General features: G+C 54.1%; 101 protein-coding genes (2 of these 101 only partly in view). 81 read left to right on the top strand and 20 right to left on the bottom strand.

Translation table 11 applies throughout. The features are described from left to right. Positions 1-1,138: the 5' portion of a glycoside hydrolase family 43 protein gene (locus V4U84_RS14260; RefSeq protein ID WP_334077400.1), read on the bottom strand. Its footprint begins 356 nt before the window's first position; 1,138 of the gene's 1,494 nt are visible here — the first part of the coding sequence; it begins with the start codon at positions 1,136-1,138; the stop codon falls past the left edge of the window. Between the two features lie 173 nt (positions 1,139-1,311). Between V4U84_RS14260 and V4U84_RS14255 the strand changes: the two genes are divergently transcribed. Further along, the gene (locus V4U84_RS14255) at positions 1,312-2,226 is read left to right on the top strand and encodes an ArsR/SmtB family transcription factor (RefSeq protein ID WP_334077426.1); all 915 of its coding nucleotides are present in this window, start codon (positions 1,312-1,314) and stop codon (positions 2,224-2,226) included. Between the two features lie 52 nt (positions 2,227-2,278). Here V4U84_RS14255 and V4U84_RS14250 read toward each other — a convergent pair whose 3' ends face one another. Together V4U84_RS14250 and V4U84_RS14245 are read right to left on the bottom strand one after the other, a co-directional pair. After that, positions 2,279-3,559, bottom strand: coding sequence for a glycoside hydrolase family 27 protein (locus V4U84_RS14250; RefSeq protein WP_334077399.1), 1,281 nt, complete (start codon positions 3,557-3,559; stop codon positions 2,279-2,281). 108 nt (positions 3,560-3,667) lie between these two features. Next, positions 3,668-4,549, bottom strand: coding sequence for an AraC family transcriptional regulator (locus V4U84_RS14245; RefSeq protein ID WP_334077398.1), 882 nt, complete (start codon positions 4,547-4,549; stop codon positions 3,668-3,670). A gap of 456 nt (positions 4,550-5,005) precedes the next feature. Between V4U84_RS14245 and V4U84_RS14240 the strand changes: the two genes are divergently transcribed. The 9 genes from V4U84_RS14240 (at position 5,006) to glpX (ending at position 15,246) form a co-directional block, all read left to right on the top strand. Then, the gene (locus V4U84_RS14240) at positions 5,006-5,224 is read left to right on the top strand and encodes an MFS transporter (RefSeq protein WP_334077397.1); all 219 of its coding nucleotides are present in this window, start codon (positions 5,006-5,008) and stop codon (positions 5,222-5,224) included. Positions 5,225-6,343: 1,119 nt separating this feature from the next. After that, on the top strand, positions 6,344-7,063 hold the full coding sequence (locus tag V4U84_RS14235) for a response regulator transcription factor (RefSeq protein ID WP_334077425.1): 720 nt from the start codon (positions 6,344-6,346) through the stop codon (positions 7,061-7,063). After that, entirely contained in the window at positions 7,060-8,145 is a 1,086-nt protein-coding gene (locus tag V4U84_RS14230) for a sensor histidine kinase (protein WP_334077396.1), read from the top strand. Before V4U84_RS14235 ends, V4U84_RS14230 begins: the two co-directional genes overlap by 4 nt. A 94-nt stretch (positions 8,146-8,239) precedes the next feature. Beyond that, entirely contained in the window at positions 8,240-9,115 is an 876-nt protein-coding gene (locus tag V4U84_RS14225; protein ID WP_334077395.1) for an ABC transporter ATP-binding protein, read from the top strand. 2 nt (positions 9,116-9,117) lie between these two features. Beyond that, positions 9,118-10,689 carry a Tat pathway signal protein gene (locus V4U84_RS14220; RefSeq protein WP_334077394.1) on the top strand — a complete coding sequence of 524 codons (1,572 nt, stop codon included), beginning with the start codon at positions 9,118-9,120 and terminating at the stop codon, positions 10,687-10,689. A 181-nt stretch (positions 10,690-10,870) separates the two neighbouring features. Next, complete coding sequence (locus V4U84_RS14215) at positions 10,871-12,496, top strand: methyl-accepting chemotaxis protein (protein WP_334075187.1); 1,626 nt, start codon at positions 10,871-10,873, stop codon at positions 12,494-12,496. Between the two features lie 286 nt (positions 12,497-12,782). Beyond that, positions 12,783-13,400 carry a helix-turn-helix transcriptional regulator gene (locus V4U84_RS14210; RefSeq protein WP_334077393.1) on the top strand — a complete coding sequence of 206 codons (618 nt, stop codon included), beginning with the start codon at positions 12,783-12,785 and terminating at the stop codon, positions 13,398-13,400. Between the two features lie 30 nt (positions 13,401-13,430). After that, complete coding sequence (locus tag V4U84_RS14205; RefSeq protein ID WP_334075189.1) at positions 13,431-14,234, top strand: pyruvate, water dikinase regulatory protein; 804 nt, start codon at positions 13,431-13,433, stop codon at positions 14,232-14,234. 31 nt (positions 14,235-14,265) lie between these two features. Continuing rightward, positions 14,266-15,246, top strand: a complete 981-nt coding sequence (gene glpX / locus V4U84_RS14200) for a class II fructose-bisphosphatase (RefSeq protein WP_334077392.1) — start codon at positions 14,266-14,268, stop codon at positions 15,244-15,246. Between the two features lie 427 nt (positions 15,247-15,673). Here the strand turns inward: glpX and V4U84_RS14195 are convergent, their stop codons facing one another. After that, positions 15,674-17,107, bottom strand: a complete 1,434-nt coding sequence (locus V4U84_RS14195; protein WP_334077391.1) for an MFS transporter — start codon at positions 17,105-17,107, stop codon at positions 15,674-15,676. 119 nt (positions 17,108-17,226) lie between these two features. On the opposite strand from V4U84_RS14195, the gene V4U84_RS14190 reads away from it, so the two are divergent. Then, positions 17,227-18,117: a LysR family transcriptional regulator gene (locus V4U84_RS14190; RefSeq protein ID WP_334077390.1), complete on the top strand. Its 891-nt coding sequence runs from the start codon at positions 17,227-17,229 to the stop codon at positions 18,115-18,117. A gap of 54 nt (positions 18,118-18,171) precedes the next feature. On the opposite strand, the gene V4U84_RS14185 is transcribed toward V4U84_RS14190, so the two are convergent. The 6 genes from V4U84_RS14185 to V4U84_RS14160 all read right to left on the bottom strand — a co-directional run bounded on the left by V4U84_RS14185 (position 18,172) and on the right by V4U84_RS14160 (position 25,858). Beyond that, positions 18,172-19,050: a sugar phosphate isomerase/epimerase family protein gene (locus V4U84_RS14185; protein WP_334077389.1), complete on the bottom strand. Its 879-nt coding sequence runs from the start codon at positions 19,048-19,050 to the stop codon at positions 18,172-18,174. Next, the gene (locus V4U84_RS14180; protein ID WP_334077388.1) at positions 19,047-19,793 is read right to left on the bottom strand and encodes a rhamnogalacturonan acetylesterase; all 747 of its coding nucleotides are present in this window, start codon (positions 19,791-19,793) and stop codon (positions 19,047-19,049) included. Before V4U84_RS14180 ends, V4U84_RS14185 begins: the two co-directional genes overlap by 4 nt. 18 nt (positions 19,794-19,811) lie before the next feature. Further along, positions 19,812-21,200 (bottom strand): glucuronate isomerase, encoded by a 1,389-nt coding sequence (gene uxaC, locus V4U84_RS14175; protein WP_334077387.1) that lies wholly within the window; start codon positions 21,198-21,200, stop codon positions 19,812-19,814. 635 nt (positions 21,201-21,835) lie between these two features. Then, positions 21,836-23,338: a UxaA family hydrolase gene (locus tag V4U84_RS14170; protein WP_334077386.1), complete on the bottom strand. Its 1,503-nt coding sequence runs from the start codon at positions 23,336-23,338 to the stop codon at positions 21,836-21,838. Continuing rightward, entirely contained in the window at positions 23,326-24,759 is a 1,434-nt protein-coding gene (locus V4U84_RS14165) for a tagaturonate reductase (protein WP_334077385.1), read from the bottom strand. The genes V4U84_RS14170 and V4U84_RS14165 overlap by 13 nt, the downstream gene beginning before the upstream one ends. A 91-nt stretch (positions 24,760-24,850) precedes the next feature. Next, a complete protein-coding gene (locus V4U84_RS14160; RefSeq protein WP_334075198.1) occupies positions 24,851-25,858 on the bottom strand; it encodes a LacI family DNA-binding transcriptional regulator in 1,008 nt (335 codons plus the stop codon). A gap of 167 nt (positions 25,859-26,025) precedes the next feature. Here V4U84_RS14160 and V4U84_RS14155 point away from each other — a divergent pair, with 167 nt between their 5' ends. Continuing rightward, on the top strand, positions 26,026-28,278 hold the full coding sequence (locus V4U84_RS14155) for a helix-turn-helix domain-containing protein (protein WP_334077384.1): 2,253 nt from the start codon (positions 26,026-26,028) through the stop codon (positions 28,276-28,278). A 69-nt stretch (positions 28,279-28,347) separates the two neighbouring features. On the opposite strand, the gene V4U84_RS14150 is transcribed toward V4U84_RS14155, so the two are convergent. After that, a complete protein-coding gene (locus V4U84_RS14150) occupies positions 28,348-29,250 on the bottom strand; it encodes a carbohydrate ABC transporter permease (protein WP_334075200.1) in 903 nt (300 codons plus the stop codon). A gap of 304 nt (positions 29,251-29,554) precedes the next feature. On the opposite strand from V4U84_RS14150, the gene V4U84_RS14145 reads away from it, so the two are divergent. The 8 genes from V4U84_RS14145 (at position 29,555) to V4U84_RS14110 (ending at position 39,623) form a co-directional block, all read left to right on the top strand. Then, positions 29,555-30,499: an ABC transporter permease gene (locus V4U84_RS14145; protein ID WP_334077424.1), complete on the top strand. Its 945-nt coding sequence runs from the start codon at positions 29,555-29,557 to the stop codon at positions 30,497-30,499. A gap of 42 nt (positions 30,500-30,541) precedes the next feature. Further along, positions 30,542-32,077 carry an extracellular solute-binding protein gene (locus V4U84_RS14140; protein ID WP_334077383.1) on the top strand — a complete coding sequence of 512 codons (1,536 nt, stop codon included), beginning with the start codon at positions 30,542-30,544 and terminating at the stop codon, positions 32,075-32,077. An 89-nt stretch (positions 32,078-32,166) separates the two neighbouring features. Beyond that, positions 32,167-33,276, top strand: coding sequence for a glycoside hydrolase family 88/105 protein (locus V4U84_RS14135; protein ID WP_334077382.1), 1,110 nt, complete (start codon positions 32,167-32,169; stop codon positions 33,274-33,276). Between the two features lie 26 nt (positions 33,277-33,302). Further along, positions 33,303-34,664, top strand: a complete 1,362-nt coding sequence (locus tag V4U84_RS14130; RefSeq protein WP_334077381.1) for a glycoside hydrolase family 28 protein — start codon at positions 33,303-33,305, stop codon at positions 34,662-34,664. A 15-nt stretch (positions 34,665-34,679) separates the two neighbouring features. Next, positions 34,680-36,287, top strand: coding sequence for a glycoside hydrolase family 43 protein (locus V4U84_RS14125; RefSeq protein ID WP_334077380.1), 1,608 nt, complete (start codon positions 34,680-34,682; stop codon positions 36,285-36,287). Positions 36,288-36,328: 41 nt separating this feature from the next. Then, positions 36,329-37,255 carry a dienelactone hydrolase family protein gene (locus V4U84_RS14120; RefSeq protein ID WP_334077379.1) on the top strand — a complete coding sequence of 309 codons (927 nt, stop codon included), beginning with the start codon at positions 36,329-36,331 and terminating at the stop codon, positions 37,253-37,255. Further along, on the top strand, positions 37,255-38,238 hold the full coding sequence (locus V4U84_RS14115; protein ID WP_334077378.1) for a pectinesterase family protein: 984 nt from the start codon (positions 37,255-37,257) through the stop codon (positions 38,236-38,238). The genes V4U84_RS14120 and V4U84_RS14115 overlap by 1 nt, the downstream gene beginning before the upstream one ends. 350 nt (positions 38,239-38,588) lie before the next feature. Next, positions 38,589-39,623, top strand: coding sequence for a leucine-rich repeat domain-containing protein (locus tag V4U84_RS14110; protein WP_334077377.1), 1,035 nt, complete (start codon positions 38,589-38,591; stop codon positions 39,621-39,623). A gap of 18 nt (positions 39,624-39,641) precedes the next feature. Here V4U84_RS14110 and V4U84_RS14105 read toward each other — a convergent pair whose 3' ends face one another. The 3 genes from V4U84_RS14105 to V4U84_RS14095 all read right to left on the bottom strand — a co-directional run bounded on the left by V4U84_RS14105 (position 39,642) and on the right by V4U84_RS14095 (position 41,076). Continuing rightward, complete coding sequence (locus tag V4U84_RS14105) at positions 39,642-39,983, bottom strand: hypothetical protein (protein ID WP_334075207.1); 342 nt, start codon at positions 39,981-39,983, stop codon at positions 39,642-39,644. 1 nt (position 39,984) lies between these two features. Beyond that, positions 39,985-40,584, bottom strand: coding sequence for an ImmA/IrrE family metallo-endopeptidase (locus V4U84_RS14100; protein ID WP_334077376.1), 600 nt, complete (start codon positions 40,582-40,584; stop codon positions 39,985-39,987). Between the two features lie 129 nt (positions 40,585-40,713). Continuing rightward, positions 40,714-41,076 (bottom strand): helix-turn-helix domain-containing protein, encoded by a 363-nt coding sequence (locus tag V4U84_RS14095; RefSeq protein WP_334075209.1) that lies wholly within the window; start codon positions 41,074-41,076, stop codon positions 40,714-40,716. Between the two features lie 263 nt (positions 41,077-41,339). On the opposite strand from V4U84_RS14095, the gene V4U84_RS14090 reads away from it, so the two are divergent. Further along, complete coding sequence (locus V4U84_RS14090) at positions 41,340-41,825, top strand: ArpU family phage packaging/lysis transcriptional regulator (RefSeq protein WP_334077375.1); 486 nt, start codon at positions 41,340-41,342, stop codon at positions 41,823-41,825. 79 nt (positions 41,826-41,904) lie between these two features. On the opposite strand, the gene V4U84_RS14085 is transcribed toward V4U84_RS14090, so the two are convergent. Next, positions 41,905-42,390, bottom strand: coding sequence for an RNA polymerase sigma factor (locus V4U84_RS14085; protein WP_334077374.1), 486 nt, complete (start codon positions 42,388-42,390; stop codon positions 41,905-41,907). A 249-nt stretch (positions 42,391-42,639) separates the two neighbouring features. Between V4U84_RS14085 and V4U84_RS14080 the strand changes: the two genes are divergently transcribed. The 24 genes from V4U84_RS14080 to V4U84_RS13965 all read left to right on the top strand — a co-directional run bounded on the left by V4U84_RS14080 (position 42,640) and on the right by V4U84_RS13965 (position 63,746). After that, on the top strand, positions 42,640-43,350 hold the full coding sequence (locus V4U84_RS14080) for a response regulator transcription factor (protein ID WP_334077373.1): 711 nt from the start codon (positions 42,640-42,642) through the stop codon (positions 43,348-43,350). Then, complete coding sequence (locus V4U84_RS14075) at positions 43,347-44,819, top strand: sensor histidine kinase (RefSeq protein ID WP_334077372.1); 1,473 nt, start codon at positions 43,347-43,349, stop codon at positions 44,817-44,819. Before V4U84_RS14080 ends, V4U84_RS14075 begins: the two co-directional genes overlap by 4 nt. Beyond that, a complete protein-coding gene (locus V4U84_RS14070) occupies positions 44,806-45,951 on the top strand; it encodes a hypothetical protein (RefSeq protein WP_334077371.1) in 1,146 nt (381 codons plus the stop codon). Before V4U84_RS14075 ends, V4U84_RS14070 begins: the two co-directional genes overlap by 14 nt. A 220-nt stretch (positions 45,952-46,171) precedes the next feature. Then, positions 46,172-46,891 carry an ABC transporter ATP-binding protein gene (locus V4U84_RS14065; protein WP_334077370.1) on the top strand — a complete coding sequence of 240 codons (720 nt, stop codon included), beginning with the start codon at positions 46,172-46,174 and terminating at the stop codon, positions 46,889-46,891. Then, positions 46,888-48,264 carry an ABC transporter permease gene (locus V4U84_RS14060; protein WP_334077369.1) on the top strand — a complete coding sequence of 459 codons (1,377 nt, stop codon included), beginning with the start codon at positions 46,888-46,890 and terminating at the stop codon, positions 48,262-48,264. The genes V4U84_RS14065 and V4U84_RS14060 overlap by 4 nt, the downstream gene beginning before the upstream one ends. 42 nt (positions 48,265-48,306) lie before the next feature. Further along, entirely contained in the window at positions 48,307-49,383 is a 1,077-nt protein-coding gene (locus V4U84_RS14055; protein WP_334077368.1) for an efflux RND transporter periplasmic adaptor subunit, read from the top strand. A 310-nt stretch (positions 49,384-49,693) separates the two neighbouring features. Further along, entirely contained in the window at positions 49,694-49,864 is a 171-nt protein-coding gene (locus V4U84_RS14050; RefSeq protein ID WP_334075218.1) for a hypothetical protein, read from the top strand. A gap of 8 nt (positions 49,865-49,872) precedes the next feature. Continuing rightward, positions 49,873-50,766, top strand: coding sequence for a hypothetical protein (locus V4U84_RS14045; protein ID WP_334077367.1), 894 nt, complete (start codon positions 49,873-49,875; stop codon positions 50,764-50,766). Between the two features lie 11 nt (positions 50,767-50,777). After that, positions 50,778-50,996 (top strand): hypothetical protein, encoded by a 219-nt coding sequence (locus tag V4U84_RS14040; RefSeq protein WP_334075220.1) that lies wholly within the window; start codon positions 50,778-50,780, stop codon positions 50,994-50,996. Position 50,997: 1 nt separating this feature from the next. After that, positions 50,998-52,458, top strand: a complete 1,461-nt coding sequence (locus V4U84_RS14035; protein ID WP_334077366.1) for a phage tail sheath family protein — start codon at positions 50,998-51,000, stop codon at positions 52,456-52,458. Between the two features lie 19 nt (positions 52,459-52,477). Continuing rightward, a complete protein-coding gene (locus tag V4U84_RS14030; protein ID WP_334077365.1) occupies positions 52,478-52,894 on the top strand; it encodes a phage tail tube protein in 417 nt (138 codons plus the stop codon). 54 nt (positions 52,895-52,948) lie between these two features. Continuing rightward, positions 52,949-53,407, top strand: a complete 459-nt coding sequence (locus V4U84_RS14025; protein WP_334075223.1) for a phage tail assembly chaperone — start codon at positions 52,949-52,951, stop codon at positions 53,405-53,407. Between the two features lie 201 nt (positions 53,408-53,608). Then, positions 53,609-55,414: a hypothetical protein gene (locus tag V4U84_RS14020; RefSeq protein WP_334077364.1), complete on the top strand. Its 1,806-nt coding sequence runs from the start codon at positions 53,609-53,611 to the stop codon at positions 55,412-55,414. Positions 55,415-55,428: 14 nt separating this feature from the next. Beyond that, a complete protein-coding gene (locus V4U84_RS14015) occupies positions 55,429-56,070 on the top strand; it encodes a LysM peptidoglycan-binding domain-containing protein (RefSeq protein ID WP_334077363.1) in 642 nt (213 codons plus the stop codon). Then, positions 56,067-57,038 (top strand): XkdQ/YqbQ family protein, encoded by a 972-nt coding sequence (locus tag V4U84_RS14010; protein WP_334077362.1) that lies wholly within the window; start codon positions 56,067-56,069, stop codon positions 57,036-57,038. The genes V4U84_RS14015 and V4U84_RS14010 overlap by 4 nt, the downstream gene beginning before the upstream one ends. Beyond that, positions 57,028-57,390, top strand: coding sequence for a hypothetical protein (locus V4U84_RS14005; RefSeq protein WP_334077361.1), 363 nt, complete (start codon positions 57,028-57,030; stop codon positions 57,388-57,390). Before V4U84_RS14010 ends, V4U84_RS14005 begins: the two co-directional genes overlap by 11 nt. Then, positions 57,383-57,838 carry a DUF2634 domain-containing protein gene (locus tag V4U84_RS14000; RefSeq protein ID WP_416367246.1) on the top strand — a complete coding sequence of 152 codons (456 nt, stop codon included), beginning with the start codon at positions 57,383-57,385 and terminating at the stop codon, positions 57,836-57,838. Before V4U84_RS14005 ends, V4U84_RS14000 begins: the two co-directional genes overlap by 8 nt. After that, complete coding sequence (locus tag V4U84_RS13995; RefSeq protein WP_334077360.1) at positions 57,838-58,956, top strand: baseplate J/gp47 family protein; 1,119 nt, start codon at positions 57,838-57,840, stop codon at positions 58,954-58,956. Before V4U84_RS14000 ends, V4U84_RS13995 begins: the two co-directional genes overlap by 1 nt. Beyond that, positions 58,949-59,584 carry a YmfQ family protein gene (locus V4U84_RS13990; RefSeq protein WP_334075230.1) on the top strand — a complete coding sequence of 212 codons (636 nt, stop codon included), beginning with the start codon at positions 58,949-58,951 and terminating at the stop codon, positions 59,582-59,584. Before V4U84_RS13995 ends, V4U84_RS13990 begins: the two co-directional genes overlap by 8 nt. Then, a complete protein-coding gene (locus V4U84_RS13985) occupies positions 59,565-61,049 on the top strand; it encodes a phage tail protein (protein WP_334075231.1) in 1,485 nt (494 codons plus the stop codon). Before V4U84_RS13990 ends, V4U84_RS13985 begins: the two co-directional genes overlap by 20 nt. A 31-nt stretch (positions 61,050-61,080) precedes the next feature. Continuing rightward, complete coding sequence (locus tag V4U84_RS13980; RefSeq protein ID WP_334075232.1) at positions 61,081-61,764, top strand: hypothetical protein; 684 nt, start codon at positions 61,081-61,083, stop codon at positions 61,762-61,764. Positions 61,765-61,856: 92 nt separating this feature from the next. Next, entirely contained in the window at positions 61,857-62,306 is a 450-nt protein-coding gene (locus V4U84_RS13975) for a phage holin family protein (RefSeq protein WP_334075233.1), read from the top strand. Beyond that, a complete protein-coding gene (locus V4U84_RS13970; RefSeq protein ID WP_334077359.1) occupies positions 62,284-63,129 on the top strand; it encodes a glycoside hydrolase family 25 protein in 846 nt (281 codons plus the stop codon). The genes V4U84_RS13975 and V4U84_RS13970 overlap by 23 nt, the downstream gene beginning before the upstream one ends. 101 nt (positions 63,130-63,230) lie before the next feature. After that, complete coding sequence (locus tag V4U84_RS13965; RefSeq protein ID WP_334077358.1) at positions 63,231-63,746, top strand: hypothetical protein; 516 nt, start codon at positions 63,231-63,233, stop codon at positions 63,744-63,746. Positions 63,747-63,797: 51 nt separating this feature from the next. Here V4U84_RS13965 and V4U84_RS13960 read toward each other — a convergent pair whose 3' ends face one another. After that, positions 63,798-63,929: a hypothetical protein gene (locus tag V4U84_RS13960; RefSeq protein ID WP_334077357.1), complete on the bottom strand. Its 132-nt coding sequence runs from the start codon at positions 63,927-63,929 to the stop codon at positions 63,798-63,800. Between the two features lie 191 nt (positions 63,930-64,120). Here V4U84_RS13960 and V4U84_RS13955 point away from each other — a divergent pair, with 191 nt between their 5' ends. The 22 genes from V4U84_RS13955 to V4U84_RS13850 all read left to right on the top strand — a co-directional run bounded on the left by V4U84_RS13955 (position 64,121) and on the right by V4U84_RS13850 (position 90,466). Continuing rightward, positions 64,121-64,333 (top strand): hypothetical protein, encoded by a 213-nt coding sequence (locus V4U84_RS13955; protein ID WP_334077422.1) that lies wholly within the window; start codon positions 64,121-64,123, stop codon positions 64,331-64,333. Next, the gene (locus V4U84_RS13950) at positions 64,323-64,550 is read left to right on the top strand and encodes a hypothetical protein (protein WP_334075238.1); all 228 of its coding nucleotides are present in this window, start codon (positions 64,323-64,325) and stop codon (positions 64,548-64,550) included. Before V4U84_RS13955 ends, V4U84_RS13950 begins: the two co-directional genes overlap by 11 nt. Positions 64,551-64,690: 140 nt before the next feature. Beyond that, positions 64,691-66,256 carry a DUF4127 family protein gene (locus V4U84_RS13945; RefSeq protein WP_334077356.1) on the top strand — a complete coding sequence of 522 codons (1,566 nt, stop codon included), beginning with the start codon at positions 64,691-64,693 and terminating at the stop codon, positions 66,254-66,256. Positions 66,257-66,329: 73 nt separating this feature from the next. Next, the gene (locus V4U84_RS13940) at positions 66,330-67,442 is read left to right on the top strand and encodes an amidohydrolase/deacetylase family metallohydrolase (protein ID WP_334077355.1); all 1,113 of its coding nucleotides are present in this window, start codon (positions 66,330-66,332) and stop codon (positions 67,440-67,442) included. Further along, the gene (locus tag V4U84_RS13935) at positions 67,408-68,511 is read left to right on the top strand and encodes a DgaE family pyridoxal phosphate-dependent ammonia lyase (RefSeq protein ID WP_334077354.1); all 1,104 of its coding nucleotides are present in this window, start codon (positions 67,408-67,410) and stop codon (positions 68,509-68,511) included. The genes V4U84_RS13940 and V4U84_RS13935 overlap by 35 nt, the downstream gene beginning before the upstream one ends. A 1-nt stretch (position 68,512) precedes the next feature. Continuing rightward, entirely contained in the window at positions 68,513-69,268 is a 756-nt protein-coding gene (dagF, locus tag V4U84_RS13930; protein ID WP_334077353.1) for a 2-dehydro-3-deoxy-phosphogluconate aldolase, read from the top strand. Next, positions 69,261-70,277 carry a sugar kinase gene (locus V4U84_RS13925; protein ID WP_334077352.1) on the top strand — a complete coding sequence of 339 codons (1,017 nt, stop codon included), beginning with the start codon at positions 69,261-69,263 and terminating at the stop codon, positions 70,275-70,277. The genes dagF and V4U84_RS13925 overlap by 8 nt, the downstream gene beginning before the upstream one ends. Further along, positions 70,277-71,002, top strand: a complete 726-nt coding sequence (locus V4U84_RS13920) for a GntR family transcriptional regulator (RefSeq protein ID WP_334077351.1) — start codon at positions 70,277-70,279, stop codon at positions 71,000-71,002. Before V4U84_RS13925 ends, V4U84_RS13920 begins: the two co-directional genes overlap by 1 nt. A gap of 186 nt (positions 71,003-71,188) precedes the next feature. Further along, the gene (locus V4U84_RS13915) at positions 71,189-72,208 is read left to right on the top strand and encodes a glycoside hydrolase family 130 protein (protein ID WP_334077350.1); all 1,020 of its coding nucleotides are present in this window, start codon (positions 71,189-71,191) and stop codon (positions 72,206-72,208) included. Positions 72,209-72,740: 532 nt separating this feature from the next. Continuing rightward, positions 72,741-74,066 (top strand): extracellular solute-binding protein, encoded by a 1,326-nt coding sequence (locus V4U84_RS13910; RefSeq protein ID WP_334077349.1) that lies wholly within the window; start codon positions 72,741-72,743, stop codon positions 74,064-74,066. A 118-nt stretch (positions 74,067-74,184) separates the two neighbouring features. Next, the gene (locus tag V4U84_RS13905) at positions 74,185-75,060 is read left to right on the top strand and encodes a carbohydrate ABC transporter permease (protein WP_334077348.1); all 876 of its coding nucleotides are present in this window, start codon (positions 74,185-74,187) and stop codon (positions 75,058-75,060) included. A 17-nt stretch (positions 75,061-75,077) separates the two neighbouring features. Then, a complete protein-coding gene (locus V4U84_RS13900) occupies positions 75,078-75,908 on the top strand; it encodes a carbohydrate ABC transporter permease (RefSeq protein ID WP_334077347.1) in 831 nt (276 codons plus the stop codon). Between the two features lie 32 nt (positions 75,909-75,940). Next, a complete protein-coding gene (locus V4U84_RS13895; protein ID WP_334075248.1) occupies positions 75,941-77,713 on the top strand; it encodes a sensor histidine kinase in 1,773 nt (590 codons plus the stop codon). Continuing rightward, the gene (locus tag V4U84_RS13890) at positions 77,703-79,298 is read left to right on the top strand and encodes a response regulator transcription factor (protein WP_334077346.1); all 1,596 of its coding nucleotides are present in this window, start codon (positions 77,703-77,705) and stop codon (positions 79,296-79,298) included. The genes V4U84_RS13895 and V4U84_RS13890 overlap by 11 nt, the downstream gene beginning before the upstream one ends. Positions 79,299-79,337: 39 nt before the next feature. Further along, entirely contained in the window at positions 79,338-81,650 is a 2,313-nt protein-coding gene (locus tag V4U84_RS13885) for a glycoside hydrolase family 3 N-terminal domain-containing protein (RefSeq protein ID WP_334077345.1), read from the top strand. Positions 81,651-81,835: 185 nt separating this feature from the next. Beyond that, positions 81,836-82,576, top strand: a complete 741-nt coding sequence (locus V4U84_RS13880; protein WP_334075251.1) for an SDR family NAD(P)-dependent oxidoreductase — start codon at positions 81,836-81,838, stop codon at positions 82,574-82,576. Between the two features lie 48 nt (positions 82,577-82,624). Then, positions 82,625-83,269 carry a ThuA domain-containing protein gene (locus V4U84_RS13875; RefSeq protein ID WP_334075252.1) on the top strand — a complete coding sequence of 215 codons (645 nt, stop codon included), beginning with the start codon at positions 82,625-82,627 and terminating at the stop codon, positions 83,267-83,269. 728 nt (positions 83,270-83,997) lie between these two features. After that, entirely contained in the window at positions 83,998-85,485 is a 1,488-nt protein-coding gene (gene araA / locus V4U84_RS13870) for an L-arabinose isomerase (RefSeq protein WP_334075253.1), read from the top strand. 121 nt (positions 85,486-85,606) lie between these two features. Next, complete coding sequence (locus V4U84_RS13865) at positions 85,607-86,698, top strand: GntR family transcriptional regulator (protein WP_334075254.1); 1,092 nt, start codon at positions 85,607-85,609, stop codon at positions 86,696-86,698. A 142-nt stretch (positions 86,699-86,840) separates the two neighbouring features. Beyond that, positions 86,841-87,530 (top strand): L-ribulose-5-phosphate 4-epimerase, encoded by a 690-nt coding sequence (gene araD / locus V4U84_RS13860; protein WP_334075255.1) that lies wholly within the window; start codon positions 86,841-86,843, stop codon positions 87,528-87,530. A gap of 51 nt (positions 87,531-87,581) precedes the next feature. Then, entirely contained in the window at positions 87,582-89,252 is a 1,671-nt protein-coding gene (locus V4U84_RS13855) for a ribulokinase (protein WP_334075256.1), read from the top strand. A gap of 71 nt (positions 89,253-89,323) precedes the next feature. Next, the gene (locus tag V4U84_RS13850; protein ID WP_416367245.1) at positions 89,324-90,466 is read left to right on the top strand and encodes a sn-glycerol-1-phosphate dehydrogenase; all 1,143 of its coding nucleotides are present in this window, start codon (positions 89,324-89,326) and stop codon (positions 90,464-90,466) included. Positions 90,467-91,111: 645 nt separating this feature from the next. Here the strand turns inward: V4U84_RS13850 and V4U84_RS13845 are convergent. Continuing rightward, positions 91,112-92,047: a LysR family transcriptional regulator gene (locus V4U84_RS13845; protein WP_334075257.1), complete on the bottom strand. Its 936-nt coding sequence runs from the start codon at positions 92,045-92,047 to the stop codon at positions 91,112-91,114. 153 nt (positions 92,048-92,200) lie between these two features. Here V4U84_RS13845 and V4U84_RS13840 point away from each other — a divergent pair, with 153 nt between their 5' ends. Together V4U84_RS13840 and V4U84_RS13835 are read left to right on the top strand one after the other, a co-directional pair. After that, entirely contained in the window at positions 92,201-93,115 is a 915-nt protein-coding gene (locus V4U84_RS13840; protein WP_334077344.1) for a DMT family transporter, read from the top strand. Then, the gene (locus V4U84_RS13835) at positions 93,099-93,839 is read left to right on the top strand and encodes an SDR family NAD(P)-dependent oxidoreductase (RefSeq protein WP_334075259.1); all 741 of its coding nucleotides are present in this window, start codon (positions 93,099-93,101) and stop codon (positions 93,837-93,839) included. The genes V4U84_RS13840 and V4U84_RS13835 overlap by 17 nt, the downstream gene beginning before the upstream one ends. Positions 93,840-94,250: 411 nt before the next feature. Here V4U84_RS13835 and V4U84_RS13830 read toward each other — a convergent pair whose 3' ends face one another. Beyond that, positions 94,251-95,168 (bottom strand): ArsR/SmtB family transcription factor, encoded by a 918-nt coding sequence (locus V4U84_RS13830; RefSeq protein ID WP_334075260.1) that lies wholly within the window; start codon positions 95,166-95,168, stop codon positions 94,251-94,253. A 371-nt stretch (positions 95,169-95,539) separates the two neighbouring features. Here V4U84_RS13830 and arfA point away from each other — a divergent pair, with 371 nt between their 5' ends. The 6 genes from arfA (at position 95,540) to V4U84_RS13800 (ending at position 103,114) form a co-directional block, all read left to right on the top strand. Beyond that, a complete protein-coding gene (arfA, locus tag V4U84_RS13825; protein ID WP_334077343.1) occupies positions 95,540-97,051 on the top strand; it encodes an arabinosylfuranosidase ArfA in 1,512 nt (503 codons plus the stop codon). 28 nt (positions 97,052-97,079) lie between these two features. After that, complete coding sequence (locus V4U84_RS13820; protein WP_334075262.1) at positions 97,080-98,420, top strand: ABC transporter substrate-binding protein; 1,341 nt, start codon at positions 97,080-97,082, stop codon at positions 98,418-98,420. 70 nt (positions 98,421-98,490) lie between these two features. Next, entirely contained in the window at positions 98,491-99,384 is an 894-nt protein-coding gene (locus tag V4U84_RS13815) for a carbohydrate ABC transporter permease (protein WP_334077342.1), read from the top strand. 4 nt (positions 99,385-99,388) lie between these two features. Further along, the gene (locus tag V4U84_RS13810) at positions 99,389-100,222 is read left to right on the top strand and encodes a carbohydrate ABC transporter permease (protein ID WP_334077341.1); all 834 of its coding nucleotides are present in this window, start codon (positions 99,389-99,391) and stop codon (positions 100,220-100,222) included. Between the two features lie 55 nt (positions 100,223-100,277). After that, on the top strand, positions 100,278-101,246 hold the full coding sequence (locus tag V4U84_RS13805; protein WP_334077340.1) for a glycoside hydrolase family 43 protein: 969 nt from the start codon (positions 100,278-100,280) through the stop codon (positions 101,244-101,246). A 320-nt stretch (positions 101,247-101,566) separates the two neighbouring features. Continuing rightward, positions 101,567-103,114: a response regulator transcription factor gene (locus V4U84_RS13800; protein ID WP_334077339.1), complete on the top strand. Its 1,548-nt coding sequence runs from the start codon at positions 101,567-101,569 to the stop codon at positions 103,112-103,114. A 120-nt stretch (positions 103,115-103,234) separates the two neighbouring features. Here the strand turns inward: V4U84_RS13800 and V4U84_RS13795 are convergent, their stop codons facing one another. Further along, positions 103,235-104,146: an AraC family transcriptional regulator gene (locus V4U84_RS13795; RefSeq protein ID WP_334077338.1), complete on the bottom strand. Its 912-nt coding sequence runs from the start codon at positions 104,144-104,146 to the stop codon at positions 103,235-103,237. A gap of 139 nt (positions 104,147-104,285) precedes the next feature. Here V4U84_RS13795 and yicI point away from each other — a divergent pair, with 139 nt between their 5' ends. The 6 genes from yicI to V4U84_RS13765 all read left to right on the top strand — a co-directional run bounded on the left by yicI (position 104,286) and on the right by V4U84_RS13765 (position 114,926). Further along, positions 104,286-106,604 carry an alpha-xylosidase gene (gene yicI / locus V4U84_RS13790; protein WP_334077337.1) on the top strand — a complete coding sequence of 773 codons (2,319 nt, stop codon included), beginning with the start codon at positions 104,286-104,288 and terminating at the stop codon, positions 106,602-106,604. Positions 106,605-106,765: 161 nt separating this feature from the next. Further along, positions 106,766-108,544 (top strand): cache domain-containing sensor histidine kinase, encoded by a 1,779-nt coding sequence (locus V4U84_RS13785; protein WP_334077336.1) that lies wholly within the window; start codon positions 106,766-106,768, stop codon positions 108,542-108,544. Positions 108,545-108,637: 93 nt separating this feature from the next. Continuing rightward, positions 108,638-109,618 (top strand): ABC transporter permease, encoded by a 981-nt coding sequence (locus V4U84_RS13780; RefSeq protein ID WP_334075270.1) that lies wholly within the window; start codon positions 108,638-108,640, stop codon positions 109,616-109,618. A 16-nt stretch (positions 109,619-109,634) separates the two neighbouring features. Further along, positions 109,635-110,537, top strand: a complete 903-nt coding sequence (locus V4U84_RS13775) for a carbohydrate ABC transporter permease (RefSeq protein ID WP_334077335.1) — start codon at positions 109,635-109,637, stop codon at positions 110,535-110,537. A gap of 188 nt (positions 110,538-110,725) precedes the next feature. Next, a complete protein-coding gene (locus V4U84_RS13770) occupies positions 110,726-112,429 on the top strand; it encodes an ABC transporter substrate-binding protein (protein WP_334077334.1) in 1,704 nt (567 codons plus the stop codon). A 97-nt stretch (positions 112,430-112,526) separates the two neighbouring features. After that, entirely contained in the window at positions 112,527-114,926 is a 2,400-nt protein-coding gene (locus V4U84_RS13765) for a glycoside hydrolase family 95 protein (protein ID WP_334077333.1), read from the top strand. 97 nt (positions 114,927-115,023) lie between these two features. Here the strand turns inward: V4U84_RS13765 and V4U84_RS13760 are convergent, their stop codons facing one another. Further along, positions 115,024-115,343: the 3' end of an AraC family transcriptional regulator gene (locus V4U84_RS13760; RefSeq protein WP_334077332.1), read on the bottom strand. The gene runs 514 nt beyond the window's last position; the window shows 320 of its 834 coding nt (coding positions 515-834); its start codon lies off the right edge, out of view — the gene reads right to left on this strand; the stop codon is at positions 115,024-115,026.

Here is a 115,343-nt window from a genome sequence, read left to right as displayed (position 1 = left end):
CGCTTGTTGCCAGCTGTACCTCGCAAGAGATTTCCGCGCTGAAGTCCCTTTGGCGAATGCCGATAAATGTTGGGGAAGCTGGAACATCCAGCGTCACTCCGGTCCCTTTCAGCTTTATTCTGTCGGATTCCAACAGATAGTTCTCCGCGACAGGATGACGGAGGTAGCACCAGTCCAGATTCCAATCCGTGTTCTCAAACGTATAAGTCTTTTTCTCCTGCTGGATGACCTGGCTTGAGATCCGGTCGGTCTCAAAACTCGTGAGGGTGGTACCGTGATGCCCTGCCGTAAACCAGCCGTCCTCGCCAAAAGTAACCGGCGTAAGAAACACTTCGCGGCCAAGGTGATGGTAGGTAAGCCATTGGCCGGTTTGGCGGAAGCCCAGATGGAGCATCCACCAATTTCCGTCGTGATCTTGAATCAGATCGCCATGGCCAACCCCCTGCAGCTCGTAACCGCCCAGATTGCGGTTGGTCAGTACGGGATTGTTCGGATAGGCTTCGAACGGACCGGAGATCGCCTCACCCCGGGCATAAACCACCATATGACCGTACTCAGTTCCGCCCTCAGCGGCCATGAGGTAATACCCGCCATTTATTTTGTACATATGGGGGCTTTCCAAATATCGTCCGCCTGTTCCTTGCCAAATCGAACGGCTTGGCGACAGCTTGCCGCCTGTTTCAATGTCAATTTCACACTGAACAATTCCGCTAATCCCGTTATCGTCTTTCCCGTTGCTCATAAAGAAGGCCTTTCCGTCTTCAAAATACAAATCGGGATCGATTCCTCCCTGATCCACATAGATCGGTTCGGACCAATCCCCGTAGATATTGTCAGTCCAAACATAGAAATTTTGACGAGTGGTGTCGTTGGTCGTGGTCATGTAGAATCTCCCGTTGTGGTGCCGGATCGTGGGAGCGAAAACTCCGCCCGAACTGCCCACCTCGCCGAGCTGAATCTGACTCTCTCGGGTTAGACAATGACCGATTTGCTTCCAGTTAATCAGGTCTTTGCTCTCAAAAACCGGAACGCCGGGGAAGTACTGAAAGGAACTGCAAACCAGATAATAGAAATCTTCTACCTTGCATACACTGGGGTCGGGATAAAAGCCTTTGATGACCGGGTTATTGTATTTCATAGAACCACCTCTTTAATAAATTCACATATATATAAATCTAACGCGATTAGCAGCTAAGAAAATTAAACACCATTGTTTAAAGTCATACAATGAATTAGGCTTGAAGGTTCATGTTAAATCTTTTAAATTAATATATATGTGATTTCAATAAATGCGGTCAGGAGACTATGATGATCATCAAAGCGAACGGGGACCCGGAATTTATACCGTTATACGAAGCGTTGGCCAGCGAAGTAAGGTGGAATATCATGAGTCTCATTGCCGATCAAGAGATGAATGTGAAGGATATCGCGGATCGTTTGGAACTCAGCCCTTCGATCGTCACCATGCATATCCGAAAACTCGAACAAGCCGGGCTCATCGGAAGTCACAGGGTACGGCTGAATGGGGGGACGCACAAAATGTGTTTTCTCAAACAAAAAAACGTCGAGATTGAGCTTCCGTCTGCCAGCCGCACCGCGAAGATCAGAGAGCAGAGTATTTCGGTCGGCCATTACACCGCTTTTGAAGTCCATCCTACTTGCGGGCTCGGCACGCGCGAGAAAGAAATCGGAGTTTGGGACGACCCGCGCTACTTTCTTGATCCCGAGCGGGTTCACGCCGCCATTCTATGGTTTGGGTGGGGGTATGTTGAATACAAAATGCCTAACTATTTGCTTACCGATCAAACGGCGGATGCCATCGAAATCTCCATGGAGATTGCTTCGGAAGCTCCCGGCTTAAGAGATTACTGGCCTTCGGATATTGAGTTCACCTTCAACGGCATCTCTCTTGGCATATGGACAAGTCCGGCCGACTTCGGAAGAGCTGCGCGGGGGAGATATACACCCGAATGGTGGCATCGAAATGTGAATCAATACGGGTTATTGAAGACGATCCGCATCGATGCGTCGGGTACATTTATAGATGGTGAGCAAATGTCGGAGGTGACCCTCGCGGATATCAAGCTGTGGGAACCTTTCTGGACGCTTCGGTTCGCGGTTGATGAGCAGGCTGTTAACGTAGGGGGATTGACACTGTACGGTTCCGGATTCGGCAATCACGATCAAGACATAGTAATTCGCGTGTACCTTAACGACGATCACTAGTATGTAAAAAGATCTGTCCCGTCGCGGGCAGATCTCTTGTTTAGTTCTATTCTCAAAAGAAACGGTAGAGGCGTACCCCGTGCGGCGGCACTGTGGTCCGCAAGGCGTCTCCCGCAAACTCGGCTGGCGCTCCGCTCCATAGCTCGGCGCCTGCGGCGGTGTCTGTCAGGCCGATCTGTGGGGCGGCCAGCTCCAGCGGCAGCGGGCTCTCGCCGATGTTGAATACGGCAGCGTAGCGGGAGCCTTCGGCGCCTTCGGCCGTCCAGGCTATAAGATCCCCCTCGCGGAGCGCTTCCTTGGCTCCACGGCTCTCCCGGTGCATGCGCAGCACCTCGCGATTGGTCAGCAGCGACAGCGTCCAGTCGTCGCAGTCCCGCAATTCGCCGCCAAAAATGAGCGGCGAGCGGAAGATGCTCCAGAGCGACATCATCGTCAACTGCTCGTCGCGCGTAAACCGGGTCCAGCGGTCCGAACCCCCGCCATCCACCGAGCGGATACCGATGTGACCGAGCGGCAGCATGTCGCAGTCCGGCCAACAACCTGCCTGCGGCACGCCTTGCCATGTCCGGCAACGGTCGAACATATCCAGCAAGAGCGGCCATTGGTCCCAGAAGTCGTCCGTGACTCGCCACATGTTGGCATGCTCGGCGAAGAACGCCGAGTATTCCACCGGAGCCGGTCCGGGGGATAGGCTTAGCACCATGGGCCGGCCGCAGCGCTCGATCGCTTTGGAGATCAGGGCGATCTCCGGCTGATGGGTGTCGTACAGCCTGGAGGCCGCGATGTCATCCACCTTCACCAGGTCGACACCCCACTGGGCATACAGTTCAAAGAGAGAATCGTAATAGGCCTGAGCCCCTTCCTTTGAGGCATCCACGCCGTACATATCCGTGTTCCATGGACAGATCGAGTTTGTATGCGCAATATCGCGGGCCGTCGCGGCTGTACCCAGAATCGGAGCGGAGGCGTGGACGGCCTGCCGGGGAATGCCGCGCATGATATGAATCCCGAATTGCAGTCCAAGACTGTGTACATAATCGGCTAACGGCTTGAAGCCCTGGCCGCCCGCTGCGGAGGGGAACCGGTTCTCAGCAGGCATCAGCCGGGAATATTCATCCATCACGAGCGGAACAAACGGCCGGTATTGAGAGGAATTCGCCTCGGGCTCGTACCACTGAATATCCACGGTAATGTAGCTCCAGCCAAAGGCTTTGAGATGCTTCGCCATGTATTCCGCATTGCCCCGAATCTCGTCTTCCGTTACGGCCGCGCCGTAGCAGTCCCAACTGTTCCAGCCTAGCGGCGGAGTAGGCGCTGTAAGCTTATGATCCATTATAACGCTCCTTTACTGATTCGTTATTGCTCTTGCCACGTTCATCATAATAAAGGAGATTAGCAATATCTATAGTAATCTTGAAAGTCCGATAGTAAAATATTGCGGTTAATCAAAGAACAGCTTGCGATACGCAAGGCTTTCGCCCCCGCTGCGGAATTCTCCCGGCGTGAGCCCCGTCAAACCGCGGAACGCTTTGATAAAATAACTTCCGCTGGAGTAGCCAATCCGCTCGGCGATGGCCTCAATGCTAAGGCCGGTTCCCCGAAGCAATTCCATGGCCTTCTCGGTGCGTACGTGGGTCAAGTAAGCGCCGGGTGTCAGGCCCGTGCTGGCCGAAAACCGGCGGATCAAGTGGTATTTGGACAGGGAGACATGCTCGGAAAGCTGATCGATACTGATCATCCGGGAATAGTTGAGCTCTATAAATTCGGCGGCGCGCCTTACGTTCGGAGGCCAGTTCTCCCTGTCCCGCAGAGTTGTGGCCGGCATTCGGGCCAGTTCCGTCACGAACTGATAGACGCAAGACGACGCGATCAGGGGATCGGAGATTCTGCCCGCTCCCGCATCGACCACAATCATTCGCGACAGCCGGACCGGCGCACAGTCCATGGGCAGATGAGGAACTTCCCCGGCTTCACGCAGGAATTTACGCCAATGAGGCAGTATAAGATTGGGCCGGAATAGCAGGAACAGGAATTCCCACGGCTCTTTTGATTCCGGGTGGTAATAATAGCGATGGGGTCCCGGAATTTCGGCGAGAAAAGCCTGTCCGGCGGTGACACGGTGAGTCCGGTTCCCCGACTCATATACGCCTTCGCCGGAGATAGTGTACTGGAACAGCAGGAGAGGCCCATCGGTCCGCTCCAGTCCGTCCCAGCGATAAGAAGGATCGGTGATAGAATCATAGCCGGCCGCAAATAACACGCACAGCTGGAGATCCTTGTCTTCGGCGAACCGAAAGCCGTAGGTGCCTCTGGGGATGTCCATAAATGTCCTCCTAGTAGTGAAGATGCCTGAATGGTGAGAGCGGTATGTAACTAATCATACGACTTAACCGGTATTCTTGCTATGAACTTCATGGATTTGAACAGTGCATTGTTTTGCCGGCAAGTCGAGCTAGTTTATGGGGAGAAATCAATCACATATTTACTGCTGGCCTTTGAGGTAGTATTCATTGCAAGAAGGTTGTGAAGTGAGGTGGGGAAATGCCGTATAAAAAACTATCGATTCCAGTTATAATTATATCTTTACCCTTTATCTTTTTTGATGTTTTGTTGCCGCTGTATACTGAGGAACTCGGATATACTACATTTCAATTTACCCTTCTGTTTTCCTCCAGACTGAGCATATTCGCCTTGTTTTGGACGGGCTTTATCCTTTCATTTTCCATGCTGGAATTCTCGCTGGATGCAATGTTTATGAAGAGCATTTCCGAGCATAACATTGGGCGATGCCTACGGCAAATATTCCACAGGCTCCAATATCGGCATGATTGTCGGACCCGCGCTGGGGGGCTTTTTATTTGATTCCTTCGGCCATGTTGTCCCTTATATTGTGTTCGTGGCAGGGATGACCGCATTGATCCCCTTGGTGCTCGTTGCGCTTCCCAAAGACCCGAATGCTGCCCATCAAGACAACTTAATAAAGCCAGGCCAATCCTGACCGGAAGCAAAATCCCCTGCAGAAGAGTTCTGTATGACGAAGCCTTTTATAAGAGCAGGCAAGACTACCGTAAAAATACGATGGTTTCTCATCTATTTCAGTCAAAGTTATTAAATCGGTATATTCCCTGGGTGAAAAAAATTTTAGCAATTTCGAAACTATATAGGTTGAACTATTGATTTACGTATTAGACAGCGGTGTAAAGGGTTCTTTTCATACTCCTCACCTACAGCTAATGCCTCATCAGACATCATCAACTATGATTTGGAGTGAGGTACTCGATAAGTACGCAGTCCTAAGCTTACAGACATCCTAATCCGTATTAAGCCCCTGGCTATCAAGGTGCCGAGCGCACTTCCAACTCCAAAAGATACAAGTCTGCAGGAATTCCTAGCGATTTTAGAGAAGCGAGCCTATTTCGTCGAAAATTCCTGCAGAATTGCAGGAATTCTATCTTAATCAAGGTTGGCTGATGGGGCGCTAGTTGTTTGGTTTGAATTAAAAGGAATTCTTCCCGTTAATTTGGTGCGTATGCGGCCGGAGGGGTGATTTAGCTGGAAAACCTCCCGTTAATTCGCCTGAAATTCTGTATATCGGCCATTGGGCCGCGAAATAGCTGGAGCTTTTCCAGCTAAATCCGAGCGAAGAGCCAAGCGAGCTAAATTAACGGGAGGTTTTCCCGTTAGTGTGTAGACTCCGACCGACGGTGGTGGCGCTTCTATATCTACAATTGTCGATGTTGGCAATGTATCTCCGAAACCCTATCACATCCTGGCCCAACGCCAATTTTATTTCTTCTATAAAAAGAATAGAAGTTCTTATCCAGTTCGACCGACCGGATAAGAACTTCTGTTGTTTTCACTACCAAGGAACCGGCCCGGTGTCATCAAACAATCATGCCCGTAAGTCCATCATCAGAGAGCGTGGCTACCCGAGTGGCGATATTCGCCGCCTGGGCCACGGTGCGCTTGCCTTGGCACCCGTACGGGTATAGAGTCCGCCGCTCCACTAGAGCGGCTCTTTTACATGGTTGATAAACCTCGTTGACCGTACCGGAAAATGCTGTCAATATTTTAGAAGTATCGTTTTGATGAATATAGCAAGAAAGTAGTGGTTGTGATGAGACAAGAGCATCTTTTGCTGGTAGATGATGAAAAAGGCATTTTAACCATGATCGAAAAACTGCTCCAGAAGGAAGGTTTTCAGCGGATCGCTACCGCGGCCTCGGCGGGTGAGGCCCTGCGTTTGATGGAGCTTCATGATTTCGATCTCGCCGTATTGGATGTGATGCTTCCGGATATGGACGGGTTCGAGTTGTGCCGGGAAATTCGCAGCCGGACGAATATGCCGATAATTTTCGTTACAGCCAGGTCAGGGGATTTGGATAAAGTGATGGGACTCGGATTCGGCGGAGACGACTATGTGACCAAGCCTTTTAACCCTTTGGAACTGGTGGCCCGGATTCAGGCTCATTTGCGAAGAGAGCAGTTCTACAAAACTCAGCCGCCCGTCAAAAGCAAAGCTATGAATTTCGGCTGCTTCCTCATCGATAAAAGCACGGGCCAACTCTTCATCAACGGTCGGGAGACGCCTTGTCCGGCCAAGGAGTTCGAGCTGCTCACGTTTCTGTGCGAACACCCGAATCAGGTGTTTACCGCCCTGCAGCTTTACGACCAGGTATGGGGGACGGCGTTTATAGGGGACGAAAAGACGGTGGTCATCCATATCTCCAGACTGCGAAAAAAACTGGAGGCCAATCCTTCGAATCCGAAAATCATCATTAATATGCGCGGAATCGGCTACCGCTTTATCCCTCCGGAAATGGGCGCACCGGCATGAGGCTGAGCATCAGATTTTTTTTGCGGCTCACCGTTCACTTTCTGGTCAGTCTGGTGCTGCTTGTCGGCTGTATCAGCCTTGGCTTGGCGGTGGTCGATGTCCTGGTCCCCGAGGGGGGAGCACGCCAAGATAACGGGGTCATTATATGCGTGGCGGTTCTCATTACGATTTATATCCTTGTCTGCGGCTGGTATTTCGGGCTGCCGCTGATCTACGTTATCGGTAAAATCCAACGTTTGGCACACGGCATTTATCGGGATCCCGTTAAATTTCAAGGCCTGGGTACCGGTGAGGGAAGGAAAATCAAGGCCCCCTACAGTCTTTTGAAGGAGTTAATCCTGCAGATGCAGGCGCTCTCGGAAACTCTGGAGAGAAGCGAACGGGAACGGGGCCGGCTGAACGAGCTGCAAAAAGAGTGGATGGCCGGCATCTCCCATGATTTGAAAACCCCGCTGACCTACATCAAAGGATATGCCGATATGCTTCTCTCCTCTCACGAATGGACGGCCCGGGAGCAGGCGGAGTTTATCACCGAAATCCAGACGAAAGCCAGCCATATGGAGGAACTGATCGGGGACTTGAGCCTGACTTTTCGGCTGGAAGGACAAGAGATGCCGCTGCATTTGGTCAAAAAAGAGCTGGTCGAATACGTGCGGCGCATCGTAGCCGATGTGGCCAATGATCCCCGGGCCGTCCAATGCCATATCGGCTTCGAAGCGAATGTCTCGCGGGCGGTGCTGCGGATCGATGAGAAGCTGCTCCAGCGCTCGCTGCATAACCTCATTATTAATGCCGTGCTGCATAATCCGTCCGGAACCCATGTGCGGATACAAATGCTGAAGCGGACTTCTTTCCTCACGATTGCGATTACCGATGATGGAACCGGCATGGACGAAGATACGGTGGCGCAGCTATTCCATAAATATTTCCGGGGAACCACGACGGAAAAATACTCCGAGGGAACGGGCCTGGGCATGGCGATCGCCGATCAAATCGTACGAGCCCACAAAGGCAGCATCAACGTTTCCAGCCGTGTAGGCGAAGGGACTACAATAACGGTGTCGTTGCCTTTGGGGAAATAATTAGGATATACGTTACCTGCTGTTTACCTCGATTTTATTTCCATTCTCTAGAATGCTTTGAGAGCAGAGGAAAAAGTCGGGAGGAACCTTCAAGATGTTGGAATTGCACAATGTGAGCAAACGCTATAAACAAGGAAAATGGGCGCTGCAAAAAATAAACATGACGCTACAGCCGGGGATTACCGGGCTGCTCGGACCGAATGGCGCCGGAAAGTCCACGCTGATGCGCATGCTGGCCACGATCTCGCGGCCGACCGAGGGGACCATTACCTGGGATGGAGAGAACATAAGCAAGCGGGCCGATGTGCTTCGGGCCCAATTGGGCTACCTGCCGCAGGATGTGGGGGTGTACCCCCACCTGAATGCGGTGGAGTTTTTGCAATACGCCGCGGCATTAAAGGGACTTAGCGGGCCGAGAATCAAAAAGAGGATTTTGGAGCTGCTTGAACTCTTGAATCTCCATGAAGTCCGGAGCCGGCCGATCGGCAGTTTCTCGGGCGGCATGCGTCAGCGCATCGGCATCGCCCAGGCCTTGCTGAACGACCCGCGGCTGCTGATTCTCGATGAGCCTACCGTCGGCTTGGATCCGGAGGAGCGGGTCCGGTTCCGGAGTCTGCTGACGGATTTGTCCGGGGAAAGAATTATTCTCCTTTCTACCCATATCGTGTCGGATATCGAAGCGACTGCCAACCAAATCGCCATCCTGTCCAAAGGGAGTCTGCTGATGAAGGCCGATCCCGGCGAGGCGCTGCGCACGGTGCAGGGAAAAGTATGGTCGCTGCTGATTCCGGAGCATAAACTTCAGGAGGCCCGAGCAACCTGGACGATTAACGGCACAATACGGAGATTGGAAGGGCTGGAGCTTCGCATCATTTCGGAATCGCCGCCCGATGCGCTGGCGTCCCCGTTGACGCCCAGCCTGGAAGACGCTTATCTTTACGCCAGGATGTGCGGCGGGGAAGGGGAATAAAAATGCGGGCAATTTCTATGATTTATCATATTGCCCGCGCCGACCTGCTGGAACGGACAAGGCATTTTTCCTTTTTGGTGACGCTTGGCTTAGCGATGATGGCCGCTTATTTCTGTGTGCCCCCTGCGGATGCGGGCTATGTAACGGTGCATCTGGGAGGTGTATACCGTGGAGAATATAATTCCGCTTGGATAGGGGCGTCCGTTGCCATCTCGAGTCTACTCTTTCTCAGCTTGTTCGGTTTTTACCTGGTCAAAAACAGCATTCAGCGGGATAAGCGCACCCGCGTAGGGGAAATTATCGCATCCGCACCGGTAAAAAAGCTGTACTACCTCACGGGGAAGGCCATAAGCAACTTTGCCGTACTGTCCCTCATCGCGGCAGCCGTTATGGGGGTAGCCGCCGCGATGCAGTGGAACCGGGGGGAGGTCCGGCGGATTGAAGTTTGGGAATTGGTGTCCCCTTTCCTTTTTATGGTGCTGCCGGTATTGGCGGTCGTTGCGGTATTGGCTTTGCTGTTTGAGACCAGGAAGATGCTGCGGGGCGGACTTGGAAATGTCGTGTACTTTGCGTTGTTTATTTTGTATGCCACAATGATAGATTCGCTGCCCTTCGGGATTTCCGTCTATACTTCGGATATGATGCGGGAATTGCACGAAGTCGCCCCCGCCTTTTCGGACAGTTACGGTATCGGCATCTTATTTCCGCATGCCCCTATCCAACGGTTCGAGTATCAGGGGGTGGAATGGACGGGCGGTCTGATTTTACAGCACCTCATCCCCTTGGCGGCTGCCGCGGTATTATTGCTGTTAGCTGCGCTTCTGTTCCGCGGGTTTAAAGAACCGGTTCGGTCAGGATCGACCGGCGAGGCTTCTGGGGAGATCACCGGAGTGGATTCCGCGGTTACGCGAAGCGAACCATCGACGATCCGTGCCGCTAAGCTTACACCCGTACCTGTTGCCGGGGGATTCTGGCCGCTGCTTGCCGGGGAATTGCGGCTCCTGAGGAAAGGGGCTTCTATGGGCTGGTTTATCGTCACCTTCCTGCTATCGCTCCTGTGCCTGTTTCTGCCGGCCGAGGTTTCGCGTACATGGATGATCTGGCCTTTCGTTTGGATTTGGCCGCTGACCCTATGGTCCGGCATGGGGAATCGGGACACTCGTTACCGCACGGAATTTCTGGCTTTATCCAGCCCCCGTTTTGCGACCCGCCAGTTGCTGGCGATTTGGCTTGCCGGCATTCTCGCAACCTTGTTCGCAGGAGGAGGAATGCTGATTCGATTGTTGCTGGAGAGGGACACGGCGCAGTTGATTTATGCCGTTTCTGCGGTGCTGCTGATCCCGTCCTTAGGCCTGGTGTGCGGCGTGTTGACGCGTACCCATCGGGTGTTCGAGGTGCTGTATCTGCTGATTTGGTATCTGGGCCCGTTTAATAAAACCCCGATTCTCGATTTCTTGGGTGGAGGGGTGTCGGATTGGCGTGCCGAACAAGCGGGAGGGCTGTACTTCCTTCTAAGTTTGGGGATGGTCGGGGCGGCTTATGCCGTAAGAAGCTGGCAAGTGAAACAAAGGTAGGAGGAATTCCAGGCAGCGGCTCCAAAGCTTAAGTGCTTTGGGGCCGCCTTTTGTAATTGTAATCGGCTTCATGTGGGAGTTCCAAGGGGGCGAGGAATATATAGTTTGTAAAATTCTTTCATAATTCCGATATAAAAAGTAACAGTTCTTGACTTTGATAATGCGGAAGGGAGGATTTTATGTGAAAATCAGAACAAAAATTTTTGTGTATTTCGGGATTTTGTTTATATTTTTGATCGCCGGCGTTACATATCAGCTGTACAAATCGAATATTCAAAGCGAAAGCTTGCTGGAGGTGAAAAACGAATCGTTGCGTTCTCTAAACTATGCTACCGAAACCAAGGCGATACTATCCCAGATTCAGACACAGCAGCTCCTTGCCTTGACCGGTTGGTTCAGCCCCAAAGAGAGCGAGGATACCATCAACAATCTGACCGGGGAATTTCATAAGAATCTGGAACAATACCTGGTCTTGAACCCCGAGGACAAATCCGAAATCGACACCATTAACGCCCAACTGGATAAAGCCTTGCATAACGACGAAGAAAATATGCAGGTCATCACGGATATTACCAACAGCATCAACGATTTTGCCAAGTCGGAAACTGAAGAAGTCGTCTTCACCATGGAAGAGATTATGAAATCCAACGCACAGTCCAATCTTTTGCTAGTGATTGTCCAAGGATTGGGTCTGCTGTTCTGCGTTTGCGCCGCCTTCATCTTGGCTCGCTCCATTCATCAACCCATCCGGAAACTTACGCAGGCGGCAAACAAAATCGCCGAAGGAGACCTGAGTGAGCCGCTGATAAGCCGTACGAAGGATGAAATCGGGTCGTTGACCTCGATTTTCGAGAAGATGCGGTCAAGTCTTGCTTCTTTTATCGAAGCGGCGCAGGGAGCCTCCAATCAGGTAGCCGCCTCCAGCCAGCAGCTTACCGAACGCACGCGGCAGTCGACGGAACAAATTGCAGTGTCGGCTTCGGCCTCCCAAAGCATTGCGGAGGGGGCCGATACGCAAAAGCAAAAAGTATCCGAGACCGCACGGGCTATGGAGGAAATTTCGGAAGGCGTCATGCGGATTTCCGATTCCACCTTAACGGTGTCGCAGCTCTCCGTAGCTACGGAACAGCAGGCCCAACAAGGGAATGATCTCCTGACCTCCGCCGTGGTGCAGATGGACACGATCCACCAAGCGGTAGCCGGTTTTGCCGAAACGGTGGACAAGCTCTATCAGCACTCCAAAAATATCGACCAAATCACCTCGGTCATCAAGGCGATTACGACACAAACCAATTTGCTGTCTCTCAATGCCGGGATTGAAGCGGCGCGGGCGGGTGAGCACGGTAAGGGATTTGCGGTCGTCGCCAAGGAAATCAGCAAACTGGCCGCACAATCCCAGGCGTCTTCCGATCAAATCTCGGAAATCGTCGAGCTGATCCAAGGCGCCACCCAGCAGGCAGTAAACACGTTGGGGCATGGCGTCAAACAAGTGGAGACGGGAAGGGAGTCCATCCGTTCCGCAAGCGAGGCGTTCGGCCTGATCACCGGCTCCACCTCGGAGATCTCGATACAGATTCAGGAGGTTTCCGCCGCTTCTCAGCAATTGTCGGCCAGTGCCGAACAGATTACCGCCTCGTTCAACACTTTGGAGCATATTGCGGCAGAGGCGTTCAAAAACAGTCAAAGTACGGCGGAAGCCGCCGTGGCCCAGAAGGACGCCGTTCAAGAGATGGCGCAGTCGGCCGTCATTCTGAACGAGGCTTCCCGGCAGCTTGGACAATATATCGCCAAGTACAAAATTTCCTAAATCTAAAGCGGAGGTCGGCTTGTGTCCGACCTTCCGCTTTTTTTTGTGGCTAAGAAACATTCCACCGGCCTGGCCGGTTGCCGGAAGAAATATGCCACCTTGTTTCGATAATTAAAACACCATAATCGAAATAAAGTACGTATTATATATTGCAATACTCGAATATATGACGTACTATATATTCAGAAAAACCTTCCAAACGAGAGGAGGAACTTCAATTCGCCCGGCAAACGGGCAGAACAAGAATAAAGCGGAGGGATCCACTATCAAACTGACATCCCGTCAAATGGAAATTGTAGATATCGTAAAAAAACACGCCCCTATCACCGGGGAGCAAATCGCGGAAATGCTGAACTTGACCCGCCCGACGATCCGTTCGGACCTTTCGGTGCTGGTCATGCTCGATTATATCGATGCCAAACCGAAGGTGGGGTATTTTCTCGGGAAACGCGCACTTTCGAAAAATGAGAGCAGGCTTAAGCTGCTGGACATGAAGGTCGGCGACGTGCACGGGGTCCCGGTGGTCGTGCGGGAAACGACGACGATCCATGACGCGGTCGTCACGCTGTTTCTCGAAAATGTCGGTCATCTGATCGTCACCGATGAAGAGGGACGGCTGGCCGGCATCGTCTCGCGGAAAGACCTGCTGAAGGTGACGCTGGGCAATGCCTCGGCTTCGACCATGCCGGTGAGCTTCATCATGACCCGCCGGCCGAACGTCATCACCGTATCCCCGGAGGATACCGTGCTGGAAGCGGCCCGCATCATCATCGCCCACCAGGTCGACAGCCTGCCTGTGGTGGTGCCGGCCCCTTCTGGCGGAGAAGGGGAACTGAACGTCGTGGGACGAATTTCCAAAACGAATATCATTAAAATGCTGCTCGACACGCTGGAAGAGAAATAAGAGACAAACGGAAATCACGGGAGGAATGGGATGAACCAGGGGCAGTCACACTTCATAGCTATTTGCTCGGACTCGATCGGCGAAACCGCCGAAGCGGTCGTCCGGGCGACACTTCGGCAGTTCGAACTGCCGAATACGGAAATCAAACGCATCATGAACGTCCGCTCCGAAGACGAGATCGGCGCGGTCATGGAAGAGGTCGCCCGCCGGGGAGGCTTCGTCGCTTATACGCTGGTGCAGCCGGAGCTCCGGGAGGCGATCCGGGAAGAAGCGGTCCGGCTGAACGTCCGGGCGGTAGATATCATGGGCCCGATGATGCAAGCCTTCATCGATACGTTTAACGATACGCCGAAGCGCACCCCCGGGCTGCTGCACCGGCTGGACGAGGATTACTTCAAACGGGTGGAAGCCGTGGAATTTGCCGTCAACAACGACGATGGCAAGGATGTCGGAGCGATCCTGAAGGCGGACTTGATTCTGCTCGGGGCCTCCAGGGTGTCGAAGACGCCGCTGTCGATTTTTTTGGCGCACAAAGGGTTGAAGGTGATGAACTATCCGGTCGTACCGGAACTGACGCCCCCTACTCAGCTCCGGGAAGTTAATCCGGGCAAAATCGTCGGACTGACGGTAAATCCGGAGCATTTGGTGAAGATCCGCTCGGCGCGCCTGCAATCGATGGGGCTGCCGGACGATGCCCACTATGCCTCCATTCAGCGGGTCCAGGATGAGCTGAAATATGCGCAGGAACTGTTCGCCGCCCTGGGCTGTCCGGTGATTGACGTGACGGATAAGGCGATTGAAGAAACCGCTGCTTTGATAATGAGACAAATATAGAGAACGGGGAAACTGAAACGGAGGGAAAATCATGGAACGTCATATGGCATTGGAACTGGCGCGCATTACGGAAGCCGCCGCCCTGGAGGCGGCGCAATGGACAGGAAGAGGAGACAAGCACAGCGCGGATGAGGCGGCAACCGTCGCCATCCGCAGCTTGTTCCATTCCGTGGATATGGATGGCACCGTCGTGATCGGCGAAGGGGAGATGGATGAAGCCCCGATGCTCTATATCGGCGAGAAAGTCGGCAACCGCCGCGGTCCAAAGGTGGACATCGCCGTCGATCCTTTGGAAGGCACCGAGACGGTAGCGAATGGCCTGAACAATGCCATCTCCGTGATCGCCGCCGCGCCGCAGGGAAATCTCCTGCATGCGCCGGATATCTACATGGCGAAGCTGGCGGTTGGACCGGCGTTGGCCGGAAAGCTGTCGCTGAACGATCCGATCGGCGTTACGCTGGCGAAGGCTTCCGGCATCTTGAAGAAGCCGCTGCAGGACATGACGGTGTCCATCCTGGACCGGGAGCGCCACCAGGAGATGATTCGGGCGCTGCGTACCGCGGGGGTGCGGATCAAGCTGCTGGGCCATGGCGACGTCATGGGGGCGATCGAGGCGGCCAGCGAAGGCGGCGTCGACCTCTACGTCGGCTCCGGCGGCGCCCCGGAGGGCGTGCTGGCGGCCGCGGCGCTCCGCTGCCTCGGCGGGGAGCTGCAGGGCCGTCTGCTGCCCGGAACCCCGGAGGAAACGGCCCGCTGCCGGGCAATGGGGCTCGGCGATCCGCGGCGCCTCCTGACCATGGAGGACATGGTCGGCAGCGGCAGTGTGCTGTTTGTGGCGACCGGTGTGACCTCGGGGGATCTGCTGAACGGGGTCCGGTATTTGCCTAACCAGAAAGCCGAAACCCACTCCGTGATTATGCATTCCTCGAACCGCACGGTGAGCTACCTGCAGACCATCCATCATCTCGCCGGACGCGGGCGGATGGACCTGCTCGCGGAGCAAGCGATCTAAACGGACGGCGGGTATCCATTCGTTCGTTTCGTGTCTCATGGACCGGCCCCTGGGCCGGTCTTTTTCGGTTGGCCGGTTCGGAAGCCTTCTTATAGGTAGACAAGTGCATGTGAGACCGAGACTAGTGTCGGTGCCCCATCAGACCACAACGTTCTTTAAACATAAAATTCCTGCAAATCTGCAAGCTTTTTTCCTGTTCCGAACCCAAATTTCAAAATGCCTGCAAATCTGCAGGAATTTTCGAAGAAACCGGCTTGTTTCTCTAAAATCGCTAGAAATACCTGCAGATTTGCATCTTTTTTCGCATACGCTCGTGAACCGGCTTAAATTCCTGCAGATTTGCATCTTTTTGGAGTTGGAAGTTATTGAAGGTGTTGACAGCGTTGAGAGTGTCGGGAGCTCGTCTGGAACTTTGATCGCCCGGAGCTTAATACGATTTAGGTTCCTGATCAGGCCCTGATAACGAGCGACCGGATGGGCCGGATGCCTCCTGAACAAGGCGTGCCCGTGATGTCCCGCCGAAATGCCGGGAGAACAGCAGCATCGCGCCCGCTTGGACTCCGGCAAGCACCAAGTAAATGTTGCTGTAGGCGGCGGATGCCGGAAACGGATTGAACGGGTTCCAGACCGACGATGACCCGAGGTCCACGGTTCTGCTGTAAATGCCGGAAGCGGCCGCGCCGGCCAGGAAATTCATCATCGACAGCAGCCCCATGCCAACGCCGGTCTGTTCCTTGGGGAGCGACAGCGAAATCGTTTTGGTCATGGAAATCTGTATGAACATCTGACCGATATTGCCCAGGATTAAAAAGGCGGCAATGCCGACCGGCGAAATCCCGGAGAAGGAGGACAATAGCGCAAAACAAAGCAAGTTCAGCGATATGGCGAAGCGGAAAAGGAAGGATGTTCCCCGGGTATCCGCCAGTTTGCCGCCGGTGCTGCCGAGAACCGCCGTGGCGACGGCTCCGGGGACCATCGTAAATCCGATCCACCCCGGACTCAACCGGTTCAGATCGGCCAACAACTGCGGCGTCAAAAAGGGCAGCGAGTAGCTGGTCCCCACCAACACTACGGCCAGGACAACGCCCCAAACATACCTTTTGTTCGAGAACAGGCGAGGCGGGATGAAGGGCTCGCCGGCCGTGCGGATGCGCAGGATAAACAATGCCAGAAGGATCAGGCTTGCCGGGCCGAAAAACCATCCCCCGTTTTGGGTGACCGACAAGAGGAAGAGCGCGACGGTCCCCGCCAGCAGCCCGCCTCCCAGCCAATCGATCCGTCCTCCGGCCGCGGGTTCGTCGCGCAGCAGCTTCCGGTACATGGGCAGGGTTATCAAAATGAGCAGGGGGATTATAAACAGCCATCGCCAATGGAACACGCTGACCATCAGGGAAGATACGACAGGGCCTACCGCACTCCCGATGGCCAATCCCGTGGCGGTAATGCCAAGGGCTTGGCCGCGGCGTTCCGCGGGAAAATAGCGGACCGGAATGATCATCGCCATCGCCGGGATCACGGCGGCTCCCAAAGCCTGCAAGACGCGGGCGAGGAGAACCATCCAGTACGCCGATGACGCCAGCCCGATCATCGACCCAACGAAGAAAATGAGCAGGCCGACGGTCAGCAGTTGTTTAGGCTGGAACATATCGGACAGTTTTCCGTAGATCACAGAACCGATCGCATAGATGAGTAAGTAGATTGAAGTTACCCAACTCACCTGGGCGAATGACAGCTGAAATTGTTGGCTGATTTCGGGCAGTACGATGTTGAACATGGTTGCGCTCATCGACGAAAGCACCATCGTAAACGCCAGGACACGGATCAACTTGTCCGCTGCCGTTAGTTTGCGGTCGAATCTCATAACGATCACCCCTTTGATGTTTTCAAACCTTATCTTATAATTGATTTATAATAATTAAAAATATATATTTTGTTATAAATCAATATACTAGAAGATATGAATTGAAGGGAGGAGCGGACATGGAACTGCTTCAACTGCGGTATTTTCAAACGGTGGCGCGAATGGAGCATATGACCAATGCCGCAAAGAAACTGCAAATCGCCCAGCCTGCGCTAAGCAAAACCATCGCCCGCCTGGAGGAAGAATTGGGGGTGCCGCTGTTCGATAGACAAAATCGGCAAATCCGGTTGAATCCGTTCGGAAAAGCGTTTCTAAACAGTGTGGAGACGGCTTTGTCGGTCCTGGAAGAGGGGAAAAGGGAAGTTACGGATCTTGCCGGTGCAGAGCGGGGGACGATTCGGATAGCCACCACGACTTTGAATCGTCTGTCCAAGGCGCTGGGGGCGTTTCGGGCACAGTACCCGGAGGTGAACTTCCGGATTGTCCAGGTGGCTCCAGGCTCCGTGGCGGAGATGGTCCGGATGCTGGAGAACGGGGAGGTTGATTTGTGTTTTGGAGCGGCATCTTTGAATCATCCCCGCGTCAAGGAGGAGGACGTGCTGCATGCCGAGGTGCGTCTGGCGGTGCCGCCCGGACATCGCCTCGAAGGGCGGGAGCGGATTCATCTGCGGGAAGCCGGGGGCGAGGCTTTTATCGAATATAAAGCGGGCCATCCGTTTCGGAGTATAAACGATGCCTTTTGCGAGTCCGCTGGCATTCAGAGGGAAGTGATATGCGAGGTGGAGGAACCGTCGGCGCTTGCCGGCCTGGTGGCGGCCGGTCTGGGCGTTGCCTTCATGCCGACCTGCAAAGGGGATGACGTAACGCAAGCATATAAGCTAATCCCGATTGAATCGCCGGATTGTCACCGGGCTTTTTCGGTGGCCTGGCTGGAATCCAGATATTTGCCGCAAGCGGCCGAACGGTTTCGGGAATTTCTGGCCCGGCATTTCGCTGAAAGCCGGTCATAATCCGCCCGGACCCGCTAGATGAAAAGACCGGTCCGGGCAAAGCCCGGCAGCCGGTCATACCTGCTCATACAGCTGTCTTAAATACGCGGCGCTCGCCTCCATGTCCTCTTCCGGCGTGCTTTCGAGCAGGCCCTGGATATGGGGGCGCTTGTATTTCATATAATGCAGCAATGGGCGGAACTGCATTTGCCCCTGACCGACGGGAACGATTTCGAGACGTCCTTGTTCGACCTTGAAATCCTTCAAGTGGAGGACGGCGATCCGGTCGCCGAGCAGGTCCAGAGCTTCCGCTATAATGTCCTCCTGCTGCAAGTAATTGTCCGGCGAGATGAGGTTGGCACAGTCCAGAATGACCTGGAGGTTCCGCGACGGAACTTCCTCCAGGAGCCGGCGGGTCAACCGAGCCGTGTAGAGCGGATGATGGAGGCCCGCCTCGATCCCTATCGTCACGCCGAATCGTTCGGCTTCCGCCACCATCCACCGGACCGATTCCACCACGCGCTGAAACGCCTCTTCCGTGAAATTCTCCGGCGTATAACCATTCCCGACGCTCCCGGTTTCGGTTCCGACGAGGCTGGCGCCGAAATCGCGGGCCAGGCGGAGGTGGGTGGCAAAATCGGAAAGCGCCCGGTTGCGCTCCGCCGGGTCGGAGGCAACGATGTTGACGTAGCATCCCAGCACGGCCAGGTGAATGCCGGCCCGGCGAAAGGCGCCGCCGTAAAATGCGGCGGTGCCGGGGCTCAGCGCGGAAAAGCTGGGGACGCTGTCGGGGAACGATTTTTTCACGGCGAACTGAATGCAGGTAAAGGAATGGTGCCGGATTTTGGAAATCAGCGTATCCAACGGGACCTGCCCGAAATCATGGGCCCTTACGCCGAGATTGAGCGGGGGATAAGCATAGGCGGTTTCCGCAGTTTCTTTTTTTGCGCTCATGGGCATTCCACCGCCTTCCCCGAGAGCAGACTTTCCGCCGCCGTGCCTTTCAGGCAGGCCCGCAGCTCGGCGAGTGCGTCCGATTGCCGGATCGCCTGGGCGACCAGGCGGGCCACCTGACGGGCGCCGACGTCGGAGAAATGCGTGTCGTCCTGAACGCCTTCCGGGTAATTGGGATGGGCCTCGGCCGGCAGATGCATCACCAGATGCCTGGAGCCCGGGTCCCCGAGCGCCCGGAAGAGCTGCTGCGACGCCGCAAAAATGTCGAGCAGCGGCGTTCCCGTGTCCGCCGCGACCTGCCGTAGCGCGGCCGGGTAGGGGCCGACCGCGTCGGGGTCAAGCGTCCCGTCCGCCAGAAAGCGGCGGCGGCTGACCGATGTCAGCAGCACCGGCGCCGCACCCGCCCTGCGGGCGGCATCCACGAACCGCCGCAGATTGTCCTTGTACTCCGTATCGTGATCGGCATAGCGGGCGGGATCCTCCCGTTTTCCGTCATTGTGGCCGAATTGGATGAAGAGGTAGTCGCCGGCCTGAAGGTCTTTTTCAATATGCGCCAGCCTTCCCTCGGCCAAAAACGATTTGGTGCTGCGCCCGTTCACCGCCCGGTTGTCGATCTCCACCGCCGAACCGAAATAATCCTGCAAATATTCGCCCCAACCGGTCATCGGTTTTTCCGCCGCGCCTTTGAGCGCCGCGGTGGAATCCCCCGCTATAAACAGCTTGAAAGACATCGCTGATTTCACTCCTTCCCGTCAAAGTGTTCAAAATCCGAAGTACGACGCCGCGTTGTTGTAAGAGATGTCCTCGACGATCCGGCCGAGGACAACCGCGTCATCCGGCGCCTCCCCGCGGGCAACCCAATCGCCGAGCAGCTCGCACAGCACGCGGCGGAAATACTCGTGGCGCGTGTATGAGAGGAAGCTGCGCGAGTCCGTCAGCATGCCGACAAATCCGGCAAGCAGGCTGTGCTCCGCAAACAGGGAGAGCTGCTGGCGCATCCCGCTGCGCGTATCGTTGTACCACCAACCCGAGCCGAGCTGGAGCTTGCCGGGCACTTCTTTTTGATAGCAGCCCATCAAGGTCAGCAGCACGGGGTAGTCGTTCGGATTCAGCGAGTACAGAATCGTTTTCGGCAGCCCGGCTCCTTGCTCGGCCCGGTCCAGCAGCTGCGAGAGCGGCTGGGCGAGCGGCAGATCGTTCAGGGCGTCATAGCCGGTATCGGGCCCGAGCCGCCGGAACATCGGCGTGTTGTTGTTGCGGAAGGCGTGAATATGGAGCTGCATCGTCCAGTTGTTCTCCCGGTACATGCCGATCAGCGCCGACAGCAGCTCGGTGCGGTACATCGTGATCTCGTCCGGGGACAAGGCTTCGCCGGCGAGCCTCTTGGCAAAGACGGCCTCGACTTCCGCCGCGTCGCCGGCCCGGTACTTCAGCACATCGAGCGCGTGGTCCGACAAGCGGCAGCCCTGTTCGTGGAAAAAGGCAATGCGCCCTTTAAGCGCTTCCGTCAATGCCGAGTAAGAGCCGATTTTTTGCCCCGCCGCATCCTCCAGCCGCTTCAACCAATCCGGGAACCCGGGGGCGTCCACATTTAGCGCTTTGTCGGGACGGAAGGTCGGGAGGACGCGGAAGTCCTTTTCTTCCTCCCGCAGCAATTGGTGATATTCAAGCGTATCGGCGGGGTCATCGGTCGTGCAGACGAGCTTTACTCCGGAAAGCTTGATGATATTCCGCCGTTTGAAGCGCTCGCCGGCCAACTGGGCGTTGACCTCCTCCCAAATTCGGGGAGCCGTTTCTTCGTTCAGCAGTTCCTGAACTCCAAAGAACCGGCGCAGCTCAAGGTGCGTCCAGCTGTACAGCGGATTGCCCACGGTTCTCGGCACGGTTCTCGCCCAGGCGAGAAACTTGTCGTAGTCGGAGGCGTCCCCCGTAATATGGGATTCCGGCACACCGTTGGCCCGCATCAGCCGCCATTTATAATGGTCCCCGGCCAGCCAGGCTTCGGTAAGGTTGCGGAAAGGCAGGTTTTCGTAAATTTCTTTTGGATCGAGATGGCAGTGGTAATCAATAATCGGCATATTGGCGGCGTGCTCGTGATACAGCGTCTTGGCCATGTCGGTGGACAACAAAAAATCATCGTTTAGAACCATGGGGCATGCTCCTTTATATGGTTTGAGATTCCTATGGATATGACTATAACCAAATAATGCAAACCTAGTGCCCAATCAGACATCGTAGTAGGGGAAATTGAGAAATTGAGAAATTGAGAATACATTCTCACGCCCACAGACATCCAAATCGTATGAAGGCCCACGGCGATCAGGGTGCCTAGTTTCTAGTGCACTTTCCAACCCTTCCAGCTCCAAAAGATGCAAATCTGCAGGTATTTAGGTCAATTCCCGAGGGGATGCGAAAAAAGATGCAAATCTGCAGGCATTTCTAGCGATTTTAGAGAAACGAGCCGGTTTCGTCGAAAATTCCTGCAGATTTGCAGGCATTTTGAAATTGTTATTCCGTACAAGAAAAAAACATGCAGATATGCAGGAATTCAATGTTATCAAGGTGGTCTTGTCTGATGGGGCACCAGGCAACTGCTGAAGCAAATAGCCGGAAAACTTCCCGCTAATTTGCCAGAAACGGCGTAGATCGGCAATTGGTTGCTAATTATAGATGGAACTTTTCCAGCTAAACCGGGTCCAGGGCCAAGGGCGGTAAAATAAAGGGGGATTTTCCCGTTAATAGGCGGTTAAGCCCGTAAACGGGTTCCGGTACCCGCGCTTTATCTCTACAACGTAACTCCCGTCTTAAAAATCGCCAACTCCCGCACGTCGTTTTGCTCGTTCCGTGTCTTTTGCCCGCTGGCTACGGCGATAATGTACTCGATAAACTCTTCCAACACTTCGCTCATCGGGGTTTCCAGCAGCGGTCCGGCGTTGAAGTCCATCCAGTGCTTTTTGTTGTTGTACAGCCCGTTGTTGGTGGCGATTTTGACGGTCGGGACGAAGCTGCCGAACGGGGTGCCGCGCCCCGTGGTGAACAGAACGAGCTGGCAATCGGCCGCGGCGAGTGCGGAGGAGGCGACCAGGTCGTTGCCCGGTGCCTGCAGCAGGCTCAGGCCCTTCTTACGCAGCTTCTCGCCGTATTGCAGCACATCGACGACCGGGGCGGTGCCCGCTTTTTGGGTGCAGCCGAGCGATTTGTCCTCCAGGGTGCTGATGCCGCCCGCCTTGTTTCCCGGGGACGGATTCTCGTAGACCGGCTCGCCGTAGGACAGGAAGTACTGTTTGAAATCGTTGATCAGGGCGACGATTTGCTCGAAGACTTCCCGGTTCTCCGCGCGGGCCATCAGCATTTTCTCGGCGCCGAACATCTCCGGCACTTCCGTTAACACGGTCGTTCCGCCCTGGGCGATGAGGAAGTCGGAGAAGGCGCCCAGAAGCGGATTGGCGGTGATCCCCGAGAACCCGTCCGACCCGCCGCATTTCAGCCCGACGTTCAGCTCGCTGATCGGCACGGGCTCGCGCCGGTCTTCGCGGGCGGCTTCAAAAATCTCCTCCAGCAGCGCCAGTCCCGCTTCGACCTCGTTGCCGACCTCCTGGGCGACGAGGAATTTGATCCGGCTGTCGTCGTAGTCGCCCAGCAGGCTGCGAAACTCGGCGACGATGTTGTTCTCGCAGCCGAGGCCGAAGACGAGCACCCCGCCGGCATTGGGGTGGGTGACGGCATCCAGCAGAATGCTGCGGGTCATCCGGTGGTCGTCGCCGAGCTGCGAGCAGCCGTACGGGTGCTTCAGCACCGTGACGTTGTCGAAGCTTCCGAGGTCGGGATGCTTCGCCTTAAACTCGGCGATCATCATTTCGGCGACCCCGTTCACGCAGCCGACCGTCGGCACGATAAACAGGTCGTTGCGGATGCCGACCTTGCCGCTCTTGCGCCGGTAGCCTTGGAAGATCAACTGGCGGCGGGGATAAACGACGGGATGGAGGTCCGGCTCGTACGTGTAGGTCTCTTCTCCGGCCAGATTGGTCTTCAGGTTATGGGTGTGCACCCATTCGCCTTCCTCGATCACGGCCGTCGCCTGCCCGATGGGGTAGCCGTACTTGGTGACGACCTCACCTTCCCGGAATCCGGTTAGCGCGATTTTATGGCCTTGCGGAACGGGCTGTTTGGCCGTGTATACGCGGTCTTCCACAGTGATTTGCTCCCCGGCTTCGATCGGGCGCAGCGCGACCGCGACCGTGTCCCGGGCGTTCATTTTCATGACATCCATCTTCATCAATCGCTGCATACGATTTCGCCTCCTAACGTTTGCTGCAGGGGCGCGCGGCTTCCCGAAGCCTCGAGCAGCTTCAGCATGGAAGCCAGCTTCGCCTCAAGCCCGGGCACAGAGGTGAGATCTTCGCCCCACAACTCCGGTTTGCGGAGAATAGCGGTAATAAACTCATCCGGCCGGCTCCACGCTTCCCGGAATACGGTCAACACTTCCGGGCTGTCCTGCGGCTTCAAACGATCGGCCCGATACCCCAGAAGCAGGGCGGCAAAAGCCAGTGTCATGAGCGGCGGCAGTTCTCCGCGTTCCCGGACATAGCGGAGGAGCACCGGCAGAAGCCGCGTCTTGAACTTGGAGATGCTGTTCAGATAAATGGATGTCAGCTCATGGCGGATAAACGGATTTTTGAACCGTTCCAACACCGATTCGGCGTAGGATTCCAGCTCCGGCCGCGGCAGATCCAGCATCGGGATCAGTTCGTCCTGGAGCAGGCGGTCGACGAATGCCGAGAAGACTTCGTCGTTCATCACATCTTCGACAGTTTCAAGCCCGGCGAGCAGCCCCAGGGAGACCATCGCGGTGTGCGGCCCGTTAAGCAGATGAACCTTGCGCTCACGGTAAGGCGTCATATCCTCCGTGACGACGACGTTCAAGCCGGCGGCGGCAAGCGGGAGGCGCTCGCTGAGCCAGGCCGGCCCTTCGATGACCCAGAACAAGAACGGCTCCGCGGTTACCATGAGACTGTCGCGATACCCGAGCTCCCGTTCCAGCTCCGCCGCCTTGTCGCGCGGATAGCCGGGCACGATCCGGTCGACCAGACTGCAGCAGAACGTATTCTCCCGCTCCAGCCAACGGACGAAGTCCCCGCCTAGTCCCCAGTCCTCCGCATACTTGAGCACGATCTCCTTCAGCTTTTCGCCGTTTCGGTCAATCAGTTCGCACGGGATGAGCACGAAGCCTTTTTTTCCAAGTTGGAACCTCTTGTATAAAAGCGCTGTCAATTTGCCCGGAAAACTGATCTGCGGCCCGCCATCCAAGGTATCTTCAGGGCGGTAAGCGATGCCGGCTTCCGTCGTGTTCGAGGTGATAAATTCCAGCTGATCGTCTTCGGCCAGGGCCAGAAAAGCTTCGTAATCCGTGTAGGGATTGATCAGCCGGCTGACACTGGTTACGATTTCGCGGTCATTGACCGTTTGGCGTTCATGGATGCCGTTCAAGAGCACGGTGTAGAGATAGTCCTGTTCGGCCAGCAGGCCGCCCAGGCCGTTCTCCAGCGGCTGAATCAGCACCGCGCTGCCCTGGAACAGTCCTTGCTTGTTCATCTGCTGCAGTTGCCAATCCACAAAGGCGCGCATGAAGTTGCCTTCGCCGAACTGGATCATCTTTTCGGGGTAACTGGGCAAATCAGGATAGGCGGCTCGGGAAAGTCGTTGTGTCATGAGTCATGTTTCGCTCCTTTTCATAATAGAATGAATGATGCACACGTGAACATTTTTATTTAAAAAAAGAGGAAAACCTCTTTCTCTAAACCTATGGTATTTGTATTTGCGCCACCGAGTGGCGGACCATTAACGCGGTTTTTACGAGAACCTGTTCGGGAGCCGTCGTTTGCGGATGCTGCATCAGCTCGATCAGCTTCTTCGTGCCCAGCTCGCTGATATCGACGATCGGTCTGCGGACCGTTGTCAACGCGGGGTTGGTATACTTGGCGAACACGATATCGTCAAAACCGATGAGCGACATCTGCCGCGGAATTTGGATCTCGGCGGCGAAGCAGGCGTTCATGGCCCCGACAGCCATGTCGTCGTTGGCGCAAAACACGCACGTAGGGGGCTCCGGAAGGTTCAGCAGCTCCGTCATCCGCAGGCAGCCGCTTTCGATGCTGTAATCGCCGCCGACGAAATAATCGGCACGGGGGGAGAGCCCGTGAGCCAGCAGGCTGTCGAGGAAGCCCTGCTTCCGTTCCGAGGTCGACTTGAATCCGGCCCTGCCTTCAATCATGGCCAGGCGGCGGTGTCCCCGGGCGATGGCGTAGTCGATCGCCTCCCGCACACCGTCCCGGTCATTGGCCACGACGTTCATGATCCCCGGATCGTCCAGATGACGGTTCAGAACGACGAGCGGAATCCCGGCATTCTTGATATGATATATAAAATCGTTATCCGCGTCGCTTTGGCTCATGACAAGAATACCGTCGAACCGCCGGGCGGAGATGCCGTCCAGATGCCGGATGTTATCGATCCCGTGGACAGTCAGGCTGTAGTTCTCATCCAGAATATGATGGATGCCTTTAATCACGTCGACCAAAAAACTGGCCGATGTCCCCTGGTCAATACTGGAAAAAAATAGCCCAATCGTATACGATTTCTTCATGACGAGACTTTTGGCGTTGAAGTTGGGGACGTAATTCAGTTCCGAGGCGATCCGCTCGATCCTGTCCCGCGTTTCCTTCTTGATGAGCGGATTTCCGTTGAGCGCCCGGGAGACCGTCGTATGGGAAACCCCGGCGACTTTTGCAATGTCTTTAATCGTGACCATTGGACCCTCTGTTTTCGGATTAGTGTTAGTTTCACGTTTTCATTATAATTTTTATATCCTGTTAAAATCAAGAGAAATATATTATGCACACGTTAAAATTATCATTGTCAGTGAACGAATGTAAGCGCTATAATAACTGATACCATACGGTCAAAGGAGCAGCGCCAATGAACAAAGGGAGTATGTTTTACAAAATCTTCATCCCCATTCTCGTGCTTGGAGTTGGCCTTGTAGCCAGTTTTGGAAGTTACATCTATATCAACACCGTGAACTCCGTTCATGAACGGATCGCCGACAGCAAGCAAAATTTCATCACCCAGACGAAAAATAATCTGGAGAACAAGATCCAATCCATCGAATACGCCTTCGATACCTACAGTACGACCACTTCGTTCAGCGACACCGTAACGCATCCGATAACGGAACAGGATTTCATCGCTTACCGGAACGTCAACTCACAGCTGAATTACATTGCCACCATGGGCATGGAAGGGACGGAGTATTCGCTGATCAGCCTGGAGCGGGACTGGCAGATTTCGAACGGCAAGCTGTCAAAACTGAGTGCCGGGGAGCACGAGGCTCTGGTTCGGGCGTATATTGAAGATAAGGATCAAAGCCTGTTCTGGATCAAGACGGATATAGGCATCCGCTTTGTCAACACACTGCCGGTCTTCTCCAAGAAAAAGCAGGCGATCGCCCTGTCGGACATTTCGCTAAACTCCCTGGACCAAACGATCCGGACGGAGGATCACAGCGACGTGTTTATTCTGAACCGGCAGGGGGATCTGATGTATCAGACCAACCCGGAGCAGAATTTCCTCAAAACCGAAGACCTCAAAGACGTTGCCCGCAGGATGGAAGGGGCGGAGCCGACGGGAATGCTGACGCTGGACAGAGCCGGTCATTCGGCCACGCCCATGAAGGTCATTTACGCCAAGTCGGAGTACAACAATTGGATCTATCTCACACTGCTCGATCGTTCGGAAATCGCCGATGCCCTCAAGCTGACGCTGTTCGGGCTTATCACGATGGGGGCTGTCCTGACGCTGCTGATCGTGATTGTGGCTTACATCTTCTCCGTTTACTTTACGAGACCGATTCAGCGCATCAAGCGCAGCCTGCCCGATGACGGGCCCGCCGCCTCCAGGAATGAAGTGGAGTGGATTCTTCACTCCATCGACACGATCATTACGGAAAAAGAAAGCCTGAAAAACCTGATGGAGGCGGAAAAACCGCAGCTGGAAACGCAGCTGATCCTCAATTTGTTCCGAAACAGGGTCACCCCGGAGGAACTGGCGTGGAAGCTGCCGCGCCTCGGATACCGGCAAACGGATGAAATCCAATATGTGACGCTGCTGATCCAACTCGACAGCCTGGGTGAGCGCGAAGCTTCCGATAAGGACGTGCTCCTGCTGGCGATCAACAAGCTGGCGGAAGAGCAAATTCCGCCTGAGCACCGCATGCTGCCGATTATTTTAAACGATAAGACGCAGGCCACCATCCTGCTGTTCGACAACAGCATCAGCGAGCAGGAGATCCGCAAGGAGACGCTGGAGCTCGCTACCAGCCTGATGAAGAGCGTGCGCGAATATTTGAAGATTTCCGTCAGCATCGGCATCAGCAAATCGTACGGCAGCTTGCTGGAGAGCAAGGAGGCCTGCGAGATGAGCAAGCTGGCGCTTCATCACCGGCTGAATCTGGGAAAAGAGTCCATCATCTTCTATGCGGACATCTCCAACGTGGTTTCCGGCCCGGTGCTGCTTCATTATCCCGTGGAGCTGGAGTCCAAACTGTTCGACGCGATCCGCCTGGGGGATGAGGAGCAGGTCAGCCAAACCTTGTACCTGCTTTTGGCCGAGATGATGAAGAAGAACAAATACTCGATGAATTTCGAGGTAGCCCTGGTCCGGTTTGTCAATAACCTGATCCAACTGGAGCAGGTGCTCGGCATTGAGGTGCTGCTGACGCAGAACAATTATGCGCTGTATCATGTCCTTCTCGATACCCGCAATCCGGAGGAAATCGAACGGATGCTGGTTGAGGAAGTCATTTTCCCGATGGTCCGAAGCATGAAGCACAAAACGAATCAGCAGTTCCGCTGTTTGTCGGAAGAGATCGCGGCCATCGTCAGAGCCGAGTATGACCAGGAGCTGTCGCTCGATATGATCGCCGAACGCCTGCATTATAATCCCAACTACTTGAGCAGCATTTTCAAAAAAGAGTACGGCACGACCTTCACCGAATACTTGATGAGCTACCGTCTGGATATGGCCAAGAAATGGTTGACCGAAACGGACATGACCATTAAGGAGATCGCCGAGCGGCTGCAGTATCATAAGCCGCAAAACTTTATTCGCTCGTTCCGGAAAAAGGAACATGTCACCCCGGGAGAGTACAGAAAAGCAAGGCAGGCCGTTTAAGCCGTTTAAAAAAGGAGCCTTTCCGCTAAGAGAAAGGCTTCTTTTTTGAGGGTTTGTCAGCTGTTTCTCCTAGCCCTTAACCGAACCGAGCATGGCCCCTTTGACGAAATGGCGCTGGACGAAAGGATAGGCGATCAGCATCGGCACGGTAGCTATGACGATAACCGCCATCTTGATCGTCTGAGCGGGCGGAATGATATCCACGGAGCTGTTATCTCCCTGCATACCGCTGGAGACGATGACGATTTGGCGCAGCAGGACTTGAATCGGCCATTTAAGGGAGTCGTTGATATACAAAATGGCGTTCATATAAGTATTCCAGTAGGCTACCCCGTAAAAGAGCGAGATCGTGGCGATCGACGGCAGCGACAAGGGGAGCATAATTTTGAAGAAGACGCCGAAATCGGTGCATCCGTCGATCTTGGCCGATTCCTCCAGGGACTCCGGCAGCGACTGAAAGAAGTTGCGCATGATAATCAGATTGAATGCATTGATGGCGGTAGGAATAATCATAGACCAGTAAGAATCGATGAGGTGAACGCTTTTGACAACCAGAAAGGTCGGAATCATTCCGCCGCTGAACAGCATGGAAAAAACAACGAGAAAATTGATGGAATTTCGGCCGTACAGATATCTGCGGGACAAGCCGTACGCCATTAAGGCGGTAAGGGCCATGCTCAAGAGGGTTCCGACCAGGGTCACCCCGATCGAGACGCCTAATCCCCTAAATATCGTCGGCGTTGACATAATGTACTTGTAAGCATCAAGGGAAAACGTGGTCGGAAACAAGATGAATTTCTTTGCCACCAGTTCCTGAGTGGAAGCAAACGAACTGGCGATGACATTTACAAAGGGCAGAAGGCAAACCAGAGCGATGAGAGCCAGCAGGGCGCCGTTGACAATCGTAAAAATGCGATCGCCGATGGACTGTTTTTTTCGTTTGTTCGTTCCTAATGTTTGGGTTTGAGCCACTTGTGTATCCTCCTCTTCGTCGATTGACAATTTCACCTTACAACGGATAGGAGGATTACGTATATAATCACCATTTTAGGTCTTTGCCGGGCGATGCCGGGGAGTGAAATTAAGCCGATACTCAACAGCTTAGCAGGTAATCACCAACTTAGGGGAAAGAGCGGAAAAAGCCCGCTGGCATGCCGAATTGTAACCGCTAACATCTAATGATTATATACGGAACGCTTTTCTTCCATTACGCTAGAAAACGTAAAAAGGAAGTTCCAAGGAGGTTGCACTAGTGAAATCATCAAGTGTCGCACCGATGAAGGCGAAATTCGAGCCCAAGCTCAAACGAAAGGCTTCCCCATTGTTTCTCAACAGTTTAAAGCGGAACAAACTGCTATACCTCATGATTTTTCCCGGGCTCCTGTACTTCATTGTATTTAAGTACCTGCCCATGGGGGGATTGGTGATCGCCTTTCAGGATTATCAGCCTTACCAGGGGATTATGGGGAGCCCTTGGGTAGGCCTCAAGCATTTCGAGCGTCTGTTTACGGAGCCCACATTTTTTATGCTCTTAAGCAATACGCTGATCCTGTTTGCGATGAACATTGTATTTTTCTTCCCGCTGCCGATCATTTTGGCGCTGATGCTGAACGAAGTGCGAAAAAAATGGTTCAAAAGCGCAGTTCAAACCATCATTTATATTCCGCACTTTATGTCCTGGGTCATTATCGTTTCGATTACGTATGTGTTTCTGAATGTGGATGGCGGCGTGCTCAATGAACTCCTGGCCTCGCTCGGTTTCAGCAAGATCAGCTTCCTGACCGCTCCGGAATGGTTGCGTACCGTGTACATCGGACAAATCATCTGGAAGGAGCTCGGGTGGTCGACGATCATTTATCTGGCCGCCATCACCGTCGTGGATACGCAGTTGTACGAAGCGGCCGAAATGGACGGAGCGGGGCGCTGGAGAAAAACGTGGCATATTACGCTGCCGGCGATCCGTCCCGTTATCGTTACCCTGTTAATTCTCAAGATCGGCAGCACACTGGATCTCGGTTTCGAGCATATGTACCTGCTGCTGAATTCCTTGAACCGGGAAGTTGCGGAAATTTTCGACACCTACATTTATACGGCCGGCCTGAAGAACGGGCAATTAAGCTTCAGTACAACGGTAGGGCTGTTTAAGGGCCTGGTGGGTCTGACCTTGGTTATGCTGTCCAACAAGCTGGCCAAGAAGTTTGGAGAAGATGGCGTGTACTAAATGTACATCCAAATAAATTTCTTTTAAAAAGGGGTAGACAAAATGAAGTTGAGAATGAAGCAGTTGGCTGTATTGTTATTCTCCAGTGTTCTTCTGTTGTCCGCTTGCGGCGGAAAAGGCAGCGGAGGGGACGGCGGAGAGGCAAAGACCGGCGCGGGAGACGGGAAGGCGGCAATGGACAGCACGGCCAATATCACCTGGATAAATATGCTGCACACCACTTCCACTCCTACCGGCAAAGTTCAATCCATGATTGAAGAGAAGACAAATGCGAAAATCAAGTTTTCCTGGATTCCGGATGCGTCCAAAGAGGAGCGGATCAATACCGCGCTCGCGTCCAACTCGTTGGCCGATATCGTTACCCTGACGATTCTGGATAACTCGTCTGTTCGGAACGCGCTCAAATCGGGCATGTTTTGGGAAGTGGAGCCTTATCTGGATGAATTCCCGAATTTGGCGACGATTTCCGAAGACAAACGGCGGTCGGCTTCGATTGCCGGCAAGCTTTACGGCGTGCCGTTCCAGAAGGATATGGCTCGCAACGGCGTCATTATCCGGAAAGACTGGCTGGATAAGCTGGGGCTGTCGGTGCCGAAAACGACCGATGAATTGATGGCTGTAGCCAAAGCCTTTACCGAGCAGGACCCCGACGGTAACGGAGTCAAGGACACCGTCGGGTTCGCAGACCGCAACGATTTGATCTATGGTGCCTTCAAAACCCTCGGTTCCTATTTCGGAACCCCTAACAACTGGAAGGTGGACGAAAGCGGCAAACTGACACCGGAGTTCGAAACCGAAGGGTATGCCAAGACGATGGATTTTATGAAAACCTTATATGACAACGGATACATTAACAAAGATTTTGCCGTGACGGCCAAGACGGACCAGCAGGAGGCGTTCGCTCAAGGCAAGGCAGGCATCTATGTGGGTGCTTTGTTCGACGGTAAAAATCTGCTGAATTTGAGTAAAGGCGTTCAGGACGGCATGGAACTGGTTCTCGTCAACAATATTACCTCTACCGGCAATGAAAGCGACCGGGCGATTTGGGCAGGAAACAACGGGATCGGCGGTCTGCTGGCCTTCCCTAAATCGGAAGTGAAAGACGAAGCCGAGCTGAAACGAATTTTGAAATTCGTGAATGATCTGATGGATGAAGAAATTTTCGCTTTGATGACTTATGGCATCGAAGGCGTCCACTACACAGTAGATGCGGATATGGCGGTAACAATCCTGGATAATGATTTGTGGAAACAGGAAGTGCAGCCGTTCGCCTCTTCCCGTCCGAAGGAGCCCGGATACAAAATTCACGATAAGGATCCGTTGAAAGTCGAAGCCAGCAAACTTATTTTGGAGAACGAGAAGTATGCGGTTCTGAATCCGGTATACTCGCTGGAATCGGAAACCTATACGACGATGGGTTCGGAGCTGCAAAAGATCATTACGGACGCCACTTATAAGTACATTCTCGGCTCCTTGGATATGGCTGGCTTCAAGGCAGAGGTAGAAAAGTGGAGAAAGTCCGGCGGTGACAAGATTATCAGCGAATACGAAGCCGCTTACAAAGAAGCGAAATCCTGATTTTTAAGGCAACACCATATAAACGGGTCCTTACCATGAATTTGTGGCAGGGACCGTCATTTTTTAACCGGGGAGGATGTTTGGAACTGATGAAATGGGCTATGAAGACCGCTAGGTCCGTGATGGAACGGACGCCGAAACTGTACGAAAACGGATACCGCGGCAAATGGTCTTACGACTACGGCGTGGTGCTAAGGGGCTTTGCGCTGCTGTGGAAGATGACGGGGGACGAAGCGTATTTTCAGTATATCAGGGATAATATGGATTACTTTGTCGGGGAAGACGGAAGCGTACGGGGGTACCGGCCCGATGAATACAACATCGATCATATCAACAACGGGAAGCTGCTGTTTTTGCTGTACCGGGAAACGGGGCTGGAGAAATACCGTCAGGCGGCTGCCCTGCTGAGATCGCAGTTGGCCACGCATCCGCGCACATCGGAAGGGGCGTTTTGGCACAAGCAAATCTATCCTTATCAAATTTGGCTGGACGGTCTTTATATGGGAGCGCCGTTTTATTTGGAATACTTGCTTACCTTTGAGGACGGAAACGGGCTGGATGATGTGACCAGACAGTTTGTCATTTGTGAGAAGCATACGAAAGATCCCGAGACGGGACTGTTGTATCATGCATGGGATGAAAAAAGAGTTCAGCCTTGGTGCGATCCCGCCACCGGGTTGTCCCCGAATTTCTGGGGCCGGTCCCTGGGGTGGTATGTGATGGCGTTGGCGGATGTGCTGGAAATGCTGCCGAAGAGCCACGCCGATTACGGTGAACTCGTCCGGATTTTCCGCGAGGTTCTGACGGCCTTGAACCGTTACCGTGACGAGAATAGCGGAGTCTGGTACCAGGTGGTGAATCTGGGCGACCGCAAAGGCAATTATTTGGAAGCATCGGCCACCAGCATGATTACGCTGGCCATAGCCAAGGGAATTCGCCTTGGATTACTGGCGGAACCATCGTGGCAGGAAACGTTGGATACGGCTTACCGGGGACTGATCGCGGAATTTGTGACGGAAACGAAGGAAGGCTGGGTCAATTTGAACAAAAACTGCCAGGTAGCCGGTTTGGGCGGAGATGACCGCCGGGACGGAACCTTTGCGTATTATATCAGCGAACCGATCATTACGAACGATCTTAAGGGAGTCGGCGCCTTTTTGCAGGCTAGTGCAGAGTATGAAGGACTTCGTGGGTTGTGAGAAGTTCGCGAACAGGAGGAGAACAGATGCAAATATACAGCATTATCGATTATGGCGCGGCCGGGGACGGAGTCACCTTGGCGACCGCGGCGATTCAATCCGCCATCGATGCCGCGAATGCGGCGGGGGGCGGGACGGTCTTCGTTCCATCCGGTACGTTTCTAACCGGTGCAATTTTGATGAAAAGCCATGTCGAGCTGCGGCTGAGCCCGGGTGCCATGCTGTCCTTCAGTACGGACCCGGCCCATTATCCGGTCGTGAACTCCAGATGGGAGGGCGTGTTGCGGGAGGTTCACGCCTCCTGCATCTTTGGGCAGGGTCTGGAGAACATCGCGATCACGGGCGGAGGCATGCTTGAAGGTAACGGCCAGCCGTGGTGGGACAAGAAACGGACCGCGCCGGAGGAGCTGGAATTCCCGCGGCCGAAGCTGATCAGTTTTCACGGCTGCCGCAGGGTGACGCTGCGGGATTTGAACCTGGTCAATTCCCCGAGTTGGACGGTGAATCCGATTCTCTGCTCCGATGTCACGATCGATAATTTGTCGATTCTGAATCCCGCCGATTCGCCGAACACGGACGGCATCAATCCGGAATCGTGCCGGAATGTGCGGATCAGCAATTGCCACATCGATGTCGGGGACGATTGCATCGCGATCAAAGCCGGTACTGAGGATACCGTGGAGCGGATTCCTTGCGAGAATATTACGATCACGAATTGTACGATGGTTCACGGACACGGAGGCGTTGTGCTGGGCAGCGAGATGAGCGGCGGCATTCGCAATGTCACGATCACCGGATGCGTATTCCAGCATACCGACCGCGGGATTCGTCTGAAATCGCGGCGCGGGCGCGGAGGGGTCGTGGAGGATATCCGCATCAGCAATATCGTTATGGATAACGTGATCTGTCCGTTCATCCTGAACCTGTACTATTTTTGCGGGCCGCGCGGTAAAGACAAGTACGTATGGGACAAAAATCCATACCCCGTCACGGAAGAAACGCCGTGTTTCCGGCGCATTCACTTCGCCAACATTACCGCCCGCCGGGTGCAGGCGGCCGCCGGTTTTTTGTACGGTTTGGCCGAACAATACATTTCCGAGATTACGTTTGATCATATCGATATCTCCATGGCGGAGGATGCCGTTCCCGGAGTCCCAGCCATGATGGCGGGTATTGGCGAGATGACAGGCAGGGGCTTTTTCCTCGGAAATGTCAGGCAGGTGCGGTTTCATCACGTCACGATTGAGAACCATGAGGGACCCGCTTTTTATGTGGAAAATGGGGAGCAGGTGACGGTCGAACATTGTGAGTCCAGAAATACGAAGCGTCCCGAAAAGCTGTTGGAACAGGTGACGGTCGCGCCCGAACAACGGAATGCGGGAGTTTAGGAGGAGAACGCGTCGATGACTGCGGAAGAAAAAATGGCGGGTTATGTACATAACCCCATCCTGCCGGGGTTTAATCCGGATCCTTGTATTTTGCGAGTGGGGAACGTGTATTACATTGCCGTTTCCACGTTTGAATGGCTCCCCGGCGTCCGGGTATACGAATCGTCCAATCTGGCCGATTGGGAGCATTGCACGGATATTTTGACCCATCAGGTGGATTTGAGGGGGAATCCGAAAAATTGCAGCATTTGGGCGCCCCAACTGAGCTATCATGACGGATTGTTTTATCTGTTGTATACCGATGTGAAAAGCACGAAGCGTCCTTTTAAGGACTGCCACAATTATCTAATTACGGCTCCGTCGATTCACGGTCCGTGGTCCGAGCCGGTCTACCTCAACAGCAGCGGCTTTGATCCGTCCCTGTTCCACGATGACGATGGCCGCAAATGGCTGCTGAATTGCCTGTGGGATTACCGCATTACCGAAAGCAACAAATCGAGCGGGATCGTCATCCAGGAATATGACCCCCGTTTGGGTCAACTGGTAGGCGACCCGAAGAAGTTGTTCGATTGCACGCCGTTGAAAAAAACGGAGGCCCCGCACATTTATAAGCAAAACGGCTACTATTATCTCATCACGGCCGAAGGGGGAACCGGCTCCGGGCATGCCGTTACGGTAGCCCGCTCGAAGGAACTGCTTGGCCCTTACGAGGTCGATCCGCTGAATCCGATGCTGACCTCGCGGAATGATCCGGAACTGGCGTTGCAGTGCGCGGGTCACGGCAGTCTGGTTCAGACGCCCGGCGGCGAATGGTACATGGCGCATTTATGTACGCGTCCGGTTGACGGGCAATATGCCATTTTGGGGAGAGAAACCGCCCTGCAGCGGGTGGTTTGGGATGAGCAAGGTTGGCTTCGTCTGGGGGCGGACGGGAATGTTCCGCAGCTTAAGGTGCCGCTGCCCGGAGGCGTTACGCCGACAGAGATGTCAACGGATTTTGAAGATGATTTCTCGGGACCCGGGCTGAAGAAAAACTGGAACACGCTGCGGATTTCGGCGGACGAAAGCTGGTGTTCGCTGGCCGCGCGTAGGGGCTATTTGCGAATTCATGCGGGCGAGTCCGTCCAAAGCTTGTTCCGCCACCATATTCTGGCGATTCGTCAGACAGACAAATCGTTCCGTGCGGAAACGCAGGTGGAATCGAGTCCCGCTTCTTATTTGCAAATGGCCGGGCTGATGCTTTACTTGAACGAGGATAACTATTGGTACGCTTGCGTCAGTTATGAAGAGGGCCTGGGCAAGGTGCTGCGGCTGATGCGCTGCGAAAAGGATGAATTCGTGCTTGATGCGGATGCCGTTGAGCTTAGGGGGGCCGGGGCGGTTCAACTGGCCGTGGACGTCAATGGAATAGACGGCCGATTCTTCTATCGGGAGGACGATGGGGAATCGTGGCGCCCTTTGGGCACGACACGGAACATAGGGTTCTTGTCCGGCGGGTTTACCGGCAATTTTATCGGCATCGCGGCTCACGATATGAACCGGTTCGGCGGCAGTTTCGCCGACTTCGCCTACTTCCGGTATCGGGGCAGAGACGGCAAGCCTGACAACGAGGATGCCGAATAATCTGGCGGACCGGTGCAAAACGGCAAGGGAGGAAGGATAACATGGATCGGAACCGTGGACCGGATCATGCGCGGGAACAACTGCTTGGCCTCCTCGGAGATCTTCCCGATGGCGGGCCGATAGAAGCCAGGCTGTTGAAGCGGGAGGAGCGCGACGTTTTTTTTCTGGAGACGTTGCTGCTGGATCTGAACGGGATCGAGCCTGTCCCGGCGTATGTCGCTAAACCGCGGGAGGGGGACGGCCCCTTCCCGCTGGTGATCTTCAATCATTCCCACGGGGGCAACTATGCGAATGGCCGCAGGGAACTGCTCCAGAGCAGCACTTACCTGCAGGAGCCTTCGTTTGCCAAGGTGCTGACCGCCATGGGCTGCGCGGTTTGCTGCATCGATATGTGGGCGTTCAACGAACGCGCCGGCAAAACCGAGAGCGAGCTCGTCAAGGAGATGCTGTGGCACGGCCGGGTCATGTGGGGCATGATGCTGTACGACAACCGCCGCCTTCTCGATTACATGATCGGCCGGGACGATATCGATGGCACCCGAATCGCCACGATCGGAATGTCCATGGGCGGGTTGATGGCCTGGTGGCTGGCGGCGCTTGACGAGCGCATCAAGGTGACGATCGATATATGCGGCCAGGTGGAGGCCGCGACGCTCATCGCCAAGCGAGGCCTGGATCACCACGGCTTCTACTCCTATGTCCCGGGGCTGCTCAAGCATTTCAGCACGTTGGACATTCAGAAGCTGATCGTGCCCCGCCCCAGAATGAGCCTGACCGGCCGGAACGACCGGCTGTGCCCGCCCGAAGGCGTGGAGCTGCTAGTGGCGGGTCTCGCCGAAGCTTATGCCGCCGCCGGCGTGCCGGATCATTGGCAGCCACTGATCGGGGGCGGCGGGCATATGGAGACGGCGGAGATGCGGGCGGCCTGGCAGCCGTTCTTGCTCCGGCACCTGATGGGGGACGAATGATGATCGAATGGCTGGTGGGGTCGGAAGCTTATTGTGATTTTGCCACGGTTCAGGCGGCGGTGGATGCCGCGGAATGCATCCCCGAAGCAGAGCCGGTGCGTATTTATATCTTGTCCGGCGTTTACCGGGAGGCGGTGCGTATTTATCGCTCCCATCTCCGGCTTACCGGTATTGGCCCGGTGGAAATTACGATGGATCGCTGCGCCAAAGACTTGGATGAATGCGGACGCGAAATCGGCACGTTTGCCACACCGACGTTATTCCTGGGCGGGACCGGGCTGATCCTTGAAAATTTGACCTTGTCCAATACGGCGGGGCAGGGGGATGACGTGGGTCAGGCGCTCGCCGTCTATGCCCACTGCGACAAGACCGTGTTTCGGAATTGCGCTTTTAAAGGGCACCAGGATACGTTATGTACGGGACCGCTGCCGCCCGTGCAAAAAAACGGCGAGCCGTTTGGCGGTATTCCGCTGCGGAACCGCTGGTCCGAATGCCGGCAGTTGTACCGGCAGTGCCTGATTGAAGGCACGGTCGATTTTATCTTCGGCGGGGCAGCCGCGTTCTTTGAAGGCTGCGAGATTCGCAGCCTTCCGCACGCGAAAGCGGGACATCCCGGATACATCACCGCCGCTTCCACCCCGGAGGGCCAGCGGCACGGGTTCGTATTCCGGGATTGCTGGCTGACCGCTGCCCCGGGGGTCCCCGAGGCTTCGGTCTACCTGGGCCGGCCTTGGCGCAAGCATGCCAAGACGGTGTTCGTGAATTGCCGGACGGGCGGGCATGTTCATCCCCAAGGATGGCATAACTGGGGCGATCCCGCCAATGAGTCGACCGTTTATTACGGCGAATTCGGCGTAAGCGATGCCAAGCGGCTGCGTCTGCAGCGGGTTCCCTGGGCGGTCTGCTCCGGGGAAGATGGAGCAGCCGGGGGCGACGACGACCTGGCCTGCTCTTGGGGGAAGAAGGCCGGGGATTGGCCGTGAATATGCAAGTGAAATGTCCCGGCCGATTTGAGTTAGACAATGGAATAGGGGTCAAAGATTCGGTTTCGTTTCCTTTGCGATTGCATCCCAGTTATAATGATTTCATAGAACGAAATGATGTTCGAAACGGACAAAGCAAATATACTCCGTTACCAAAAAAACTAGCGCCCCTTCAGACAACCTTGATAACAGAGAATTCCTGCATATCTGCATGTTTTTTTCTTGTTTGGAACAAAAATTTCAAAATGCCTGCAATTCTGCAGGAATTTTCGACGAAACCGGCTCGTTTCTCTAAAATCTCTAGAAATGCCTGCAGAATTGCATCTTTTGGAATTGGGAGGGTTGGAAAGTTGGGAGAAACGTGGACGGCTTCAATGAACGGTGCGCCATGGACTAGAAACAAAATGAACAAGGCCATTAAGTTGTTAGAACCAAGAGCCATCATTTCATATGTCATTGATATCGACAAAATTGAGGATTTATTGGATTTGGATCAACATGTATTTGCAAAACGTCAGGATTTGATTTTATCAATCAGTTGCGTGGACACGAAAAGTCGTTATACAACGGAGCTGTTGAGAACTGTAGCCCAGTTAAAACATGTTTTTGCCCTAAAGTTAAACTTAAATCAAAGCTGCGATTTGAGTATGTTAAGTCAGCTTTGTCATTTGAATTACCTATCGATTGCTAGTAAAAAACCGATTAACCTCGATTTTGTGACCGACTTTAAGCAACTGCAATTTCTTTCGCTAGATGGGCAATTTACCGATTTAAGTCCTGTCGGAAATTGCTCTCGGCTGGATACGTTGATTTTGCGCTGTACTATAGATGAACTAGGTTTCGTTAGCCGCCTGCCACTGATTCACTGCCTCTATATTCATGATTGCGGCTTGGAAAGTCCATTGAGCACATTGGCGGATTCAAATATCAAGATACTTAGCCTGGCATCCATACGCAATTTGCTTAGTTTGGACGCATTGGCATCGCTGCACCAACTTCATTTTCTTCACTTATCGCTACCCAAAGTGGAGTTTTTGTGCGATTTTTCTAGTATGAAGCAGCTTAAGCAGTTGGAGCTTAATCGGATGAAATCATTAAAGAACATCGATTTGTTACGAACCGCGCAGCGTTTGGAGAGCTTAAAATTGTGCGAGATTTCTCCAGCGATCAAAGCCCGCGATTTCGAACCGATACTTCATTTGCAACATTTGCGGGAACTGGATTTTCGTTTCATTGACTTTAATAAGAAACGAATTGCAGCCATGCGCGAACTTGTAATTCAAGCAGGATTGGAACATATCCTCCACGAAAATATTCCCGAGGATCGGTTAAATCCCTCCATAGCGGATAAACATATGGCCAAATACAAACTTGGTACAGGGTGAAAAATACGAATACGACCGCTACCGAAGTAGACGGTCTCCCCACTTAACCCCCAATACCTCCTCCGCATCGGCAATCTGCACAACAAGCACCGTAATGTCGGCCGCCGGGTGGCGGCGGGCGAGATTCGGCAGCAGAATGCCGAGCTCTTCCTCGTCGTCGCGCTTCAGGACGAGGTCCTCCAGGAGAACGGAGGCGACGATCCGGTCCTCGAAGCCTTCGGGTTCAAACGGCTCGAAAGGCCCCCGGAGCGGCAAATACAAGATGTCGCTCCAGTTCGGCTCTCCCGGATCGAACCTGATAACCAGCTGCAGCGGCCGGATTTCCTCGGATACAAAGTCGCAATAGAGGGCGAGCTTCATCTTAATTTCCTCCGGAATTGCCGCTCAGCTGCCGCTCCAACTGAGCCATGATCCGTTTGGTCTCCCCCGACCATGGGGAGGCGGATTGCCTCTGGCGGTCCGCTTCCTTGGCGGCGGCGATCAGGCTGCCGTGGAGCACCCGCCGTTGGATTTGGTCCAGACGATGCTCCGCCAGCCCGCAGGGTACACGGAATGTTTCCGCCAGGTAAGCGATCGCTTCGGAGCGCTGATCCGGCACCGGCAGCTTGGCGAACATATAGAAAGGAATGGCCGCATAGAGTACGAACTGTTCCGCTTCCGTCTCCTGGGCGCTCTTGAACATAGCGGGCATGATTCGCTGATCTCCGGCATGCCTGAGGACATGGCATAATTCATGGAAAAAAATTACCCGGGCGGTCACATCGTCCGCATGCTTGTTCAGGAAAATCACCCGCTCTTCATTGTCGGAAAAAGACGGGCACTCCTCATAAACCAGATCGATATCGAAGGCGTTCGCGATATGTTCAATATCGTGCTCCGCCGGACTAATGATGCCATGAGTCAAATATTTGCCGCTGATCCATTGCTCCAACTCGGTTTCCCTGTAGTAGGAGAATAACATGAAATCACCTCAAAAAGAGAATATATGTTCGGTATGTAACGGAAAAGAAGGGCCCTTAGTCATGAAGGGCCTGATTCTGGTTGTAGACTTGTCTGAAGATACTTATTCGACGCGCCTCTATTAATTCCTTTAATTTTTTGTATTTTCGTTGCCGCCGTCGAGCAGCTTTTTCTTCTGTTCCCGGTAGGCCTTGAGCGCGGCTTCCATCATCGCGATTTCGTCCGACGTGTAGGCTTCGGGTCCGCCGTAAAAAGACATGCTCGCTCCCTTGTCGTAAGACTCCGAAGGCACCTCGGTCCTGCCGAGCAGGTAGTCCGCGCTGCTGTCCAAGGCGTCCGCGATGCCGCGCAGCGCCTCGGGATCCGGCTTCCGGTCGCCGGTTTCGTACCGGGACAGTTGAACGACGGTTAATCCCGCTGCGGATGCGAGATCTTTTTGCGTCATATTCTTTTTCTCCCTAAGGAATTTGATCCGATCCCCAAGACTCTGCATTGGAACTCCCCGTTTTTTATGGTTTCCTTTAGTATAACACGAAGTTGCCAAAATGGTAAATCGAGTTTGTAAATAAGTTTGGGAAATAATTGACATTACCATTTTGGTAATATAAAATAAGATTAAAGTTACCATAATGGCAAATTACAATAGATTATTGAGAATGTTTAGGAGGAAAAACTGGTTTTTAGAAAATCAATGGTGGGATGGTTGTTACCAAATTGGCAAGTTGTTGATGGGAATATGTTCAGGGAGGGATTGCCGTGGGAAGAAGACGTACACATCCGTTTATAACCGTATTTGATACCATGTCCATTGATTATGCCGCTTCGCGGGCAGCAGTCGAAAAGCGGCTGGAGGAGGTGCGGCAGTTCCGGCAAATCGGTTTTGTCCGTCAGCAAGCGGGGATGACGGTCAACTACGAACCGAGGTTCCACGGGGCCACCCATGTGATCAGCAAGCCGGCGGAGCGAACGGCCATCCGGAATGTGGACCGTGAGGCCGAGTTGATCCACAAGTCGGAGCTGCTCGATCAGGCGATGGAGCGTCTCACAAAGATACAGCGCGAAGTGATCGAGCGCAGCTATCTGGATGACGAGGGCGAGTACGACTTTATCAGCTGCGGGGAAATGGGGATCAGCGACCGCACCTACCGCCGCATCAAAGCCGACGCGATCCGCATCCTCGCGCTGGCGATGAAGCTTGAGGTATGCGCGAACGATGCGGTGCCGGAGGCGCGGGAGGGGTAGGAGGAGAAGAAGGAGAAGGCCGGCCGGAACGCCGGCTTTTTTCGATTGTGAATTCCTGCCATTGAGATGATTGCTATTTTCAGGAGATTACTTTATGTTTGGATCTCATTCGCTTGACTGCGGAATGGACGGAAGATTTGATCATACTTTCGCTGCAATTCATCAGCTGCGCCGTTTCTTTTATTGTGTATCCATGAATGATGCGAAGTTCCACGATCCGGCGGTGTTGTTGATTACCGATCAGTGAGACCATCTCGTGAACTCCCTCCTCGATTTCCAACTCCAAGGTATCCTGATAGAAGCGGGGGGAGTTAAGGCGGCTATCCCGTTTCGCTGTCCGTACCTTTTTTCTGAACGCGTCGATGGCCAGATTCCGGGCAATCACTTTTAAATAGTAAGGGATACGGGATTCTTCAAGTTCTGATTTCACATTCATCAGACGGATGAAGCAATCCTGCACAAGGTCCTCCACATCCTGCTGATGACGCAGTATCCGGGATAAATACCTCATTAGTTCCGCTCTATATTGAATATAAGCTTCATTAAGCTGTCTTTGGTCCAGCATAAACATGAATTCCCCTTTAAGCATAAATTTCCAGCACTCAGCTTCAAACATGACTTGGCTGTAACACAGTATAATGGGCTTATGTATCCAGAGCATGGATATTTGTATCCGATTTGTAACATTTCAGTTGTTTTTCTGTTCAAACCGGCTTCTTGCATTCAAAATATGGACAGAACCCTGTCAGTACGGGGAGTCTGAGAGTCAAGCATATCAACGTCTTAGGAACAAGGAAAAGAGGATGGCATCAAGATGTCGAAGAGGATTTTGATTATCGAGGACGAGGACTCCATTCGGGATATTTTGTCTTACTCCTTAAGCAAAGAAGGTTTCATTATTCATCAGGCCGCAAGCGGGTCGGAAGGATTGCAGTGGATGGAACGGGAGCGGCCGGATCTGGTGCTGCTGGACCTGATGCTCCCGGACATAAGCGGCTTTGATATATGCAAACGGCTGTCCGTACAGTGGAAAATTCCGGTCATTATGATCACGGCCAAATCCGATATGCTGGACAAGGTGTTGGGGATGGAATTGGGAGCCGACGACTATATCACCAAGCCTTTTGATATCCGGGAGGTTGTCGCGCGCATTCGCGCGATTTTTCGCCGAATTGATCTGATCAGCGAGACGGTGGAGAAAAAGGCGTTCGATATCGTCCGATTGGGCCGGCATATCGAAATCCGCAAGGATGAGCGGGAGGTTTTAAAAGACGGCGAGCGGGCGGGGTTGACGAATAAGGAATACGATCTGCTGCTGTTTCTTGCCACAAACCAACATAAGGTGTTCACCCGGTCCGAACTGTTGGACAAAGTGTGGGGATTTGAATTTGCGGGAGATACGCGTACGGTGGATATCCATGTGCAGCGCATCCGGAAGAAACTGGATCGGGACGATTCGGAAATGTCGATCATTGAGACGGTTTTCGGAGTGGGTTACAAATTGAACGCGCCGGTGCAGTCATGAAATGGACGATCCAGTTTAAGCTGGTGCTGCTGTTCTCGGGTCTCGTTTTTTTGGGGTTTACCGTGCTCATTATGCTGTCCGGCAAAGTCGGGGTGGATAGCCTTTACGGGGAAGTGGATGAGGATATGGGTCACTTCAAAAAGAACCTCGATATCGCGGTGAACCAATATTTCCTGATCCATAATCTTCGGATGAGCGAGAAAACGCTGGCGATGGAGAATGCCGAGCTTACCGGCCAAATCGGCAGTGCCGTCGGCGGGAAGGTGACTCTTTTCCGCCCGGACGGAACCCCTTTACAAAAAGGGGATGCGTCGGGTGAAGTGCCGTTGCAACCCCGGTCGGATGTCACGAAAACGGATGGCGAAGGCAAGGTAGTTTACACGACTTACGTGGAGAACAACCGGATGATCGCGAGGCTAACCTTTCCTTTGACGGCTCGCAATTCGGTTGTCGGTATTCTTCAATTCGATAAGGATTACAGCGATCTGTACGAACGTCACGTCCGGTACCAGGAGACGATCAAAAATTTCGCCGCTCTGATCTTCGGGTTTGTGTTCCTGGCCTCCGTGCTGATTTCCAAAAAAATAACGAATCCGATCCGCGTGCTTACGAGACGTTCCGCCGAGGTGGCGCAAGGAAACCTCGTCGCGGATATCCGCATCAAGACCCGGGACGAGATCGGTGAACTGGCAACCAGCTTCGCGGCGATGATTCGGCGGATTCGGGAACAAATCGACGTCATCGAGCGCGAGCGGGATGAGGTGAAACAGGTGCAGGCGCGCAGCAAGACCTTCTTTGACAATGTGACCCATGAACTGAAGACGCCATTGACCACCATTTTGGGTTACGCGCAAATACTCAAGGACAACGGTTTTACCGACAGGATGTATTTTGACAAGGGATTGGATTATATCATTAAAGAAAGCCGGCGTTTGAACGGGATGGTTGCCGACATCTTGGAGGTCTCGGTGTCATCGAATCCTTTGCCGGTTTACCGGTTCGAAGTGATCGATGCCGCGAAGGTCGTGTGGGAAGCCTGCGAAGATATGTCCATTAAGGCGAGCAAATACAATATTCATATTCAATATAAGCTGGAGGAGCGGCTTGAAGTTCAGGGAGACCGCCACAAACTAAAGGAGGTGTTCCTGAACGTGTTGGATAATGCGATCAAGTATGGTTATGTGAACTCTTCCATTACCGTGGAAGCTTTTCGGGAGGATGCCATGGTGGCGGTGCTGATCACCGACCAGGGAGAGGGGATTTCGCCCGAAGCGCTGAAGCTTGTATTTGAACCGTTCTACCGGGTGAGTGAGAAACATCGGAATGAAAAAGGCAGCGCCGGCTTGGGCTTGTCCATTGTCAAACAAACGGTGGAATCCCATGGCGGCCGGGTAGAGATGGACAGCGAATTGAAGAAAGGGACCCGCGTCAAAATCCTGTTGCCGGAGGACAGACATGGGACGACGTAAATTTTGGGCAACTTACCGGAACAAACTGATCCTTGCCGGAATTCTGATGGCCGGAGTCGGGGGAATTTACAGTTTGGACAATCTGTTCAATCTGATCTATATCCAGCCGCGTACGATCGAGCTGCCCGGCAGCCAGTTCGACAACAGCCTGCCTCTCAAGCCGGGCGATGCCTTTTCGATCGAGTCGGCGACGAAGCTGCCGAATGATTTTGCCGTCTATAACTTTGAAGCTCTGAATCATAATACACTGGTCCTGAACCGGGCCGACGCCTCCTACACGGGAATGAAGCTATCCCTGCTCCACCTGGATGACAACCGGGTGAAGGATATTGATTCCAGTGTTTTGTATAACACGTTTTCCTTTTGGAACAGCACGCTGATTTATTCGCGGTACCGTTCGAATCAAACGCAGGAGACGTATGCTTACGATCCGGTATCGGGGCAAAAGAAACGGCTGTTATCCGACAAAGCCTTTTTAATGAACCGCGTAGGGGACGAGATGTACATCGGCTTCGATGGTTCGACATACCGATTATTTGACCTGAAGACAGGGAAGAAGGAAATGTTGTTCACCTACGAACAGCTGCAGGAAGAGATCGCCAAGGCTGCCGGGATCAAAGCCAAAGACGTCTATCCGATATCCTACATTTCGCCCGGCCCGGACGATCACCAGGCTTATATGCTTGTTCAGTTGGGCGAGCATTCGGGGATTTTCCGGTTTTCATTAAAAGGAAATCCGGATGGAACGCTATTGACGAAGGCCGATGAAATTTTAGACTTTCAGGTGTTGAAGAACGGCGATCTGCTGGTTCGGGGAACGGTGGCACACGTGCAGGGGCTGTATCGCTACCATTCCGGATCGGGAGTATATGAGCTCCTGAAACAAGGCCTTATCTGGGGGGTTCAGATCGATGAGGAGCAATTCCGTCTCGCCTACCTGCTTGGAACAGATAAGCAAACGAACGAGGTGCATGTCGCCTATCTTCAAGAAACAGGTCTGGCTTCGGATACGGTCGTTTACCGGAACATCGACCAGTTTATCAAGTTAAGCTGGAAGGCAGACGACCTGTTCGTTCTGGGCAGCTCCATGGAGAACAGCGAAATCTACCGGTTTACCTTCAGACCGTGGTAATCGATTCTTTGCCCGGAGTATGGAATTATTGAACAGTCTTGCCTCTGAGAGACCGAAGTACAGCTGAAACTGTGCCCGGGACTTTCAGGGGTATTTTTATTGCTTGCAGATGTTACAACCTGTATACAACTCAGGTTAAATCCGATACAACCGGCTCCTATAATGGAGGGATAGAGGCGACAAGAATACATACTTTGCTTCGTGGTCAGGAGGGGATAATATGTTGCGCGTAGATCAGGTCAGTCATGCCTTCCGCAGCGCTCAAGGGGTCGTCCCCGTATTGGAAGGAATCGACATGACCGTGAACAAGGGGGAGATGGTGGCTCTGCTGGGCAGCTCGGGCTCGGGCAAGTCGACCCTTCTCAACTTGATGGCCGGATTGATGAAGCCGGATAAAGGGAGCATTTGGATTGCCGGCACGGATATTGTTCGGCTGGGGGAGAACAAGTTGGCAGAATTTCGCCGCCAGCATATCGGTTTTATCTTTCAGGCTTATGAACTGATGTCCAATTTGACGGTAAGGGAAAATGTGGAGCTTCCGCTGGTCTTCATGGGCATGCGGCCCGCCCTCCGGCGGAAAAAGGCCGAAGCGCTTTTGGAACAGGTCGGTCTGGCCGGGAAGGCGGGACTCTTTCCGTCACAGCTGTCCGGTGGCCAACAGCAGCGGGTCAGTATCGCGCGCTCGCTGGTTACGGAGCCATCCGTCATTTTTGCGGACGAGCCGACCGGAAATCTCGATACGGAGACCGAAGAAGAAATTCTGGCCATTATCCAGCGGTTGAACCGGCAGATGCAAACCACTTTTATCATCGTTACCCATGAAGCGGAGGTGGCTGACCAGATGCAGAAGGTCATTACGCTGCGGAACGGAAGATTGATCGGGGAGACGACAAATGAACTGATGAATGAACTTGAGATGGAAAAAGGAGAAGCATTGTGAGAACTGTTGATGTGTTGCGCATGGCATGGGGGCAGATCATTCGCAGAAAAGTGGTCACCTTGCTGTGCATGGCCGGTTTGGCCATCGGCTGTGCGGCCCTGATTATTGCCTTGAGCGTCGGGAAATCGGTACAGACGTATAGCGAGAAGACCCTTAACGAGAATTACCACATGGACGAAATTACCGTATCGCCGAACGAGGGGATTTCGAGCGGCGGGGGAGGGCGAAAAACCGGAACTTCAAATTCGGGGTTTGACCGCGGCGCACTCACCCCGCGCAAGCTGGAAGTCATCCGAAATCTGCCCCATGTGGTCTCGGTAGCCCCCATGCTTAAACTCGATTATATGGAAATGGTGACGTCCGACGGGCGCTCCTCGGGTGTGGAGGTCATCGGAACGGAACTGGCTTCGTTACGCGACTTTGGCTATCGCTTCGCGCAAGGTTCTCCCTCGGAAACGAACGGTGCGGCCGTGGTCAATTATGGGGCCACGTACGGATTGGTGGACCCCAAGGTCATACAGCAGATGCAGGAGAAGCTGTCGGAGGACCCGTATAATGACGAACTGCTGAAACAATTTACGGATTTAATGTCGGCTCCTGCCGACCTGTACCAGAACCAGATCCAATTCAAAAGCCCTGACCCGGCCGACATGACGAAGATGCGGACAAGCGCGTCCCTGCGGGTGATGGGCGTACTGAAGCTTCAGGAAGGAACGAATGCGAACAATGCGATGTATGATAAGAAGGTTTACATTTCCCTGGATACCGCACGCATGCTCCAAGATCAGTTTCAGAACAGCGAGGCGGGTTCCGGCGGGAGCGGTCGTCTTAACTCCGCGCTCGTTAAAGTGGAAGACAAGAAATACGTGGCCCAGGTGGAACAGCAAATCCAGCGGCTGACGCTGCGAACGGAAAGCAATTTGTTCCAGGAGCAGGCCCTGAACGAACAGTTGGACCTGTATCGCAAAGCCGCGCTGGGCATTGGCCTATTTGTCATGATGCTGGCTTCGCTGTCCATCATTGTGGCGATGATTATGTCAACCCATCAACGGCGCAAGCAGATCGGCGTCATGAAAGTGCTGGGAGCCAATCTATGGCAGATCCGGGAGATGTTCATCGTCGAGGCTGCTTTATTGGGGCTCCTGGGGGGGACAGTCGGGATATTGATTGGGTTTCTGGCCATCGACCAGGTGAACGCGCTTCTCGCCAGTCAGATGATGTCGCAGGACGGAGGCCCCATGACGGTGGTGATTGAGTTGTCCACGCTTCCCGCCGGCATGGTCTTTGCTGTGGTGGTAGGGGTGCTTGCGGGCATCTACCCGGCGATCAGCGCCTCCAGGACAAATGCCCTGCGGGTTATCAAGTCGGCATAACGAGTTTAACCGGCAGAAATGATGAGGAAAGGGATTATAGAGATGAAGACATGGATCAAAGGGATTCTCGCCATCGTGATTTTGGCGGGAGCGGGGTACTGGATTTATCAGAAGTACAAGCCGGAGCCGGAGCTTCCGGTGGAGACGCCAGCCCCGATTACATTTCAGGTCACTCAGGCGACATTGGCCCAGAAAGTGCAGGTTAAAGGTAAATCTTCCTATGCCGAACAGACCGAAGTTTTCGCGCCTTTCTCGGCGAAGATCCGGGAGTGGCGGGTGAAGAACGGTCAGCAAGTTAAAAAAGGCGATCTTCTGTTCACGCTCGATACCCAAACGCTGGAGAGCGAAGCGAAGCAGTTGGAGAGCGAAATCGAGAAATCCAGGGTGGAGCTGGACTTGAACAAGCTGACCTTAAATGCGGCGGAGGATACGGAGCCCCCGGGGGCCACCGAGGAGGAGCGGAAAAAGGCTTATGCCGACAGGGAAGCCAAACGTCAAGCCCAAACATTGAATGAGAAGGCGCTGGCATTGAAAATGAAGGAGCTGCAAGCCAAAAAGGAAATTATCGGCAACGCGGCGGTTCATGCCGCGGCAGCGGGCGTGTTCGTTCTGTACGATACGGAGAACAAGACCCGTATGGCTTCGGAGGGGCAGGTCCTGGGAACGATCGTGAATACGGACAAGCTCCAATTCCTCGCCTCCATTTCCGAGGCGGACATGTTTCGCATCAAACCGGGAATGAGTGTGAGCGTGAAGGCGACCGGCAATTCCGACTTGAAGCTGTCGGGCAAGGTCGGCAGTATCTCCAAGTTTGCCCAAAAAGGGGCGAACACGGATCCGAAGCTGCCTTCCCAATTCGATATGGTGATTGATCTGGAGCCTGTCCCGGGGCTGATCGGAGGCCTGAGTCTCGAGGGGACAATTGAGACGCTGCGGAAAGAAAACGTGATAGCCGTGCCGTCTCTGGGCGTTATGCGCGATAAAGAAACCCCGTACGTTATGCTGGACCAGGGCAACGGACAGTCGCAAAAACGCGTCATTCGGACGGGGCTCGAAGTGGACGATTTAACGGAAGTGGTGGAAGGTTTGAAGCCGGGGGATGTGGTTCTCATTCCGTAAGGCTTCTTGGATGCGGGATGGGCGGAGTGCGCTTGATTAACGGGAGGAAATCCCGTTAATTTGACGGAGAAGCCGTTTGCGCCCCTGCGGAAGCGGGGGAGAATGATAATGGACAAAAAATAAGAACACACGTTCCTGTTTTTGTCCGGTTTTTGCCCAGTGTGTGTCCATTCGCTCGACTTTAGGCATGGTAAATTTATATTGTGGAAATCGAGTGGACGGGCGGTAAAGTAAATGCCTCCTGATCACTCTAAATAAACTTGAAAGCCGCTGACCCGTTCAGCGGCTTTTCTTATGGGAGGGAAGCGATTTGCGAAACCGCAGCAGCAACAATAAAAATCCGCCGCTTCGGACCGATGCGGATTGGACCCGGCCGGAGCGGTGCGTCCGCTGCGTTTGGGGCCGCTTCGAAGGAAGCCGGCAGTTTTGCAGCCTGCCGAGATGCGTCGCGGCGGGAAGCCGCCCGGTGGAAGGGAGGTGAGTTGGATCATGCTTGATTCCATGATTAGGACGACCTATGACAAGCTTCGAGCCTCCATCCCGGAATTGCGGGAAGTCTATTTCCACTCCCCGCCTGCCGGAGCGGATGCGCCGAAGCCCTACGCGGTATTGGCCGCGGGAAATGATAGCGGGGAAAGTCACGGATCCGGCCTTTGGAAAGGCTTCAGGCATCTGATGAATATCGACCTTTACGTTTCCCAGGCTTCCCCGGCACAATCGCAGTCATCGGACCCTTTGCAGACGCTGACCGCCGCTTTGAACGCAGCGCTGGATAAGCAAATGCTGGAGGACGACGCGATTGGCAAGTTCGCCCTGCTCTCCCTCGGCCCCGCCGGCCCCGACCGGGTGGACGAGGAGCGCCAAGCCGCGGTAAGAACGCTGCATTACGCCTTGGTGTCGCCCAAACCTTTAGCCGGGCAGACGCCGGTCGTCAGCGACCCTTGGCTTACGGCGCTGGCGGATTGGACGCAAAAGCGGCTGGGCCGTGCATGGTCCGTACACACCGGGAACTGGCCGATTGGGGCGGGCTCCCCCGCGATCTTATGGCGGGTAGTCGAGATGAGCGCCGTTCCCCAGGGGACGAAGGTTTTTGAAGTGCGGAAGCGGGTGACCGCTTTTTTTCATGCCGCGGATGCCGATCAGGAGCATGCCGCATTACTGCAACTGCTGGAAGGCTTGGGTTCGGCGGCGAAAATTCCGCTCGTAGCGGAGGAAAGAACCTATGTGAAGGTATCCGAAGCACAGGTAAACACCAAAACCGTGGCGGACGGCTATTCCGCGACGGGGGAAGGACCGTTAAGCGTGACTTTAAGCCGGAGGGTGACGCAGGCATCCGCGGACGCTCCGCTCATGCAGCACGTTTATTATCAATCTCATATTTGAGGTGAACCATTGTGAAATCGAACAAAAAGCTTGCCGAGACGGCCAATAACATCAAGGCCCCAGGGGAAGCTGTATATCCCCTCGATGAACTGGCGAAACACAGTGCCGCTCTTTTGGGCGTGAAATCGGAAGTACTCTTGGGGGCGGTGCATGGGGCATCGCGGGACAATTTTAGCGTAAAAGAGGCCAAACAACGGGTCCAACAATTTTTGAAAAGGAAGGTGCAGTAATATGGCAGGAGGAAATTGGAACGTTACCAATCAACCGGAACTTCCCGGTTTGTACATGAATTTTGTGAGCGCGGCGGGAACGGCGATTCAGCCGGGAGCCCGCGGTGTGGTGGTCGCGCCGGTGAAGTCCCATTGGGGACCGGTCGGGCAATTCGTGGAGGTCGCCAGCGAAGCGGCGATCCGCGAGTTCTATACGGAAGATGAATCCGAAGGGGCCACGGCTTTTACAACCCTGTACTTGGCCTTGTTGGGCGGCTCCCAAAAGCTGCTGGCTTACCGGATCGCGGACAGCACGGCCGCGCCCGCGGCGCTGACGCTGAAAAACGCGGCGGCTGCCGAAGACAGCGTGCTGCTTAAAGCCAAGTACCCGGGCAAGCGCGGCAACAGCTTTAAAGTCACGATCCAGCCGAGCCTTACGGTGGCGGGGACGAAAGAGCTGAAGCTATACGAAGGAGGGACATTGCTGCGGACGATCGCCATCGGCGACGGGGGAGCGGCCAAGGCCGCAGCGGCGATTAACGAGGACACGGGCAACCGGTGGGTGATTGCGGAAAAAATCGCCGACGGTACACTGGCCGACGTGTCCGGGGAGTCTTTTGCCGGCGGGATGAGCGGTATTTCGGGTGTTACGAATGCGGATTACGTGAAAGCCACCGAAGCGTTCGAAACCCAGGACTTCCATGTGCTTACGCTGGACGGCGTAACGGATGGGGCGCTTCGCGCCAGCATGGCCGCCTGGCTGAAACGGGTGCGCGGCGAAGGAAAAGGCGTTATCGCCACGCTGGGCGGTACGGCCGCCGAGGATACCGGTGCGGATGCGGTCAACCAGGCGATTGCGCGCAGTGCTGCTCTGGATTTTGAGGGGATTGTCAATGTGGGCACCGGGGCCAAAATGAACGGAAAGTCGTACTCTTCCGCCCAAGTGGCGGCTTGGGTCGCCGGACTGATCGCCGGCCAGTCCCTGAAGGAATCGGCCACGTACGCCGTCTCCCCATTTGAGGATGTGACCCGGCGCTGGACGCGGTCCGAGCAGGAAGCGGGCGTGCAGAACGGGGTCTTGTTGCTGGTGCATGACGGCCGGAAGGTCAAGGTGCTGCGGGGTGTGAACAGCCTGGTTACTTTGCGGGAGGGCCAGAACAAGGGCTGGAAGAAAATCCGCAAAATCCGCGTTCTCGACCAGATCAATGCCGACCTGCAGCGCACCGCCGAGGATCATTATATCGGCAAGGTGAACAACACCGAGGAAGGTCGGCTTGCGCTGATCGGCGCCGGAAAGCAGTACCTGCAATCTCTGGCTATGGAAAATGTCATCGAACCGGCCGGGTTTGATGTGACGCTGGATCCGCGTTATTACGGAAGCGCGCCGCAAATCCAGCCTGAAGACGATCAGGTTTACTTGACGTGGACGGCGGATGACACCGATGTGATGGAACAAATTTTCGGCACGTTCTACGTGCAATAATTTAGAGGGGGAATAGCAAATGGCACAATATCTTGATCCAGGCCGCGTCATTATGGGGACGTTTGGCCAGATTTTTATCGATGGGGTATGGCAGTCGAACTTGAACCATCTGGAGGCCAATGTTGAAGCGGAAAAACGTGAATTGAATCTGGTCGGCACGGACTACACCGTTTTTAAACTGGGGCGTAAAAAAGGAACCGGCACGATGAGCGGCTACAAAGTCTCGTCCGAGATGATCTCCCGTGGTTTCACGAAGTTCTCGATCATTCACAAGCTCGATGACCCGGAAGCTTATGGATTCGAACGGATTGAATTAGTCAACTGCATGGTTGACAAAATTCAGTTGGCCAACTGGACCGCAGGGGAAGAAGTGGCGGAAGAAACGCCGTTTACGTTCGAGTCGTATGTGCTGAAGGACCCGATTACCGTGTCCTGATTTTTTGGAGAAATAGCAATGGTTATACGATGAAATGAAGGAGGAAGCAAAGCTATGAGCACGGAACAATGGAATGAACAGGATATTTTGGACGGTCTCTTCGAGACGGCAGCCAATCTGCCGGAAGAGACCATTTTTATTGGGCGTTTAAGCCTGCGGATTACACTGCGGGGGCTGACTTCCAGCAAGGTGGACTCGATCCGCGAACGCTGCACGGTCCGTAAAACGGCCAAAGGCCAGGTGACCGAAAAAATCGACAGTGAGCTTTTTAATGCCGCCTTGATTAAGGAAGCGACCGCGGCTCTGGAGGTCGTCAAAAAGCTGGAGGATGGCGGAGAGCAATGCGTCAAACTCAGCGGCTGGGGAGACGACCGGCTCATCAGCCGCTTGAAACTGTCCGGCGGTGAAGAAGCCGTGCGCCGGATGCTGCTTGCCGGGGAGTTGGACGCGGTAGGCGATAAGGTACTCGAAATTTCCGGCTTCGGGGTGGACATCGACGACGTAAAAAACTGATCGACTCCGGCGGCATGACGACGCTGCTGTTCCATCTGTGGACACGGCATCATCTTCGCCCCGGGGAATTCTGGTCACTCCCCAAGGGGGAGCGCCTGCTGCTGCGGGCTTTTTCGGAAAGGGAGCTGGAGTTAATGGCTTCGGCCTCTTCGCCGTAGGCCCTGATGCGGGCGCACCGGGTTTGGAGAAAGGAGGTGGCATATGGCTAAAAAAGAAGTGATTGACCTGGATTTTGAGATGGACAGCCGCGAAGTGGATCAAGCGGACAAAAAGCTTCGCAGTTTGGATAAACTGCTCCAGCAAACCCAGCGGCGGGCATCCGTTTTGGGCAAGACCAAAATCGCGCCGAAAATCACGCTGGAGGATCGATTTTCGGCAGCCGCGGATAAGGTGGAGCGCAGGCTCTCCAAGCTTCGGCGCACGACCGTTCGCCCCATCGTCGGTCTGGTGGATGGCGTAACCGCCGCGGCCGCGCGCATTCGCGCCTCCCTGTTGGGGCTCACCGGTACGCCTTGGCGCGTCCGGGTGGAAGGCGTGGATTGGGATGGGGTGGTCGGCAAGCCTTTGATGGAGCTTTTGAGTAATGAGTCCATGTTTATGGAGGCGGGGAAGAAAGCGGGAAACGCATTTTCTCAGTCCTTTATGTCCGCATTCGATTCCAAAAGCCTTGACGCCAAAACGGGCGGAAAGTCTGGGGGCAGCGGTGAGAAGGGTGCTGATTCCGGTTCCGGGGAGAAGAAGGATGATAAAAAATCTCTTACTGATACTCTGAAAGATTTTAGTAAAGACCTTACGAAGGATTTGGTAAAGGATATTTTAAAAGATGAAATAAAAGGCTTAATCGACAAAATGCGAGGGAAAGACGAAAAGAAAACTTGTATTTGCATTTGTAAATGCAACTGTGGCGGTGGTTCGGGCGGACTTTTAGACGGTGATTTGGGTTCCGATTCCGATGATGACGGAAAGAAGAAAAAGAAACGCAAACGAAGAAGAAGGGGTCCGGGCTCAAAAAATCCTATGGTTGGCCTGGACAACGAGTCAAAGGACCCTACCAAATCTTCGAACAGGAACAAAGCCGAGCAAGGCGGTAAATCAAAAGGCACCCGAAGAGTTCCCGGGAAAACCAGGCCGGGACGATGGGGAGGGCTCCGGTCCGTCGGATCATGGCTCAGCGACGGGATGAACTCTCTAAAAAATACAGGAGCCAATTGGCTGCAAAACGGAAAGACACGGGTCGTTAATGGTGTTTCCACTTTAAAGGAGAAAAGCTCGGGCTTCCTAAAAAAGGGTGGAGCTTGGATTGGTAATGGTTTTTCCTGGCTTAAGGAAAAAGGTTCTGGTCTGCTTAGTAAAGGCGGAGATTGGGTTGGTAAGGGAGTCTCCTTCGCCAAGGAGAAGGGATCGAATTTGCTCAAGCAAGCCGGCGGATGGTTCGGGAAAGGCATGAAGTTTATGGGGAAATTAAAGCTTCCCGGCCCGCTTGGCCTGCTAACGGATGTCGGGGCTTTTGCCACAGCCGGATCAAAACGGGATAAGACCAAGGCGGTTACCTCATCACTCTTATCGATGGCAGGTGGTGCTGTTGGCGGCTTTTTCGGTTCTATCGTACCGGGAGCGGGCACGGCTGCGGGAGCAACTTTGGGATCTATGGCCGGAGACTTCCTAGGCGACAAGCTAGGGGGCTTTCTATTTGATATTTTTAAAAAGCCAGAAAAGAAAAGTAAAGCTCAAGCTCCAGCTGCCAGCGCCGATACTCCTGCTATGAGAAAATCTTTGCAACGATTGCCAGAGCGACCGCAAATCCCTTCAAAAAAGGATGAAACCAGAGAATTTCCGGTTGGTACTCAAGGAATGCCGTCGGCTGTTCCGAAAATCAATGTCGTTGTGTCCAAAGGAGCCGTCAATTTAACCATCAATAAGGATGAAATCAATTACGACGAATTGGCTAAATTGTCTGGCCATAAAATTGCCAACGAAGTTCGCCTCGCCATGCAAAACGTCAGCTAAGGAGGGGAGCGCGCATGGAAATTCAATTGAAGGATGGCGCGGGAAATGTCTTTCATTTCCCCGTCAATCCCGAGGAAATCACGATATCCCGGGGGAAGGCCCTGGAGACTGTCAATATTCTGTCTCTTGGAGAATACGACTTTCCCGCAGGAGAGAAGGTGAAGGAAATCGCCTTCTCTTCTTTTTTTCCGGCGGTGTATGATGCAGGATACTGCAATTATAGCGATATTCCCGATCCTCAGGAAGCGATGAACCTCCTAACCAAGATGATGAACAGCAAACAGCCGGTGCGGCTGATCATCACGGGGACGGCGGTCAATGTGCTGGTCATGGTCTCGGCCCATAATACCACGTTTAAAGGTGGGGAACCGGGGGATGTTTATTTTGAGCTGACGGCACGGACGTGGCGCGACATGAAGGTTCATACGAATGCGGCAGCGGCAGCGGGAAAGTCGACGAGGCAAGCCAGCCGCCCGGACACGAAGCCAAAGCCCAAAACGTACACGGTCAAATCAGGGGATACGCTGTCGAAAATCGCCAAGCTGGAGCTTGGCAGCAGCGCCAAATGGCAGGCGATCTATAACGCCAACGCCAAGACCATCGGGAAGGACCCGAACAAAATCAAGCCGGGCCAAAAGCTGGTGATGCCTTCATGAGCTATGAGGTGGTGCTGCAAAACAAGTATTATCTTCGTGCACTGGTCGAGAGCATATCGCTGAGCGATTCGCTTGATCAGATCGCCTATCAGGCTTCCATCACCATGAACATTCCGGCGGATTTTCCGGGAGTTGAACCCGGGCAGGAGATTCGTATCAGCGGGGTGCCGTTCGGCGAATCCGGGCAGGTCCCCCTACTGCATCCAGGGGTTGTTTGGGATTGCAGCAGCACGGCCGGTATGACCAAGAAAATGACGCTCACGGTCTACGACCGGACGATCTATCTGGCGAAATCGGAGGACGAGTGTCTTTTTGCTGCGGGGGGAACGGCTTCCGGGCGGATTAAAAAGTATGCGGCGGATTGGAATATCAAGCTTGCCCAGGTCCCGGACACGAAAACCAAGTTGAAAAAATCGGTGTACCGCGCCCAGACAATCTACAATATGATCATGGCTGACTTGAAGGAGACGGTGAAGTCTGGCGGCGAGATGTATGTACCGCGGATGACGTCCGCCGGGCTTGAGCTGTTCAAAATCGGCGGCAACAAAACCGTCTGGAGATTGGAAGGTATTGAGGAGGCAACGCAAAGCCGGACGTTGGAGGAAACGGTAACCCGGGTGAAGGTGCTGGGTTCGTCGGCCGGAGAAGACGCACCTTCCAAGGTGCTGGCCATCGCCTCGGGGCAAACCGCCGAGTATGGCGTGCTGCAACGGATCGTGCAGGATGATGATGTCAAGACTGCAAACGCCGCCAAAAAATTGGCCGAATCGATGCTTACCGGCAAAGGCGTAACCTACTCCGTATCCTGTACGGACTTGAACACGATCCGCGCCGGCGATAAGGTCAATTTTAACGGGCTTGGTTTAATCGTCACGTCGGTGACTCACCAGCTTGGCGATCCCGGGCATATGACCTTGGAGCTGTCTTCTTTTGAGGACGTAAAAAGGAGGTATTTTCTTGACAGTTGATCCTTATACGGCGCTGGCGGTGACTTTGCGGGACAATGCCGCCAACAGAACGAAGGAGGCAATTTCCGGAGTCGCCGTTGAGATTGGCACCATTACGGCCTCCGGTTTGAAGCTGGACCGGTTCAAGCATGAAATAGGGGATTATTATTTGGCCGAATTTCCCGGAACGTTGAAGCTGCCCGAGTTAATGCTGACATCGGTAGATGCGGTGAACTATGCTTTTAAACCTTCCGAAACGAAGGAAGCCTCGCTGAGGCTTGAATATAAACCGGGAGATCGGGTTCTTGTGATCCCGTTGAACGGAGGGCATGACGCAGTCGTTATATGCAAGGTGGTGAGCAGAGGTGGCTAATCTTTTTCCGGAAGCGCTGGAACAGTCTTGGGAAACGGAACCGGCGGCTGAAGGGCAAGCTTCTGAAATCCAGTTCGGACGAAGCTGGCGGTTTGACTTTGACCGGGGGGAGTTCGTCTTGACGCCTTCACGAAAAGTTGCCCCGGCCGACAGCACGGAAGCCTGGGTGATGTGGTGCCAAAAGGCGATCCGGACACCGCGCTATCGGCATCTTATTTATTCGCGGAATTACGGACAGGAATTCGAGGATCTGATCGGCAGAGGATACGGCCGGGCCGTTCAGGAGAGCGAGATTCAGCGGATCGCCAGGGAAACGTTAATGGTCGATCCCCGCACGGCAAGCGTGGAAGGGTTTGTTTTTGACTGGGCGGGAGAGCAATGCCGGTTTTCCTGCCGGGTGATGAATGTTCAGGAAGAAGCGATAGTTTTGGAAGGGAGCGTGAGTTGATGACGGAGCTGCCATTATTTTTGCAGGAACAAACGGAAGAACATATTATGCAGCGGATGCTGGCGAGGGTGCCTTCGGATATCGACAAATCCGAGGGCTCTTTTATTTGGGACGCCCAGGCCCCGGTGGCCTTTGTGCTGGCGGAAGCCGCAGGCTGGGCGCAGCAGGTGCTGCAGCGCGGTTTCGCGGGGACGACCTTCGGGTCGTACCTCGATTTGCGCGCGGCGGAGCACGGGGTCGCCCGGCGGGCTGCCGTGGCCGCGATCGGGACGGTTCGCTTCACCGGCGCCCCGGGGACGGTGGTCCCGGCGGGAACCGTTGTCCTGACACCAGCGGACGAAGCGACGAATGAGCCGTCCGTGGAGTATGAAACGACGCAGCCGGTGACTTTGGGGACAGACGGGACGGGGAGTGCTCCCATCCGGGCTTTGGTGCCCGGGCGTTCGGGCGTCGTTGCGGCGGGCGTCATTACGCTGATGTCAACGCCGGTCAGCGGGATTACTGCCGTGGTCAACCCGGAGGAAACGCGCGGCGGCGCCAATACGGAATCGGATGAGCTGCTGCTGGAGCGTTTTTACGCCCAGGTCCGCAATCAGGGCACCAGTGGCAACAAGGCGCAGTACATGAAATGGGCCGGCGAAGTGCCCGGCGTGGGCGGGGTGCAGGTCAGGCCGCTCTGGAAAGGCCCGGGCACCGTCGGGATTTATTTGCTGGACGCGGACAAACGGGCGGCGAACGCTGAAATCGTGGCCGCGGCTCAGCAGCATATCGATCCGACGATGGATGGTCAGGGCGAAGGCATGGCTCCGGCAGGTCCCGTCGTGACGGTGATGGCCGCGGAAGAGGTGCCGATCGCGATCTCCGTGAAGCTGACGCTGGCCAGCGGGGTGACCCTGCCGGAGGTCAAAGCACAGATCGAAAGCGGTTTGCGGGGATATTTGAAACTGCTCGCTTTTGCCGATCCGCTGGTGAGATTCACGCGGATTGCGGCGATCCTGCTCGATATACCGCCGATCATCGATTATACCGACCTGACGGTGAACGGCAAGGCGGATGCGAACATCGAGATTTTGCCGGGGCAGGTCGCCGTGCCGGGGACGGTGGAAGTTCATGAGTAGTGCGGGAGTTACGGCGAGTGCGGCGGTTGCCCCGGCAACCGGGAGCGTCCATGAAATCTCCAGTCCGCTGGGGCGCGAGATGTTTTCATTTTTGCCGGGATACTATGAAAACTCGCGAGTGATGAGCTCGGATATAAACGCGAAGGGCGCTGAACTGGATGAGCTTTATCGGGCGCTGAATGAGACGTTGGATCAGTTTTTTGTGCGGACGGCGACCTGGGGGCTGGATCGATGGGAACAGGAATTGGGTTTGGCCACAGACAGGGAAAAGCCGTTGGAGCAGCGGCGGGCTCTGGTGGAGTCCAAGCTGCGCGGGGCGGGGCAATTCTCCGGACGCCTGGTGAAAAACGTGGCGGAAGCCTATGATGGCGGAACGGTCGACGTGACTTTCGCGCCTTCCGAGTGGAGTTTCACTATCAAGTTTATCGATACGATCGGCATTCCGCCGAATCTGGACGACTTGCGGGCGATGATCGAGGAGATCAAGCCGGCGCATCTGGCGGTAGAGTATGAATTCAGTTATTTGGTGATCAAAGAGCTTCACGGCGTCAAAACATTGAGCGAGATGCAGCAGCTCCCTTTATCCAAATTTGCAGGAGGTGGTTCCCTTGGCCAGCAAAACGCCTAACCTTGATTTATTGAAAAAAGACCCCGTCGCGGACGGGAATGACACGTTTAATATTGAGACGATGCTGAATGAGAACTGGGATAAGATTGATGCGGCGGTGGGGAATGTAAGCATTCCCGATGCTTCTTTGACTGAGAAAGGGAAGGTCCAACTTTCCAATGCTACAAACAGCAGCGCTGAGGATATGGCCGCCACACCAAAAGCCGTTAAGGACGCTACGCTGGAAGCCAAGTCTTACACGGATCAGCAGATTGGACTGGTGACGGAAACGGGAATTCCCAAACTGGTAAGTTATCCATTGAAAGTCGTAGCCACCGTTGACAATCAGACGGTTTTTGAAATTCCTTTGGACCTTTTTGATGCGAACACGGACACCTTACTTCTTGCGATTAATAGGGCCTTCCTGGACTCGACACAGTACACGATATCCAACACGGTCAGAGATGAATCGGGCACGGTTACCCGGCGGGCCCAAATCACCCTTTTGTCTGGGGTAGCCGCGTCGACCGAGTTGATGATGATGGTATTCAAAAATGTGCCTATTGGTTCGGACGGGGCAATTAACGGAGCCGTTCTGGCCGTAGATACTGTGCCGATGAACCGGGTAAGCGGTTTGGAAGCGCAACTGAATGAGGTTTTTCAAGCTGGCAATGAGCGTAAAGCGGAAGTGGTTGCCGCGCTTGTTGCCTTAGGGATATCGGCATCCGCTTCGGAGAGCTGGGATTTGTTGATAGATAAAATGGCCACCATTATTAAGGCTACTGGAAATGCGGGCGCAAGTGAATTACTGGAAGGTAAAACAGCGTCTAATCTAAATGGATCCTTTACGGGAACTATGCCTAATAGAGGAGGAGTTGTGATTACACCTTCTACGATGAATCAGGCGATCCCTATGGGTTACCACAATGGTGGCGGATATGTAGTAGGTGATCCGGCTCTCACCCCTACAAACCTCCCAAAAGATGTGGCTTTGTTTGGAGTTCAAGGGGCTTTGGAGCGATTAACCACGGTTGATAGAGATGCTATGATTGCAGCAATTGCCTCTAAGGGTGTTTCGGCATCTCCTTCTGATACAAACGCTCAGCTTGCAGAAAAAATAGCACAAATTAGAACAGGGCTTCAATTTCAAACCGTGAGTTTTAGTGAGGTTGGTCCCGGTCCTTTCTCAATCTCAAATCTGCCGTTTAAACCTGAAATCATTATGGTGCGAATAAGCATGTATTTTACAAAAGGAACTTCTTATTGGACGCGTATAGATGGTGAGGGTGCGGTTGTTTTTTCAAGGGATAAGGGTTCAATTGGCGGATTTAGAGGAGACGTTAAGACGGAGCGAGATAGTAGTTTATCTTTTTCGGGCTATGTTGAAAATGTGGTCTTTAATGATAATGGGGTTACCTTTAGTATTTCCTCCGGGGCTTCCAAATATGATTATAGGTTGAGTAGTTGTACGGTAATTGGAACTTAACTGTGGATAAAAAAACGTGGGGATGATAAATATGGCGAAGGGGATAACTTTGCAGGAATTGGATAGTTTAGCAACAAGTCGATTGGTTGTTAAAGATAGTATGGGGCGTGCTCAGGTAGCGGCTCCAGCAACAGGGAATGATATAGCTTTGAAAAGTACGGTTGATGACGCGGTTGGCCCTCTTTCAGGTTTATTGACAACGGATAAATCCAATGCTGTAGCTGCGATCAATGAGCTTTTTACAAATGTCAGTGATGGGAAAAACGCTGTCGCTTCCGCCATTACTGACAAAGGAGTTCCGGCATCAGGGAGCGAAACGTTAAAGCAACTATCCGAGAAGATTTGGAAAATTCCTACAGGAAAAAGGTTAGCTACTGGAACATTAAGAAGTGCTGATTATATAGCTACAGGTCAGACTTTGTCAGGGACCCGAGTAGTAGTAAATTCACTCGACTTCCGACCCTCTTTAGTCTTTGTTTGGACAAGAGTCTTCTTCCACAATAGGAGTGGTGATGGGATTACTACATTAATTTTGTATGTTCCTGATGTTATTAGTCCATCGAACTATGCTGATAAAAATGGATCAGTTAGCTTTGGTTTTAATATGGTACTTAACTCTAATGGTTTTACATTATCCCTTTATAGGAAAGACACAGAAGGTTCTTTTCACGCAGATGGCACATCAAATAATGTCACATGGTGGGCAATTGAGTAGGTGCATCAGTGCACTGTTTTGCAGAATAAAATTGAGGATGCTCCCATTCAGGGGGCTTTTTCTTTTCCACTAATCCCAAGGAGGCCACCGACATGAAAGACCACTTAGATTACTTCACCACCAGCACAGCCTCTATTGTTGGAGCGATGATGGGTTACATGGTCGGCGGTTGGACCCTTCTCCTCCAGGTTCTACTAGTCTTCGTCATCGCCGACTGGATTACCGGCTGGATCGCCGCCTGGATGAACGGGGAGCTGCGCAGCCGGATCGGGCATGAAGGCATTATTCGCAAGGTCACGATTTTTATCCTGGTCGCCATTGCCAATCTCATTGACGGGATTTTGGGCGAGGGAAATTATATCCGGGATGCCGTGATCTTTTTTTATTTGGCGACGGAACTGCTGTCCATCATCGAAAACGTGGGGCGGATGGGGATTCCCATGCCGGAGGTGCTGCGGAGCGCCGTGAAGATTTTTCAATCCAAAAGCGGAGAAAACAGCGAGGAGGGGACCAAGGATCATGCAGGTAAAAAGCAACCGTAACGCGCGCGGCGTCGACGTCTCCCATTGGCAGGGGGAGGTCGATTGGCCGCAGGTGAAGGCCGCGGGCATCTCCTTCGCATTTATCAAAGCGACCCAGGGAACGGCCTGGGTCGACCCGAAATTTCGCGGCAACGCCGCGGGCGCTCACAAGGCGGGGCTGCTTACCGGCCCCTATCACTTCGTGGACGCGGTCTCGCCCGAAGCCGCGAGGAAGCAGGCGCAGCATTTTGTGCGAACCCTGCAAGGCGTAGGCACGCCCTTTACACTCCCGCCCGTCATGGACTACGAAAACAACCCCGCAGGGTTAAGCCGACCGCAGATCAACCAAATTGCCCGGGCATTTTTGTCCGAGGTGGAGCGTCTGATCGGCATCCGCCCGATCATTTATACGGGGAATGCGTTCGCCCAACAGTTTGACGAAACGCTGCAAAGCTATCCGCTTTGGATCGCGCGCTACAGCTCTGCTGCACCCTATGATGTTCCGGCCTGGAAGAAGTGGGATTTTTGGCAGTATAGCGACAGCGGGCGAATCGCCGGAATTGGCGGGCATGTCGATTTAAACGTGTACCGCGGATCAGTGGAGGAATTGAAGGGAGCATACGCTGCGCTCAATAACCCACGGCAAGAGGAGGAGAATGATATTTCCAAACAGGAACGCAATATTGAGCAGGTCAGCGATTGGGCTGCCAAAGACTGGGCCGAAGCGAAAGCATGCGGCATCTTTGACGGGGAACGCCCCGGGGCACCGTTAACTCGGGAGGAGGCCGCGGTTGCGGTCAACCGGCTGCGGCAGCAAATATTGTCGGCATTGAAGCAAAGCTGAGGCGAAAATTCGAACAAGTGACAAAAAAATAAGACAGCCCCGCCAACCGTCGTGTATAATTTGGAAAAAAGATGCATGATCGGTTGGGGGGCTTTTACGTCGTGTCCAAGTATACTTATGTGAAAATCGTTTCCGGTTTGCCGGTTAAATACCCGGAAAATGAGCTTCAGCTGTTTTTTGACGAAGAGTTTTTGAATGTGGTTGAAGGTAGAAAGAGCGGGCATAAGTGGGTGGTGGAAAATATATTTAAAATCCCGCTTAAGAATATCATTGCCGCATCCGCTGAAGTGGTGAGGAAAGACTACTACGTGGAAGAGGAGTCCGCCAAAACGACGTTCCACAAGGGATTTTTCGAGGACTATGCCGTCACTAAGAAACAAACGGACGTCAAGAAAAAGACGGGATGGATCTTTCCGTACAATATTTCCTTTATCAACTCGCAAGGCGAAGTGGCTTTGGCGCAGTTTTTTTCTCTCGACGGGAGAGAAGGCATGACGAGGGAATTTAACAAGAAGCTGGAACAAAAGCTGCTGCTGATTCCCAAAAGTCCGGAAGTATTGGGCTTTTATAAGTTCATGTACGAGGAGCTCAACAAAAGTAAAGAACGGATCATATAGCGAAACAGAACAGGAGGCCCCCCTTTGCAAGGACGGGCCTCTTCTCCACGCTTAATTTCCCCAGTACACCGAAAACAAAATGTACATTACATATCCGCAGCCCAGCAAAATAGCGAAGGCGCTGATCCACAATACGGCTTTTCCCCAACTGCGGTATCGTTCACCGGGTTTCCACTTTCCCATCGCACTCACTCCTTTTAAATATTTTAAGTTCATCTCCCCGTTTCTAAACGTTAACCATAAGTTCAGAGCCCCTACCCGGCTTTGGTAGGCTCCCCGGCTTCAAAGGAATTGCCGGAAGAACCGGCGATTTTTTCTTGTTGAATAAAGAACGTACGTTCGCATATAATACAAACAGATGTTCTTATTTGGAGATGAGACGAGTGAACAAATACATCGGACGTATCGTAGAGATTATCTACCTGGACCGGAAGGGAAAAGTGTCGCAGCGGCGGATCGAAGTTCATGCGGTCAGAGGCGATTTGGTGCGGGCCACTTGTCTGACCAGCGGGGCGCCCCGGGCTTTTCGGGCCAGCCAAATCCTGGCCTGTTCCCCGGCGAAAGGAGGCGGAAGCCATGCTTCCTGACCTCGAGCGCAAGCTGCTGCGCATCCTGTTTAATTTCACGATCCAGCGCAGAAGGATGCCGATGATGGGCGAACTGGAGCGGATGACCGGCCGGGGCAAAAAAGACATCCTCGAAGGGCTGCGTCAATTGGAGCGGGAACGCTACATTCATTGGCCGAATCCGCCGGAATTGGAAGACATTCTGGTGCTGGAGGCTTTTGAGCGGGGATCTCTCTGAGGTTCCCCCCGGCCTCATTTTTTGGATATTTTCGTAAAATAGTGGGATATTTCTTTGCTGCCGGGAGCGCTAAGATAGCAGTAAGCGTACACTGCGATGAAAACGCTTAATTTCCTAAGCGAAAGGGAGAGAGCGCACTCATGTCAAAAGTGGTTTATCTGCCATTGGACGAAAGACCCTGCAATTACCGGTTTCCGCAGCGGCTTGCCGGGATGACCGATTTACAGTTTGTTGCGCCGGACATCCGGCTCCTGGGGCAAAAAAAGAAACCGGCCGATACGGCGGCGGTGCGGCAGTGGCTTTTGAAGGAAACCGCGGATGCGGACTATCTGCTCGTGTCGATCGACTTGCTGGTTTATGGAGGCATCGTTCCGTCGCGCCTGCATCACCTGACCTTCGAAGAATGTCTGGAGCGCTTGTCCGTGCTCGTAGAAATCAAGAAACGGAGGCCCGGTCTGCGGATTCACGCTTTCAATCTGATCATGCGGGTGCCGAACAACAACAAGGACGAGGAAGAGCCGGACTATTACAAATTTCACGGCGGGCAAATTTTTAGATACAGCTACTTGACTGACAAAGAGAAGCGGGACCGCCTTAGCGAGGCGGAGCGGGAGGAGCTGGAACGGGTAAAAGCCCTGATCCCCCCGGAATATCTGAATGATTTCGTCGGGCGCAGGCAGGTCAACCAGCAGGTCAATCACCATACCTTGGAGCTGGCGCGCGAGGGCGTGATCGACCATTTGGTCATCCCGCTGGACGACAACGCCGAGTACGGCTTTTCCCCCAAGGAGCAGCAGCTTATGATCGGCCGGGCGTGGGAGCTGGGCGTCATGGACCGCGTTATGATCTATCCCGGCGCCGATGAGGTCGGGTGCACGATGTTTTCGCATATTTTTTGCGAGATCAAACGGCACAAGCCGGAAATTTTCGTGCGTTACTCTTCGACGAAAGGCCCGTTCATCAAGCCGAAATACGAGGACCGGAGCCTGAACGAGAGCGTCAAAGCCCATCTGACCGCGGCGGGTGCCGTGCTGGCGGACCATTCCGGCGAAACGCCGCTGGTGCTGATCGTCCATTCGCCGGCCGTCGACCAGGCGGGGATGGCGGAGCAGATCCCTTTCCGGGAGCGGCACCGTTCGTATTTCTCGGAGATTCAGTACCGCGAAATCGTGGAGGCCGCGGAAACCTATCTCCGGAAGGGCAAGCATGTCGCATTGGGCGATGTCGCGACCTGCAATGGCGGCGATCCCGTGCTGATCCAGCTGCTGAGGAGCAAAGGACTGCTGGACCGGTTGACGGCCTATGCGGGCTGGAACACCTCGGGCAACGCCCTGGGCACGGTCATCGCCCATTTCGTCATCGTTTCTTACTATCTGGAGCATCCGGAACAGACGGCCGGAATCGAAACGTTCCGGGAAAGCCGGAAATTTTATTATGAGCGCCTTGTGGAGGATCTTATTTATCAATCCCTCGTCCGCCAGGACATGCTGGAGAACGATCTGCCCGGACTGAACGCGAGCTACTACGAGATAGGTCATTGCCTGGATGAGGTGCAGACGATTTTGGAAGTGAAGATGAAGTGGCTGACGGCGGAATATTTCCAAGACATTCGGGAAGGAGAGATCCGTTTGGCTCGTCTGCATTTTCCATGGACCCGAATGTTTGAGATCGGCTTTGATTTGGAACTGCAATCTCAAACATTATAACGTTATATTTACTTCGGTTACCCCTCATGCTAAATTAAACATTATAATGTTATAAAAGAAAAAGGTGAATATCATGGGAGATTCATGGGTGCTTCGCCGCGTAAAGCGAGTCGGCGGGGAAGAGGTCGATATTGTGATCGACCGCGGCCGGATCGCGGAGATCACGGGGCCCGGTCAGGGCCGCGCTCCGGAGGAACGGGACGGCCAAGGGTTATACGTGTCGAGCGGCTGGATCGATATGCATGTTCATGCGTTTCCCGAGTTCGACCCCTACGGCGACGAGATCGATGAGATCGGTATCCGCCAAGGCGTGACCACGATCGTGGACGCGGGCAGCTGCGGGGCGGACCAGATCGCCGACCTCCTCAAGGACGGGGAGCGGGCGAAGACGCGAGTGTTTGCTTTTTTGAATATTTCGCGCATCGGTTTGAGCCGAGTCGATGAACTGTCGCAGATGGAGTGGATCGACCGGAAAAAAATCAACCAAGCAGTTGATGCCGCCGGGGATTTCATCGTCGGACTGAAGGCCCGCATCAGCCGGAGCGTGGTCGGAGACAGCGGCATAGCGCCGCTGCGCGCGGCGCGGGAGCTGTCCGGGGAAACGGGACTGCCGCTGATGGTCCATATCGGATCGGGGCCGCCGGATATCCGGGAGGTCGTTCCGCTTTTGGCGGGTAGAGATATCATCACGCATTATTTGAACGGGAAGAAGAACAATCTGTTCGATGCCGAGGGTCGTCCACTTCAGGTTTTGGTCGACGCGATCCGGCGGGGCGTTCATCTGGATGTGGGGCACGGTACGGCCAGCTTTTCCTTTCGGGTGGCGGAAGCGGCCAAGCGGTACGGCATAGCGCCGGACACGATCAGCACCGACATCTATCGCGGCAACCGGTTGAACGGGCCAGTGTACAGTATGAGCAGCGTGCTGTCGAAATTTCTTCTTCTGGGATATCCCTTGGAAGAAGTCATCGCGATGGTGACCACGCGGGCCGCGGCCTGGCTGGGCAAACCGGAGCTTGCGCGCATACGCGCGGGAGAGACCGCCAATCTGACGCTGTTCAGTCTGGACGAAGGTCCGGCGGTGCTGCGCGATTCGGAGGGCGAAGAGCGGCAGGCAGAGCAAATTATTCGAGCCAAGGGAGTTGTGATGAATGGGGAATTCATGGAATGCGAAATATGGCCTTAAGCGCGTGATCAACGCCAGCGGGCGCATGAGTATTCTCGGGGTATCCGCGCCGAGCGATACAGTGATGGAAGCCATGAAGCAAGGCGGACAAAGCTATGTCGAAATCGCCGATCTGGTGGATAAGGCGGGGGATTACATCGCGAACAAGATCGGCTCCGAGGCGGCCGTCGTCGTCAATTCGGCGTCCAGCGGCATCGCTCTTTCCGTGGCCGCGCTCGTCACGCGGGGAAATCGGCGGCTCAGCGAACGGCTGCACCAGGAATTCATCATCCGCAATGAAATCATCCTGCTCAAGGGTCACAACGTACAGTACGGCGCTCCCGTCGAGACCATGGTTCATTTGGGAGGCGGCCGGCTGGTGGAAGTCGGGTATGCCAATGAAGGGAAGGCGGAGCATATCGCCGACGCCGTGAACGACAATACCGCGGCGATCCTGTATGTGAAATCCCATCATACGGTCCAGAAAAACATGATTTCCGTCGAAGAAGCCTGGCAGGTGGCTCAGGACAAAGAAGTCCCCCTTATCGTCGACGCGGCGGCCGAAGAGGACTTGCGGAAGTATGTGGCGTGCTCGGATTTGGCGATTTACAGCGGCTCCAAAGCGATCGAAGGTCCCACCTCGGGCATCGTGGCCGGGAAGCGTCAATACATCGACTGGCTCAAGGTGCAGCTGCATGCCATCGGGCGCAGTATGAAGGTCGGCAAGGAAACGATCTTCGGTCTTCTGCAGGCCCTGGATGAATACATGGTCAAAGAAGATAAGAGCGAACAGGAAAAAGCGTCGCTGCAAGCGTTGATGGCGCTGAACGACATTCCCGGGGTCCGGGTGACGATCGTGCAGGATGAAGCCGGACGGGCCATTTACCGCGGGCGCGTTCATATCGATCCGGCGGCCGTCGGCGTATCCGCCAAGGAAGTCGCCGCGGCTCTTCAGCAGGGGGACATCGCCATATATACGCGGGATTACGGGGTAAGACAGGGGTATTTCGATATAGATCCCCGGCCTCTGCTGGGGGACGACATCCAGGTGATCGAGTCCGAAATCCGAAAATTGACGGGAGGTAAGTGAGATGTCGCAAATCGCAAAGCGTTTCTATAAGGATCGTGTGGCCTTAAATGTACTGGCGAAGGATATCGCCAACGCCAAGGAGGTGTTTGCGGCGGCGGAAGGCCATGTTTTGGTGGGGGTGCTTTCCAAGGCTTATCCCACGGTCGAAGAAGCCGTGGCCGCGATGAAGGCCTACGGCAAGGAAATCGATGAAGCGGTCTCCATCGGCCTCGGCGCGGGAGATAACCGGCAGGCGGCCGTCGTGGCGGAGATCGCCAAGCATTACCCGGGGAGCCATATCAACCAGGTGTTTCCGGCGGTAGGAGCGACCCGGGTCAACCTCGGCGGGAAGGACAGCTGGATCAACAGCCTGGTGTCCCCGACCGGGCGTCCGGGGTACGTGAACATTTCCACGGGGCCGGTCAGCGCGGCCGGCGGGGAAGCCGCGATCGTACCGGTCTCTGCGGCGATTGCGCTCGTGCGCGATATGGGAGGCAACGCGCTCAAATATTTCCCGATGCAGGGCCTTAGCCGGGAAGAGGAGTACCGGGCGGTCGCTTCGGCCTGTGCCGAGGAAGGTTTTGCGCTGGAGCCGACTGGCGGCATCGATATGGACAATTTCGAGACCATTTTGCGCATCGCCCTGGAGGCGGGCGTAAGGCAGGTCATTCCTCACGTGTATTCCTCCATTATCGACAAGGAGACGGGCGAAACCCGGGTTCAGGACGTACGCGCCCTGCTCGGCACGATGAAAAAGTTGGCGGATACCTATGCCTAAACGGATCGCGGCGTTCGGCGAAGTCATGATGCGCCTTCAGGTGCCGGGGGTTGAGCTGCTTTCGCAATCCAGCGTCCTGAATTACTCTTTTTCCGGGACCGGCGTAAATATCGCCTCGGCGTTATCCCGGTTCGGCCATGCCGGGTACCTCGTCACCCGCCTGCCTGCCGGACCGCTCGGCGACGCGGCGGCGGCTTATTTGCGGAAGCTCGGAATCGGCGCGGATTTCGTGCAGCGGGGCGGCAGCTATCTGGGCATGTATTTTTTGGAGAACGGCTTCGGCGTCCGGCCGAGCCGGGTTACCTATACCAACCGGCAGGAGAGCAGTTTCAACACCGCGCCGGAAGGGACCTATGATTGGGCAAGCATCGCGGCCTCCGTCGACGCGGCCCATTTTTGCGGCATCACGCTGGCCATGAACGACGGTGTCCGCGGCCATATGCTGGCCATGGCTCAAGCCGTCAAAAAGCGGGGAGGAGCGGTGGTGTTTGACTGCAACTACCGTCCCTCGCTCTGGGGAGAGCGGGGCTACCTCGCCGCACGGCCGCATTATGAACGAATGCTGGAGCTTTCGGACATTGTCTTGATGAATGAGAAGGACGCCATGCTCACCCTCGGCATGAATACGGAGAAGGAGACGAGGGAGGACCGGCTTAAGGCGCTGATTCCGGCGGTGGCCGACAAATTCGCAATCAGGGTCATTGCCGGAACGAACCGGGATATCCACGCGGATAATTCCCACTCCCTGCGCGGCTTTATTTACAAAGACGGGCAATTTGCGTTTTCCCGGCGGCTGACCTTTTCCGTCCATGATCGGATTGGAGCCGGAGACGCTTTTGCCAGCGGCATCATCCACGGGGAACTGGAGGGCTTTCCGCCGGAGCGGTCCGTGAACTTCGCGGCTGCGGCGGGGATGCTGGCCCATACGGTCACCGGCGATACCCCGATGGCTTCGGAGGCGGAGGTGTTCCGGGCGATCGACAGCCGTATAGGCGATGTGGAAAGGTAGTGGAAGTGAACATGAGCTTGTCCCGAAAAGACCGGCCGTTATATTTGCAAATCAAACAAATTTTGAAGGATCGTATTTTGCACGGCGTTTACGCGCTGGGAAGCAACATTCCGTCCGAACCGCTGCTCGAGAGAGAATTTTCCGTCAGTAAAATAACCGTGCGCGCGGCGATCAGTGAACTGGTTCAGGAAGGCTATTTGGAGAAAGGCAGCGGGAAGGGTACGAAAGTCATCCGGAATAAAGCGGCCTCCAAACTGTCGAAGGGGAAGCATTTCACGGAAATTCTCGTGGAATCCGGACACCGGATCCGCAAGCGGTGGCTGCGGACGGAAATCGTGTCGAACGAGGAAGGAACGGAATTGTACCGGGCGTTCGGCACGCGCTGCTTGAGGATGGAGCGCCTTTATGATTTGAACGATCAGCCGTATATTTTTTACGTGCACTATTTGACCATCGAGCTTGAAGGCCTGGAACTGGCCGATATGAAAGATCAATCGTTGTATGAGCTGCTGGAAGAGCAGGGCTTGTCCCTGGACCGGCTGCGGGACGAATTCGGCGTAGAGTTGGCCGGGCCCGAGGTGGCGAAAATGCTGGATCTGGAGGCGGGAACCCCCGTCCTGAAACGCAGCCGCTATTCCCGTGACGGACGGGGAAGGATTATCGAGCTGAGCATCGGCTATTACAATACAGGGCTGCAGAATTACATCGTGAACTATGACGTGTAAAAGTGAGCCTGTGTGGGCTTGCCTATAAGCGACGGGACGGATTGGCAAGGGCGCCAAGCGGTCCCGCTTTTTTGTTTCCCAAAAAACACCCCTATTATTCGGACGTTTTCTAAAGTCTACAGGATATTTTGCATTTTGAATGCGCTTTATAATAACCCTATAAGTGGTTCAAGAGGAGGCATTCAGATGAAGATTAAGAGACATCCGGATAATCCGATCGTGGTCCCTGGGGGTTATGAATGGCGGATGGTAACCGTTTTCAACCCTGCGGTGATTATCGATAACGGTAAGTTCTATATGATCGAAAGGACGGCCGGATCGCTGACACCTTGCAAAAATTACCTGGGCCTGCTGGAAAGCGAGGACGGCGTTCACTTTACGCACGTCAAGGACGAGCCCATCGTGTCGCCGGATATGCTGGGATTTCCGTACGGGAGCGTGCAGGATCCGCGTATTGTCAAAATAGAGGATACCTTTTATTTGAACTATGCGCTGCGTCCGTGTGCGATGAGCTATTACCCGACGGGCCGGGGCGTACCCGAGCGTTCCATCCCGAAATACCCGGACGGTTGGGGCGAGCAGGAAGGGCACTGGCTGACGCGTTCTTCGATTCTGGCCTCCAAAAATCTCGTGGATTGGGAGTTTTTGGCCGATACGACGCCGCTGGATATTAATGATCGGGACAATATTTTATTCCCGGAAAAAATCAACGGCCGCTACGTGCTGCTCCGCCGCCCCGAGGAATATGTCGGCGAAAAATACGGCACGGAAAAAGCCGGGATGTGGATCACCTATTCCCACGACCTGATTCATTGGGATGAACCGAAGCTGCTGGCCAAAGGGGAAAATCCCGCTTGGGAGTCTCGGAAAATCGGCGGATCGACGCCGCCGGTGAAAACGGACCGCGGCTGGCTGGTCCTTTACCACGGGGTGGATGACGAAGTCGTGTACCGGGTCGGAGCTATGCTGCTGGATTTGGAGAACCCGGAAAAAATCATCGCCCGGACGCGGAATTTTATCATGGAGCCGGAAACTTATTACGAGAAGTTCGGGTATCAGATTCCCAACGTCATCTTCCCGACGGGCAATGTGGTGAAGGACGGACTGCTGTACATTTACTACGGGGTAACCGACACGGCGATCGCGCTGGCCACAGTCCCGCTGGACGAGCTGGTCGATTATATTTTGAACGAGCCGGAAAATTAAATAACAGTAAACATGGAACTGACCGCCGCAGCGCGGTTACTTTCCAAAGTGGTTTGTAACCGCTTACCGTATGCTTGAAATAACGCGAGAGGGGGTGGGGGGAGTTAACGGGAAAACCTCCCGTTAACTTGGTGATTATGCGGCTACAGAAGCAAATTAGCTGGAAAACCTCCTGCTAATTCATCTGAAATTGGGTTATCGACGGTTAGGGCCGCGAAATAGATGGAGTTTTTCCAGCTAAATCAAGACCAAGGTACAATAGCAGAAAATTAACGGGAGGGTTTCCCGTTAATTAAATGGCCAAGCGTCCAGCCCGCCAATGTTCTAGTTCACCCATGTTATATTATGTTATATTTCATTACGTATAATTATAACTTATCTTAATTAATTTGGATATTATCGTAAATTTATGGGATATAGACAAATAAGGAACAGATTTATAATCACTTATATAACGAATTAAGGCAAGAAAAACATCATGATTTGTTAGATTTTATTTATCGATTCCAATATCACGAAAAGAGGGTTGGTTATGAACAAAACAAACAAAAGCAAGAAAATGCTGCTTCTAGGTCTGGTCGCGCTGCTTACACTTTTTACCGCAGCTTGTGGCAAGAACGATGCACAGGGCAGCGGCGGAAGCGGCGGAAGCGGTGCCGGAACGGAGTCCGAGAAGATTACGCTGAACATGATGCATCCCTGGACTTCGCCAAACGTTGACAATGAAGTATACAAAGCCCGGATCGCGGAATTCGAAAAGCAGCATCCCAATATCGTGATTAAGCAGGACGGCGTCCCCGCCGCCCAGTACAAAACCAAGCTTCGCACCCTGGCCGCCGGAAACAACCTGTCCGATATCAATGTCGTATGGCCGGGAGCCGACCTTGACCCGCTGGTGGCCGGGAATTTGCTGCAGCCGATTAACGATCTGATGGAAAATTGGACCTCCATTCTTCCGGAGAGCGCGCTAACCGGTTTCAACGTGGACGGCCAACAATATGCGGTTCCGACCAAACAGACTTTTGTCGACATTATTTACTACAATAAAGAAATGTTTGCCCAAGTTGGCTACGATCAATTCCCGGACACTTACGATAAATTTATCGATGCGGTCAAAAAGCTGAAAGCGGCGGGCATCACGCCGATTTCTCTGGGCAATAAGGAGCAATGGCCGCTGCAATCGTCCTATATTTCGATTATTGGCGACCGCTTTACGGGCAGTGATTTCCTGCCGGCCGTCCTGGCGGGGAAAGCGAAATTTACCGATCCGGAATTTGTTAAAGCGCTGGCTGTTGTCGATGAACTGACGAAATTGGACGCCTTCAACACCGACGCGAACAATATGGATTCGGTTCAGGCGCAGGACTATTTTATTCAGGGAAAAGCGGCCATGCACATCTCCTCCTCCACGGTTGACGGCAGAGTGCGGATTACCAACAGCGAAGGGGAGAAATTCGGGATCGCCCTGTTCCCGAGCGTGAACGGCGGCAAAGGCGATCCGGCCAAGAGCGCCGGTGTGGTGCAGTACGGCATTTCGATCAAGAGCGGATTGGATGAGAAGAAACGCCAGGCGGCCGAGGAGTTTTTGAAGTTCTTCGTGAACGAAGACCTCTACAAAGAATTGATCCGAAATGGCATCGTGGTGCCGGCGAAGGTGGAAATTCCCGAGGATGCCAGCAAATATTTGAAAGAGATGCTGGAATTGACGGGCAACGGCACGGCACCGGTATTTGACAGCGTCGTTCCGACCCAGGTGGTGGATGTGCTCCAAAACGGATTGCAAGCGCTGACGGTAGGCCGGGGAACGCCGGAAGAGTTGGCGAAGGAAGTCCAGGAAGCGATGGATAACCTGAACTGACCTAGGCGGAGCAAACAATCATCCGAAGCAGAATCCGCAGCCGATGAAGAAAACCCGATAAACCGGGTTTTCTTCATTCCTCGGGTTTGAAAACGGGAGGGATAAAGGAGGAAACCGAATGCAGACCTTAAAGGGGACCAAATTTGCGATTTTTCTTGGCTTGTTCCCGGCGCTGGTGATTTATCTGGGGATTGCCATCGTTCCGATCGGGTTGTCGCTGTACTACTCGGTGATGAACTGGAACGGGATCGGCACGATGACCTTTGCCGGTTTCGATAATTATTTGAAAATTTTAACTGACGACACCTTCTGGCTGTCGGTGAAGAACAACGTCATCATCATGGTCACCGGCCTGATCGGCCAACTCCCGCTGGGCCTGCTCCTGGCGCTACTGCTCAACCGCGGGCTGAAGGGCTCGGGGATCTTCCGGACGATCGGATTTATGCCCGTCGTCATTTCCTCGGTCATGGTTTCCCTGATCTGGGGCATGGTGTACAACACGGAATACGGCATGTTGAACAATTTGCTCAGTATGGTCGGGCTGGACGGCTGGCGACGGAATTGGCTGGGCGATTCGACATGGTCGATGCTGTCGATCAGCATCGCGTACATCTGGCAGAATTGCGGGTTGTACATGGTTATTTTCCTGGCCGCGCTGCAAAATATTCCGGAGGAAGTGAACGAGGCGGCCGAGCTCGACGGGGCTACCGGGTGGAGACGGACGCTCCGCATTACGATTCCGATGATCCGGGGAACGATTATGGTGGGCGTCGTGTACAGTATCAGCAACTCCTTCCGGGTGTTCGACCTGATTCAGATTTTGACGGGCGGAGGCCCGGCGCATCAGACGGAAGTCATGACGATTTACATGTACAACAGCGCGTTTATCAATATGCGTTACGGCTACGGAAGCGCGGTGTCCATTTTGGTTCTGCTCTTTAGTTTAATCGTCATTTCCGTGATCAACCGGCTCGGCCGGGAGAAAGAGGCTTAGGGAAGGAGGGACGCGGGATGAAAAGAAAGTCGGGCTTGTTCCGGTTATTCGCATACACATTTTTGTGCCTGTTCGCTATTATTAATGTAATTCCTCTCTTCTGGATGGTGGTCAACTCCTTCAAGACCGAGCAGGAATACGCCGCGGGGCCGTTTTCGTTTCCGAAAACCCTGCAGTTCGCCAATTACGCAAAGGCCTGGGAAGTGGCGAATATGAACGTTTACTTTTTAAACAGTATCATTATTACTTTCGCCTCCCTGATCATAACCGTGCTTCTCGGGGCGCTGGCCGCTTATTTTCTGTCCCGGTTTAAATTTAAGCTGCGCGGGCTGACTTACGGGGCATTCTTGCTGGGAATGCTGGTGCCGATTCATGCCACCCTGATCCCGATCTTCCTGATCATGCAGAAGCTCCGTCTGCTCGATACCTATTGGTCGCTGGTTTTGCCTTATACGGCGTTTCACTTATCGTTGACCGTGTTTATCCTGGAAGGGTTCATGCGCAGCTTTCCCAGGGACCTCGAAGAATCGGGAGTTATGGACGGAGCGGGCGTGTACCGTATTTTCTGGTCGATCATATTGCCGATCACGAGACCGGCGCTGGCTACGGTTATTATTTTGAATTTTATATATAATTGGAACGAGTATTTGTTCGCGCTCGTCCTGATCACTTCAACGGAACTTAAGACGCTGCCGCTTGGGCTGGCCAACTTCGTCGGCATTGAAACCGCCAGCCTGACCCTGCAGATGGCGGCGCTCACGATCGCGTTGATTCCGATCCTGATTTTCTATCTGCTGCTGCAGAAACAACTGGTCAACGGGATGACGGCGGGAGCGGTCAAGGGCTGATCCGGGGAGGCATACGAAAGGGAAGAGTCACCATGAAGAGACATTACCGAAAATATCTGGGGAACTTCGGACTGAAGCGGAAAGCGCTGGTGATCTTCCTGCTGTTTGTGATCCTGCCGACATTTGGCGTCGGCGTTGTGGTGCAGTACAAGTTTAATCAAATTTTGAGGGATCAGTTTGTGAACTCCACGAAGCGAAATTTGGACAATGTGGCCAATCAGCTCGAAGAGCAAACGAGAAGGGTCGAGGACATCGCCAACTATCTGATCCTGAGTCCGGACATGCGGTCGTTTCTGAGAAGCTCCCCACCGCTCACCAGCGATCAGCGGGACAAGCTCAAGAAGAATATTGAAGAATTTCTTACCTTCCAGCTCATGTCGCGAAGCTATATCCGTTCGATCGAAATCGCCGGTTACAACGGAAGTTTTATCGAGATGGGCGAGCCGTTCCACGGTGACGAGTCCCGATGGGAACGACAAGCTGAGGCCCGTAAAGGCGGAATTAGTTGGACGGAAGGATACAGCTTGAATAGTGATTGGAATGGAGGGGTCCGAATTCTCTCCATGTTCCGGATTTTGAATTCCTACAGTGAAATCACGAAACCGACGGGCCGGCTGACCATCCGGATGGATGAGGCGAGCATCGTGGATTTACTGGAAAAAGGAATTTTCGAGGACGGGGCGGGGACGGTCTTTATCATCGGTCCCGAAGGGCGGGTGATCCTGCGGTCGAAGGATGAACTGGGCGATCGTTTTGTTCCCGATGAAGCGATGTTGGGCAAGCTTGACTCGGGGCAGGAAGGATTTTTTTTCTATCAGGTAAACGGAAAAGCCTATATGACTTTGTTCTCCTCCATGGATAACACCGGCTGGAATATCGTGGCCATGATCCCCGAGACGACGGTGTCGGAAGAGTTTAAGGGCGTCAAACTGCTGATGCTGCTTATTCTGGGTGCCATCCTGCTGCTTGGTCTTACCGCGCTGATCGGGTTCCACTATACGATTATCATGCCGATTCTGCGGCTAAAGAAAGAAACGTACCGGGTGACGCACGGCGATTTCACGGTACGCGTCCCGATCGAATCCAGGGATGAAATCGCGGAATTGAACCATAAATTCAACGAGATGGTCGCGACGATTCAGCGGTTGATCGAGCATAAGTACAAGCTGGAGCTGCGGGAGCGCGAATCCGAGCTCAAGCTGCTGCAAAATCAGATGGACCCCCATTTTCTGTACAACACGCTGGATATGATAAGATGGACAGCCAGGCTGGAAAAGGCGGAGAAGTCCAGCCAGCTGATCGAAATGCTGTCGAAGTTTTTCCGTTCCAGCGTCAATAACGGCAGTTATAAGACAACCCTGCGCCGGGAGATGGAGTTTGTACAGTCCTATCTGTACCTTCAGCAGCGGCGTTTGGGGGATAAGCTGAAATATGCACTGTATACGGAAGCGGGCCTGGAGGATACCTTGATGCTGAAAGCTACCATTCAACCGCTGGTAGAGAATTTTTTGAAGCATGGCTTTGACCGGACCAAGGCGGTCAACGAAATCAGGGTGCACTGTTATGCGGCCCACGGCGAGATCTGGATCGATGTCATCGATAACGGGAAAGGGATGGATCAAGGCTCCAGGAAAAAAGGAGACAAGCAGGGGGCGATGTCCAACATTCACGAGAGGTTGTCGATTTTTTTCGGATCGGAATACGGTTTGGAGGTCATCAGCACTTCCGCCCAGGGGACGTGGATACGCTTGAGGGTTCCCGCGGGAGAAAGTCAAGATCATGGTGGTGAGCGTCATGAACAATAAACTGGAGAGAAAAAGCGGCTTGGTGAACATGCTGATCGTGGATGACGAGCCTGTCATTTGCGAAGGCTTGCGCTGTACGATCGACTGGGAGAAGCTTGGCGTCCGGGTGGTCGGCGAAGCTTATGACGGAACGGAAGCGCTGCGGCTCGTTCAGGAACACGGGGTAGATCTCGTACTGTCCGATATCCGCATGGAGGGGATGGACGGGCTGCAATTGACAAAGTGTCTGAAGGAGCGGTTTCCGGAAGTCCGCGTGGTCATGATCAGCGGGTATGAGGATTTTGAGTACGCCCGGCAAGCGATTCGGTTGGGGGTCAGCGATTATCTGCTCAAACCGGTGGAGATCGACGAATTGACCGATGTGGTAAAAAAAGTCGTCCTGTCGCTCGGGTCCGCAGCGAAAGAAGGGAGCGTTCGCGAAATCGAACTGTGGCTGTCGAATATGGCCCGCCATGGCACCGCTTACGGCAAGCAAGCCCCCTCCTCTTTGCGCGGCGCGCAGTTCCGGATCTTGGCGACGCAGCTCGACCGTTTTTACGAGCGGTTTGGCGAGCACCCGCCTGAAGGGTACGAAGAGATCCAGGAGGCCTGGATCGATCAACTGCATGCCGCAATCACGCGTCCGTTTCTCCGCGCGGTTTCCGTTTTTGACCATGAGAACTTGCTCATTACACTGGTCGTATCCGATGTGCACATGGATCGGGCCACGTGGGACCCGTGGCTCGAGGCCTTGCGCCCGAAGCTCCGGGAAGCCCAGCTATACTGCGGCATGTCGGAGCCGTATGACGACCTTGAGGAAACGGCCAGCCGCTGCGGCGAAGCCGGCGGACTGCTCCCTTTCCATGTGCTGGAGAACAAGACTATTCTGCTGCCGGAAGATCGGAAAGCTGCCGCGCGCGACCGGTCGATTCCCGCCTTCGACGCGGCCGACGCGGCGCAGCGTCTGATGACGGCGATGCTGAGGCAGGATGCGGCGGGGATCGACGCCCGGGTTGCCGAGCTATTTTGTTTTTTCCGCCAAGAAGGTTTTTTGCCCGAAGAAATCTGGCGCTTGTACGAAGAAATGTCCGCTTTGCTCCGGCAGCGGCTGCGCAAAAGCGGAATGACCGAGCTGGAATACGGGCACCGCGGAGCATTGGATTTGAATATTTTTAACACCTACGGTTCCCTGGCAGACGCCGTCCGGGAAGAAATGCGCCAACTGATGGAGCAAATCGAGCGGCATGGCATCGATAAATCCTATTGGATCATCGAGAAGGCGAAGAGATATATGAACGAGCAGAACGGTACGGATTTGAAAGCTTCCGAGGTGGCGGCTTGGTTGAAAATTACACCGAGCTATTTCAGTTATATTTTCAAACAAGGAACGGGAAAAAGCTTTACGGAATACATGAACGAAATGCGGATGGAACAGGCCAAAACTTTGCTGGCTACCACGCACGACAAGGTTTTTGAAATCGCGGACAAGGTAGGTTACAAGGAATACAAGTATTTCGTCTCCGTGTTCAAATCGTATACGGGGATGACGCCGAAGGAATATCGCGGGCTCAGCGCGTCCAAAGATGCGGCAGCCGAGATCGACTGAGGACCTGCACTACTTGTTGTGAAGCGAGGGAGACGTGGAATGGAAAAGTACAAATCGCCCCGCGTGGCGGAAGAGGAACGCATCGACGATCTGCTCGGCAGAATGACGCTGGCCGAAAAAGTGGGACAATTAAACCAGCGGATGTACGGCTGGAACGCTTACCGCAAGATGGGAGACGGATACGAGCTTACGGAAGAGTTCAAAAAGGAAGTGGCCTGGGGCGGAGGAATGGGGGCCCTTTACGGATTGTTCCGGAGCGATCCCTGGTCCGGCGTGGACTACCGCAACGGCATTCCGGCCGCGGACAGCGCCAAGGTGGCCAATATGGTGCAGCGGTACGTTATCGAGCATTCTCGGCTCGGGATTCCCGTTCTGCTCGCCGAAGAGTGCCCCCATGGGCATCAGGCCCTGGACGGAACGATGCTGCCGGTCAATTTGGGCGTCGGCTCGACTTGGAACCCGGCGTTGATGAAGCGGGCCTACGGCATGGTCGCCTCCGAAATCCGCAGTCGCGGCGCCCATGTGGGCCTGGTCTCGGCGCTGGATATTCTTCACGATCCGCGCTGGGGACGTTCCGAAGAATGCTTCGGCGAGGATCCGTATTTGGCCGCCAGGTTTACCGAGGCGGCCGTTTGGGGCATGCAGGGCGGAGGCCCGGGCGATCTGGCCGGGAGCGATAAATTGGCGGTGGTCCTCAAGCATTTATGCGCGCAAGGCACCGCCCTGGGGGGACGTAACGCCGGCCCGGCTCCGATCGGCGAGCGCGAGCTGCGCGAAATCCATCTGCCCGGCGCCAAAGCGGGGAAAGATGCGGGTGCGGCCGGTTTCATGGCCGCCTATAACGAGATCGACGGCATTCCCTGCCATGCGAACGAGCGTCTCCTGACCGGGATTTTGCGGGAGGAATGGGATTTTGACGGCATCGTTATGGCGGACGGATGTGCGGTTGACCGGCTGCTGGCGCTGACGGGAAGCCATGAGTCCGCCGCTGCGCTTGCACTGTCATCAGGGGTCGATCTAAGCTTGTGGGATACGGCGTTTTCAACGCTGGAAGAGGCGGTGAAGCAGGGCCTTATTTCGGAGGCGTTGATCGACCGGGCGGTGCGGCGGGTGCTGCGGCTGAAATTCAGACTGGGTTTGTTCGATCGCCCCTATGTCAGTGAAATGCGGGCGATCTCGGTCGTCGGCAAACCGGAGCTCCGCGAAGTGAATCTGCAGGTGGCCCGCGAATCGGCCGTGCTGCTTAAAAACGAGGGAGGACTGCTGCCTCTTGGGCCGAAGTCCGCGAGAATCGCGGTGATCGGCCCCAATGCCGACAGCTTGTACAACCAGTTGGGCGACTATACGAGCGTTCAACGCGAGGGAATCGGCACGACGGTTCTTGAAGGAATCCGGATGATGGCGCCGGAAGGTACGGAGATCGTCTACGCCCGGGGCTGCGGTATCCGCGACGGGTCCGAAGACGGCTTGACGGAGGCCGTGGAGGCCGCGAAGGGCGCGGATGTATGCGTATTGGTGCTGGGCGGCAGCAGTGCGCGCAGGTTTGACGGCATTTTTGACAGCAACGGAGAAGCTGTGGTCGGCGAAGGAGGAAATCCCGCGGAGATGGATTGCGGGGAAGGCGTCGATCTGGCGGATCTTTCGCTCGGCGGGCTTCAAGCCCGATTGGTCAGGGAAGTGGCGGCAACGGGAACTCCGGCGGTTGCCGTACTGATTCAAGGCCGGCCGCATGTGATCGCCGATTGGGAGAACAGCTGCGGGGCGGTCCTCTGCGCCTGGTATCCCGGAACAGAAGGGGGCCGGGCGATCGGAGAGCTTTTGTTCGGCGGGGCGAACCCCAGCGGCAAGCTGCCGGTCTCCCTTCCCCGTTCTTCCGGACAACTCCCGGTTTACTATAATCAGAAAGATCCCGGCCGGCCAAGGGTCTATGTGGATATGCCCTCGGCGGCGCTGTATCCGTTCGGTTACGGGTTGAGTTACACGGAATTCGAGTATGGAGAGCCGCGCCTGTCGCAGCCCGACATTTCCGTAGCCGCTCTGGAGGAGGGCAGCAGAGTAGCCGTAACGGTAAGGCTGCAAAACAAGGGGAGCCGGATCGGAGCGGAAACCGTTCAGCTGTATATCCGGGCCCGCGAATCGGGAATTACCCGCCGCCTCGCCGAGCTTAAAGCGTTCCGGAAGTTGGAGCTTGCTCCGGGCGAACAGCGCGATATCACGTTCAGCTTGGGTAAGGAAGAGCTGGCCGTCTGGAAGCCGGATATGACATTCGGCGTGGTCCCCTGCCGGGTCACCATTATGGTGGGCGGGAACTCCAGGGATACGAGGGGCGTGGAATTGTGGGTTACGGGTTAGCCGCTTTTCCTGCATTTTAGCATCTTTTTGGCCCAAATCGGCATTTGTCCGGCTAGGGGGCTGGTGCAAAGCAATCAGATACGAAAGTTGAAAGTGAAAATAAAGCGCTTGCAAAACCTGCGGGGAATGGGGACAATGAAGTTGAGCAGCACTCATTTTGATCTTCTACAAGGAGGACAGGCTTCATGGACATCAGGGCATTGGTTACCGGGGCGGATCACGGCGTCGGGTTGGCCTTGGCCGAAACGCTGTTGGAGCAAGGCGGCCGCGTGTTTGCCGGCAGGTACAATCCCCGCGAAACGGCGTTGGACGAGCTTAGTCGGAGGTATCCGGACCGTCTGACGACGGTTTCGCTCGACATCGGCAGCGATGACAGTGTGCGGGAAGCGGCGGAAACAGTAGAAAAGCTGACGGGGCGGCTTGATCTTTTGATCAATAACGCGGGAATTTTGGGGGACACGGAAGCGACCATCCGGGAAGGGAAGATGGATTTCGAAGAGATGCTGAAAGTCTACAATGTCAACACGCTCGGGGCCTTGCGGGTGACCAAGGCGTTTCTTTCGCTTCTGTTGAAGGGTGAAGCCAGAATGATCGCCAATATTTCCTCGGAAGCCGGCAGCATCGGGCAAAACAAGCGGAGCGGCTGGTTTGCTTACTGCATGTCCAAAGCGGCGCTCAATATGCAATCTAGCCTGGTATTCAACGGGATCAAGGAAGCGGGAGGACGCGTGCTGGTGATCCATCCCGGGTGGGTCCGGACTTACATGCGGGGAGAACTTGATGCGGCTGCGGACCTGACGCCGGCGGAATCGGCGGAGAACATCATCTCCCTGATCAGGGAACGCATGCGTCGGAGTGCCGAAGGAGCAAGGAACGGAGAACAGCCTGAATACATTGATGCGTATGGAGCGCCATTGCCTTGGTAGGCCGGGTATCACAGTTCGTATCACGAGAAGGAAAGGGGAACGACCGGGATGACAAACGGAAAGCCGAAGGTACTGTTGATTGGAGATTATGCCGAAGCGCCGTATCATCCGCTCGGCGCGGTGGAGGGGCGGCTGCGAGAGCATTTGGAGGAACGTTGGGAGTTTGCCGCGACGGAAGATTACGGGCAATTGACCGGCGATCAAATCGCCGGGACCCGACTTTGCATCTCGTATGCGGATCGTTGGGACCGTCCGGCGACGTCGGAGCAGACGGCGGGGCTGGTTTCTTTTGTCGCCGGAGGGGGCGGGTTGCTGGTGCTGCACAGCGGTATTTCCCTGCAAGCGCGACCCGAGGCGGCCCAAATGATAGGGGCGCGTTTTACCGGACATCCCCCATACCGGGAGCTTGAGTTTAAAGTCGCCAGTCCGTCCCATCCCGTAATGGAAGGCATAATTCCGTTCACGATGGAGGAGGAGCCATACCGGTTCGAATTCGACCCGTTCAGCGATCATGAAATCCTGCTGACTTACCGGGATGATGAAGGCGGCGACTGGCCGGCGGCTTGGGCCCGTAGGTTCGGACTCGGGCGGATCGTTTTTTTGATGCCGGGACATCACCTGGCGTCCTTCCAGCATTCCGGCTACGGCAAACTGATCCGAAACGCGGCCGACTGGGCGGGCCACCGCATTTAAAGCGGAAAAGCGCCGTCCCACTTGTCGGGGTTCAGAAGGCGGTATGCAACTATAACGGCAGCACTCCGGGAGCATCAGCATCAGGGGCTGCTTTGGTTATGAAAGCGATCCAATTACCGGGAATTCCGCCGCTAATCGGGAGCCTCTGCTGCAGGCAAGGGGCAAGTTGCCGGAGAAGCTGCCGTTAATTCGTCCGAATTTGCGGCTATATAGGCTGAACTATTGTTTGGTTCGAATTAAAGGGAATTCTTCCCGTTAATTTGGTGCGTATGCGGCGGGAGAGGTAATTTAGCTGGAAAACCTCCTGTTAATTCGCCTGAAATTCTGAATATCGGCCATTGGGTCGCGAAATAGCTGGAGCTTAACCAGCTAAATCCGATCCAAGAGCCAAGAGCGGTGCATTAACGGGAGATTTTCCCGTTAATGTGTAGATCTCCGACGTTGGCGCTTTATATCTACAATTGTGGATATTGGCAACGTAGCGGCGGTTCGGCCGTGAGATAGCTGGAGCTTTTTCAGGTAAATCTCATTCATGGCCAAGAGCGGAAAATTACCGGCAGGTTTTCCCGTTATTAAAATTGATTTTTTAAGTCTTGCTATTTGAGCAAAGTCGGAATAAAATAAGAACAACAGAAGTTGTACGTACAACAATATAATATATCAAGTTATCCAAATTATTGTATGTACAAGGGATGAAACATTTTACTTTATATAGGAGGCGTTTAGACATGAAATTGAAACCGTATTCATTTTGGTTCGTTACCGGAAGTCAGCACTTGTACGGTCCGGAAACGCTCGAGCAGGTCGCCGAGCATTCCCGGATTATCGCCGAGCAATTCGATCAGGACCCGGTGTTCTCTTCCCCTGTCGTATTCAAGCCGATCGTAAAAACTCCGGATGAAATTTACAATCTCTTGCAGCAGGCCAACAGCGACCCTTCTTGCGCCGGTGTAATCACATGGATGCATACCTTCTCCCCGGCCAAAATGTGGATCGCCGGTCTGGCGCAGCTGCAAAAACCATTGCTTCATCTGCATACCCAGTTTAACCGCGATATTCCTTGGGAATCGATTGATATGGATTTCATGAACCTGAATCAATCCGCCCATGGCGACCGGGAATACGGCCATATCGGCGCCCGTCTAGGCATCGCGCGCAAAATCGTCGTCGGCCATTGGGAGGACGGCGAGGTTCGCGGCGATATCGCGGCCTGGATGCGGACGGCGGTTTCGCATGCCGAAAGCCGCAGCCTGAAAGTGGCGCGGTTCGGCGACAACATGCGCGAAGTGGCCGTAACGGACGGCGACAAAGTATCCGCGCAAATCCAATTCGGCTGGTCCGTGAACGGCTACGGGATCGGCGATCTGGTCCAAGTGATGAACGAAGTCAGCGACGCCGAAGTGAAGGCGCTGCTGGAGGAATACGCGGACAAGTACACGATCACCAAAGAAGGTCTGAGCGACGGGCCGGTCCGCGAATCCATCGCATACCAGGCGCGGACGGAAATCGCCATGAAGCGGTTTCTTGAAGAAGGCGGGTTCGGCGCGTTCACGACGACCTTTGAAGACCTGCACGGGATGAAGCAGCTTCCGGGACTGGCGGTGCAGCGCTTAATGGAAGCGGGCTACGGCTTCGGCGGAGAAGGGGACTGGAAGACGGCAGCCCTCACCCGCGTGCTCAAGGTGCTTGCGAATAACAAGAGCACTTCGTTTATGGAGGATTACACCTACCACTTCGAGCCGGGTAATCATATGATTCTCGGCGCGCACATGCTGGAGGTATGTCCGACCATCGCGGCGACGAAGCCGACGATCGAGGTGCATCCGCTGGGCATCGGCGGCAAGGAAGACCCGGCCCGGATCGTCTTCGACGGACAGGATGGACCGGCGGTCAACGCCTCGCTGGTGGACCTGGGCCATCGCTTCCGGCTCCTTGTCAACGTCGTCGACGGCGTGAAGGTGGAGAAGCCGATGCCGAAGCTTCCGGTGGCCCGCGTACTGTGGAAGCCGCAGCCGTCGCTGCGGGAATCCGCCGAGGCCTGGATTTTGGCCGGCGGTGCGCATCATACGGTGCTGTCTTTCGCCATGACGGCCGATCAACTGTGCGACTGGGCGGACCTGGCCGGCATCGAAGCGGTCATTATCGACAAGGACACCGATATCCGCCGCTTCAAGAACGAGCTCCGCTGGAGCGACGCGGCTTACCGCTTAAGATAACCGCCTGACCGCTCCCCTCCGGATTTGCCCCCGCCTGTGATACAATAGCGGTTAGAGTGCAAAAGGCGCGCCGCGCATCAACCAGTACGGCGGCCGGAGTAAATGAAGGATGGATCAAAATATGGAGAATCGCAAAATTCCAAAGTACATGCAGCTGAAGCGCGAGCTGCTGTCCTGGCTGCAATCGGGTAGACTGCAGCCGGGCGCGCAGTTCCCTTCCGAGAACGAAATCGCGGAGCAGTTCGGCCTCAGCCGGCAAACGGTGCGCCAGACGTTCGGCGAACTGGAAAATGACGGGTGGCTGGAACGGATCCAGGGAAAAGGCACATTCGCCCGGAACCCGCAGCGTAGGGACAGCGAACAGGTCAAGACGATCGGCATTATAACGACGTATATTTCCGACTATATTTTCCCCCATCTCGTCAGGGGGGCGGAGGCGGAGCTGCGCAGCAGGGGATATCGGCTCCTTCTCAGCAGCACGGACAACGCCAAGGAGAAGGAAATGGAGAGCCTGCAGCTGATGACCAGCCAACCGCTCAGCGGACTGATCATCGAGCCGACCCGAAGCGCGGAAGGCAATCCGAATCTGCGGTTCTTCCTGGATTTGCAGGCCAAAGGCATCCCTTATTTGATGATCAACGAGAAATACCGGGAACTGGAGTGTCCCTGCCTGAAAGTCAACGACGAAAGCGGCGGCTATAAAGCGGCGTCGTATTTGATCGAACGGGGACATGAGGGGATTGCGGGTTTCTTCAAAAGAGACGACCTGCAAGGAGTCGGCCGGTTAAAGGGATTTTTGGCCGCCCATAAGGACTACGGCATTCCTGTAGTTTCCAACCGGGTGATTACCTATACGACTGAGCAGAAAAAAGACCTCCCCTTTCAGGAAGCCCTGAAACTGCTCGGCAGTCCGCGGGGGGAGCGGCCAACCGCATTTGTGTGCTACAACGACGAGCTGGCGGTCATGCTGATGGAGGCCGCGGCCCAGTGCGGGCTTCGCGTTCCGGAAGATTTGTCGCTGATCGGCTTCGACGATTCCAGCCTGGCGGTTGCCTCGGGGACGAAGCTGACTACGCTCACCCATCCGAAGACCGAAATGGGCGAGACGGCCGCCAGACAGCTGGTGGGAATGATCGAGGACGGAGCCGAATATGAAGACATTCTGTATGAACCCGAGCTGATTGAACGGGATTCGGTTATTACCAGAAAATAAACGTTAAAAGAAAAACGGGTGATCCCTTCTCTTCCGTATCAAAGGAAGGGAAGGGGGAGCTTGCCGGGTGACTTGTACGTACAATAATATTTTTGAATAAGGAAAGAGCAACGATCAAAAAAGGGAAAGGAAGTGGCTGAACATGCTGGAAGCGCTGAAGCAGCAGGTGCTGGAAGCCAACCTGGAGCTGCCCAAATACGGGCTGGTTACCTTTACGTGGGGAAATGTCAGCGGCATTGACCGGGAAACCGGGTTGTTTGTCATCAAGCCAAGCGGGGTTCCTTATGAGGAGCTGAAAGCCGAGCACATGGTCGTCGTCGACCTGGAGGGCCGGGTCGTGGAAGGAGATTTGCGTCCTTCCTCCGATACGCCGACGCATATGGTGTTGTACCGCGCGTTCCCCGGCATCGGGGGCGTAGTTCACACCCATTCGCCGTGGGGTACGAGCTGGGCGCAGGCCGGGCGGGCGCTGCCGGCTTACGGAACGACGCATGCGGACTATTTTTATGGAGAGATTCCCGTGACGCGCCCGATGACGAAAGAAGAAATCGAAGGCGCCTATGAACTGGAAACCGGCAATGTCATTGTCGAGCGGTTCCAAGACCTCGATCCGAATCAGGTGCCCGGGGTGTTGGTCCACTCGCATGCCCCGTTCGTATGGGGGAAAGACGCCCATAACGCGGTGCATAATGCCGTTGTGCTGGAGGAGGTGGCCAAAATCGCCGCCCGGATGCTGCAAATCAATCCGGACACGCCGCCGATGGATCAAACGCTGCTCGACCGCCATTTTTTGCGTAAACATGGGGCCAACGCTTATTACGGCCAGAAATAACGGATAGCCATGAACTTATAAAATTAATTGAACGGTTCAGGAGGGTTAGCGATGAGCAAAAAATATACGATCGGCGTCGACTACGGGACTCAATCGGGACGCGCCGTGCTGGTGGATCTGTCCAACGGACGGGAGGTTGCCGACCATGTCACGCCTTATCCCCACCATGTCATCGACGAATTTCTGCCGGGCTCGGGCATCAAGCTCGAACACGACTGGGCGCTGCAGCATCCCGATGATTACCTGGAGGTTATGCGGAAATCGGTTCCGGCGGTCCTTGCCGAATCCGGAATCGATCCGTCCGACGTGATCGGCGTCGGCATCGACTTTACGGCCTGCACGATGCTGCCGATCGATGAGAAGGGCGAGCCGCTGTGCTTTGACCCGGAATACGCCGAACGGCCGCACAGCTGGGTCAAACTGTGGAAGCACCATGCGGCTCAACCGGAAGCCGACAAAATCAATGAAATCGCCGCCGCCCGGGGCGAGGACTTCCTGCCGCGCTACGGCGGGAAGATTTCCTCCGAGTGGATGATCGCAAAGGTGTGGCAAATCCTGGACGAGGCACCGGACATTTACGAGCGGGCCGACATGTTCCTGGAAGCGACGGACTGGGTCATTTCGCAAATGACCGGCAAAATCGTCCGCAACAGCTGCACCGCGGGCTACAAGGCGATTTGGCATAAGCAGAAAGGGTACCCGGACAAGGCGTATTTCAAAGCGCTCGACCCGCGGCTGGAAGATTTGACGGACACGAAGCTGCGGGGCGAAGTGATCCCGCTCGGCACCAGCGCGGGCGGACTTACGCCGGAGATGGCGGCCATCATAGGCCTTCAACCGGGCATCGCCGTAGCGGTGGGCAACGTGGACGCCCATGCCGCCGTTCCCGCGGTCGGCGTCGTCACGCCGGGCAAATTGGTTATGGCGATGGGTACCTCGATCTGCCACATGCTGCTGGGCACGGAGGAGAAGCAGGTCGAAGGGATGTGCGGCGTCGTGGAAGACGGCATCATCCCGGGGCTGTACGGCTACGAGGCCGGGCAGTCGGCGGTCGGGGATATTTTTGAGTGGTACGTGGAAGAAGCTCTGCCGGCCTACGTCAGGGAAGCGGCAGCCCAAGAGGGGATCGGTGTTCATCCATGGCTGGAACGGGAAGCGGCAAAATACAAGCCGGGCCAGACCGGACTGCTCGCCCTCGATTGGTGGAACGGAAACCGGTCGGTACTGGTCGATACGGATTTAACCGGCTTGATCCTCGGCATGACGCTGTTGACCAAGCCGCAGGAAATTTACCGCGCCTTGCTGGAAGCCACCGCGTTCGGCACGCGCAAGATCGTCGACGCGTTCCACTCGAACGGCGTGGCGGTGGATGCGCTGTACGCCTGCGGCGGGCTGCCGCAAAAGAACCGGCTGCTGATGCAGATTTATGCGGACGTTACGAACCGCGAAATTTTTGTCGCCGATTCCAAGCAGACGCCGGCGCTCGGCGCCGCGATGTTTGCGGCGGTGGCTGCGGGCGCGGAAGCCGGCGGCTACGATACGATCATTGACGCTGCGTCGCAAATGGCCCGGGTCAAGGAAGAAACGTTCAAGCCGATCCCGGCGAACGTGGAAGTCTATGAGCGCTTGTATCAGGAATACAGCAAGCTGCACGATTACTTCGGCCGCGGGGAGAACGATGTGATGAAGCGGCTGAAGGCCATCAAGAAGTCCGCGGAATAACCGAACCCTGGACCGCGTTATAAGAGTACTTCGTTATAGTAAGAACGTAAACGGAGTGGGGAGGAATCGGAATGTCCATGTCCATGGTCAAAGAAACGTCGTTTTTTGAACGGATCGTCCTCGAAGCGGGAGCGCTGTCGCAGGTGGCGCCGTATTTGCGGGAGCGCGGCAGCCGCCGGCTCCTGCTGGCGGCGGACCGTAACACCTATGAAGCCGCGGGCCGGGAACTCGAACGGATGCTCGCCGAGGCGGAGCTGGAACCGGCGCTTTGCTTGCTTGCGCCGAATGAAACGGGCGATGTGGTGGCCGACGAGGAATCGCTGATCCAACTGCTGCTGGCGATTGAACCGGGAATGACGGAGGCGCTGGTGGCGGTCGGCTCGGGGACGATTCACGATATCGTCCGTTTCGTCGCGCACAAGAGCGGGATCCCGTTCGTCTCCGTACCGACGGCCCCCTCGGTGGACGGGTTTACGTCGGCCGGCGCCCCGCTGATCATCCGCGGGACCAAAAAGACCGTGCCGGCCGTGCCGCCGGTTGCGATCTTCGCCGATCTGCGCATCCTGATGCAGGCGCCCCAGCCGCTGGTGGCCGCCGGATTCGGCGATATGCTCGGCAAAACCACGTCCCTGTTCGACTGGAAGTTCTCCAGCCTGACGGCGGGGGAACCGTACAACGAACAGGCCGCGCTGATCACCGAGCGGGCGCTGGCTTCCTGCGTGGAACATGCCCGCGAGATCGGCGAGCGCACGGAACGCGGCATCACCGTGCTGATGACGGCGCTGATCGAGTCCGGCATCGCCATGCTGCTGTTTGGGCAGTCGCACCCCGCTTCCGGCGCGGAGCACCATCTCTCCCATTACTGGGAGATGGAGTATTTGCGCCGGGGCCGCCGGGCGCTGCTGCACGGCGCCAAGGTCGGCGCGGCCTGCGCCGAGATTTCGCGCCTCTACCATGACGCCGCCGAGCGCGGCGTCTATCCGGGCGGCGAGCCGGAGGCGCTCCGCCAGCACGGCGGGCAGGTGCGCGAGTGGCTGGCTGCCGTGCTCGACGAGGCGGCCATCCGCGAGCTGCTCCGGCTCGCGGGCGGGCCGTCCAGCCGGCAGGAGCTCGGCATTGACGACGAGCTGCTGGCGGCCAGCCTCCGCGAGGCGCATCTCATCCGCGACCGCCATACGCTGCTGCGGGCGCTGAACGAGGCGGGCACGCTGTAAAAGGCCCGCCAACCCAAAAACGAGCTGACGAGGGGTACCCGTCGTCAGCTCGTTTTTGGTTAGTGGCTTTAGTCAGTTAGCACGCGAAGCGTGCGAAACAAAAAATCACCTGCTATGCGGGTGATGTAGTGATGCTTATAGCAAAAAAAACACCTGATGGGTTCGTTATCATAGGGGTGTTCAAGCTACTATGTATAACGAAACGAAAAGGTAAGCTTAATGGCTAATCGAAGTGATATGTCACATACAAAGAGGCGCCTAGCGTGCTTCCAAACTTCTAACTCCAAAAAGATGCAAATCTGCAGGTATTTAGTCTTATCCGCGAGGGGATGCGAAAAAAGATGCAAATCTGCAGGAATTACTAGCGATTTTAGAGAAACGAGCCGGTTTCGTCAAAAATTCCTGCAGATTTGCAGAAATTTTGAAATTTTTGGCCACGAACAAGAAAAAAACATGCACATATGCAGGAATTCTATATTATCAAGGTTGCTGAAGGGGTACTAGCAATAAACGTACCCCTTCTGGGGTAGGCAAAAGCGGCAACAGCATAGTCGCTTGAACGAAGTGAAAGCTAGCGCCTTTAGACGCGAGCCGGAGTAATAAAGGCTTATAGCCTAAGAGCAATGATTCGGGGTAGGTCTGTTCCTACTTTCGCACCTGCACCTGTTCCCGCTCCTTCGCCAGCCTCTGCTCCTTCTTCTGCTCCTGCCCCTGCTCCTGTCCCCCCGGGTTCAAACCCAAAAGCTTAAGCAATGCGCGCAAAGCCGGTGTCATGTACGCATCCTTGCGGTAGATCAGCTCGGTTTTCATGTGACGGATCGCCTCGGGTACTTCATGAATTCGCAGGGAGCCTGCGGTTCCCGGTATTTCGGCGACGACCCGGGGAACGAGGGAAATGCCGAGTCCGGAGGAGACGCCGCCCAAAATCGCTTCCAAGGTGCCGAATTCCATCGTTTTGAGCTGCCGGACTCCCTGGGAGTGCAGCCAACTCTCCAGAATCTCGCGGTACGAGCAGCCTTTACTGTACACGAGATTCGGCTTGGTCAGGGCGTCCTCCGGTTCGGTGATCCAGGGGGCGGAAATGAGGACGACCTCTTCGTCGAAAACGGAGAGCGTCGTAAGCTCGGGATGGCGGCACGGCGTACTGATAAATGCGACATTCAGCTCATATTGCAGCACCTTCTCCATCAGTCGTTCGGACAAATCGGTGGTAAGCGTCAGTTCCACTTTGGGATGAAGCTCATAATACCGGCTCAGCAGCTTGGGCAGCCGGACGGCCGCCGTGGTTTGCGGGGCCCCGATCAATAAAGGCCCGCTTGGCTCGCTGGACGGCGAAAGCGCGAGGGCGGCTTCCTCCAGCAGGCCGATAATTTTGTCGGCATACACCAGCAGGGTTTGGCCGCTGGAGGACAGGGTCATCCCCCGGTTATGCCGGTGGAACAACGCCGTGCCGATTTCGCTCTCCAACTGGCGAATGCGGGCGGTGACGTTGGACTGGACATAGCCGAGCCGCAGCGCGGCTTTAGTAATCGAGCCTTCATAGGCCACCGCTTGAAAAATACGCAGGTCCGCACTTTCCACAATTCATCTTCCTTTCATCATTCCGGTATAAAATTGACTTGGTATCTATTTTAGTGATATCAAATATCTTTAACGTTCATTATACATAAACGCAAGACTCCTCTACAATACAATCATGATCGACGACAGCAAGATCGCAAGGAGGTTTGCATGATGAGTATAGGCAGGTCCAAATTTACCGTTTTGATCCTTTTGACCACCTTTTTAATGGGGGTGGCGTTTCCGGTCGGAAAAATGGGGCTATCCTACGCATCGCCTTTTTTTCTGATGGGACTCCGCTTTGTTCTGGCCGGAGGCTTGCTGGCCTTTTTCGTGAGGAAGCGCAAGCAGCCGAAGGGCGGCAAACAGTGGCTTCAAGCCGCCGTGTTGGGATTGTTTCAATCCGCAGGCGTCATGGGGTTCGTCTTTTTCAGCATGCGCTGGATCAATTCGGGGGAATCGGCCATTATTACAAGCACAAGTCCGCTTATGGTGATCGTGCTGGGAGCTGTTCTTTACGGGAAAGTCTACCGTTGGCGTCAGTGGATGGGCGTTGTTATCGGCTTTGCCGGCGTCGTCTTGACCTTTGGGCTCCATGTCCGGATCGAACCGGGAACGCTGATCTGTTTTGCCGGCGCCGTTTGTTTTACGGTCGCGACGCTCCTGATTAACCGGTATGGCCCGGAGTTCGACATGACGGTGCTGGCGGCGTATCAGATGCTGGCTGGCGGTATCGCTCTGCTTATCCTGAGCTCGCTCGCGGAAGAACCCCGGTTTGCTGTGAACGCGGCTTCGCTGCTCGTGCTGTTTTGGCTCGCGGTGATGTGCTCGATCGTCCAGTTCTCGCTCTGGTTTTATTTGCTCAAGCACGGGGACCCGGCCCGCACCAGCGCTTTTCTGTTTCTCGTGCCGCTCTTTGCGGTGCTTTGCAGCTTCATCCTGCTTGACGAACGGATCGCTTGGTATGTTTATGCGGGAGGGGCACTGATCTGCGCGGGCGTATTTATGGTCAATTGGGATGGCGGACGTAAAGGCAGTCTTGTCCATATCAACGAAGGGATGGGGATCACAGATGGAATGGGAAAATAAGGTAGCTTTGGTCACCGGCGGAGGCACCGGCATCGGGAGAGCGACCAGTCTGCGGCTTGCTAGCCGGGGAGCGACCGTCGCCGTCAATTATTCGCGGTCGGCCGCGGAGGCCGCGGAAACCGTCCGCGCCATCACGGAGACTGGCGGAAGAGCGATGGCCTTCCAGGCGGACGTATCGCGGAATGGGGACGTCAGCCGGATGGTTGAAGGAGTCGTGCGGGAATTCGGGACAGTGGATCTTTTGGTCAACAATGCGAGTATCACCCGGCATATCGCCATGGATGATCTGGAGGCCGTTACGGAGAAGGTCTGGGAGGAGCTTCTTGGAGTCAACGTTGTCGGCATGTTTTATTGCGCCCGGGCCGTGGCTCCTTACATGAAGGCCTCCGGCGCAGGGGCGATCGTCAATGTGGGCAGCATCGCGGGGCTTACCGGCAAGGGTTCCTCTCTTCCTTACGCCGTTTCCAAATCGGCCGTCCACGGTCTGACAAAGTCGTTGGCTCATGCCCTCGCCCCCGAAATCCGGGTGAACGGTGTCGCCGCCGGCGCGGTCACGACCCGTTGGTGGGAGGGCCAGGAAGCCCGGATGCATTCGTTAATCACTCAACTGCCTCTGGGGCGGATTTCACCGCCTGAAGAAATCGCCGACATGATCTGCGCCCTGCTGGAGCAGCCCTCGATCACGGGACAGATCATTACGGTTGACAATGGCCAGACAATGTAAGCGTCGGCCGCCGCATTACCGGCGCTTTTGGAAGCTAGGGCGGTGGCGATGGGCTTCGTCTGGGCCTGCTGCTCACCCAACTTAACTCCTGCTCCCAAGGACGTAATAGACGCTATTTCGCGCAAAGTTGCACTTTTGGAATTCTAACGGAAGCCATAGCGCCTTATTGTGCATATTAGCGTCCGAATGGCCTCGTTTTGCTGAAATTGCCGCTAATACGTCCGTTAGAATCTCAATTCGCCCTATAAGTACGAAATAGCTGCTAAAGCTTCCGTTGCCGTAGCTTCCGTTACTGTGGATTCTCCCAAAAGGGATCGTCGGTGCTTCGACGTTAAAAAGAGCCCAAACTCGCGAGTTTGGGCTCTTTGTTGCGGGGGGGGGGGGGGCTAGCGCGCCTGCCTCCGGCTTATGTCAATCGCCGTGCACATCGTACAGCACCCGCGCCAGCAGGTCCTGGCTGTAATTGCCGAAGTTTCTGCCGTAGATGGTCAGTCCGCGCTTGTTGAACGATTTCTCCGTTACGGCGATGCGGAACGTAATCTCGCTCTTGTAGTCGAGCTGAATTTGGTCCAAGGTGACATCGGAAATGCGGCAGCCGTCGATAAAGCTTCCTTCATGATTAATGCGGATCAGCTTGAGCATGCCGTATTGGTTCAGATGCGGAGGCCACCAGTCCGGATTGAACGTGCCGCGGGCATCGCCGAAGTCTCCCGGGCTGGTCCAATAGCCGATTTCAATTCCGTTGACATAAAAATAAATGTCCGACGGGTAATTGTCGCAATATCCGGGTGCCTCCGAGCCCAGTTCCATAGAGAACTGAATCTCGCGGAAGGTCTGGTTCGGCTTGAGATAGTTCGGGATCCGGTATTCCAGGTACCCCTCGGTCAACCAGATGATTTCCGAATCGATCCGTTGCGGGTCGGCGAAATACCGGGGGTCGTCAAAATCGCCGATAATGCTGTCCTTGGTCGCCAGCCCGCAGGTCGGCAAGGCCTGATAATTGCTGTAATGGCCTACCTGGATTTCCACTTCGTACAGATTTTCGACCTCTTTGCTTTTCAGATCGACCATCAGCTTGTCTTTATTAAGGTAGCAAATTTTCTGGATGCCGTGTTTCCCGACCGTCGTGTTAATTTCAATCAAACCGCTTTCTTCCAGCTTCTTAATATGCATCGTAATCGCCCCGTTGCTGAGATTCAGCCGCGTCGCGAGATCATTCAGGTTCAAGGCTTGATTTTTGGCCAGCAACTCCAGGATCTGAATTCGAATCTCCGAGCTCAATGCTTTAAAAATATCGATCCCGCTCATCAAATCCTTGATGTAAATCATAAGATAACCCTCTTCCGCTTATAGTAGACACCATTTACTTTAAATAATTATAAATCATCCCATCTTTATAATAAAGAAATATATCCCATAACCCTAGAAAAAGAAGAGAAAAGGCAAATGCCCAACAAAAAACATGCATAGTATTTATATTAGTATGAAACAAATGATATAAAAATGCCTAATATACAATTCGAATTATGCTGAAATATAGCGAAAAAACGTTTAATTTTATAAAAACATAAAAAGTTTTAGGTTTATATATTTACAGTGCCTTTGTTATGTGTTATTTTATACCTGTAAGCGTATTCATTCAAGTTTAATCGAAAAATTTTAAGATAATTTAAAACGGAAGGTGATAAAAGGTGGCGCCAATGTCAACAGGATCAAAAGCCAAAATGATAGTGGACAAATCGTTCCGGATTTCCGAGATCGATCCGCGGATTTACGGTTCCTTCATCGAACATTTGGGAAGGGCCGTGTACGGAGGAATTTATGAAGCTTCCCATCCGGACGCCGATGCCGCTGGTTTTCGCAATGATGTCAAACAACTGATCCGGGAACTGAATGTGCCGATTATCCGATATCCCGGGGGAAACTTCGTATCGGGCTATAACTGGGAAGACGGGGTCGGACCGGTGGAGAACCGGCCTAAACGGCTGGAGCTCGCATGGCGAACCGTTGAGCCGAACCATGTCGGCACCAATGAATTCGTGAAATGGGCCCGTGAAGTCGGTTCCGAAGTGATGATGGCCGTGAATTTGGGCACGCGCGGTGTAGATGCGGCAAGAAACCTGCTGGAGTACTGCAATCATCCGGGAGGAAGCTACTGGAGCGATTTGCGCCGGAGCCACGGTTATGAACAGCCGCATCGGATCAAGACCTGGTGTCTCGGCAACGAAATGGACGGACCTTGGCAAATCGGACAGAAGACGCCGCAAGAGTACGGAAGATTGGCGTACGAAACCGCCAAGGCGATGCGGCTGGTCGATCCGTCCATAGAGCTTGTTTCCTGCGGCAGTTCCAGCACAGGTATGCCGACCTTCCCGGAATGGGAAGCTGTCACGCTGGATCATACCTATGAGGTTGCCGATTTCGTCTCCTTGCACCAATACTACGGCAACCGGGACAACGATTCGGCCAATTTCCTGGCCAGGTCGATGGACATGGAACATTTTATCAAGACAGTGGCGTCAACCTGCGATTATGTCAAAGCGAAGAAGCGGAGCAAGAAGACGATGTATCTCAGCTTCGACGAATGGAATGTTTGGTATCACTCCAATGATGCCGACGCCAAAATCGAACCTTGGACCATTGGCCCTCCGCAGCTTGAGGATATATACAACTTTGAAGATGCGTTGCTGGTCGGCAGTATGCTGATAACGATGCTCCGCCATGCCGACCGGGTGAAGATGGCCTGCCTGGCCCAACTGGTTAATGTCATCGCGCCGATCATGACGGAGAACGGTGGCCGCGCCTGGAAACAGACGATCTTCTTTCCGTATTTGCACGCTTCTCTGTATGGACGCGGCGTTTCCCTGCAGCCGATTGTGGACTCTCCGCGTTATGACGCACAGGATTACACCGATGTTCCTTATCTCGATACCGCCGTTGTATACAACGAGGCGGAGGAAGAGGTTACGATTTTTGCGGTCAACCGGAATCTGCATGAAGCGCTGGATCTGGAATGCGATGTCCGCAGCTTCGCAGGCTACCGGCTCGTCGAGCATATCGTGCTTGAGCATGAAGATTTGAAAGCGGTGAACACCGCGGCTGAGGAGAAGGTCAAACCTCATTCCGGGGGAGGAGCTTCATTGCGTGACGGCTATGTCACCGGCAGACTTGCTAAAGCTTCCTGGAATGTGTTGCGTTTGAAAAAGGCTTAGGCCAACTAAAGAAGCGGAGGGGTCAAATATGAAGAGAAAGTGGTTTATCACACTGCTGGCGCTGATGATGACAACGGCTTTATGGGGATGCGGCGGCAAATCGTCTTCCTCAGCCGGAGCGGGCGGGGAAACGACCGTGCTCGAAGGGGGAGCAGGGGAAAAGGCTACGGAATTATCTTATTGGACATTTGTCGAACTTCACGGCCAGCACTTCGAGAAAATGCTTCAGAAGTGGAATCAAGCGAATCCGGACCGCCAAATCAAGCTGAATGTCACCGTTATGCCTTATGACGATATGCACAATAAACTTTCGATTGCCGTCCAAACCGGCGTGGGTGCCCCGGACATTTCCGATATCGAACTGGGGAAATTCCCGGATTTCCTGAAGGATACGCCGCAGTTGGTGCCGCTGAACGATGTTATCGATCCTTACAGAGATACCATCGTCAAATCGAGAATCGACATTTACAGCAAAGATGGCCAAAATTACGGCATTCCTACTCACGTAGGCGCTTCGGTAGCTTTCTACAACACGGAGATTCTGGAGGAAGCGGGCGTCGATTACAAGAACATCGTCACATGGGAAGATTTCAAGCAGGCGGGCATCAAAGTTTACGAGAAGACCGGCAAATACATGGGCACAGCTGATACGAGCGCAACCTGGCAGTTATCCCAACTGCTTGCCCAGCAGGGCACCGACTTCACGGATGACCAGGGCAATCCGCAAATCAATTCGGAAGCGATGGTCAAAGCCCTTACGATCCTCAAGGATCTGAAGGACAACAATGTCATCGCCACGATCGCCGGAGGCCAGCCGGATACGGAAGAAGCTTATGGCGAATTCAATGCCGGCAATTACGCAACCGCATTCATGCCTTTATGGCAGATGTCGAGATACACCAACTACATGCCCGAACTGAGCGGCAAAATTGCCCTTGCTCCGATTCCGGTCATTGAGAAAGGCATGCCGAGATCCGTCGGCGGCGGCGGTACGGGGACCGTCGTAACCAAAACGGCCAAGGACATTCAACTGGCCAAGGACTTCCTTGCTTTCGCCAAGCTGTCCGAGGATGCCAACATTGAAATTTGGAACACGCTCGGCTTTGATCCGGTCAATATGGATATTTGGAACAAAAAAGAAGTTACACATAACCCGGAGAATGCGTTTGTGAAGTACTTCCAAAACAACCCGTTTGACGTCCTGAATGAAATCAAGGATGAAATTCGGATGATCAAGTCCACCTCGGCTTCGCCGACGATTAACAACGTGCTCTGCACCGTGACATTAAATGAGATTTTTGAGGACGGCAAGGACATTAAGCAGGCGTTGGACGATGCGCAAGCCCAAATTTTGCAGGAATTGAAATAAGCGGTACGAATCCAAACCAGGGAGCTGCTCCGTTACGGGAGCGGCTCTCTTCCCAAAGGAGTAAGGGACTATGATAAAAAGATTTCTATATTCGCAAAAGGTCGCTCCTTACGTTTTTGTGCTGCCCTTTATCTTGGTTTTTGTTATTTTTTGGGCTTATCCGTTGGCCAGCTCCTTTACCATGAGCTTTCAGAAGCTGACTCTCGGGCAGGAAGCGCAGTGGGTAGGCATGGATAACTACACCAAGCTGATGGGGGACGGCATCTTCCTTAAAGCGCTCATCAACAGCGCGGTTTATATGGTGCTCACCTTGGTCATTCTGATCCCTTTTCCGATGCTGTTTGCCGTATTAATCAACAGTAAATTCATGTGGGGACGGGAATTTTTCAAGTCGTCCTTCTTTTTCCCGGCGCTGACCTCGGTTGTCGTCGCGGGGACGATTTTCCGCCTCATGTTCGGGGAGATGGAAGGCTCGCTGTTCAACAGTATACTGGGCTACTTCGGCGTAGACCCGGTCAAGTTTTTGAAGGGCCAAGTCACAGGCTATATCGCTCTCGTTGCGCTGGCGACTTGGAGGTGGACGGGGGTTAATATGCTGTACTTTTTATCGGGATTAAAGAGCATTCCCGACGAGTATTACGAAGCCGCCTCGATCGACGGCGCGACCCGCTTCCAGAAGTTTACGCAAATCACGATGCCGCTGCTCAAGCCGACGACCATCTATGTGCTCACTATCAGCATTTATGCCGGCCTGGCGATGTTCATCGAGAGCATGATGCTTTGGAACGGCAACAACTCGCCGAAAAATATCGGTCTGACCATCGTCGGTTATTTGTACCGCCAAGGGATCGAAAAGAACAACCTGGGCTATGCGGCCGCGGTCGGGATCGTTCTGCTCGCCATCACGATGATTATCAATCTGACGCAGTTGACATTCTCCGGAATGTTTAAGAAGGAGGACTGATCCCATGAAAAAGGATAACGCCATTAAAGTGTCCCTCTTTCTGTTCTTTGCCGTCCTCTGCCTTCTGATTCTCATCCCGTTTTATGCGGTAACGATCGCTTCGTTCAAGCCCGGTGAGGACCTGGTCCGGTACGGTCTGAATTTGCGCTTTGATTTGAAAGTCATGAGCTTCGACAATTTCGTCTACCTGTTTACGGGCGAACACGCTTATTTCAGCTGGTTTTTTAACTCCTTGCTGTTAACGGTTGTTCAGGTCGCTTTAACTTTGATTGTGAGCGCCACGGTTGCCTATGGATTTTCGGCCTACGAATTTAAAGGAAAGAACTTCCTTTTTATATGCGTGCTTCTGATCATGATGGTTCCGTTTGAAATTCTGCTGCTTCCGCTTTATACGCTGACCCATAATATCGGGCTGATGAACAGCTATTCGGCGATTATTTTGCCGGGGATCGCGAGCGCGGCGACCATTTTCTTTTTCAGACAGTATTTGAGCGGGATTCCCAAGGAGATCATCGCGGCGGGCCGGGTGGACGGGGCCTCGGAATACGGCATCTACATGCGTTTGATTTTGCCCGTCATGAAACCTTCGTTCGCGGCCATGGCGATCCTGAACGGAATGAACAGCTGGAACAATTTCCTCTGGCCGTTCATGGTCCTGAGCGACGCCAACAAGTACACGCTTCCGATCGGGCTGAAGACGCTGCTGACCCCTTACGGGAACAACTATGATCTGCTGATCGTCGGCTCCTTCTTTTCGATTCTGCCGATATTTATCCTGTTTGTGGCCTTCCAGAAATATTTCATCGACGGTATGACCGCAGGTGCCGTAAAAGGCTAGAGCCTTTTGCGTTCAACCTTATAGATAGAACATAGATAAAAGGAGAGAAAAAGGGATGAACACAAAACGAGAATACGTCAATCCGGTGGTGGAACAGCGTGCGGATCCGTGGGTTTACAAGCATAGCGACGGTTACTATTATTTTACCGCCTCGGTTCCCGAATACGACCGGATCGAGCTCCGGCGTTCTGCCACTATCCAGGGCTTAAGCGAGGCGAAGCCTGTGGTGGCGTGGCGGAAATACGAAACAGGCCCGCTCAGCGCCAATATTTGGGCCCCGGAAATCCATTATATTCAGGGAAAATGGTACATTTATTTCGCGGCGGCCCGGACGACCGAAACGCAGGACGGCCTGTTTGATCACCGCATGTACGTGCTGAAGAACGAGTCGGCCAATCCTTTGGAAGGGACCTGGGTGGAGAAGGGACAGGTTCGAACCCGTTGGGAGAGTTTTGCGCTGGACGCCACCACCTTTGAACATCGTGGGGAGCAGTATTATGTCTGGGCGCAGAAAGATCCGGAGATCGAAGGGAATTCCAACCTGTACATTTCCCTGATGGAGAATCCATGGACGCTTAAAGGAGAACAGGTCATGATTTCAACACCGGAATACGAGTGGGAAATCATCGGGTTCCGAGTCAATGAAGGCGCCGCGGTTCTGAAGCGGAACGGGCGGATTTATATCAGTTATTCGGCCAGTGCGACCGATCATCATTACTGCATGGGACTATTGTGGGCCGACGAATCGGCCGATTTGCTGGATCCGCGTTCCTGGAACAAATCGCCGGAGCCGGTCTTCCGGACATGCGAAGAAACGGGACAGTACGGGCCGGGGCATAACAGTTTTACCGTATCGGAGGACGGCGAGGACGTTATGATTTATCACGCCCGGAATTACAAGGAGATTACGGGAGATCCGCTTTATGACCCGAACCGGCACACTAGAGCGCAAGTGTTCGGTTGGACGGAAGACGGAATGCCGGATTTCGGAATTCCGGTGAGGGACGGAGTCCGAAACAAATAAAGAAAGCGCGACAGCGGGGATCGCCTGCGGCATTTGGCCGAGGCGGTCTTTTTTTAGATTATCAGAAAGTATATACTCGTTGGATTTGCTACCTGGTACGTCTGACCAAGAGCAAAGTTCAATCGTCCAAACATCAAAATTGTACAATAAATGCACAGAATAATGTTTGTAAGAACTGGAAATATCATTATAATTATTTATGTAAACGCTTTATCCCCTTCTCTGAGGAGAAAGGTTTTTTTGCGTTTAATCAAGTGTCCCATGTTGGGTAGGGAACGCTGGACAGAATACGGTAATACTTCCGGCAGGGGGAACAAAACATGATTAAAGTGCTGATTGTGGACGATGAACCTAAGCTTCGTGAAGGTTTGCGGACATTTATAGACTGGAACGCCTACGGCTATACCGTCGTGGACACGGCTGCCAACGGCAATGAAGCGTTGGGGAAGTATAAATTGCACTCGCCCGATCTGGTCATTGCCGATATCCGGATGCCGGGGATGGATGGACTGCAGTTGATTGGGCTGCTGCGGCAGCTTAATCCGATGCTTCATATTTTAATTCTGAGTGGCTACGCCGATTTTGATTACGCCAAGAAAGCCATTACGCAGCGCGCGGACGGATACTTGCTGAAGCCAGTGGACGAGGACGAATTAATCGAATATATCGAGAAAATCAAGCTGCAAATCCAGCAGGAACGGCTAGCCGAGCAGTGGAACCACGTGACCAGAGAATGGAGCCGGGATGCTTTCATTCAAGGGCTTCTGGCCAGCCCCGAGAAGGAAGAAACCGAGCTGCAGCAGAGAGCGGATGAGCTTGATCTGCGCTGGAAGAGCTACCAGGTTCTGCTGATCACCCTGCACATGGACGAAGAAGCCGATCCCGAAATCGCCAGCCATGTGCGGCAAAATATGGTGTCAAGGTTTGAAATGACCGGGCGGGGCTGCGTATTCAGCTTCCATACGCATATCGGCATACTATTAAAAGCCCCGATTCTTGGGGTTGAAACGGACAGCATCTACCAGGGAATTTGCGAGGCCGTATCCGGGGCGGGCGTGGAATTCACCGCTGCGGTGGGACCGAGGGTTGGCGGATTGACCGAAGTGGTTCATTCCTTTCAGGCGGCGCGGGAATTGAGTAAGCATCACTTTTTCCTTGGCAACGACAGGCTGCTTACCTGCGATATGTTGGAGAAGCTTCAGAAGGAAGTGCCGCCGGCGGATTTCGGATCGGCAGAGTTTTATGAACAGCTTTATTACGCGGTCGAAGTAGGCAACCGGGAGATCGTGAAATCGCTGGTCCGCCGCAAAGGGCAGTCTCTTGTAGCCGAAGGGCAGAGCGAAGGAGACATCAAGCGGGGATTTGCGGAACTGTTGACGGCGATCCTTGGTAAAGGGTTGAAGCAGTCGCCGGAGCTGCAAAGCCGCAGCAAGGAGTTTTCGGACCGCCTCTCCGAAATTTACAAGGTCCGTACGCTGGAAGCGCTTTACGTCAAAACAGAAGTTTTTCTGGAGCAGATGATGAGCCAGTTAAGCGAAGGCAGTAAGCACCGGGAAGTCAAAATTATGCTGGATTTGATTCACCGCAATTTCAGCGACAATTTGAAGCTGGAAACCTTGTCGGGCATTTTTAATTATAACAGCGCCTATCTCGGCAAACTGTTCAAGAACGAGACCGGCGAGTATTTCAACACTTACCTGGACAAAGTCCGGATCGAAAAGGCCAAATCCCTGCTGGAAGAGGGACTGAAAGTTTACCAGGTTGCCGAGAAAGTCGGATATACCAATGTCGACTATTTCCATAGCAAATTCAGGAAGTATGTGGGGACCTCTCCGTCCGCTTACCGGAAAACGGCAAACCATGCATAAAAACCGGCTGATCAGCCGGTTTTCTTTGGTTAAAAAGGCGGGGCCCGATATAAACTAAGCGAAAGCTTGTAGCTTCTCCAGAATCATTTCACACTCTTGCCTATTGCTAATTCTTTTAGTTCAACTTATATAGGTTTCGGCTCCGGTAAGGAGTTTCTTGCGAAACTCCGAAGGCGAGCAGTTCATCGTTTTCCGGAAAACCCGGATAAAGTAGCTGATATTGTCATAGCCGACCTCAAGGGCGACAGCGGAAATTTTGCGTTCCGGATCCCGGAGCAACTCGGCGGCCTGGCGAATCCGGTAGGAGTTGATATAATCCATCGGCGTTTGCCGGGTCATGGATTTAAAGAACCGGCAGAACTGCCCCTCGCTCATTGGGATTAAAGAAGCCAACTCGCTCAAGCGAATCGGGTTCTCGTAATTGTGCTGGATATAATGGATAACGGTTTTCAAACGTTCCAGCTTGGAGGATTCGCTCCGGTTGCTCGCGGTACGGTTGCAGGTTTTGCCCTGCCCGACCGTCTCGGCCAGCATCAGATAGAGGTGGCCCTTCACGGCGCCGGCGAATCCGGGCAATTCGTCGCTGCAGCTCTTCATAATAGAGACGATGTGATCGAGCAGACCGGATTCGCAAGGATTCCCCCGCTTGATGTGTCGCGGGAAGGTCGCTTTCCTTTCCTGCAAGGGCAGGATCAGGTTTTCCTGAACGGCGTCGTAATGGGCGCTGGCGAGCAGATTCGTATCGAACACGAGGGAAAAGAAGGCGCATCCCGCTTCACCCAACGCATGGGCGGCATGGATGTCGCTTCCGTCCACAAAGACGGCTTCCCCGGCCCGGACCGGAAAGTAATCGGTATCGATCTGAAAGAGGGTTTCCCCCTCCACACAGTAAAAGATTTCGGCTTCCTCGTGCCAATGGCAGTCGATGACATGCTCCCCGGGACCGTAGCGGAACCAATAGGTTCCGAATGGCAGGTGCTCGTCGCCGTGGGCCCGGCTTTCCTTTAAAGAGCGCCGTAGAGCTTGATCCATGATGTTCACCTCAAAATTGTGTCATATTATCATCGAATTATGTTAGAATGATTTCTTTTTAATCAGTATAATGCAAGTGTAAGAGAATTTATAGTGGGAATAAGAACAATATTGTAAATCGAAAGGCGGTTTATCTCCAATGAAATTTACCGATGGAAACTGGCTGATTCGCGAAGGATTCAAACTTTCCACCGCAGTTCAGGCCTACGATTTTATGGTTCAAGATCAAACGCTGACAGCCTCCGCTTCGACTACACCGCTTCGCGGCCGCGGGGATATGATTAATACAACGTTGCTTACCGTGCAATTCCATTCGCCGCTGCCTGGCGTGATCGGCGTCAAGCTGATCCATTTTGCGGGGACCGTCGATCACGGCCCGAACTTTGAACTTGCGAAAAGCGGCGATCATGCCGTTATTACGGAAACCGAAGATTATGCCGAATTGAAGAGCGGCGACCTCAGCGTCCGTATCTCCAAAGGGGCGCAGTGGTCGGTGGACTTCTACCGCGGATCGCAGCGCCTGACCGGCAGCGCGTTCAAATCGATGGCGCATGTGACCGATCCAAACGGCGAAATCTTCATGCGTGAAGAACTGGATTTGAGTGTGGGCGAACTGGTTTACGGTCTGGGTGAACGCTTTACGGCCTTCGTCAAGAACGGTCAAATCGTGGATATCTGGAACAAGGACGGCGGCACCAGCTCCGAGCAGGCTTACAAGAACATTCCGTTCTATGTAACCAACAAAGGTTATGGCGTATTCGTCAATGATCCGGGCGGCGTCTCCTTCGAAGTTGCCTCGGAAAAAGTCAAGAAAGTTCAATTCAGCGTTCCCGGCGAATCGATCGAGTATTTTGTCATCGACGGACCGCAGCCGAAGGATGTGCTGGACAAGTACACGCAATTGACGGGCAAACCGGCCCTGCCGCCGGCCTGGTCGTTCGGCCTCTGGCTGACTACGTCCTTTACGACCGATTACGACGAGGCGACCGTGAACTCGTTTGTCGACGGTATGGCGGAAAGAGATTTGCCGCTGCATGTCTTCCATTTCGACTGCTTCTGGATGCGAGAATTCCACTGGACGGATTTCAAATGGGATGAGCGGGTGTTCCCGGATCCGGCGGGGATGCTGAAGCGGCTTAAAGAGAAAGGCCTCAAAATTTGCGTCTGGATCAACCCTTACATCGGCCAACGCTCCCGCCTGTTTGAGGAAGGCAAGAAGAACGGTTATCTCGTGAAAAAACCGAACGGCGACGTATGGCAGTGGAACTTGTGGCAGCCGGGAATGGCCTTGGTGGACTTCACCAATCCGGAGGCTTGCGAATGGTTTGCGGGTTATCTGCGCGAGCTTGTGGATATGGGCGTCGACAGCTTCAAAACGGACTTCGGCGAGCGGATCCCGACCGATGTCGTGTACCATGACGGCTCCGATCCGGTTAGAATGCACAACTACTATACGTATCTTTACAATAAAGTTGTCTTTGAAGTGCTGGAAGAAAAGCTGGGCAAGAATGAAGCCGCTCTGTTTGCCCGTTCGGCGACGGTAGGCGGACAGAAGTTCCCGGTTCACTGGGGCGGCGACTGCTACGCCGATTACGAGTCCATGGCGGAAAGCCTTCGCGGCGGCCTGTCGCTCGGCCTGGCGGGCTTCGGCTTCTGGAGCCACGATATCGGCGGGTTCGAGAACACGGCGCCGGTCCATGTATTCAAGCGCTGGCTCGCTTTCGGCCTGCTGTCCAGCCACAGCCGCTTGCACGGCAGCAGCTCCTACCGCGTGCCTTGGGCTTATGATGATGAGGCGGTGGACGTAACCCGCTTCTACACGAAGTTGAAATGCAGCTTGATGCCATATCTGTACGATACGGCCGTATATGCTACGGAGAAAGGCGTACCGAGCATGCGCGCCATGTTCCTGGAGTTCCCGGACGATCCGGCCGCCGACACGCTGGACCGCCAGTACATGCTGGGAGATTCCCTGCTGGTCGCTCCGGTGTTCAGCGAAAACGGCGAGGTTTCGTACTACCTGCCTGAAGGCAAGTGGACTCACTTGCTGAACGGCAAAACGGTCGAAGGCGGCAGATGGCAAAAAGAGAAGTACAACTTCTTCGGACTTCCGCTCTATGTCCGCCCGAACAGTATTCTTCCGATCGGTGCGAACGATACGCGTCCGGATTATGACTTCGCGGACGGCGTGAAGCTCGGCTTGTATCAGCTGGACGAAGGCGTAGCCGTAACGCGTGCGGTTCGCAACGTCAAGGGTGAGACCGAACTGCTTGTGACCGCGGTTCGCGAAGGCGGCAAAATCAAGCTCACCGCGGAAGGGGCCGGCAAGGCCTTTAAGGTAGCGGTTTATGGTATGGGCGAGATCGCTTCCGTGGAAGGCGGAACCCTGAACGGCGAAGGCATCGTTGAAGCGGCTTCCTTTACGGGCAAAACCGAACTGGTCATTTCCCTGAAATAATCAGCTTGCCCTCTTGTCCGCAAGTAAATTAATATGAACCTAGCGAGCCGGACAGCCGGCTGCGCCCGAATATCCCCGCTTTGATCAAAGCAGGGGATTTTCGGTTTTTATCGGGCTGTATAGAGAATTCACCATTTGCCCGAAATGCGGGAGGCGTGGCCATGTTAAGGAAAGTAATCCAGTTTACGAACAATCTGAAGTTGAAACACAAGCTCATGATCTCTTACATTCTTGTCGTGATGATTCCCGTCTTGATCGTAGGTGGCGTCGTTGTGGGCTATTTTCGGCAAGAGGCCATGGAACGGGCCATTAATCAGGCGACGAATAACGTGGAGAAAACGAAGTCCCAATTGGGGAACATGCTTAGGGTCCCTGTGGACGTCTCCAATACACTAATGCTGGACAAAGAATTGGAGCGCGTCGTATCAACGCGATACGACGATGTTTTGGAATTGACGAAGTCTTATTTGAACTATACCGGCTTCCAGCAGTTTACGAGAACTTACCGGGAAGTGGCCTCCGTTCGTTTTTATTATGATAATCCGACTTTGATTAACAACACCCAGCTGATTCCGGTGAACGAAAGTATCAGGAAGACGGGGTGGTACCTGGAAGCAATGAAAACCAAAAGCATCCGGTGGGCGTATATTGCCGATGACGATGTCCTTCCCGTCGGCAAGTTGAGTCTGATTCGCCAACTCCCTTTCCCGGAACGGCGGACAAGCGGCGTTCTGATGGTTTCGCTCGACCAGGATGAATTGAATCGGATTCTCCGGCAGGAGCCGTTCGAGACTTTGATCGTCGACCATCAGGGAATAATCGTCGCGGCCCAAAAGCCGGAGCTTATCGGGAAAGTGCTCGATCAGATGGGTTACGGCAGAAACCTGAGTACGAAGGGGACAGGGACTCACCATTTGGACATCAAAGGCGAGCGATCCTATGTCGTTGTGGACGATGTACTCCCGGAGTCTAGCGCCAACGGTTTAAAGATCATTTCCTTTTTCAGTACGGAGTCCATTGTCAAAGATGCCAACAGAGTCAGTTTGATCGGCCTTCTCATCATTTTGCTCGTGCTTCTGTTCGCGCTGGCGTTTGTTTATATCGTCTCTTTTCTGACGAGCAACCGTCTTCTTCGCCTCAGCAGGCACTTTAACCGGTTGGCGCTGGGGGACTTGAACGTCGTTTCCCGGATTGACGGAAATGATGAGATCGGTCAGCTTTACCGCCAGTTTAACTATATGGTGGAGAGCATCCGAATGCTGATGGAACAGGTTGTGGAGAAAACGGAGCAGAATACCGCGCTCGAACTGGCGCAGCGTGAAATCAAGTTAAAGATGATGGCCAGCCAGATCAACCCCCATTTTTTGTTCAACGCGCTGGAGTCTATCCGGATGAATGCCCATATGAAAGGCGAGAAAGAGATCGCGAATGTCGTGAGGCTGTTGGGCCGGTTAATGCGGAAAAACCTTGAAGTCGGCAGGGAGAGAACCCCGCTCAAGGAAGAAGTGGAGATGGTGCGTTCCTATCTGGAGATTCAGAAGTTCCGCTATGAGTCGAGGCTGCAGTTTGAGTTGAACGTCGATCCCGAGGCGAATGAGGTCCGGCTGCCGCCGCTCATTATCCAGCCGCTTGTCGAAAACTCGGTCGTCCATGGGGTTGAGGATAAAGAAGACGGAGTCGAAGTGGTTATCGAAATCCGGCGGCTGGCGGGGCATATCATGGTCAAGGTGATGGACAACGGGCTCGGCATGACCCCGGAACGGCTCGCGGAGGTTCAAAACTCGATCTCCGGCAGCGAGGAATCGGAAGGGAACCGGATCGGTCTTCGCAATGTCCATCAAAGGCTGGTTTTGTCTTACGGTGAGGAGTACGGCTTAAAGATCTACAGTGAATACGGCAAAGGGACTGAGATTTCATTTACTATCCCATGTAATGTCTAATTTTTATATGGTTTTCTCTAAAATCTGTCGGGTATTTCCGATTCCCCCCCTACTTTATCATAGAGGTATAGCAGAGAAGGGGGGATTGGACACATGGAAACGCTGTCAGCAAAACCCGGGGCCAGAAATGAAAGCGCCATCCCAAAACCGCCCAAGCAGCGGAAGCAAGGGTTTTGGAAGAGTGTGATACAGCAGAAATATCTTTACCTGATGTCCTTACCATTCGTAATTTGGTTATTCGTATTTAATTATCTGCCGATCTGGGGCTGGACGATGGCCTTTCAGAACTATAAACCGGCGAAGTCTTTTTCCGACCAAAAGTGGGTAGGCTTCAAAAACTTTGTGGAATTGTTCCAGGATGAAAGATTTTATCTGGTTCTGAGAAATACGCTGGCCATGAGTATCATGGGCCTGGTTGTAGGATTTATCATTCCGATCGCTTTTGCGGTATTCCTGAACGAGCTTCGGGGCAAGTACTTCAAACGCACCGTGCAAACCATATCTTACCTTCCTCACTTTGTGTCCTGGGTCGTCGTGGGGGGGATTGTTACGAAGATGCTGTCCAGAGACGGCGGGGTCGTGAACGATATTTTGCTGTCGCTGAACATTATTGACACGCCCATTCAGTTTATGGCTGAAGGCAAATGGTTTTGGGGGATTGTAACCGCTTCCGATGTGTGGAAGGAAACCGGCTGGAACGCCATCATCTATTTGGCGGCGATCACCGGGATCGATAGAGAGCTTTACGAAGCAGCCCGCGTCGATGGGGCCGGCCGCTTCAGACAAATTTGGAACATCACACTTCCGGGGATCCGAACTACGATCTCTGTGCTTCTGATCATGTCGATCGGTCATCTGATCGGAATCGGGTTCGAGAAACAATTCAACCTTAGCAACCCGCTTGTAACCGATTACTCCGAAGTGCTTGACTTGTACGCTTTGAACTACGGCATCAATATAAGCCGCTTCTCCTACGGTACGGCGATCAGTATGTTTACTTCCGTAGTAAGTATCATTCTGCTGCTGTTGGCCAACGGCATCATGAAGAAAACAACGAAAGAAAGCATCATGTAGGAGGAGGGGACGAGAAATGGCGACACAAGCATCGTTTAACGCTACCAAATCCGACCGGATCTTTGATGTTTTAAACGTCATCTTTATGGCGATCATTCTGGTCATCACGTTGTACCCGTTCCTGAACGTGTTGGCGATTTCATTGAACGATTCAACGGATACGGTCCGGGGCGGCATCCATATCTGGCCGCGCGAGTTCACTTGGGAGAACTATAAAACGATTTTTAGTTACAGCAGCCTGATCCAGGGGTTTAAAATTACGATTTTCCGTACGGTTGTCGGCACGCTGCTCGGTTTGGTCAGCGCGTCGATGCTGGCATACACCCTGAGCCGGCCGGATTTCAGATCGCGAAAGTTCGTGTCCGTGTTCTTGGCGCTCACGATGTATTTCTCCGGCGGTTTGGTGCCGACTTATATGCTGATGAGACATTTGGATCTGATCGGCACATTCTGGATTTATATCCTTCCGGGGATTGTAAGTGCATTTAATGTCTTCATCATCCGGTCCTTTATTGATGGATTGCCTTATGCCTTGCAGGAATCGGCAAAGCTCGACGGAGCTAATGACTTCACGATTTACTGGAGAGTTATTCTTCCGCTCTGTAAACCGGTTTTGGCTACGATCGCGTTGTTCCTGGCGGTAGGCCAGTGGAATTCCTGGTTTGACACGTATCTGTACAACGGGAATAAGCCACATCTAACAACCTTACAGTTCGAATTGATGAAAATTCTCCAAAGTACAAACCAAGGCGCCAACATGGTGAACGCCAATGACATGGCCAACCAGATGGCACAGGTTTCGCCGGAGTCGATCAAGATGGCGATCACGATCGTCGTTACGCTTCCGATTCTGTTAGTCTATCCGTTCCTGCAGCGCTATTTCGTTTCAGGCATGACGCTCGGGGCGGTAAAAGCATAAAAAACGGGGCGACAAGGTGAAATTTATAGTTCCGCCGCTGTCTGGGTTCGGCGCGGCGGAATGTTCTTCTTACAAGGCAGAGGGCCTTTTAAAAGAACAACAATGTAAGCCCTTACTTAAATTAAGGTATATGCAGGAGTTCCTGTTATACAATACAGCTTTAACATTTATACGAGGGGGAACTGGATATGAAGTGGAAAACGCCTAAAACCTTTGCTGCGCTTTTATTGGCAAGCGCCCTGCTTGTCGGCGGCTGCGGCAACAACGGTAACGATAGCGCCGCAGGAACCAAGGGGAATGCGGGTCAGGACGATAACAGTCCTATTACATTTACTTTCTTTGGCGCTGACGCCAGCCCGAACTGGAACAACATGCAGGATGATGTCGGGAAAGCCATTACGGAGAAAACGGGCGTTACAATTGATGCCGAATATGACGTAGGCAGCGGCGGCGGGGAACAAAAGCTTTCGCTAATGGCGGCGAGCGGCGAGGTGCCGGACATCATTTTTGCGAAAGGCAACTTGGGCAAACTAATCGACGCCGGTCTTCTCATCGATCTCGCTCCATTGATCGAGGAGCATGCTCCCAACATTAAAAAGATATTTGCCGAAGACATGAACCGTTTGAAATACAGCAATGAGGACCAGGCCATCTATTCGCTCATGACCAATGGCGGCGTGGATCAGCAATCTTTTGACGCTACCGGCGGTTTTGAGATCCAGCAACGCGTCCTGAAGGAACTGGGTTACCCGAAAGTTCGTACGGTTAAAGATTTCGAAAACGTGCTCAAACAATACGTGGAGAAGCATCCTACAACCGACGGGCAGCCTACGATTCCGCTCACTTTGAACGCGGACGACTGGAGAATTATGATTACGGTAACAAATCCTGCTTTCGGTGCGACGGGCGCTCCGGATGACGGCGAATACTATGTAAATCCGGAAACATATGAAGCGAAGCTGCACTACAAGCGCCCGGAAGAAAAAGAATACTTCCGCTGGTTGAACCATATGTACAATGAGGGGCTTCTTGACAAGGACAGCTTCGTACAAAAAGACGACCAGTACAAAGCTAAAATCGCCAGCGGACGCGTTCTCGGTCTGATCGACCAGGAATGGGGTTACCAGGACGCGGAAAACGCTTTGAAAACCGCGGGCAAGGACGAGTACACGTATGCTCATTTCCCTGTAACCTTGACGGAAGAGTATGAAGATCATTCTTTCCAATCCGCAGGGGTTGACGGATACGGCATATCGATTACGACGACTTGTAAGGATCCGGTACGCGCGATTAAATTCCTGGATTGGATGTCCTCCGAAGAAGGTCAAATTCTGCGTAACTGGGGGATTGAAGGCAAGCACTACAAGGTAGAAGACGGCAAACGCGTAATCCCTGCAGAGATTCAAGAGCGTAAAGTAAATGACGCGACGAACTTCCAGAAAGAATCGGGAATCGGGATGTACCTGACCCTGGGCGCTCGTTACGGTGACGGCGTTAAGGATTCGACAGGCAATTATTTCACGACAAACTTCCCAGAGCAGATCATTGCCGGCTATACCGAAGCGGAAAAAGAAACTTTGAAAGCTTACAACGCGACAACTTGGAAAGACCTTTTCCCGGCTGAAGACGCCTTCCCTGCCAAAGAATGGGGCGCGCTCTACAACATGCCTGTCCCAACGGATGGCGACTACCAAGTTATCTTTAAAAAGACGCAAGACATTGTCCGCAAACGGATTCCGGAAGCGATTCTTGCGAAAACGGGCGACTTTGACAAAGTCTACGACGGGTTCCTTGCCGAGCTGGACAAAGCTGGCGCTCAAAAGATGGAAGCCGAATACACCGAGCTGGTAAAAGCAAGAGTCGAGTTGTTCACTGGGAAAAAAGTTAAATAAAACGCTTTCAAATATCAATTTTATAGTATATTTATGGAAAAGGCCCGTCGTTTCGTTCGGGCCTTTTCTACAAGTTTCAGGGAGTGGAGGCTTGAGAATGAAGGATGGTAACAAGCGAGCGGATCGGCTATGGAAGCTGTGGTACAAGCAGCCCGCTTCCCGCTGGGAAGAAGCGCTGCCGGTCGGAAACGGGCGAATCGGCGGGATGATTTACGGAGACGACCGCAAGGAAGTAATCGCCCTGAATGAAGACACGCTATGGTCCGGATATCCCCGGGATACGCAAAACTATGACGCGCTCCGTTATTTGGAGCGGGTCAGGGAATTGATATTTTCCGGGAAATATAAAGAGGCGGAGCAGTTGATCGATACGAAGATGCTCGCCAGACGAACGGAGTCTTATCAGCCTTTGGGCAACTTGGAGATCGGACATCCCGGGGATGTGCCCACGAAGGACTACTACCGGAACCTCGACTTGGAAACGGGAATCGCCAGCGTTTCATATACTCGTGAGAACTGGAAGTTCTTGCGGGAAATTTTCGTAAGCGCGGCGGATCAGGTGATGGTTGTTCATTATACCGCTGCCCGAGGGGCTGATCTGGAATTGGCGATTTCGCTGAATTCGCCGCTTCCGTATCAAGGAAAGGTTACTCACGAAGGAACAGGTCTGCATATGACGGGAACCGCCCCCAGCCATGTCGCCGACAATTACCGGGGAGACCATCCCCAATCGGTTCTCTTTGAAGCGGGGCGGGGGATCACGTTTGAAACCCAAGTCCGGGTCGTTCAAGAGGGGGGGACTGCTGTCGCCGGTCAAAATGAAATTCGCATAGAAGGCGCCTCCTCGGTCACTCTTCTGCTTGCGGCGGCGACGAACTTCCAAGGCTACAATGTGATGCCGACGGAAGAAGGAGCCAAGGAAGCCGCCGACAGATGCGCGAGTGTTCTGGATGCCGCCCGTAAGCTTGGATACCGGGAGCTTCGCCGCAGGCATGTGGAGAATCATCAAGCGTTGTTTGGCCGGGTGAAGCTCGAATTGGGCCGCAACGACAACAGCCGGCTGCCTACGGATGAGCGGTTGGTTCTTTACCGTTCAGGCTGTGCAGATCCTGCGCTGGAGGCGCTTTATTTTCAATATGGAAGATATTTGCTGATGAGCAGTTCCAGACCCGGAACCCAGCCCGCTCATTTGCAGGGGATCTGGAACCCGCGGATCCAGCCGCCATGGAACAGCAATTATACGACCAATATTAATACAGAGATGAACTATTGGCCGGCCGAAGTCTGCAATCTGAGCGAGTGTCACGAGCCTTTGTTCGACCTGATTCGGGATTTGAGCGAAACGGGTTCCAGAACCGCCCGGATCCATTACGGGGCCAGGGGATGGGTCGCCCATCATAACGTCGATCTCTGGCGGATGTCCACCCCGAGCGACGGGGAGGCTAGCTGGGCGTTCTGGCCGATGGGTGGCGTTTGGTTATGCCAGCATCTCTGGGAGCATTTCGCTTATACCGGAGATGAAGCTTTCCTGCGGGAAACGGCGTATCCGTTAATGAAAGGAGCGGCGGAGTTCTGTATCGATTGGCTGGTCCCGGCTCCCGACGGACGGCTAGTCACCGCTCCGTCCACGTCTCCGGAGAACAAGTTTTTAACCGAGGACGGAGAGCGGTGCAGTGTGTCGGCGGGTTCCGCCATGGACATGACTTTGATTCGCGAGCTTTTCGAGCACTGCGTTCAGGCGGCCGGGCTGCTTGGGATTGATAGCGATTGGACCCGGCAGTTAAGCGCAACGATGGATCGGATGGCGAAACCGCAGATCGGTCCAGACGGCCGCCTGATGGAATGGAGCGGGAATTTCGCGGAGGCGGAGCCCGGGCACCGGCACGTTTCTCATTTGTACGGTCTTTATCCGGGGAGCGCCATTACCCCGAAAGAGACTCCGGAGTTGGCGGAAGCGGCCCGCTTGTCGCTGGAAAGCCGGACCAGCCAAGGGGGAGGCCACACGGGCTGGAGCTGCGCCTGGCTGATCAATTTATACGCCAGACTCGGGGACGGCGAATCGGCGTACCGGTTTGTGCATACGCTTTTGGCCCGTTCGACGTATCCGAATTTGTTTGACGATCATCCTCCATTCCAGATCGACGGGAACTTCGGGGGCGCGGCGGGCATCGCCGAAATGCTGCTGCAGAGCCATCGGGACGGGATCGACCTGCTGCCCTCCTTGCCGGAAGCCTGGCCGGAGGGCCGTGTCAGCGGGCTGAAAGCCAGAGGCGGTTATACCGTCAGCCTCGATTGGCGGGAGGGCCGGCTTACGGAAGCCCGCATCGTGGCTTCACACTCCGGCTGGTGCAGGATCGGTTATCTGGACCATGCGCTCCGCGTTTCCCATTCGGATGGTGCAGCGGCCAAGCGCGAAGGGGCAGCCGTTTGGCTGGAGAGCGGTGAAACATATTGCGTGACCCTGGGCGGGTTAAGAGCGGTTTTGAATGAATTTTGAGGCAGATCAGCGGCTGTCCGTTAAAGTCAGGGGTTTTGACTTGGCGCAGCCTTTTTTTTCAACGGAGAGGCGCGGTCGGTTATCACCGGTTTCCGTATTAATGAAGTTTGCGGAATTGCTGCGGCGTCATGCCGGTATGCTTGCGAAAGGTAGCGACGAAATGGCTGGTGTCGCGAAATCCGGTTTCCGCCGCGATGCTGGCCACCGTATGGTCCGGAAAGCCGGCCAGCCGTTCTTTGGCTTTGTGAATCCGCTTCCGCACCAGGTAGGCGTAAGGCGACAGCTCGAAAGTCATCTGAAAGAGCTTGCTCAGATGGCGGCTTGAAATGCCGAGCACTTCGGCTAGCGTATCGAGTCCGATATCCGGGTTGCCGTAATGCTCTTCCATCCAGGCAAGCAGCGGCTCAAGCTTTTCCA

It is taken from the genome of Paenibacillus sanfengchensis (assembly GCF_036864765.1).
GTDB classification, from domain to species: Bacteria; Bacillota; Bacilli; order Paenibacillales; family Paenibacillaceae; genus Fontibacillus; species Fontibacillus sanfengchensis.
The sequence above is the reverse complement of the archived record's forward strand: the minus strand, read 5'-3'. Positions and strand labels throughout refer to the sequence as shown.

Bases quoted from the DNA above. Each gene is read 5' to 3' on its own strand.
- V4U84_RS14250 (WP_334077399.1), bottom strand. From the start codon at position 3,559: ATGGATCATAAGCTTACAGCGCCTACTCCGCCGCTAGGCTGGAACAGT.
- V4U84_RS14245 (WP_334077398.1), bottom strand. From the start codon at position 4,549: ATGGACATCCCCAGAGGCACCTACGGCTTTCGGTTCGCCGAAGACAAG.
- V4U84_RS14235 (WP_334077425.1), top strand. From the start codon at position 6,344: ATGAGACAAGAGCATCTTTTGCTGGTAGATGATGAAAAAGGCATTTTA.
- V4U84_RS14230 (WP_334077396.1), top strand. From the start codon at position 7,060: ATGAGGCTGAGCATCAGATTTTTTTTGCGGCTCACCGTTCACTTTCTG.
- V4U84_RS14225 (WP_334077395.1), top strand. From the start codon at position 8,240: ATGTTGGAATTGCACAATGTGAGCAAACGCTATAAACAAGGAAAATGG.
- V4U84_RS14220 (WP_334077394.1), top strand. From the start codon at position 9,118: ATGCGGGCAATTTCTATGATTTATCATATTGCCCGCGCCGACCTGCTG.
- V4U84_RS14210 (WP_334077393.1), top strand. From the start codon at position 12,783: ATGGAAATTGTAGATATCGTAAAAAAACACGCCCCTATCACCGGGGAG.
- V4U84_RS14205 (WP_334075189.1), top strand. From the start codon at position 13,431: ATGAACCAGGGGCAGTCACACTTCATAGCTATTTGCTCGGACTCGATC.
- glpX (WP_334077392.1), top strand. From the start codon at position 14,266: ATGGAACGTCATATGGCATTGGAACTGGCGCGCATTACGGAAGCCGCC.
- V4U84_RS14195 (WP_334077391.1), bottom strand. From the start codon at position 17,107: ATGAGATTCGACCGCAAACTAACGGCAGCGGACAAGTTGATCCGTGTC.
- V4U84_RS14190 (WP_334077390.1), top strand. From the start codon at position 17,227: ATGGAACTGCTTCAACTGCGGTATTTTCAAACGGTGGCGCGAATGGAG.
- V4U84_RS14185 (WP_334077389.1), bottom strand. From the start codon at position 19,050: ATGAGCGCAAAAAAAGAAACTGCGGAAACCGCCTATGCTTATCCCCCG.
- uxaC (WP_334077387.1), bottom strand. From the start codon at position 21,200: ATGGTTCTAAACGATGATTTTTTGTTGTCCACCGACATGGCCAAGACG.
- V4U84_RS14170 (WP_334077386.1), bottom strand. From the start codon at position 23,338: ATGCAGCGATTGATGAAGATGGATGTCATGAAAATGAACGCCCGGGAC.
- V4U84_RS14165 (WP_334077385.1), bottom strand. From the start codon at position 24,759: ATGACACAACGACTTTCCCGAGCCGCCTATCCTGATTTGCCCAGTTAC.
- V4U84_RS14160 (WP_334075198.1), bottom strand. From the start codon at position 25,858: ATGGTCACGATTAAAGACATTGCAAAAGTCGCCGGGGTTTCCCATACG.
- V4U84_RS14155 (WP_334077384.1), top strand. From the start codon at position 26,026: ATGAACAAAGGGAGTATGTTTTACAAAATCTTCATCCCCATTCTCGTG.
- V4U84_RS14145 (WP_334077424.1), top strand. From the start codon at position 29,555: ATGAAGGCGAAATTCGAGCCCAAGCTCAAACGAAAGGCTTCCCCATTG.
- V4U84_RS14140 (WP_334077383.1), top strand. From the start codon at position 30,542: ATGAAGTTGAGAATGAAGCAGTTGGCTGTATTGTTATTCTCCAGTGTT.
- V4U84_RS14135 (WP_334077382.1), top strand. From the start codon at position 32,167: ATGAAATGGGCTATGAAGACCGCTAGGTCCGTGATGGAACGGACGCCG.
- V4U84_RS14130 (WP_334077381.1), top strand. From the start codon at position 33,303: ATGCAAATATACAGCATTATCGATTATGGCGCGGCCGGGGACGGAGTC.
- V4U84_RS14125 (WP_334077380.1), top strand. From the start codon at position 34,680: ATGACTGCGGAAGAAAAAATGGCGGGTTATGTACATAACCCCATCCTG.
- V4U84_RS14120 (WP_334077379.1), top strand. From the start codon at position 36,329: ATGGATCGGAACCGTGGACCGGATCATGCGCGGGAACAACTGCTTGGC.
- V4U84_RS14115 (WP_334077378.1), top strand. From the start codon at position 37,255: ATGATCGAATGGCTGGTGGGGTCGGAAGCTTATTGTGATTTTGCCACG.
- V4U84_RS14105 (WP_334075207.1), bottom strand. From the start codon at position 39,983: ATGAAGCTCGCCCTCTATTGCGACTTTGTATCCGAGGAAATCCGGCCG.
- V4U84_RS14100 (WP_334077376.1), bottom strand. From the start codon at position 40,584: ATGTTATTCTCCTACTACAGGGAAACCGAGTTGGAGCAATGGATCAGC.
- V4U84_RS14095 (WP_334075209.1), bottom strand. From the start codon at position 41,076: ATGCAGAGTCTTGGGGATCGGATCAAATTCCTTAGGGAGAAAAAGAAT.
- V4U84_RS14085 (WP_334077374.1), bottom strand. From the start codon at position 42,390: ATGCTGGACCAAAGACAGCTTAATGAAGCTTATATTCAATATAGAGCG.
- V4U84_RS14080 (WP_334077373.1), top strand. From the start codon at position 42,640: ATGTCGAAGAGGATTTTGATTATCGAGGACGAGGACTCCATTCGGGAT.
- V4U84_RS14075 (WP_334077372.1), top strand. From the start codon at position 43,347: ATGAAATGGACGATCCAGTTTAAGCTGGTGCTGCTGTTCTCGGGTCTC.
- V4U84_RS14070 (WP_334077371.1), top strand. From the start codon at position 44,806: ATGGGACGACGTAAATTTTGGGCAACTTACCGGAACAAACTGATCCTT.
- V4U84_RS14065 (WP_334077370.1), top strand. From the start codon at position 46,172: ATGTTGCGCGTAGATCAGGTCAGTCATGCCTTCCGCAGCGCTCAAGGG.
- V4U84_RS14055 (WP_334077368.1), top strand. From the start codon at position 48,307: ATGAAGACATGGATCAAAGGGATTCTCGCCATCGTGATTTTGGCGGGA.
- V4U84_RS14045 (WP_334077367.1), top strand. From the start codon at position 49,873: ATGCTTGATTCCATGATTAGGACGACCTATGACAAGCTTCGAGCCTCC.
- V4U84_RS14035 (WP_334077366.1), top strand. From the start codon at position 50,998: ATGGCAGGAGGAAATTGGAACGTTACCAATCAACCGGAACTTCCCGGT.
- V4U84_RS14030 (WP_334077365.1), top strand. From the start codon at position 52,478: ATGGCACAATATCTTGATCCAGGCCGCGTCATTATGGGGACGTTTGGC.
- V4U84_RS14025 (WP_334075223.1), top strand. From the start codon at position 52,949: ATGAGCACGGAACAATGGAATGAACAGGATATTTTGGACGGTCTCTTC.
- V4U84_RS14020 (WP_334077364.1), top strand. From the start codon at position 53,609: ATGGCTAAAAAAGAAGTGATTGACCTGGATTTTGAGATGGACAGCCGC.
- V4U84_RS14015 (WP_334077363.1), top strand. From the start codon at position 55,429: ATGGAAATTCAATTGAAGGATGGCGCGGGAAATGTCTTTCATTTCCCC.
- V4U84_RS14010 (WP_334077362.1), top strand. From the start codon at position 56,067: ATGAGCTATGAGGTGGTGCTGCAAAACAAGTATTATCTTCGTGCACTG.
- V4U84_RS13995 (WP_334077360.1), top strand. From the start codon at position 57,838: ATGACGGAGCTGCCATTATTTTTGCAGGAACAAACGGAAGAACATATT.
- V4U84_RS13990 (WP_334075230.1), top strand. From the start codon at position 58,949: ATGAGTAGTGCGGGAGTTACGGCGAGTGCGGCGGTTGCCCCGGCAACC.
- V4U84_RS13980 (WP_334075232.1), top strand. From the start codon at position 61,081: ATGGCGAAGGGGATAACTTTGCAGGAATTGGATAGTTTAGCAACAAGT.
- V4U84_RS13975 (WP_334075233.1), top strand. From the start codon at position 61,857: ATGAAAGACCACTTAGATTACTTCACCACCAGCACAGCCTCTATTGTT.
- V4U84_RS13970 (WP_334077359.1), top strand. From the start codon at position 62,284: ATGCAGGTAAAAAGCAACCGTAACGCGCGCGGCGTCGACGTCTCCCAT.
- V4U84_RS13960 (WP_334077357.1), bottom strand. From the start codon at position 63,929: ATGGGAAAGTGGAAACCCGGTGAACGATACCGCAGTTGGGGAAAAGCC.
- V4U84_RS13955 (WP_334077422.1), top strand. From the start codon at position 64,121: ATGAGACGAGTGAACAAATACATCGGACGTATCGTAGAGATTATCTAC.
- V4U84_RS13950 (WP_334075238.1), top strand. From the start codon at position 64,323: ATGCTTCCTGACCTCGAGCGCAAGCTGCTGCGCATCCTGTTTAATTTC.
- V4U84_RS13945 (WP_334077356.1), top strand. From the start codon at position 64,691: ATGTCAAAAGTGGTTTATCTGCCATTGGACGAAAGACCCTGCAATTAC.
- V4U84_RS13940 (WP_334077355.1), top strand. From the start codon at position 66,330: ATGGGAGATTCATGGGTGCTTCGCCGCGTAAAGCGAGTCGGCGGGGAA.
- V4U84_RS13935 (WP_334077354.1), top strand. From the start codon at position 67,408: ATGGGGAATTCATGGAATGCGAAATATGGCCTTAAGCGCGTGATCAAC.
- dagF (WP_334077353.1), top strand. From the start codon at position 68,513: ATGTCGCAAATCGCAAAGCGTTTCTATAAGGATCGTGTGGCCTTAAAT.
- V4U84_RS13925 (WP_334077352.1), top strand. From the start codon at position 69,261: ATGCCTAAACGGATCGCGGCGTTCGGCGAAGTCATGATGCGCCTTCAG.
- V4U84_RS13915 (WP_334077350.1), top strand. From the start codon at position 71,189: ATGAAGATTAAGAGACATCCGGATAATCCGATCGTGGTCCCTGGGGGT.
- V4U84_RS13910 (WP_334077349.1), top strand. From the start codon at position 72,741: ATGAACAAAACAAACAAAAGCAAGAAAATGCTGCTTCTAGGTCTGGTC.
- V4U84_RS13905 (WP_334077348.1), top strand. From the start codon at position 74,185: ATGCAGACCTTAAAGGGGACCAAATTTGCGATTTTTCTTGGCTTGTTC.
- V4U84_RS13900 (WP_334077347.1), top strand. From the start codon at position 75,078: ATGAAAAGAAAGTCGGGCTTGTTCCGGTTATTCGCATACACATTTTTG.
- V4U84_RS13895 (WP_334075248.1), top strand. From the start codon at position 75,941: ATGAAGAGACATTACCGAAAATATCTGGGGAACTTCGGACTGAAGCGG.
- V4U84_RS13890 (WP_334077346.1), top strand. From the start codon at position 77,703: ATGAACAATAAACTGGAGAGAAAAAGCGGCTTGGTGAACATGCTGATC.
- V4U84_RS13885 (WP_334077345.1), top strand. From the start codon at position 79,338: ATGGAAAAGTACAAATCGCCCCGCGTGGCGGAAGAGGAACGCATCGAC.
- V4U84_RS13880 (WP_334075251.1), top strand. From the start codon at position 81,836: ATGGACATCAGGGCATTGGTTACCGGGGCGGATCACGGCGTCGGGTTG.
- V4U84_RS13875 (WP_334075252.1), top strand. From the start codon at position 82,625: ATGACAAACGGAAAGCCGAAGGTACTGTTGATTGGAGATTATGCCGAA.
- araA (WP_334075253.1), top strand. From the start codon at position 83,998: ATGAAATTGAAACCGTATTCATTTTGGTTCGTTACCGGAAGTCAGCAC.
- V4U84_RS13865 (WP_334075254.1), top strand. From the start codon at position 85,607: ATGGAGAATCGCAAAATTCCAAAGTACATGCAGCTGAAGCGCGAGCTG.
- araD (WP_334075255.1), top strand. From the start codon at position 86,841: ATGCTGGAAGCGCTGAAGCAGCAGGTGCTGGAAGCCAACCTGGAGCTG.
- V4U84_RS13855 (WP_334075256.1), top strand. From the start codon at position 87,582: ATGAGCAAAAAATATACGATCGGCGTCGACTACGGGACTCAATCGGGA.
- V4U84_RS13850 (WP_416367245.1), top strand. From the start codon at position 89,324: ATGTCCATGTCCATGGTCAAAGAAACGTCGTTTTTTGAACGGATCGTC.
- V4U84_RS13840 (WP_334077344.1), top strand. From the start codon at position 92,201: ATGAGTATAGGCAGGTCCAAATTTACCGTTTTGATCCTTTTGACCACC.
- V4U84_RS13835 (WP_334075259.1), top strand. From the start codon at position 93,099: ATGGAATGGGAAAATAAGGTAGCTTTGGTCACCGGCGGAGGCACCGGC.
- V4U84_RS13830 (WP_334075260.1), bottom strand. From the start codon at position 95,168: ATGATTTACATCAAGGATTTGATGAGCGGGATCGATATTTTTAAAGCA.
- arfA (WP_334077343.1), top strand. From the start codon at position 95,540: ATGTCAACAGGATCAAAAGCCAAAATGATAGTGGACAAATCGTTCCGG.
- V4U84_RS13820 (WP_334075262.1), top strand. From the start codon at position 97,080: ATGAAGAGAAAGTGGTTTATCACACTGCTGGCGCTGATGATGACAACG.
- V4U84_RS13815 (WP_334077342.1), top strand. From the start codon at position 98,491: ATGATAAAAAGATTTCTATATTCGCAAAAGGTCGCTCCTTACGTTTTT.
- V4U84_RS13810 (WP_334077341.1), top strand. From the start codon at position 99,389: ATGAAAAAGGATAACGCCATTAAAGTGTCCCTCTTTCTGTTCTTTGCC.
- V4U84_RS13805 (WP_334077340.1), top strand. From the start codon at position 100,278: ATGAACACAAAACGAGAATACGTCAATCCGGTGGTGGAACAGCGTGCG.
- V4U84_RS13800 (WP_334077339.1), top strand. From the start codon at position 101,567: ATGATTAAAGTGCTGATTGTGGACGATGAACCTAAGCTTCGTGAAGGT.
- V4U84_RS13795 (WP_334077338.1), bottom strand. From the start codon at position 104,146: ATGGATCAAGCTCTACGGCGCTCTTTAAAGGAAAGCCGGGCCCACGGC.
- yicI (WP_334077337.1), top strand. From the start codon at position 104,286: ATGAAATTTACCGATGGAAACTGGCTGATTCGCGAAGGATTCAAACTT.
- V4U84_RS13785 (WP_334077336.1), top strand. From the start codon at position 106,766: ATGTTAAGGAAAGTAATCCAGTTTACGAACAATCTGAAGTTGAAACAC.
- V4U84_RS13780 (WP_334075270.1), top strand. From the start codon at position 108,638: ATGGAAACGCTGTCAGCAAAACCCGGGGCCAGAAATGAAAGCGCCATC.
- V4U84_RS13775 (WP_334077335.1), top strand. From the start codon at position 109,635: ATGGCGACACAAGCATCGTTTAACGCTACCAAATCCGACCGGATCTTT.
- V4U84_RS13770 (WP_334077334.1), top strand. From the start codon at position 110,726: ATGAAGTGGAAAACGCCTAAAACCTTTGCTGCGCTTTTATTGGCAAGC.
- V4U84_RS13765 (WP_334077333.1), top strand. From the start codon at position 112,527: ATGAAGGATGGTAACAAGCGAGCGGATCGGCTATGGAAGCTGTGGTAC.